Raw genomic sequence first — 106,455 nt, forward strand, 5'->3', positions numbered from 1 at the left:
GTATCAGTAAAAACAGGACGAAGCCGGGTGTCGAAGCGCGCCTGAGGTTGTAACGCGCCGGTCGCGCACGCCTGAATGCACCCTGCACAGCCGTCACAGCCGGCGTATTCGATGGCAAGCTGTGGATAACCATCCTGTTGGGAAATCAATACGCCCATTGGGCAAGCCTGAATGCACTGCTGACATTTGTCGCACAGGGAAAAAAATTGCACTGTCGTCACCGCACCGGGCGGCAAAGGCCACGGCGGCAAGGCGTCAGGACGCGGAGCCACTTTGCGTGACGCTGTCACAAATGCCCGGAACAGTCCACGCCGGCTGACGTGGCGATGGGACGCATATTCCTGGTAATAACGCTCGGTTTTCTCCATCAGAAGAAAATCCGCATTTCCACAGGGTTAAGCTCCAGTTGCTGTTTAATATCCTGCAGCCACAGAGCGGCAACTTGCGCCAGCCGGGCGTAAAACGGACTGATATCGTTGTGCTGCATGAGTTCAAGATAACGCGGCGCCCAGGGCAGCAGAAATTTTTCCAGCAACGCCGTGGTGGCTTGCGGATTATCGCGCTCGATAAATGCGGAGCAGGCCAGCAGCATCAGGCCAAACTGATCTTCAGGCTCCTGTTGTTGCCCATCAAATGCCAGACCGTGATGACGTAAAAACGTACGGTAGCGGGCCGTGGTTTCCCCCATCAGGAGATTGTCTTTTTCAATGTATACCGATCCCCAGGGGGGCGCGACCATTTCCCCCTGCCCTTCAAACAGCACCGAATACTGCCAGCGGAGTTCATCATCAGCGTCTACCGGCCAGCCTTCGCAAAGTCCGGTTATGGTGTGCGGATCGCGCCAGGTATAAAGCGATGGCAGGGTTGGCAAACAATCAAACAGGGCTTTAATCTCAGGACGTTGCGGCGGATAGTAAAACAGCGCGCCAAGAATACGCGGCAGTACAGCGACAGAAGACATGTGTGAATCCTTATTGATACAGTGTCCGGGCGGGCCGGAGCCCGCCCGACAGGGTATTACATCGGCAACGTCCAGAGATTGTAAAACGCGATACGGCCAGTCATTTCCGCCACAATCACTATGGCAGCGCTGGCGAACAGCAGTGTCTGTCCGTTTCTGGCACGGATATAGATCAGCGCACACAACGCGCCCGCCGCCAGCAGTACAGCCTGGGCGGTAAACCAGTTGGACTGCGCCGCTGCCAGCGGAGCATCAGCCAGTAGGATCGTGGAGAGATAGCCCGGCCGCAGACAGAAGCTGGCAATAATCCCGGCGATGCTAACAATCAGCCCCAGACGGCATACGCCCAGCGCCGCCGCCAGTGCGCCGCCGCCGATCAATGGTGTCAGCAGCATGACGACTGTGGTCCAGGAGGAGTTCCAGGTGGCCACCGTCGGTAACTGGTAGATGCGTGGAATGGCGAAAATAAAGACCACGCCAGTCGCCGCCGCCAGCCAGGCCAGCCCGATAAAAAGCGTATGCGCGCCGCGATCCAGCAGCAGGCCCAGCGCCGCAATGCCGGCAACTGTACCGAACAATGCCGAGAGCACGATTTCGTTGCTCATCGGCGAATGTCCAACGCGGAACAGCATATTCATGGCGCGCAGCGGCTGCCCGACGTGAAAAATGCCCATCACCACACCCAGGCTGAACAGGCACACCGCAGCGAACAGCGCGACAGCCAGACGACGTGGCGCAATATGGCCCAGCGCGCCACCGATCTGTAGCAGAATGAACGCGCCGACCGCGCTCTGCGTCAGAACGGTAAAGAAAACCAGCGGTAACTCATGCATTACGCACCTCCCGTAAATTCTGAATCGCGCCTTCCTTATCGCCGGTTGGCCGCGCTTTCGGATGTGGTTTCACCACCAGGTTTGGATGGGTAAAGCTGGCTGACGGCAAAGGGGCAATCTGGTTTTCCACGCCGTACTTCTGGCGCAGTTCGTCGATCGGTCCGAAGTCCAGCGCGCGTTGCGGGCAGGAATCGACGCAAATCGGCCGCAGATTCTTTTCCAGCCGGTCCAGACAGCCGTCGCATTTGCGCATCACTTTCGCTTTGGCGTCAAACTGCGGCGCACCGTATGGGCAGCGCATTTCACAGTAGCGGCAGCCCACACAAATGGAATCATCCACCAGAACCAGCCCGTCTTCATCGCGCTTATGCATTGCCCCGGTCGGGCAGCCCGCCACGCAGGTGGGTTGATCGCAGTGGTTACAGGCTATCGACAGGTAATAGCTGAAGGTATCGTTGTGCCAGCTATCCCCTTCCTGCACCCAGCTGCCGCCGCCATATTCATAAACACGGCGCAGTTTCGGACCCACATCTAAATCTTTATTATCCTTACAGCTCACCTGGCAGGTTTTACAGCCCGAGCAGCGCGAGGAGTCAACGTAAAAGCCATACTGTTTCATTTTCATTCACTCCTTAAGCGCGTTTGATCTCAACCAGGTTGGTATGCTGCGGGTTGCCTTTCGCCAGCGGCGACGGCAAATGGCTGGTCAGCGAGTTCATACAGCCGCCGACATCAACACCTTCGTTGTTAAGACGCGTCCATGCGCCCTGCGGCATCGCCGCCACGCCTGGCAGAATACGGTTGGTCACCTTACAGGGGATCTCCACCACGCCGCGATCGTTAAACACGTGCACGATATCCCCGGAGGTGAGCTGCCGCTCGCGGGCGTCAATCGGGTTAATCCACACCTCATCCGGCACCGCTTCATGCAGCGTCAGCACGTTGGCATAGGTAGAATGGGTGTGGCCTTTAGTATGGAAGCCGCTTAACTGTAGTGGGTACTTCGCTGTCAGTTCTTTATTCAGGTGCGACTCTTTAACCACGCAGAATTCCGGTACCGCCGGGATACGGTCCCCTTCCGGCAGGATCCATTGCTGCGCCAGATCCGCCAGCGCCTGAGAGTAGATCTCAATCTTGCCAGATGGCGTCTCCAGCGGATGAGCCGCGGCATCTTCACGAAAATCGATAAAGGCAATGCTCTGGCGTTCGGTGGCGATTTTCTGGTCAATGATCCCTTTGTTTTTCGCTACCGACCATTCCGGGGTCCGCTTGGAAAACGGAAATTATCCCACGCTAAGACTGCTTTTTGTACAATTCGGTATCGACTGTGCGTAATGGCCGATATTTCCCGGACCCCAGCTTAAGATTATTACGCCAGACGTAATCTCCACTCAGATTGATATGTTCCCAGCCCAGGGGAGAAAGATGAGATACCAGTTGCTCATTAATCGGGATGCCTTTTCGTTTCAGTGACTCAATGGCTCTTTCTATATATACCGTGTTCCACAACGTGATCGCCGCTGTCAGTAACGTCAGCCCGCTGGCGCGGTAACTCTGATTCTCCAGCCCGCGATCCCTGATTTCACCCAAACGATGCATAAAGACCGCTCGCGCAAGGGCATTACGGGCCTCGCCCTTATTCAGCCCCGCTTGTACGCGTTGGCGCAGACCGGGATCACGGAACCAGTCCAGCATAAACAGAGTACGCTCGATGCGGCCAATCTCTCTCAGCGCTTTGGCAAGTCCATTCTGTTTTGGGTAACTGGCTAACTTCTTCATCATCAGCGATGCGGTGACTGTCCCCTGTTTAATCGAGGTTGCCAGGCGTAATACCCCATCCCAGTGAGCCTCAATGTCTTTGAAATTCAGGCTGTTTGTTGATATGACGGACTGAAGCCCCGGATAGCGCTCGGCCTTTCCATGAATAAACAGCCGCTTGTCATGAAGATCACGGATCCTTGGCGCAAAAGCGAATCCCAGCAGGTGCATCAGGGCGAAAACATGTTCAGTGAAGCCTGCGGTATCGGTGTAATGCTCGGTAATTTCCAGATCGCTTTCATGGTACAGCAGGCCATCAAGCACGTGGGTTGAGTCGCGCACACGGCTGATCACTTTGGCGTAGAACGGGCTGTATTGGTCTGAGATATGCGTATAAATCTGCACGCCCGGCTCCTGACCATATTTAAGATTGACCTGACCCGCATAACGTCCGTGACTGCCTACCCGAAAGTTCTGCCCGTCTGACGACGATGTAGTCCCGTCGCCCCAGAATGCGGCCAGAGGTCGCGCTTTCTGAGCGTTGACCAGCTCGGCCAGTGCCGCTGAATAAGTTTCATCTCTGATGTACCATGCCTGAATACCTTCGAGTGACGATCTTGTGGCCCCAGGGCAGGATTCAGCCATTTTTGTCAGCCCAAGATTGATGCCGTCAGCCAGAATGGTGGTCAGCAACAGCCTTCCGTCTTTTGGTCTGACGTTATTATTTTTGAGGTGCGCGAAGTGACGCGTAAATCCCGTCCAGCTGTCAACTTCTTCCAGTATCTCCGTAATTTTCGGATGGGGGAGCATGCCATAGACCAAATCCGCAAAGGGCGAAACACCTGAAGGAACGCTGTTCTCCAGCGGAGTGATTTTTACGCCTTTATCTGAGATATCAACATCGGGCAAATCACCGGCAAGCGCCATCGCGTTAACTTCTTCCAGCCGCGATGCAAGAAGAGTCATACGGGCCTGAAGGTATGCCTGGCAATCGGTCTGAACGGCTAACTGTAACTGGTCATTATGTCGGGATTTCTCAAACTCAGCAGTAGGGATGAGATAATCATCAAAATTTCTGTAGCGGCGCGATCCTTTTACCCAGATATCACCGGAACGTAACGCCCCCTTGAGTTCATTCAGCACGCAAAACTCGTAGTACTTGCGGTCGATCCCTGAAGGCGTGAGCACCAGTTTTCGCCAGCTTTCAGGGATAAATCCTGTGGGCGCTGCGGGTGGAACTTTACGAAGTTGTTTACGATACATTTCCGTTATGGTGTCCAGCGCATCGCTGAGCGCCTGCGCAGCAGGTGTCGCCATGAACTGCAATGCTGACAGCATACGCGGGGCGTATTTACGCAGCGTGCTGTATTTTTCGGTGATCAGGTGAAGTGGGTCGAAATTGCCCTTACGGGACAGAAACCGCGTTTCCTCCACGCTGTTGATGAATTCCTGCCAGGGAAGGACGTCTTCTATTGCAGTCCAGGGATCTTCGCCAGATTCTCTGGCGTTAAGTAACGCCTGCCCGACGGTAACGTACTGCTTCAGCTTGGTCTGAATAAGCTTTCCCGTTTGCTGGAGTCGTTCGGCCTGCGTGCGTTTTGCCCGGCTGAACAGAGTACCCAGGATACGCTCGTGCAGATCAATGACTTCGTCAGTCAGGGTGGCCCTGGCCTCTGTTATTATACAAACCAGCGTCGCGTAACGTCTGACATCGGTGAATTTTGCCAAGTCTCTGCTGCTCATTTTCCTGCCCTCACGCGCCAGTTTAAGCAATCTGTTCTGGTGAACGGAAAGCGCAATTCCATCAGGCAATCCCAGCGCGGCGATGGAATTAAGCCGGTCGATGTGTTGCAGCACGTTTTTACCGTTGATTTTACCCGGAGGCTGAAGTAGCCATGCCAGACGGGAAGGCTGTTCATCCTCTGATATGAGCAGGCTGTCGAGTGCTGATTTATGCTGCTGTTCCAGTTGCGCGGTAAGTGCCGAAAATACGGATCGGTCAGCGAGCGTGACGACTTCGGCAAGCGTCCGTTCAATCACATCAACAGAAGGGAAAATAACATTATTGTTATGTAACCAGCTGAGCATTTCCTCCGCCAGCATAAACCCTTTGTCAGTTCTCATGGCGTAGGGGTGCAGATGCCGGATACAGTCTTTTTGCAGTGACCGACTAAACGGGGATAATTTCAGGTAGCGATAAAGTTCGGTCAGATGTTCCCAGCGGGTTTGCTCTCTCGATGCATATTCCTGCCATAAATCAGGCTGAAGTTTCAGTCGGGAAGCAACCCTGGATACAATGCCATTGTGAGGGACACTGCTTTTGTCCGGAATAAATCCAGGTCCACGCAGATAACAGAGTAATACAGTAAAGCCCAGGCGATTAGCTGGCCGTCGGTGCTTATTAATGAGCGCAACATCCTGTTCATTTAAAAAGCACATCCGAGTCAGAATCATTTCATCATCTGGAATAACCAGCAAGCGCTCCTGCTCTTCACTGCTGAGAATTTGTCGCCGTGGCATAAATACTTCCCTCGCGTATAGTTTCCATATGTTATGGATTGGCTATGACCGAAACCGGTCGGTTTCGTACACTGGATCTCAATACTGTCCGAAAGTGAGTGAAATTAGTTTCGGATATGCATTAAGATTCGTACATCCTTTTCGGACGGAAATTTCATTATGTCACGCGTTTTTGCTTACTGCCGCGTCTCCACACTGGAACAGAACACGGAAAACCAGCGCATGGAAATTGAAGCGGCGGGTTTTGCCATCAGACCCCAGCGACTGATTGAGGAACATATAAGTGGTTCGGTTGCTGCCAGCGAACGTCCCGGATTTATCCGGCTGCTTGATCGCATGGAAAATGGTGATGTGCTGATCGTCACCAAGCTGGACCGTCTTGGACGAAATGCTATGGATGTTAGGAAAACGGTGGAACAACTGGCGGCATCGGGTATCAGGGTTCACTGCCTGGCGCTGGGCGGCGTGGATCTGACCAGCCCAGCGGGGAAAATGACCATGCAGGTTATCTCTGCTGTAGCTGAGTTTGAGAAGGATCTGCTAATCGAGCGCACACACGCCGGTATTTCACGGGCTAAGGCATCAGGGAAACGCTTTGGACGCCCCTCTGCGCTGAATGAAGAACAGAAACAATTAGCCCTAGATCGCCTGAGTGCAGGGATCAACGTGAGTGCCGTTGCCCGTGAGTTTAATACGACACGACAGACTATTCTCAGAGTAAAAGCGCGCCATTTTCGCAGTTCAGATCAGTAGCTCTGGATTAAATTTTCATCAACGCGCGAGTATATTTCGATGAATAAAATCGTCTATATCTTCTTTCGTCTGTTTCACTAAACCTTCAGAAGGCAAGGTTGACAGGTGTTCATAGTAACCAAAAAGCATGGCATCTAGCTGCCGCGCTACGCGTTGCGCATCAACAACACGAAACGTGCGTTCGTCCATACCGGACTGGATAATGTTCGCCAGCACCTGCTGCCACTTGTCCAAAAAAGTCTGCATCAAACTCGCGTAGGCTTCATCATGGGTGGAGAGTAACCATAAGGAACCATATAGCTTTCGGGTTGGATCCGGGTCATTGGAAATCATACCATCAATAAATTCCTGCAACTTCTCACCGGCGGTTAAAGGCTGAATGATGGAACAAAACTCTGCCAGCTCGTCATTCATAAAGTTTGTTACCGCCGCAAGGCACAGGGACTGCCAGTCTTTAAAATAGTGATAAATATGGCTACGGGATATGCCTAAATATTCTGTCAGATCGCGCGTTGTAACCTTTTCAATCCCCTTCTCAATAAACAATGCCACAACAGCTTTAAGAATTTTTTCTCTCATAAGCTCAGATTTAGCTTTCATCTGTCACCTCTATTGACTTTGAGCGTTTGCTCAAATAGTATGCCCTCAACATTGAGCGGTTGCTCTATTTTAACAGGGTTGCCACTGATGAACACTGAAAATATCCCTGGGCATTCCGCAAGCGGAAGTGCCTCCGGCACCTTGAAATTATTGGCCAGCCGCAACCGCAAAAAACTGTTCTTCACCTTTTTGCTGGTTGTTGCCGAAAACGTCACCTATCTGTTGTATCCGATCCTGGCTGGTATCTCCATTAACGCCATACTGTCGGGGCAGACATTAAATGCAGTGCTTTATGGACTGATGATCTTATTTATCTGGTGTCTGGGTGCGGCGCGCAGAAGCGTGGATACCCGCACCTTTGCTAGAATTTATGCGGCGCTGGCGGTCTCGGTGGTCATGACGCAGCGTAAAAATAATCTTAATCATTCAACCGTTGCAGCACGAGTTGCATTGTCGAGAGAGTTTGTTGATTTCTTTGAATTGCACTTGCCGATGCTCATCACTTCGCTGGTATCTATGATCGGCGCAGCGGTGATGTTGCTGATTACTGAATCTTGGGCAGGCATTGCCTGCCTAGTCATTCTGGTTTTTCTGGCTTGCTTTCTACCCGCTTTTGCTCGGAAAAACGAAGCGCTATATAACAAACTTAATAATCGCCTTGAAAAGGAAGTTGACTTTGTTACTCAGGCTACAACGTTATCTTTAAATCGACATTATTCTACACTCGCTAAATTACGTATACGCCTCTCTGACCGTGAAGCCATAGGGTATCTGTCGATTGGTGTGCTTGTCGCCATGTTATTTAGCCTGACCATTATCTGGATGACGCAGTCATCGGGGATCAGTGCCGGGCATATTTATTCAGTGATGACCTATATGTGGATGTTTGCTACCAGTCTTGATGATGGCCCACAGCTACTGGAGAAATATTCACAGCTTAAGGATATTGGCAAACGGGTGAGTACTGAGACTGGGGAATAAGAGTGACCGCGCCCTGCTTAAAACCGGCGTAAGTCATGTCGGTCTGTCTTTTTAAATAATTCAGAAATATCAATACGGATTAACTTCATGTCTCAGTTTTTTATTGAGCGACCTGTCTTTGCTTGGGTTATCGCGTTATTTATTATTCTCGGTGGTGTCCTGGCGATCCCTAAACTGCCTGTGGCTCAATATCCGGCTGTGGCACCGCCTACCGTGTCGATCTCCGTGAGTTATCCCGGAGCCACGCCGGAAACGATGAACACATCGGTTATCTCTCTGCTTGAACGTGAAATTTCAGGGGTTGATGATCTGCTGTATTTTGAGTCAACCAGCGATACTTCGGGTTCGGCATCCATTACGGTGACGTTTAAGCCGGGTACCGATATCAAACTCGCCCAAATGGATATTCAGAACCAAATCAAAGTGGTTGAACCACGCCTTCCACAAGTAGTGCGGCAGAATGGTGTAAGCGTAGAAGCGGCAAATTCAGGTTTTCTGATGATGGTGGGACTAAAATCGCCTTCTAAGACGTATCAGGAAGCTGATTTGAGCGATTATTTTGCCCGCAATGTTAGCGATGAGCTACGTCGTGTTCCTGGCGTAGGTAAAGTCCAGTTGTTTGGTGCCGAAAAGGCCATGCGCATCTGGCTGGATCCGATAAAGATGTACACTTTTAAGCTGTCAGTTAATGAGGTGATCGCTGCGCTTAGCCAACAAAACGTTCTGGTTTCACCGGGCCGTGTTGGTGATGAGCCTGCTGCATCCGGCCAACGGGTAACTTATCCGCTTATAGTGAAAGGTCAGCTCGATTCGATAAAGGAGTTCCGCAATATTACCATTAGAGCAGAAACCAGCGGCGCTCGCTTAAAGCTGGCAGATATTGCCCGGGTGGAATCCGGCCTGCAAAGCTATGCCTTTGCGATACGTGAAAATGGTTTGCCCGCAACGGCAGCGGCGATCCAGCTTGCTCCGGGGGCTAATGCAATCAGTACTGCAGCCGGTATTCATGCGCGGCTTGCAGAGCTTTCTGCTAACTTGCCGCAAGGGATGGCGTTCTCGGTACCCTTTGATACGGCACCCTTTGTCAAACTGTCGATTGAGAAAGTCATTCACACCTTTATTGAAGCGATGGTTCTGGTCTTCCTGGTGATGCTGCTGTTTCTACATAAAATCCGTTGTACGCTGATCCCTGCCATTGTGGCCCCAGTGGCGTTACTGGGTACGTTCACCATCATGTTGTTATGCGGTTTTTCTATCAACGTACTGACCATGTTTGGCATGGTGTTAGCTATCGGCATCATTGTAGATGATGCGATCGTAGTGGTGGAAAATGTCGAACGCCTGATGGAAGAGAAGGGATTGTCGCCCCAAGAGGCCACGCGCGCGGCAATGAACGAAATTACCCCGGCAATTATCGGCATTACTCTGGTGTTAACCGCCGTATTTATCCCTATGGGATTCGCCAGTGGATCGGTTGGTGTTATTTACCGTCAGTTTGCGCTTTCTATGGCAGTTTCGATTCTATTTTCGGCATTTTTGGCGCTGACACTGACCCCGGCGCTCTGCGCGTCTTTACTAAAGCCGCATCCTCAACAAGATGGCTATAAAAAAGGTTTTTCGGCCTGGTTTAATCGTCATTTTAGTACCTTATCAATCCATTATGAATCAGGGCTGCGATATGTGCTGAAGCGTACTGGAAGGATGATGCTGTTGTATGCCGTTCTTTGCGGTTTACTGCTGATTGCTCTGCAAAACCTCCCTTCATCATTTTTACCGGATGAGGATCAGGGCTACTTTATGTCCTCTATTCAGTTGCCTTCAGATGCCACTATGGAGCGGACTCTCGAAGTCGTGCAGCGCTTTGAGGATGTCATCGAGACGCGTAAAGCTGTCGAGAGCAATGTTATGATCCTTGGGTTTGGTTTTTCCGGATCTGGTCCCAACACCGCCATGGCGTTTACCACATTAAAGGACTGGCAATATCGAAACGACGCGACGGCTCAGGGCGAGGCAGACTTTGTGCAAACTGCTTTGGAGAAAGTCTCTGAAGCCACTACGCTGAGCCTGCTCCCCCCGGCTATCTCTGATATGGGGACGTCATCAGGCTTTACGCTGTATATCGAAGACCGTGCAGGGAAAGGTTACCCAGCGTTGAAAGCGGCAACAGAGAAGCTCATCGCACTTGCCAACAAAAGTTCATCGCTAACGGATGTCTACATTGACGGACTTCCTGAAGGGGTAAGCATATCGTTGAATGTGGACAGGGAAAAAGCCGAAGCTTTCGGTGTGTCATTTGATGAGATTAACCAAGCGATCTCTGCCACTTCCGGATCTTATTATGTTAATGACTACACGGACAATGGCCGCGTTCAGCAGGTTATAGTCCAGGCTGACACCGCTTACAGAATGCAGCTGACTGACTTACTGAAAGTGTCGGTCAAAAACAAAACGGGTGGAATGGTACCTCTTTCCTCTTTCATCACGCCGTCCTGGGTTCAGGCTCCACAACAATTAAATCGCTATCAGGGCTATCCTGCAATAAGGGTGACGGGAAGTGCCGCACCAGGGCAGTCAAGCGGTAGCGCTATGGCGGAAATGGATCGCCTTGCGAGTGAATTACCTCAGGGATTCAGAGCCGAGTGGGCGGGCAGTTCGCTACAGGAAAGAGAATCAGCGTCTCAACTTCCAGGGCTTATTTTGTTATCCATCCTGGTGGTGTTTATGGTACTTGCAGCACTCTATGAAAGCTGGTCAATACCCTTTGCGGTAATATTAGTCGTTCCGTTGGGACTGGCGGGAGCAGTGTGTGCGGTAATGGTTGCTGACATGTCGAATGACGTATTTTTCCGGGTGGGAATGATAACCATCATTGGGCTTTCGACCAAAAACGCCATATTGATTATTGAATTCGCCCGGCAATTACGTTTGCAGGGTATGGATATTTTCGCCGCAATCTTGCAGGCAGCCAGACAACGATTACGGCCAATTTTGATGACTTCACTGGCCTTTACGCTGGGAGTCGTCCCCTTAATGCTCGCCAGTGGTGCCAGTGACAGGACTCAGCATGCCATTGGAACGGGGGTCTTTGGCGGCATGATAAGTGGGACTTTATTAGCAATATTTTTTGTGCCTGTATTTTTTGTTTTAGTCATGCGGATGTATAAAAAATAAAACTTAGACCAAAAATTCAGAGCTATCACTAGGTTGGTAAGGTGTTTATCTTTGGTTGAAGATGAAATTGTCCACACTGAGCTCAAAATGGCTTAGTGCGGGACATTCCATTTTCCAGGTGGGCATCTAAATGTCGCATTTTGCAGCTTCGCTCCCACCGGGCCTTACTGCCGGGTTTCGACTCTTGAGGAAACCACCAAAAATCAGCGAAGGGAAATTGAAGCGGCGGGTTTTACCATCAGACCCCAGCGACTGATTGAGGAACATATAAGTGGTTCGGTTGCTGCCAGCGAACGTCCCGGATTTATCCGGCTGCTTGATCGCATGGAAAATGGTGATGTGCTGATCGTCACCAAGCTAGACCGTCTTGGGCGTAATGCCATGGATATAAGAAAAACTGTTGAGCAACTGGCTTCGTCAGATATTCGTGTTCACTGCCTGGCGCTCGGAGGTGTTGATTTGACCAGCGCTGCCGGGAGAATGACGATGCAGGTGATTTCAGCGGTGGCGGAGTTTGAACGGGATTTGCATCTTGAGCGTACACATTCAGGTATTGCGAGAGCGAAAGCAGCCGGGAAGCGGTTTGGTCGACCTTCTGCACTGAATGAAGAACAGCAACTTACAGTGGTCGCTCGTATTAATGCTGGGATCAGCATCAGCGCCATTGCCCGGGAATTTAATACTACCCGGCAAACCATACTCCGGGTAAAAGCAGGACAGCAATCATCATGAATGTAGCTCCAGCTTGACGACCAGCTATGTGCCAGGGATTTCAAAGCAAAATATGTGTATCACTTGTTGGGGAGGACTTATGTACTGAACCCCAGATTTGACCCTGCCTGTAATTTGTTTATAGTATTGAGCGGCTTTGGTTTGGTCCTGGCTCAGACCCTATGCCTCTCATTTATCCCGGGCAACAGACCCGGCAATACATGCACTCTCGCTTTGGAGAATCTGACAACCGTTATGCGTATTACGCCACCCTGAGTTTTTCCTTCCTCCGTCGTACTGAGCGAACCTCAGAACGCACTCAATAACATCCCGTCTGCGGATGTGTTTTACCGTACATAAAAATGCTGCCTTCAGGGGCTGACTGTATCTAAAAACTGAGAAATTATTATGCTGCTGTCCTCGACGCGTAAGGACTGGCTGGGTAACGTCCGTGGTGACGTTCTGGCTGGTATTGTTGTCGCGCTCGCACTCATTCCAGAAGCGATCGCCTTTTCCATTATCGCCGGTGTCGATCCCCAGGTGGGCCTCTATTCGGCGTTCTGTATTCCTCTCGTTATGGCCTTCTTTGGCGGGCGTCCGGCGATGATTTCTTCATCCACCGGTGCAATGGCTCTCCTGATGGTGACGCTGGTTAAAGATCATGGCTTACAGTATTTACTGGCCGCCTCCATACTGACCGGGGTATTCCAGCTGATAGCCGGATATCTGAAGCTTGGCGGGCTGATGCGTTTTGTTTCACGCTCAGTGGTCACGGGGTTTGTTAATGCACTGGCAATACTGATTTTTATGGCCCAGTTGCCTGAGCTGACCAATGTGACCTGGCATGTTTATGCCATGACTGCGGCAGGGCTGGGGATCATCTATCTCTTCCCTTATATCAACAAAACCATTCCTTCACCGCTTGTGTGCATCGTGGTGCTGACCGGGATTGCCATGTGGCTGCATCTGGATGTGCGAACCGTCGGGGATATGGGGAAACTTCCCGACAGCCTGCCGGTCTTCCTGCTCCCGGACGTGCCTTTAAATCTTCAGACGCTGCTCATCATACTGCCATATTCTGCGGGGCTTGCCGTGGTTGGCCTGCTTGAGTCGATGATGACTGCCACTATCGTGGATGACATGACCGACACGCCAAGCGACAAAAACCGGGAATGCAAAGCTCAGGGCATCGCGAACATCTGCACATCCTTTATCGGAGGTATGGCAGGTTGCGCGATGATTGGGCAATCCGTTATCAACGTAAAATCCGGTGGACGCGGACGACTTTCAACCCTCACGGCGGGCGTGGTGCTGCTTTGCCTGATTGTGTTCCTGCGCGACTGGGTCTCCCAAATCCCGATGGCAGCGCTGGTCGCGGTGATGATTATGGTTTCCATCGGGACATTCTCCTGGCGCTCCATTGCCAACCTGCGGACACACCCCCTTTCAACCAGCGTGGTCATGCTTGCCACTGTCGCGGTTGTAGTGGCAACACATAATCTGGCCTTCGGCGTGCTGACCGGCGTACTGATTGCTTCGCTCAACTTTGCCACTAAAGTATCCCGGTTCATGCGCGTAACGTCAGTTCTGGAGGGAACGAGCCGGACGTATACCGTCACCGGCCAGGTATTCTTTGCATCAGCAGACCGCTTTACCAGCCACTTTGATTTCCGTGAAGCGATTGAGAATGTGGTGATAGACGTTTCACACGCCCATTTCTGGGACATCACGTCCGTCAGCGCTCTGGATAAGGTGGTCATTAAGTTACGCAGAGAGGGCACCGGGGTTGAGATACGTGAAATGAATGAAGCTACCCGCACCATCGTTGACCGGTTTGGTGTTCATGATAAACCTGAAGAAGTCGAAAAACTGATGGGCGGTCATTAACAGACCGGAGGGAAACTATGAATAATACTGTTACAGCCTGTGTGGACGGTTCACTTTCAACGCGGTCAGTGTGTGAATATGCGGCGTGGGCTGCCCGCACTTTGCAATCACAGCTCGCACTGTTGCACGTTATCGAAAAAGACAGCACCCCGGTGGTGTCAGATCTAACCGGCACTCTCGGCATAGACAGTCAGCAATTGCTGACCGATGAGCTGGTAGAAATTGAAGGGCAACGTAATCGCCTGCTGATGGCCCAGGGGAAAGCAATACTGGAAAGTTGTGCTGAACTGCTTCAAAAACAGGGAAGCCCGAATGTGCTTTTGATGCAAAAACACGGTACACCGGATGAAATTCTGGCTGAGCTGAGCGACCTTCGTCTCATGGTGCTGGGGCGTTGTGGCAGTCAGCATCCGGTAGGCTCTCATCTGGAAAGCATTATTCGTCTACAAAAGAAGCCCCTGCTGGTTGTTCCGGAGAACTTCTCAGCACCTTCCAGAGCCATGTTTGCTTTAGATGGCAGTGAAGAAAGCAGGAGAAACCTGGAACGTCTGACGTTGAGTCCCTTACTCAGGAGGCTGGAGTGCCACCTTGTCATGGTAAACGGTAAGAAGGAAGAGCTGCTGACCGCACAGCAAATTTTACGTGACGCGGGTATAGAAAACAGCATAACACTTCTTATCGGGCAATCAGTCGGGGACGCGCTTATTCGTTACGCCGAGGAAAATGCTGTCGATCTGATAGTGATGGGGGCCTACGGTCATTCCAGGTTGCGGCAGTTCTTTATCGGTAGTCATACCTCCGAAATGCTGCAAAAGACGCAGCAACCGCTACTGATCCTCCGTTAGCTCTGATTTTTTGAATAAAAAAAGGGCGAGTTCTCTCGCCCTTCGTCACCAGAACACGTTTAGTTCAGCCGGTTTCCTTTTTCATCAACCACCTTCTCACCATCCTCTTTAGTGAACGCATTTTTCTGTACATCGGGAAGAACATCCAGCACGACTTCAGAAGGACGACACAACCGGGTTCCCAGCGGCGTCACCACGATGGGACGATTGATCAGAACAGGATGCTGCAACATAAAGTCGATTAACTGTTCGTCAGTAAAGCGGTCTTCCGCCAGCCCTAACGCTTCAAAAGGTTCGACATTCTTACGCAGCAGCGCTCGTACCGAGATCCCCATATCCGCAATAAGTTTAACCAGTTCATCTCGTGATGGTGGTGTCTCAAGATAATGAATAACGGTCGGCTCTGTACCGCTGTTGCGGATCATTTCAAGGGTATTGCGTGACGTGCCGCAGGCCGGGTTGTGATAAATGGTAATGTTGCTCATATCAGTATCTCATTACAAAGTGAAAGACAGACGAAGTGCCAGTGCTGCCAGCGTGACAAACAGCACGGGGATTGTCATGACAATGCCCACCCGGAAGTAATATCCCCAGGTAATTTTGATGTTTTTCTGCGACAGAACGTGCAGCCACAGCAATGTTGCCAGACTGCCGATAGGGGTAATTTTAGGCCCCAGGTCGCTGCCGATGACGTTGGCGTAAATCATCGCTTCTTTGATAACGCCGGTCGCTGTGCTGCCATCAATCGACAGCGCCCCGACCAGCACGGTCGGCATATTGTTCATCACTGATGACAGGAAGGCCGTCAGGAAGCCCGTACCCAGCGTTGCCGCCCATAATCCCTGCTCTGCCAGCTGATTCAGCAAGGAAGAGAGATAGTGGGTCAGACCGGCATTTCGTAAGCCGTAGACCACCAGGTACATCCCCAGCGAGAAGATAACGATTTGCCAGGGCGCACCGCGCAGTACCTTACCGGTGTTAATGGCATGCCCTTTTTTCGCAACAGCAAACAGAAGCAATGCACCAGCGGCCGCGACCAGACTGACCGGTACGCCCAGCGGCTCCAGTCCGAAGAATCCCACCAGAAGCAACACCAGAACCAGCCAGCCGGTTTTAAAGGTATTCACATCACGTATAGCGTCTTTCGGTTCTTTCAGCAGAGAAACGTCGTAAACGGCGGGAATGTCTTTGCGGAAATACAGATGTAACATCACCAGCGTAGCCGCAATCGCGGCCAGGTTAACCGGGACCATCACGGCGGCATATTCGGAGAAACCCAGCTTAAAGAAATCCGCCGAGACGATATTCACCAGATTTGAGACAATCAGCGGCAGGCTTGCCGTGTCAGCGATAAACCCTGCGGCCATGATAAACGCTAAGGTTGCTCCCCGGCTGAACCCCAGCGCCAGCAGCATCGCGATAACGATAGGCGTCAGGATCAGTGCCGCACCGTCGTTGGCAAACAGTGCCGCGACCATCGCGCCAAGCAGGACGATCCAGGTGAAGAGCAGCCGCCCCCGGCCATTCCCCCAACGGGCAACGTGCAGCGCGGCCCATTCAAAGAAGCCGGATTCGTCGAGCAGAAGACTGATGATGATCACGGCAATAAAGGTGGCGGTCGCATTCCACACTATCTGCCAGACCACAGGAATATCCCCCAGATGAACGACGCCAGTCAGCAATGCCAGAATTGCGCCCAGTGAGGCACTCCAGCCAATGCCCAGCCCTCTGGGTTGCCAGATAACCAGGACGAGCGTGAATAAAAAGATAGCACCAGCCAGTAACATCAGAAACTCCATTCACATTTGTTTATTCGAATGTATATATCATCTTCAGCAGGCAGCTGATGCCGCGCTACTGAGCTTATTACGTATATTTTCGCGCTCACAGTTCCAGGCCGTATCAATAATACCCGCGGCCCAGGCAGGCATATGTGATGACAGCCGGTAGTGCACCCATTTTCCTTCACGGCGGTCGATGACCAGTTCTGCTTTACGTAACAGCGCCATATGTCGTGATATTTTTGGCTGAGATTCTGCGGTTGCCCCACAGATGTCACAGACGCACATCTCACCAGACTCCCTGAGGAGCAACACGATGGTCGAACGGGTTTCGTCCGCGAGCAGTTTAAAAAGCTGAACAGGCTGTAGCATGTTTAACCTCGATAAAAATAATAATACATATGATATTTCATATGTGATAGTTTTTAAAGCATAGCTTATGAAATGGAGATTTTTTTATGACCGACTTACCGGCAATCGAACCGGCTTATTTTGATGATGCGCTTGCCAGCAAACTTATGGGCAACAACGAAACCATGCCGCGTATTCTCATCCTTTATGGCTCAGTACGAGAGCGGTCCTACAGCCGTTTTGCAGCGGAAGAGGCCGGACGGTTGCTGGCAAAGATGGGCGCTGAGGTGAAAATCTTTAACCCATCCGGTCTGCCGTTACCCGATGATGCCCCGGAAAGTCACCCCAAAGTGCTCGAGCTCCGCGAGCTGGTCAGGTGGTGTGACGGAATGGTCTGGAGTTCTCCGGAAAGACATGGTGCCATGAGCGCGGTGATGAAGGCCCAGATTGACTGGATACCCCTGAGTGAAGGGGCCGTTCGTCCGTCCCAGGGCAAAACGCTGGCCGTGATGCAGGTTTGTGGCGGTTCACAGTCGTTTAATACGGTCAATCAGATGCGGATACTTGGCCGCTGGATGAGGATGTTCACCATTCCTAATCAGTCGTCAGTGCCAAAGGCATGGCAGGAATTTGATGATGAAGGGCGTATGAACCCCTCGCCCTGGTATGACAGGATTGTCGACGTTACAGAAGAGTTGTTCAAAATGACGTTACTCCTGAAAGGACACACGGGCTACCTGTCTGACCGCTACAGCGAAAGGAAAGAAAGTCATCAGGAACTTACTGCACGGGTCAATCAGGCAAAAATCTGACGGCCAGGCATGCCCGATTCATTAGCGGGCTTTTATATCTGTTTTTCCCAAATATTTCTTCAGTTCGAATGATCTAAGTTAGGGGGATCATTCCCAGATCAATACTGCCAGGGAAGGTAGTATAACGTCTGCGTCGCTCAAAGTTGCCCGTCATGCCAGATTAAGAAACAAGCTTAGCGTAGGATATTTTCCGTTTTCCAAGCGGACCCCATTCCGGCAGATAGGCGCGTTTTTCCCGTACCTGTTGATAGTGGTATTCCACCCACTGCGCCTGTGTGCGCCCTTCGGTGTACTTCTCGCGCAGCCCCAGATGTCCCGCAATATCGGCGCATATGTCATAGGTGCTGCGCACTTCCCACATCGGCGTAATCGTTTTTTGCATTGCAATCATGTAGTTATGGGAACCCGCCGAATACGAGCTATCGACCAGATCTTCCGCTTCCAGATAGCTGGTTTCCGGCAGCAGCAGATCGGCGTATTTGGCGCTCGGCGTCATATGGTTTTCAATCACGATAATGGTTTCGCATAGCGATTCATCAGCGAGAATTTTACGGGTGCGGTTGATATCGCCGTGCTGGTTCAGCAGCGTGTTACCGGCCTGATTGAAAAACAGTTTAATGCCGACGTTCAGTTTCCCGACACCTTTCACGCCCATGGTGGTGGCGGTCATTTTTTCCGGATTGAGGATCGCATCGGTCCACAGATAGCACGGGATAGAGGCTTTAACCGGGTTGGTGCCGGTGGGCAGCAGCGGGACGCCATACCGGGTGCCGTAAGGCCAGTTGCCGTTATTGGTACCCGGCAATCCAAAATGTCCGGTAATGGCCGGCAGCGTCTGGATAGCGCGGACCGTTTGCTCGCCGTTGGCATGGCGCTGCGGCCCCCACCCCTGACCGATGTAGCAGGCGCGTGCCGCCGCGATTTCCCGCGCCAGCTGTTTGATGCGTGTCGCCGGAATGCCGGTGATTTGAGCCGCCCATTCCGGCGTTTTCTCAATACCATCGTTGCCTGTACCCATTACGTAATCTTTATAACTGGCATCAGGCGCAGCATTTTCCGGCAGTGTGGAACGATCGAAACCGACGCAGTAGTGATTGACCAGCGCTTCGTCGATCAGATTTTCATTAATCAGCGTATGGGCCAGACCGGCGACCAGCGCGGCGTCGGTGGTTGGGCGGATTGGCAGCCATTCGGCATGCTCGGCGATCACCGAATCGGTATAACGCGGGTCGATAATTATCACCCTGGCTTTTGATGTTTCCAGCGCCCGGCGCAGTTCTTCGACCTGACCGCCGCCGGACATGCGCGTTTCCGACAGGTTCATGCCGAAAAACACCACCAGATCGGAATTCGCAATTTGCGAAAAATGGCTGCCAACGTACTTACCGTGCGTGTACGGCGTGGCGGTGGCGATTTGCGCGGTGGAATAAGTGTTATGGTAATTCAGGTAGCCACCAGTGAGATTCAGCAGGCGTTTCCAGGCCGGCGTGCCCTGGGTGTGATAATAAGCCCCGGTCTGGTAGTTATAATAAATGGCCTCGCGGCCATATTTTTCCGTTACGCGCTTAAGTTCCGCCGCCACGAACGCGGTGGCTTCCTCCCAGCTGATACGTTTGAATTTACCTTCGCCGCGTTTACCGACCCGCTTCATAGGGTATTTAATCCGGTCCGGGCTGTACACACGCCAGCGGTTGGAGCGCCCGCGCAAACAGGGGCGGATCTGGTGTTAGCCAAACACCGTATCATTAATGGCATCTTCAGGTTCGATACGGACAATACGATCGTCTTTAACGATCACTTTCAGCGCGCAGCGACTGCCGCAATTAACCAGACACGCGCTGTGACGCACGGCTTCAGCGTTATTCACCGAGGCTGTTTCGGGCACAGCCTCTGCTATCGCCGAAAATGGCAGAGAAATCGCATTACTTAACGCAACGGCAGAGCCGATTTTTGCAGCAGCCGTCACCGTCTCCCGTCGTGAGATTTGTGTATTTAAAATCTCATGCAGTCTTTTTTTCATTATAAGTACCCTCATTGCATCCAAAGGGGACCATAAAATGCATAACTCTTTTCTGGGTTGACTGTGATCAAGCGGGATATAGTTAACCCCTTTTGCAGCAGAAACTGTGAAGTGACAGGATGAAGAGTAAGTGACTCGTTTGAACGCTGATACAGGTCATTGTTCATACGAACAGAAGCGAGCAGTACTGTACGGCGGACTATCAGGGGCTACTGAAATGCCATAACCTGCACGGGAGCATGAGTGCAAAGGGCTGCTGTTATGACAATGACAGATAAATAGCTCAGCTTTAACTTCGGCGTTGATCTCCTGAAATACCAGAGAGATGACTCCTGAGCGGCAAAGATAAAAAACGGGACAGAGTATTATCGCTTTCAGGAAGTCGATCAGTAAGTATAATTTGAAATGTAATCTCATCGCCTCAGTTAATTATTTAACGGATAACATGTTGTCCAGTTGTAGTTAACTCTCGCTAATGTCAGTTCTCCAGCAATATCTCCGAAATTCATCTCCTGTCGTTCAAAAAATAACTGGCGTACGCTCGCGGGTAAAAAAGCAGCGTTGTAGCGTAAAACAGTACTATGCCAGAACGGGGCCGGTAATGGGCTGCTGCTATGGCGCATCAGCAACTCATTGTTCCAGTCAGAATCCAGAACCTTTTCGCAGAATGAGTGGCGCATGGCTATCGCAGGACGGTCAGGTATTCCCGCAAGCAATAACTGACTGGGTAACACCACTAACCGGAGATCCCTGATAACTATTCTTTTCGCATGAAATTCAGACCAGATACTTTTCAATTGATCCACTTTCGCTGGCAATGGCTCGTTGAGGTTATAGAGCGGCGGAGTCAGAGGTAAGAAGGTAAAATGGAAACCATCCCCTGGCAGCGTATCGGCAAGGGGATCATCTTGTGTGAGGCGTTTCAGTTCACATAAAAGACGTGAGACATCTGGTGACGCAAGCGGCTGTATGCCTGCTGCAAGCGCGATTTTTACCGGATCGTAGTAGTTTTCTTCCCGGATTTCCCCGATTCCTGCATTTTTCTCCCATATCGCAATGGTCTTCTCATTTGTTGAATGATACATGTTTTGCCGGCTGATCGGTTTCATGACGGACCTTATGGTATTTGTGAGAACCCAGACTGTTAATTATGGGTTCAGAATATACGAAATAATTACCGTTCATAGTCTGTATCAGCCGTCGCTAAGCCCTTCTCGGCCGTACGGAAAACCCACACAGCAACAACCCATGCGCTCACTGAAAAGGGACGATATGCTCATCAGTTCCGCATCGCCTTTAAAATGAGCCTGAAGATCTAATTACAACGTTGCTCAGAAAATTCCTGATGTCCCCGCCCTGCCCAGCACCGTTGTGTTTTTATCCGGTTAACGATTTGCCATTTACCATCCTGGTAACGCATTGTGAAAACTGTTTTTTCGGCAGAGACAGAATCATCCTGCATCCCTGATTCTTCAATTGTCACCACCGCTCTATCAGGTAACTCTCCACGATTAACTTGTTGAGTGATGACTAAGTTAGAGGCACTACTCTGGAAAGTCTCCCCTAATGCGTGTAAAGCCACCTGGGTCGGATAATTAGAGTTGTTCGCTTTTTCTGCGGTGATATCGGTGCATCCGCTGATGAAAGCCACAGAAGAGACCATCAAACAAGAAATTAGTTTATTATGGTAAATCAAGGTATTACCTCGAGTTATGGGATGTCATTCTGTTAATTAATAACATATCAGGGATTATGCTATTTTACATTTTTGCCGCTAACAGGCCTTTCCTGAATGGCGTATCAAAATCAGGGCCATAAATAATTTGCTGTTCCATTGAGGTTACAGCGCAACGATTTACCATAACCAGTAGTCTCTTTCTGAAATACGCCGGCATTTTTTTTAATGCCAGCGACCTCAATCAAGCTTTCACTTTAACGAACTGACTTCCGATCGCGTTCACTCAGTTCATGCAGCAAAATCTGGCGAGAAGGCGCATTTTCCAGCTCTCCGGCATAACGGTCACTCAAATCTTCCAGACTGGTGAACTGCCCATCCAGAAACAGAAAGCTCAGGTGCTGTTCGACGTCACACAGCATAGCTTCTACGGAATCACTCTGATCGCCCTGTTCTTGATTGCCATCAAGCTGCCAGTGAAAGCACCCCGCTTCTTCCTTCGCCCCGCCGATGTCTACCAGATGGCCATCAATATTTTGTACCAGCAGGCGATCCTGAATATAGAAAAGGTTATAGGGCATTAAATCCCGATTGTTCTCTGACATATTTCCTCCCGGTTCTGTAAATACCCTTTCAGCATAGTCAGCGTTTTTCTGCCTTGCCGGGAAAGGTGCCTGAAGCTTACTGTTGCGGCATGGCCTCAGAATTCTGTACTACACTTAATGCCTGATGAGGAAAACCAGCCATTTTAACCTAATGTTTATCCTCAATTATTTGTCGTGCCTTAAGTTGGGTGCGGATACTGAGTGACAAGAAAACGCGAGGAGCTTCCATGTCGAATTCGTCTCACCGACCATCTTCAATCCCTTCGCAGCAGCAACAGTGGCCCGGAAAGACCGGTGAAATGCAGCCTCTGCCCGACCATGGTGAAGAGAGCTATAAAGGTTCAGGCCGCCTGACCGGTAAAAAGGCGATTATTACCGGTGGTGATTCCGGTATTGGCCGCGCGGTCGCTATCGCCTATGCACGTGAAGGCGCAGACGTTCTCATCTCTTACCTTGATGAGCATGAGGATGCGAAAGAGACAGCGCGTCTTATTGAGGAAGCCGGACGTAAGGCCGTGCTGGTTCCCGGCGATGTGACGGACGCTGCGCACTGCAACGCCATTGTGCAGCGCGCCGTTGAGGCTTTTGGCGAGATCAATATTGTCGTGAATAACGCCGCCTACCAGATGACGCGTGATTCCCTGGATGAGATCGGCGATGACGAGTTTGACCGGACCATGAAGACAAACATCTATGCGATGTTCTATATCTGCAAAGCCGCCGTGCCGCATATGCCGCCTGGCGGCTCCATAATCAGCACAGCCTCGATCAATGCTGACAGCCCGAAACCTAAGCTTATCGCCTACTCTGCCACCAAAGCGGCGATCATTAATTTCTCCGGCAGCCTGGCGGCGTTGCTTGCTGAGAAAGGGATCCGTTCTAATTGCGTTGCGCCCGGCCCTATCTGGACGCCGTTGATCCCGTCAACGATGCCTGCCGATCAGGTCGAAGATTTTGGTAGCGCTGTCCCTATGCAACGCGCGGGTCAGCCTGCTGAGCTGGCGGCACCGTACGTTATGCTGGCCAGCGATGAAGCCAGCTACATTTCAGGTGCCAATATCGCAGTGACGGGTGGCGTCGCCGTGATCTGATAGCTACACGTCTGTGACGTACTTTTACTCAGGCTGGGGAAACTCAGCCTTTTTTATTTGCTGCGATTAATTCAAAACCCGTTGAACCGCGTTTATCTCACGCAGAAACCTGATAAGCGAATGATTGCTCTGCCCAAATTGTCCGGCATAAGAACCTGTAGAGATTTCATAAGCAAATGCGAAACCGTTACTTCCAGCGGAAGTATTCGCGTAAGCTATTGTTCTCCCGCCCTTTTACACCTGCATTAAAAAACCAAAAACGACGTAGGTTAAGTAGAGTTTATTTTAAGGCACTGATTTGTATGTTGTAACTAATATGTTGGGTTTGAACTTTCCTATGCAATCTGATGACTACTCAATAACTGCGCGAACAGTACCGGCCGCAAATCCGACGAGGCAGATTCTATGCAGTCAGACGATCTCAACCACAGTAAACTCTTCCGCAATAAGCTCCATATCCTCTGAGAAAGTCCCTTCCCGCGTAAAAAACGCCTGATGCTCTCTGCGCCAGTAGTCCAGACTCAGATCCCCTTCGCCCTCTTTTCTCGCTAAGGATTCCGTCACCGCTGAGAATTTAACCAGCCGCAGCGCCACCATCCGGATCACGCAAACAGGCTGTTGTCGCCCATCCAGAATGATGTGATAGCTGCCAACTTTAAGCGGGTTCTGCTCAGAGAGATAGGATGTGAGCGAGCCACAGGAAGCGGTTTTACGCCCTGCCACCACAAGCGCGGCAAGCTCATCGGCCATCTCAGGGTTATCGCCGATGGCCCATGCCATCGCCTGCGGATACTTCGCCTTCAATTCATCAATTAATGTCATGACTGATTCCTGATTTGTTCAGTAAACCTGAGGATTACGGCGCTCAGTATTCATGCGCAACTGAAAAGGATCAGCAGGCATTATGCTGGTGGGTGATAATAACCGGACATGAAGACTCGCGCTGCTCAGCGCTTAAGTAAACGGCTCAAATGTGATAAACCGCGCATTACGCGTCGCCTTTCTTTTTCCAGCCAGCCCAGGGATCTTCAGCAGGCAACGCTTCCGCCTCACTGAGTGAGGCAATATAGAGCGCCTCAACTTCAGCCCGGGCCCAGGGCGTGCGGCGAAGAAATTTCAGGCTCGACTTGACGCTGGGATCGCTTTTAAAGCAATTAATGTTGATGCGTCGCGCCATCTCTGCCCAGCCATAGCGGGCGACCAGCGCATTGATAATCGCCTCCAGCGTAACGCCGTGTAGCGGATCTTTTGAAACGTGAGCGTTCATGCACTCTCCTTACCGATAAGACGCACACCATACTGATTCCAGGCGGGCGGTGCAAAATTTTGAACGGTGTATTACCTTTAATAGTGACAACGTCACTACTAAAGTTTTGATTGCCGGACATAAAAAAGCCAGCACTTTGATGGGCTGGCTTTAAAGGAGATTATGCCGATCAGAAATCGGCTTTCAGTACCACACGGTAATTAGCTTTGCCGGCGCGGACGTGTTCCAGCGCATCGTTGATTCTGGACATCGGGAAGAACTCCACTTTCGGCGCGATATTGGCGCGCGATGCCAGTTTTAACAGCGAGCGTAACTGACCCGGCGAGCCGGTGGATGAACCGGTGACCGATTTGTCGCCCATAATCAGGTCAAAGGCTTTCACCTGGAACGGCTTCATCACCGCGCCGACGGTATGGAATTTGCCCTGAGGCGCCAGCGCATCAAAATAGGGCTGCCAGTCGAGATCCACGGCAACAGTGCTCAGAATCAGATCGAAGCGCCCTGCCAGCTTCTTCAATGCTTCCGGATCGCGGCTGTTGACCACCTCATCGGCACCCATATCCAGAATGGACTGCTTTTTATCCGGCGTGGAGCTGAACGCCACAACTTCAGCACCCATCGCGCGCAAAATTTTAATGGCGATATGGCCGAGGCCGCCGATGCCGATCACGCCAACCCGGCTGGTCGCGGTGATATTGCTCATCAGCAGCGGTTTAAACACGGTAATCCCACCGCAAAGCAGCGGCCCTGCACTTTCCACATCCAGCGACTCAGGCAATGGGATCACCCACTGCCAGTCGGCCCGCAGCTTCTCGGCGAAACCGCCGTGATTCAGAATGGTAGGGGTAGTCCCCTGCTCACAGTTCACCTGTTCGCCGTTAATGCAGGCATCACAGTGCTGGCAGCTTTTTGCCGTCCAGCCAATTCCCACGCGCTGGCCGAGGCTCAGTCCTTTCGACTTAGCCGCTTCGCCCAGCGCGGCCACACGGCCGATCACTTCATGGCCGGCGATGGTGGGATAACTTGAGATGCCCCACTCGTTGTCGATCATCGACAAATCAGAATGACAGACACCACAATATTCAACCTCGACTTCCACTTCCTCTGCGCCCAGTTCGCCAGCGTCATATTCGTACATTTCCAGCGCCTGACCGGGCTTCATCGCCGCATAGCTTTTGATTTTCATGCATTACCTCAAATTCCGTGAATAGTCGCGACTGAGTGTAGCAAAGCCCGGGCCATCTTAGGGGCCATAACGAGTCATTGACGCGATAACCCGTTCTGATTGCCCGTAAAACAGTCAAAACCTCACGCCATGCCTGCTATCTCAGTTTTTAATCAGCCAGTTCGTAATCTCCGTTGCCAGCTGCTGAGGTTGTTCGAGAGGTAACATATGTCCACTGCCGCTCAGAATCTTAAATGATGCACCGGGGATGGCTTCGGACAGCTCCTTCACTTCTTCTGGTGGACGCAGGACGTCCTCCGCGCTGGCAATCACCAGCGTGGGGCAGCTAAGGGTTGCCGCCGGGACATCTTTTCTGGGCAACAGTGATTGCGTCACAAAGCGGTCATAGCCAAGATCGCGTCCCATTTGCTGGATAAAAGCAATCAATACCGGATCTGTCGCGTTATCGGGATGAAGTGATTTGGCGGCAATCGCCGTGTGGCTCAGGCCTTTGAATGTGGTGGGCTGCATCGACGCTGTACTTCGTCGTTTTGTTTCAGCCTGCTGCGCCCTATCCTCTCTGAGCGAACTTGCTACTAGTACCAGAGATGTCACCCGCTCAGGAAAATCGGCTGCCAGCTGTCAGGCGAGATACCCACCCAGCGAAAAACCGATCAAAGTGAACCGTTCAGGCAGCGATGTAATCATATGCCGGGCTATCTCCTGAATGGTCCTGCCCCCTTCGATGGAAGCGTGACAAACCTGATAGTGCGGCGGGAGATGTGCCTCAAATTTACCCCAGAGTTTTTCATTCAGCATGTAACCGGGTATCAGGACCAGCACAGGGGGTTCTTCAGACACATTTTTCTCTTTATTAATCAAACAGCAAATATTTCCTTACCAGCACCGAGATAATGATCCCACCAGTGATAGCAATCAAAGGTCTTTTGAACACTACCATCAGGATAGCGGTTGTAAGTAACGCCATCTGAGCACCTCTGTCGCCCGTTGCGGCGATGGGAGTGAGGATCGCCACAAGAACGGAGCCGGACATAGCCTGAATGAAGGTTCTGATTCTGTTATTGAAAGGTACAAGAGACATGATATAGACGCCGCCCCAGCGGGTGGCAAGTGTCACCAAAGCCATCACAATAACGATAATTAACGGGCCGGCCCCCACCATATCAATGTTCATTACGCTTCCCTCCCAGTACCATCCCGGCGAGGCCTCCGGCCAGGGCGCCCACTATTACGTGGCTATTTGCGGGTAACCATTTATACGCCATCAGCGATGCGCCTGCCGCCACCGCCCAGATAGTCCACATCCCTGGGTTTCGTTCCCCTTCAAAAACCATCGAGAGGAGAAAACATCCCATCACCATATCGAGACCGTAACGTTTGGGATCGCTGATTGCGCTACCGAAACAGAGCCCCGCCATCGTGCCGGCTACCCAGAATAACCAGAGGGCCAGACCGCCACCCAATAACAGGCCCAGCCCCGGTTTTCCTTTGTTGAGTGCCTGTAGGGACATGGCCCAGTTAACGTCAGATGCAACCATCATGATGCCATAACGTTTAGCCGGGGAGGCAAAGCGTAACCATGGGTATAAAGTGGCTCCCATTAAAAGGTGCCGGGCATTGATCGCAAACACCGTCGCTATCAGCGTGAATAACGGCACATGTTCTCCCCAGAGCTCCAGCGCGGCAAATTGTGCATAACCTGCAAAAACCAGCAGGCTCATCAGGGCTGCCGTGGCATGACTCATTCCTTCCTGAGAGGCAGCGAGGCCAAAAGCAGCTCCAAAAATCGCAACAAAGAGTGAAACAGGCACAAGCTGTCGAAAACCCGCAAAGATCAGACGACAGTTAAGTACAGATAAATCGGGTGTCATGTTTGGCATGCGGCACATCGCCTTCTCTTAAAAGTAAAAGCCGTAACTAAGCCACACTATGCCTGCATTGCAGGTTCAACAGAAACGCATAATAATAGAAGCAATTATTTGATTAGCGAATAAAAGGAACCGACGTGGGTTATCCTGATCTCCAGATGGACTGGCTTAAATGTTTTGTAGCGGTCGTGGACGCGGGTTCACTTTCTGCCGCTGCGCCAGGCGTTCATCGCTCCCAGTCTGCCGTTAGCATGCAGCTCAAAAAGCTGGAGGCCTCGCTGGGCTGTCAGCTGCTGTTACGCGGTCCCCGGCAGAATCAGCTCACCGCCGAGGGGCAAAAACTGCTGGGATATGCCCGTAGAATGCTCGATCTGCACGCTGAGGCTCAGACCGCATTCCATGGCAGCGAATTGACAGGACGTATCCGCCTTGGCGTGCCTGACGACTATGCGGCAAAATACCTGACGCCCGCTCTGCGAAGGTTTGCGCCGAATTTTGGTACGGTAGAGATCGAGTTAAGCTGTGAACAATCGACGTCTCTGATTCCCCGCGTCGAGAGTGGCGAGTTGGATCTTGCGCTGGTTTCGCGGGAGCATCCCAGTCAGGGGACTTTATTATTCTATGAGCCGATGGTTTGGGTCGGTTCAGCGCAGTTCGAGGTCTGGAGACGCGATCCTCTCCCCATTGCGGTCTACGAAAGTACAAGCCTCGCGAAGCATAGTGCTATCAACGCGTTAGCGCTACAGGGTCGCAGATATAAGGTGGTTTATAACAGTTCAAGCCTTGCTGGGCAGATTGCCGCCGTTGAAAGCGGGCTGGCAGTAGCTGTGCTGACCCAATGTAGTGTTCCCCCGCACCTGAAAATTCTGGGCAGGGAACAGCTGCTGGGCCCTCTGGAGCCGATGGAAGTTTCTGTATACCGAAGTCGGGCGTCGAAAAATTCGGTGGCGGTAGATAGCCTCTGTGATCTTCTTCTCCGCACACTTCGCACAGCCGTTCCTTCTCAGAACCTGTGAATAAGCAGCGCCTGGTGAACAATCAGGGATGGCCGATCATCCCTGAGATGATCATGCCGCCCGTTTTACCGTTCCGCAGAGCGCTCCGGTTGAGCGGCTTTGAAGTTCAGTCACCCAGTTGGTGAGTGACGTTGCCGATCGCCTCAACAACCTGGGCTGAGTTAGTCTGAATATCCATGATCACATCCCCGGCTTCTTTCACCAGCGTCATACCCTGATCCGCCCTGGTCAGGTTGGCAATGATATGTTTCTGCGCCTGACCAGCCAGCGTTTTATTGTCATCCACCACGCCGGCGATTTCCTGGCTTGCGCTGTTAATATGTGCCGCCAAACTGCGCACCTCATTGGCGACTACCGCAAAGCTGCGGCCATGTACGCCCGCCCTTGCCGCCTCCACGGCAGCGTTGAGCGCCAGAAGATTGGTCTGGTTAGCGATGCTGCGGATGGTGTCGACGAGGGCGCCGATTTGCGAAGACTGGCTGCTGAGGCCATTAATGTCTTCCGAGACTTTACGCAGATCGCTGGCGATTTCGTTCATTTTTTGTACACTACTTTCAATCACGGTGACGCCTACACGGGTATTTTCGCTGGTTTCCAGTGCCGCGTTGTAAGCATGCGCCGCCGCTTCCCGCTCGCGCTGATTTTTCTCCACCTGAGCCGTCACGTCAGTGGCAAATTTTACTACTTCATACAGTTCCCCGTTTTCGTCAAACACGGGGTTATAGGTGGCCCGCAGCCAGCGGGTATTGCCCTGTTTGTCTATGCGGTGAAACTGGCCAGAAATGAAATCGCCCTGGCGCAGTTTGCGCCAGAAATCCGCATATTCCGCGCTTTTACTCAGCTCAGGAGAGCAGAACAGTCGGTGGTGCTGGCCGACAACTTCATTATCGCGGTAGCCCATGGTCTTAAGAAAGTTACCGTTGGCCCGCAATACATTGCCTTCCGGGCTGAAAGCGATTACCGCCATTGAGCGATCGATGGCATTGGTCATGGCACGCAGTTCCTGCACGTCAAGGATACGTTCCGTAATGTCCGTGGCCAGCTTGACGATTTTTATCACCCTCCCGCCACGATCCTGTACCGGCACATAATTGGCTTCCAGCCAGACCGGGCGACTGTGCCTTGCCAGGCGGAGAAACTTATCGCTGAAGCTTTCACCCCGACGAAGCCGCGCCCAGAACTGACTATATTCCGGTGCGTTTATCAGCGCGTCCGGACAGAACATGCGGTGGTGCTGTCCGATGACTTCCTCCGCCGTATAGCCCATCTTTTCCAGGAAAAGCGCATTTGCTGCCACTATTTTGCCTTCTGGTGAAAATTCAATCATGGCGATCGCGTCATTCAGCGAGTTCAGTGTCTCGCGGGAATGACGCGAGGACGTGACCGAAAAACGTGATAAAACGCCTGATTTAATCGTGCTGAGCATGTTGTAACCTTTTTTGTCATATTTATGGTGTTCGTCACATAAACGGTTATCGGCAGCACAGGCAAAAGATTAAGATTTAAATAGCGCGCAAAACAGGAGCGCGCTATTCATTTGGTTATAAAGTCAGGAAAGCGGCGTTCAAAAAAACTGCCAGCATGCTGTTTTGCGCTTTCTTATGATTTTCTGATGCTGCTTGTCATTAGCAAGAGAGATAGCATGACACGCCAACTGATAACGTCAGTCGCACCGTTTGGAGTGCGGTTTTACCCAAGCTAATCTCTGCCAGTCGGCCTGCAACACCTTCTCAGGCTCACTGCATCTTCTTCATTTATAACGCGCGACTGTTTTATTGGAAAAGGAGTGGCCGGTTTGCCCCTCTGTTTCTGCCTTTGATTTTAAGTCAAATCCCCTACAGTAGTGCTGAACCCGGATATCTCCTTATTACTTACCCCGGATCCCTGACTAAAAAGGTCTTTTTGCGTGGCTAAAACATTTTTACGCAGCGGAAGTCTGGATGCTGTTCTCGCCCTTGGCGTGAACGGACAGCCTGTTTTTCTGTCAGCACTTCAGTTGCGCGAAACGCTGCGCCTGAGAAAGCAGCAGCAGATAGCGGATTGCCTGGCGATCCCGCAGCCCAATGACGCGGGCGATCGTCTGGACTGGTATGCGCCCGTTTCCGGGAAAGTCACCTCCTGGGCCGCCGCCGATGAGAGCATCCGCAGCCATGCGCTGAGTCAGCTGGAAGCCTGTCAACAGGCGGTGGCTGAGATTTGCCAGCGTGCAAAACACGCGGATAAACCGGGCCAGAAACTGTTCGGCGCGCTACTGGCAAAAGCCATCCAGTTTCCTGACCGTAATTTTGTCTATCTGGTCGGCGGCAAGCCGGTCATTACCTTCTGGGGCTTTGTCAGCCTCGATAAAAAGCATGCCGACGCGCTCGACTCTCTGCGTGAGACGCTCACTGTGGAACCGCCGCTGACGTTATCGAAGCTTGCCGAGCCCGATGAACCGCTGGTACCGGCGCCCGCTCCGGTCACGCCGACTGTTGCTGTCGTTGCGGCCGCCGCACCTGTGGCAGCAGAAGCGATCCCGCTTCCCCAACCGGAACCTGAACCTCAGCCTGCGACAGAACAAGCCAAACCAGTGGTCTCAGCACCAGCAGTTGCGACAAAACCGATCAAGACGGCCCTGCTTCGCTATGGCTGGGCATTACCGGCAGCGGCACTGCTCATTACCTTTGGCATTCAGTTAAAAGGCTGTACGCCACAGGAGGCTGCGACGCCATCCGCGACGGAAACCAGCAAGCCTGTTACAGCCCCAGCCGCTCCGGTAGAAAAACCCGCTGCGCCTGATGTAACGAAGCCCGTTGAAGCAGAGAAGAGACCAGTCACGCCTGAAGTGGCCCCTCCTGCCGATCCTGTAACGGCACCTGATACGGCCCTGCCTGTTGCGCCCGCTCAGGTAGCCCCAGTGAAAGAAGAAGCGCCCGCGGCTGAACCCGCAGCAGAAGAGGCTAAGCTGGCTGAAACAGTGCCTGATAAACCGGTCGCGGCGGACGATCTGGTTATGCCTTCGCTCTCGGTGAAACTCGGATCGACCAAATTCCTTGACGGCAAATGGCGCGTCATTGTGCACATTAAAAACCCGTTGACCGGCAAGCCGCCGAGCCTGCGTTATCAGTTTAAAAATGGCAAAGGGCTGGCCAGAATGACCCAGGGGAATGGCAGTGAGTGCCGCGTTACCGTCTATGCTGGACTGATGCAGTCCGGCAACCTGGTAATCAACAGCCGCACCACAGCAAAATGCAGCGACGGATCGCGCTACAAGATGCCTGAGCTGGTTTGCTCACAAGGGGCCAGCGGCCCGGCAGAGTGTAACGGCGTTTATAATGCCGATACGGTGATACCGATGACGATGAAGCGCGAGAGTAAATGATGATGCTGGCGACTATCGCTGATTTTAAACCGAATATGACGCTGATTCAGAACAGCGGCATTCAGTTCCTTGATTTTGCTCTGACGCCACGTCTGGACGCCGACCTGCCGGGGACATTTGTGCGCCAGACGGCCAATGGCCCGCTGCTGCGTCTGAATTACAACGCGCAGAGCGGTAAATATCTGCTGCCTGCCGTCGCGGGTAGCCTGCCCGAAGTGGTCAAGCCGGAGTTCAGCTTTCCGCTTGAGCAGTCGCTCCGTCTGCTGAACGGCGTCTGGCTGCCGCTGCCCTTTTTCCGGTTTAATCCACCGCGCACCTTTATCGGTGGCCCCGATAACTGGGCGCGCGTGCAGATTATCGCCCTTGATAAACCCGACCAGAACGGCAAAACCCACCGTATCTGCCTGGCGTTTGAAACACGTGTCTGGCCGGAAGGCGAAGACGAATCACTGGCGCTGAATGAAAGCGACGTTAAAAACGGCGTCAGCTTTGCGCTGGCGCACGGCAGTGAAGAGCTGGGCGAATTCCTTGACCACACCTGGATCGACGGCTGGCTGAGGGAAGTATTCAGTCAGCAGGTGGCGCTCGTTGAGCATCGCCCGCAGGTCAATGTGCGCAGCGCGCTACGTGAATTTGAGTATCAGGCGCACTACCTGAATATCCTGCATCTGCTGGGAAACCAGCTCTCGCTGCCGGAATTAAAAATCAGTGCCGCCACGCTTCAGGAGCCAGCCATTCCCGTCGACCTTATCCTTGACGTCGGTAACTCGCACACCTGCGGGATTATGGTGGAAGATCATGTGGACGACCATCAGGGTCTGAAACATACCTATGAGTTGCATCTGCGTAACCTCAGCGAGCCGCATAAGCTGTATAACGAGCTTTTTGAGAGCCGCGTGGAGTTTGCTCAGGCCAGCTTCGGCAAGCAGAACTTTTCGATGGAGAGCGGACGTGATGACGCCTTTATCTGGCCTTCGCTGACCCGCGTGGGCCGGGAAGCGAGCCAGTTGGCGCTGCAACGGCTGGGGACCGAAGGCGCCACCGGCATTTCCAGCCCACGTCGCTATTTGTGGGATGAAGAGAGCTACACGCCGGGCTGGCGCTTCAGCCGCACGGCGGGAAATGCTGCCGTTGAGCCGCTGGCTATCGCCCGCCCGTTGATGAATCTGGTGAACGATGAGGGCGAACCGCTCTACAACCAGCCGCTGGAAGAACGTCTTCCGGTCTTCTCGCCGCAGTACAGCCGCAGTTCCGTGATGAGCTTTATGCTCTCTGAGCTGCTGGCGCAGGCACTGATGCAGATGAACAGCCTGGTCCAGCGGCAAAAGATGCTACACAGCAATGCACCGCGTCAGCTGCGCAATATCATCCTGACGCTGCCTTCGGCAATGCCGAAGCCTGAGCGCGAAATTTTCCGCCGTCGTATGCAGGAGGCGATCGCGCTGATCTGGAAAGCGATGGGCTGGCATCCGGCTGATGACGATTTCAGCAGTGCGAAAGACAAAGCGAAAAGCCTGGTGCCCGTGCCTGAGGTGCAGATGGAGTGGGATGAAGCTACCTGTGGTCAGATGGTTTATCTCTACAATGAGACGCAGGTTAATTTCGGTGGCCGCGCTGAAGACTTTTTCATCAGTATGGCCCGGCCCGATCGCGCCCGCGCTGCGGATGAGCCCGTAGGAAAAACGCTGCGTATCGCCTCTATTGACATTGGTGGCGGGACGACAGACCTGGCGATTACCCAGTACCGCCTGGATGATGGCGTCGGCAATAATGTCAAAATCATGCCCCGGCTGCTGTTCAGGGAAGGCTTTAAACAGGCCGGGGACGATATTCTGCTCGATGTGATCCAGCTTTACGTTCTGCCCGCGCTACAGGCAGCGTTCAAGCAGGCTGGCATTGCGAATCCGGAAGGTGTGATGACCCGTCTGTTTGGCCACGAAGGTCGTCTTGATGGTCATTCCACGCTGCGCCAGCAGGTTACCCTGCAAATCTTTATTCCTGTCGGCCAGGCGATTCTGGAGGCGTATGAAAGCTTCGACCCGCTTGAGCTGAATGCCGAGGTGGATGGCCGGTTTGCAGAGCTGCTGGCGCAAAAACCTACGCAGAAACTGCTCGACTATATCAACCGGGAAATTCAGCGTGAGCTGCCGGGCGAGGCTGACGCGTTCGATATTATGCGCGTGCCGCTGGTGGTGAAGCTGAGTAAGCTGCATGCCGAGTTTCTCTCGCCGCGCATGAATATTACCCACAGCCTGCGCTCGATGTCAGAAGTCGTGGCGGTTTACGACTGTGACGTGCTGCTGCTGACTGGCCGCCCTTCCCGTTTCCCTGGGGTGCAGGCGCTGTTCCGTCATCTGCAACCGCTGCCGGTCAGCCGGATTCTTTCACTGGACGGCTACCACACCAACGACTGGTATCCGTTCAATAAACAAGGCCGGATTGAGAACCCGAAATCGACGGCAGCGGTCGGTGCTATGCTCTGTTTGCTGTCGCTGGATCTTCGCCTCGCCAACTTCTGGTTTAAAGCGGGCGATTTCCAGCCCTATTCCACCATCCGTTATCTGGGCATGCTGGACAGCAATGGCGCGCTGAGCAGTGAAAACGTCTGGTATGCAGATATCGACCTGGATGCTGACGATTTCAGTCTGGATGCGCGGGCACGTTTTCAGGTGCGCGGCGCGTTGACGCTCGGCTTCCGTCAGCTTGATAACGATCGCTGGCCAGCCTCGCCGCTTTACACGCTGTCGATCGCCGATCCGCTGCTGGCACGCAGCGTTGCCGGCGATAAGGTATTAAAAATCAAACTGGCCGTGGTGAAAACGCGCGGTGAATTCGGGCCAGAGCGCTTTGACATTGCGGAGGCTTCGCTGGATGACGGCACGCGAGTTCCGCTGGAACATCTGAAGCTGAAGCTGAACACGCTCGCCAGCAGCGGGTCGGGATTAACGCATTACTGGATCGACAGTGGGAGCGTCTACAAGAAATGAAACCGTTAACGCCTAAACAGTTGTCGGGACAGATCGGCAAAAAACTGGATGCCGTACTCAAAGGTATCGATCGTTCGGTCGAGTGGCTTGACGGCGCCAGGACAACCTCACCCCGCCTCGACCTGGAGGCTGACCGGCTCAGCGTGAGGCTGCGGCGGCAGCGTAACCGGGCCGCACACCTCAGCGAAGCGGCAGGTAAAGAGCCAGCGATCGGTTTCTTCGGCCTCTCTCAGGCGGGAAAGTCATGGCTGATCAACGCGCTGGCCGCCAGCGATAAAGGCCGCCTGGAGATTGCCCTGGGCACGGCTACCTTCGACTATGCCCAGCTGAACCCACAGCAGCAGACAGCGACCATGGTGATGCGCTTCACCGGTCAGCAGGTCCGGATGGATAACGACTGGCCGGTCAGACTGGCATTGTTGAGCGAGGCGGAGCTGGTGACCATTCTTGCCGGCGTCTGGCGCGCTCGCGCCGGGGAAAATCCGCCAGCACTGGATGAGCAGCAGCTTGCCGAACGCCTGAAAACGGTATCGATGTATCGTCAGCCGGAAGAGACGGACGGCATGCACTGTAACGAGGTGGTGGCGTTGTGGGATCGTCTTGCTGCTCTGCCATTGCCTAACGCCAAAGCGCTGGATTCCCATTTCTGGCCGCGCGCGATTGAACTGGCGCCTTCGCTCGCCGTTGACGATCGCGCCCGGCTGTTTTCTCTCCTCTGGGGAGAAGACCGTGAGCTCAGCGCGTTGTATCGTCAGCTGGCGCATGTACTGCACCACGTTTCCGGCGCCGCCACCCTGCTTGCGCCGCTGTCAGTGCTGGATGACGCCTCGCTAAGCATACTTAACGACAATGGCCTGCGGTACTTTAACGCGTCAGCCGATCGGGTCATCCAGGTGGTTCCTCAGCAGAACGGTCGGGCGCTTAAACCCGTCAACCTGGCGTTGAGTGAACTGACGCTGCTGGCGCGTGAAGTGCAGCTGCCACTTTACAGCGCCCCGCGCGAAACGATGTTTGAACAGGTCGATCTCCTTGATTATCCGGGCTTTGAAAATCCGGCGCTTCTGCCTGATGACCTGCAGCACGAACTGGCGCTGGCCTTTCTCACTGCCAAACGCCCTTTGCTGTTAACCCGCGCTGCCGAGCATCAGGATGTGGATCGTCTGATGGTCTGTAGTGCTGCCGGTACACGTCACGATACGCGGGCCGTCGGGCGGGTGCTGGACAGCTGGGTTAAGCAAACCCAGGGAGAAAACAGCCAGGTGCGCAGTCGCCGCAAGCCGGGCTTGATCTGGGCGCTGACGCCATTCGATCAGCGCATCACCCAGGGACACAATTATGATGCCGCCGTCCAGCGCTACGTGGGAAACCCCGGTGATGCCTGGGGACTGATGCTGACCATGGATGATAAAGGCGTACGGCGTATGGCGGGTTGGCTGATGACGGAAGTGCAGCGGGAAAGCAAACTGGCGCGCCTCCAGCAACAGCTTGATGAGATGCGCCGTGAACTGAGCGATAACCTACTGGGCCGCTGGTATCTGGCTTCCGAACAGGAAGAGCCGGCGGCCCGACTGCATATCGCTGAAAGTCTGTTGAAGGCGCTGCAGTCACGTACCGGCGTACATGGTGAACTGCTTGAACGTCTGCTTCCTTCGCGTGAAACGCTACGCCATCTGTTCCTGCAGCGCAGAATTAAGGGCGATCGACCGCTCACTGAAGAGTTTGCGCTGAGTGAAGACGATCCTTTTGGCATTGGCGTGAGTATAGATCTGCTGAGCGATGAGCCGCTTTCCGGCCTGCTGACGCCGGAAGAGCATCTCCCCGCCACCGAAGAGCTTGAGGCGGAGTATGCGCAGCAGGTCTATCGCCACTGGATAAACACGCTTCGTTTGTTGCCGGACAATGGTGCGCTGCTTGAGCTGTTAGGTATCAGTAAACCGACGCTGGAGATGCTGACGGAGGAACTGGTGACCGCCAGTATCCGGCTCGACACTGAGGGCGCACTGGTGAAAATGCTGAGCGATCCTGATGCGGGCGGCGTGCCTGCGGAGATGATTGCTGACCGTCAGGTTTCCCGTGCGCTGAGCGTGCTGGGCGATTTTGTTGCCTGGCTGGGCTTCCAGCACTTGCCGGAAGCCCAGCGCCCGGAAAGTAAGATCAACCGCGGCCAGAAGATTTTCGCCAAACCGGAAACCCAGACCGCCAGCCTTGGCCCCGGCCAGCGGCTGACCCGCCTGGCGCTGAAGCCCAACAATCATGCCGCCTTTTATATCTATGACTGGCTGGTCGGGCTGAATGAGATGATCCTGCTGAACGCAGGCTATTCCGCGGCGCGGGAGATTGATAGCGGGCATCGTGAACAGCTGGCGGCGATCCTCAAGCAGTTTCGCTAACCACCAGCTCAAAAATAGCGGCCATGTGCCGCTGTTTTTTTAGTTAATACGCAACGCTAAAAGCCCAGCCAGCGCCGCTTCCGCTTCCCGCATCACCGCAATTATGCGACTGAACTGGGCAGGTTCTTCATGCTGTTGCAGATGGCGGAGCGTTATGCGCGCCGGTAGCGCAATCATCCCGGTCAGCGCATCCCAGAGGGCGTCGAGATTGGCGCCAAATTCCATTTCAAGATCGAATGCACAGGCAAACTGCTGATAAAAATCACCGGTGTCCTTTACCGTTCTGAAATCGATCGTTACGCATTTCATCTTATTCAACCCTCTCAAGATGGCGATAGTGATCGCGGGAGAGATAGATAAGCCCGTCGCTGGAGTAAAGCAGCCGTTCGCTGCCCCGCCTTCCGCAACGGTAATTGACGTCCGCCTCAAACCACTTCCGGCCCTGACTGTTGGGAAGCTGGTTTTCGCGGTTATAGAAGCGATCGCCGCCGATCGCCCTCCCGGGCAGAACGTCGCAAAGGTTTCCCTTTTCCGGTTGCCATCCGCGCTGCCTCGCCGCCGTCTTTTTAATATAGTAAGGCGGCAAACGCTGCTGCTGTTGCAGATAGCGGATAACTCCATCCTGACGCGTCAGCTCAGTAATATTGCCGTTCTCGCGGCTATCCTGTGTCGGCGCATCAGGCGTCGTTTTACGCAGGCCCGTATAGGTAGCGACAACAGCAACTAAGAGGGCAATAATCAGTTTTTTGTTCATAACGAATCCTGTGCGCAAATCAGACGGACGTCGTCACTGACGCACGCAAGTCTCCTTATCCCTGCAATACCATATCCATCACCAGCATCAGCACCGGTGTGGTCAGCGCCGAAAAAATCGTGGAGAGCAGCATGCTGGAGGCTGTCGGGCCGGTCAGCGCATTAAACTGACGTGACATCAGATAGACGTTAATGCCCATCGACATCGAGGCAAGCAGCACCACTACCTTACTTTCCAGCGGCGGTAAACCAAGCAGCCACGCCAGTCCCCAGACCACCAGCGGCTGTATAATAAGTTTGAGCAGGCAGATGGCGTAGCTTTCCCTCATCCCTTCTTTCATTTTGTAGGCCGCAAGGGACATACCCAGCGTCAGTAGCGCCAGCGGGACGGCCATCTGGCCTAACATCGTTAGCGGATCATCAACGATGCCCGGCAGAGAAAACCCTGAAAAGCTGAACAGCGTACCCGCCAGAATGGCAACGATCAGCGGATTACGCAGCACGCCCGCAGCCGTCTTACCGAAGCCTTTCAGGTTAAACGCGCCGTGCCTGGCCCACTCCACCGACACGGTGGCCAGCGTCCACAGGATCAATCCGTTAAAGACCAGCACCAGCGCCACGGCGGGAATGGCCGCTTCGCCCAGCATCACGGTGGCAATCGGCAGTCCGATCATCACGTTATTGGAAAAAATACCGCCCAGCGCGAACACCGATCCCGCAATGCCGTCCAGTTTAAATACCCGGGCGGCGATAACGCGGCCAATAACGAACACGATAAGGCAGCCGCCAAAAAACGCGAGCAGCAGGCGCGCGTCGACCGGCGGGCTTTCGCTGAAACGGCTCATCAGACGGAACAGCATAGCGGGCAGCGCAATCTTAAACACCAGGCGGTTCAGGGCCTCGCAGACGCTGTCAGGCCATCTTCGCCAGCGCACCAGCAGCCAGCCCACCGCAATCAGGCTGAACAGCGGCAGGGAGAGCAGGACTTGTTGCGCTAAGGTATCGAGCAATGAAGGCATGGACGGCTTAATCTCACATGACGGCGGTAACAAAGGCCGGTAGCCCGGCCTGCAACAATTACCCCACTGCGCACAGTGCGCGGCAGGCCTGGCCGCTTAAATCAGCCTTGCGTGACGCAGTTCGCTTTTCAGATAGGCGTAGTAAACCGGCGCGGCCACCACGCCAGCCAGTCCAAAGGCGGACTCGAAAACCAGCATCGCCAGCAGAATCTCCCAGGTTTTGGCATTGATGCGGGTACCAAATATCTGCGCATTGATAAAGTATTCAAGCTTGTGCACGAGGATCAGGAATATCAGCGCAATTACGGCGGCCTCCAGCGAGATGGAAAGGCCAATCAGCACAATCACGGTATTAGAGATAAGATTGCCGATTATCGGCAGCAGCCCGGCAATAAACGTCAGTACCACCACCGTTTTGGCAAAGGGGAAATGCAGGCCGAACAGCGGCAGCACGCCAAACAGAAAGCCGCAGGTGAGGACGGTATTCACCAGCGAGACTTTGATTTGCGCGAAGACGACGTTGTGAAAGGATTCGGCCAGCAGGGTCAGCCGCTGAAGCAGTGACTGACGGAGCGGCGCATGACTATGATCGTCGGTACTTATTCTCAGCGAGATAATGGCGCCGAGCAGCATGCCAATCAGCATGGTGGCAAAAGTATGCGCGGCAATGCGCCCAAGAGACTGTACCACCACAAGGTGTTCGCGCAGCCAGGTAATGACCTGATGCTGCAACTCATCAATGTCCGCAGGCAGATAGCGCGTAACAACCGGGGAGAGCGTATTCTGAGCATCTTCCAGCAGCTTGCTGGCCGCGACGTGAAACGCCGCCGGGTCCCGGAAATCATGCAGCAGAAAACCGATCAGCTTGGTAATACCGAGCACCAGCGACATCACGATAATCACGGTCAGAACGAAGATGGTGATCCAGCGGGCCAGCGGGCCTTTGACCAGCCTTTCCACCCATGGCGTCAGCGCCAGAATGGTTTCATAGACGATAAACCCTGCCAGAAAGCAGGGCAGCAGGCGCAGAGGAAAGATCATAAACAGCGCGATTAGCACCAGCAGATAGCTGGCGGCTTCGCACAGACCCTGTTTGTTCAGTTGCCGCATCTCCATGCAAAATCCTGTCTGAAAGTGAAAACTTAATACAATTCAGAGAGTATACAACGCCAGCGGCAACTTTGGCGCACTTTAACAGAGTCTACTGTTGGGCAAATCAGGCCCTGGCGCTAACCTGAACCTGACGACGCCAGGCACCTGGAGACTGGCCGAACTGACGTTTAAAACTGCGGTTAAAGGACTGCTGGGAATCAAAGCCAAACGAGATAGCCACATCCAGGATAGGCTCACCGCCTTTTGCCAGACGCTCCGCCGATTTTTTCAGACGCCGCGCGCGGATATATTCGCCGAGCGCATAGCCGGTATGTTGCTTGAACATACGCTGAAGATGCCACTTGGAGTAGCCGGCGCGATCTGCAACGGTGTCCAGATCCATTTTTCCTTCAATATGGGTATCGATCCACTTGACGAGATCGTTGATAAAATCATCATGGCTCATTACGTTTCCCCTTTGGCGCTTTTGTTAGTAGCCTGGCTTGACCTCTTCCCCGCAGCAGGGTAAAAGGTAACTTTAATGAATGCATATACGCTAAAGCACCCGCCCAGTTAATGCAAGTGTTATTGTTGCATTAAATGCGATTCACTGGCATCCTTGCTGCCGCCCTCCCCGCCATTGTTCACATGTTGCTACGTTTACTGACAATAAAATGCTAATGGCAACAATTATACTTGCCGTTTATTTTTCCTCTTCATACACTCCCCCCGTTAAGTGCAATTAACATAATTGCACTTTATGCATTATGCCGTGCACTTTCACGTCGTCCAGCATCTGTAACAGGGATTAATCAACATGAGATCATTCACCGCTCCGCGCCTGCGCACGCTAGCGCTTCCGCTTCTCTCCGCTTTCTGGCTGATGGGATGTGATTCCAAAGGAGCCGAACAGAGCGCGCCGCCTGCACCTGAGGTCAGTGTGGCAGAGGTTCAGCAACAAACGGTCAGCCAGTGGGATAACTTCAACGGGCGGATTGAGGCGGTGCAGAGCGTTCAGCTCCGGCCCCGCGTAACCGGTTATATCGATAAAGTGAATTACACCGAAGGCCAGGAAGTCAAAAAAGGCGACGTGCTGTTCACCATTGATGACAGAACTTACCGGGCGGAACTTGAACGTGCGCAGGCCGAACTCGCCAGTGCACGCACTCAGGCTCAGCTGACGCGTAGCGAATCGGGCAGAACGGAGAGACTGATTGGCAGCCAGGCTATTTCCCGTGAGGTCTGGGAGCAGCGTCGTGCCGCCTCTGCACAGGCGCAGGCCAGCACGCTGGCAGCGCAGGCGGCTGTCGATATGGCCCGGCTGAACCTGGATTTTACTCAGGTTACCGCACCTATCGATGGCCGCGCCAGTCGGGCAATGATCACTTCAGGCAATCTGGTGACCGCCGGAGACAGCAGCAGTGTTCTTACCACCCTGGTTTCCCTGAATAGCGTTTACGTTTACTTCGACGTTGATGAAGCGACCTTCCTGCGTTATCAGCAAATAAGCCGTCAGGGCGAGAGTGCGGCGAATGCGCATCATGCCCTGCCGGTGAAAATCGGTCTGGTCGGTGAACAGGGCTACCCGCATGAAGGCCAGGTCGACTTTACCGATAACCAGCTGACCGCCAGCACGGGCACTATCAGAATGCGTGCGTTAATGGATAACAGCCAGCGTCTCTTTACCCCCGGCTTGTTTGCCCGCGTTCAGCTGCCGGGGCGTGCTGACTTTCCTGCCCTGCTGGTCAATGACAAAGCGATACTCACCGATCAGGATCGTAAGTATGTCTGGGTGATCGACGCTCAGAATAAAGCCCAGCGTCGTGATATCCAGCCTGGTCAGATTGCCAACGGATTGCGTATCGTTCAGCAAGGTTTGCACTCTGGCGACCGGGTGATTGTGGATGGCGTCCAGAAAGTGTTTATGCCGGGGATGCCGGTAAATGCCAAAACGGTGCCCATGGCACCAGCCTCCCTTTAATTTACGTTGCGGAAACTGATATGGATTTTTCCAGATTTTTCATCGACCGACCGATATTCGCAGCCGTATTGTCGATTCTGATCTTTGTCGGCGGGCTGATTGCGATTCCATTGCTGCCCATCAGTGAATACCCGGACGTGGTCCCGCCGAGCGTGCAGGTGCGGGCAGAATATCCCGGCGCTAACCCGAAGGTCATTGCAGAAACCGTGGCGACGCCGCTGGAAGAAGCCATTAACGGCGTCGAGAACATGATGTACATGAAATCGATTGCCGGTTCCGATGGCGTGCTGGTGACTACCGTCACCTTCCGTCCGGGTACCGATCCGGATCAGGCGCAGGTACAAGTGCAAAACCGCGTTGCGCAAGCTGAAGCTCGTCTGCCGGAAGATGTTCGCCGTCAGGGTGTTACCACGCAGAAGCAGTCGCCGACCATGACGCTGGTCGTGCATCTGGACTCCCCTTCAGGCCGTTATGATTCGCTCTACCTGCGAAACTATGCGCAGCTGAAGGTGAAGGATGAGCTGTCGCGTCTGTCGGGTGTGGGTCAGGTGCAGATATTCGGCGCCGGTGAGTACGCAATGCGTATCTGGCTGGACCCGACTAAAGTGGCCGCCCGTGGTATGACCGCTGGCGATGTGGTGACCGCCATTCAGGAACAGAACGTCCAGGTTTCCGCCGGGCAGCTGGGCGCAGAGCCTATGCCCAACAAGAGTGATTTCCTGCTGTCTATCAATGCTCAGGGCCGCCTGACCAGTGAAGAGGAGTTTGGCAACATTATCCTGAAAAGTGGCGAAAATGGACAAATTGTCCGGCTGCGCGACGTGGCGCGTATTGAAATGGGGTCAGGAAGCTATGCGTTGCGTTCTCAGCTGAACAATAAAGATGCGGTAGGAATCGGTGTTTTCCAGGCACCCGGCGCGAACGCTATCGATCTTTCTAACGCCGTCCGGGCGAAAATGGCCGAGCTGGCGACCCGCTTCCCCGATGGCGTGGAGTGGAAGGCGCCTTACGATCCAACCATTTTTGTTCGTGACTCAATAAGCTCCGTACTGCATACGCTGCTGGAAGCGGTTTTGCTGGTCGTGCTGGTGGTGATCCTGTTCCTGCAAACCTGGCGTGCTTCCGTTATTCCCCTGCTGGCGGTCCCTGTCTCGGTGGTCGGCACCTTCTCCGTGCTTTATCTGCTGGGCTTTTCGCTTAACACGTTAAGCCTGTTCGGGCTGGTGCTGGCGATTGGTATCGTGGTGGATGATGCGATTGTCGTGGTGGAAAACGTCGAGCGCAATATTGAAGAAGGACTGGCACCGCGTGCCGCTGCGCATCAGGCGATGCGCGAGGTATCAGGTCCGATTATCGCTATCGCGCTGGTGCTTTGTGCGGTCTTTGTGCCAATGGCCTTCCTCTCTGGCGTAACCGGTCAGTTCTACAAGCAGTTCGCGGTAACCATCGCTATTTCAACCGTGATTTCGGCTGTTAACTCACTGACGCTCTCTCCAGCGTTGGCGGCGTTGCTGCTGAAGCCACACGGCGCGCCGAAAGACCGTCCTACAAGGATTATCGACTCCCTGTTTGGCTGGCTGTTCCGTCCCTTTAACAAGTTCTTTAATAAGAATTCCGAACGCTATCAAAACGGCGTCTCGCGCATCCTTAAGCGTCGCGGTACGGTGTTTGGCGTCTATGTTCTGCTGTTGATTGGCGCCGGCGTGATGTTTAAAGCCGTTCCCGCTGGGTTTATTCCCACTCAGGACAAGCTCTACCTGATCGGCGGCGTGAAGATGCCGGAAGGGTCGTCGCTGGAGCGCACCGATAAAGTGATCCGGCAGATGAGCGATATTGCACTACACACCGAAGGCGTGGCCGATGCGGTAGCCTTTCCTGGGCTGAACGCGTTGCAGTTCACTAATACGCCTAATACCGGCACGGTATTCTTCGCGCTGAAACCGCTGGACCAGCGTACGCGGACTGCGGCGGAAATTAACGCCGAGATCAACGCTAAGCTGGCGTCGATTCAGGAAGGGTTCACTTTCTCGATTATGCCACCGCCAATTTTAGGGCTGGGCCAGGGCGCGGGCTATTCACTTTATATTCAGGATCGCGCTGGTCTGGGATATGGCGCATTACAGGAAGCTGCCAATGCGATGGCGGGCACCATTATGCAAACGCCGGGGCTGCACTTCCCTATTTCCACCTATCAGGCTAACGTGCCGCAGCTGGACGCGCAGGTTGACCGCGATAAAGCTAAAGCGCAGGGCGTGGCGTTAACCGATCTGTTTGGCACGTTACAAACTTATCTGGGATCGTCATATGTTAATGACTTCAACCGCTTTGGCCGGACCTGGAAAGTTTATGCGCAGGCTGACGGCCAGTTTCGGGACAGCATTGAAGATATTGCCAACCTGCGCACCCGGAATGCGGCCGGAGAAATGGTACCGATCGGCAGCATGGTGCATATCGGTACCACTTATGGACCGGATCCGGTCATCCGCTACAACGGTTTCCCGGCGGCTGACCTGATTGGCGATGCCGACCCGCGAATCCTTTCCTCGGCGGAAGCAATGCAGGCGGTACAAGGCATCGCTGACCAGATCCTGCCAAACGGTATGAATATCCAGTGGACTGACCTGAGCTATCAGCAATCAACGCAGGGCAACGCGGCGATCATCGTCTTCCCGGTGGCTGTACTGCTGGCCTTCCTGGTTCTGGCGGCGCTTTATGAAAGCTGGACGCTGCCGCTGGCGGTGATCCTGATTGTGCCGATGACCCTGCTCTCCGCACTGTTTGGCGTCTGGCTGACCGGAGGCGATAACAACGTGTTTGTGCAGGTGGGACTGGTCGTGCTGATGGGCCTGGCCTGTAAGAACGCCATCCTGATCGTTGAGTTTGCCCGCGAGCTGGAGATGCAGGGCCGCACGATTGTGCAGGCTGCGCTGGAATCCTGCCGCCTGCGTCTGCGCCCGATTGTTATGACTTCTATCGCCTTTATCGCCGGCACTGTTCCGCTGATGCTGGGCCACGGCGCCGGCGCTGAAGTCCGCACCGTAACCGGCATCACCGTATTTGCCGGGATGCTGGGCGTGACGCTGTTCGGGTTGTTCCTGACGCCGGTCTTCTATGTCGCCCTGCGTAAGCTGGTGCACAAGGAGGAGCCTCTCGTCGGGAGTAAACCTGCCTTTGAAGAGTGAGGGTAGAAGGCCGCGAGGTTAACCGAGGTAAAGATTGAGATAATCAGAAAATGGGAAGCGGTTTGCTTCCCCTTTTTTTGTATCTCAGTCCCTGTCGTTATAGCCTTCCCGGTAAAGGGCTAGCGCCGTGGTACGTTTCAAAAAAATAGCGGATCAAAAAAGGGCGGACAACGTTGCGTTGACCGCCCTTTCGTCGGAATAAGCAGAGTTAAGAATCTGCCTCTTCGCGCGCTAATAATGCCTCGCAGCTGCCTTCCGGATTACGGCGGTCACGCTCGTAAATCTCAGTCAGCGCATCCGCTACCGTACGTTTGGCCAGCACGTTGAGCGAAGCCTGCTCTGCTTCACGCGCCAGCTCCTTAAAGAACCAGCAGGTATTGGCGCTCACCAGGCAGCGGGCCGGCACTTCCGGACGCCCTGCCAGCAGCGGCTTATCTTCCAGTACCGAAAGATAAATATCACACAATGTGATCTCTTCGGCCGGACGGCCCAGGCGAATAGTGCCGGTGCGGCCAAGCGTGGAGACAATAATGCCATCGCGGGTCAGCGGCACCATCATCTTGCGGACGAAGCTGGGATTGGCCTCAAGGCCCATTGCCAGAATTTTGCTGGTGCTGCGTTTACCTTCCCGCTCCGCCTGGGCCACGCTGAGCACCATGTGTAAGGCTGTAGGAAAACGAATATCAAGCATGTTCAGATCCTTGCTTTTAGCTGTGCATCACCGTTTGAGCGGTGCTCTTAAAAAGCCTTGAAAATCAGTCAACTAAGAAAAATAGCGTTCGGTTAATATAACAAATATTGTTACTTTTTAGAAGATCCGGCTTAAGCGATTACTGCTATTCCCTTTATCACTATGAAAAATATGGGATTATGGCAATGCGTCACAGACTGTTATGAAACAGTTAAGTTTTGCACGTTGGCGGACGTTATCCGCAATAGCGACATTTTTTGCCGTATATTGTGCTTAACCAGGCCTGCTGCCGACCTCATCAAACCATCACCGGACAATAAGCGCCTGAATGAGCGATTCGTAAGCGTTTACTGCTGCCCTGAAAAGTATAATTAGAGCAAAAGATGATTAGCCCGGAGCACCCTTTCAAGCTCCGGACGCGCTCTGACATTCTCCGCAATGCGGGTAATTCGCGGCGCATGCTGGTGGAACCACGCCTGGCGCGGTTTCCAGCTGACCAGAACGGGAAAATAGGCGTCAAGCAGGCTTATCTGCTCGCCAAACCAGAAAGGCCCTTCACCCGCCTGCGCTTCCAGCCAGAGGTAGAGATGCTCGCGATGGCGATCGGTTGATGCCGTCAACTCGTCAGGGGAGTGATTCACCCAGCGTTGCGGATAATCACCGTAGGTTAGCGTGGCGTAAACGTTAGACACCAGCCAGATAAGTAACCGGTAAAACTGCGCGCGCTGTGTCGTCCCGGCGGCAGGCGCGAGATGGGGATTTTCATCCAGCAGCACCAGCGCGATAGCCGCACTCTCGGTCAGTACAGTCCCATCGTCGCGTACCAGCGTCGGCACCTGACAAAGTGGGTTCAGGGCGATCAGCCTGTCGCGGGCGGGGCCGGGACGATCGAAACCTTCCACGTCGATAAGCTGGTAAGCCTCCCCGGCCAGGGTAAACATGATCTCACTGATGGCCGAGCCCCAACCCGGCGCGCCATATAACTTTTGCATACTCACCTCGCGTCAATACCGGTAACGGACCGGATTGTATTAAGCCTGGCCGCTGTTGCGGAAACCGCCAGCAGCTGTTGAAGATACAACTTGCAAGGCTCATCTGCCGCAAGGTACCGGTTTGCCCTGCTCTCCGGGCCTAAAGTAAAGATAAGTGCCGTGAATCAGGATCGCGGTACAGGCTGATAATGCAGGCCAGCGGCTTGACCTCAAGCCCAACAGGCGAGGCTTTATCCCTTCGTACGCCGCTGATTATCTTTTTTTAACAAAGACCGCCTGTCTCGACCGGCGGTCCATGATCCTGTTTACAAAAAAGAAAATATTTTCATGTCATCAGCCTGATAAATAAAAGACAATATGTATCAGTCTTCTAATTTCGCCCGGGCGAAATTAACCTTTAATCAACAATCAGTTAATATCAATGCAATCTAATAACGTTTCACGCAGAACGGCCTGGCTACGCGTCATTATGTTAGCCATCGCCGCCTTTATTTTTAACACCACTGAATTTGCACCGGTCGGCCTGCTTTCCGATATTGCCGCCAGTTTTTCGATGAAAACGGCCCAGGTCGGGTTGATGCTGACGATCTATGCCTGGGTGGTGGCATTGATGTCACTGCCGATGATGTTACTGACGCGTGAGGTCGAACGGCGTTTCCTGCTGATTGCGATCTTTTTGCTGTTCGTTGGCAGTCATATCCTCTCCACCTTTGCCTGGAGCTTTAACGTTCTGGTGATTTCCCGTATCGGAATAGCGCTGTCGCACGCCATATTCTGGTCGATCACCGCATCGCTGGCGATCCGTGTTGCGCCAGCCGGCAAAAAGACCCAGGCGCTGAGCATGCTGGCCACCGGTACCGCGCTGGCGATGGTGCTTGGTCTGCCTGTGGGTCGCCTGATTGGCCAGTACCTTGGCTGGCGAATGACCTTTGGCATTATCGGCGCCGTGGCGCTGGTAACCCTGATCTGCCTGGCCAGACTGTTGCCAAAGCTGCCGAGCGAACACAGCGGCTCGCTGAAAAGCGTCCCGATGTTATTCAGACGTCCGGCGCTGGTGTCGCTCTATATACTGATTGCCGTAGTGGTAACCGCCCATTACACCGCCTACAGCTATATTGAACCCTTTATTCAGAGCGTTGCCGCAATGGGCGATAATTTCACCACTTTCCTGCTGCTGATATTTGGCGCAGCGGGCATTATCGGCAGCCTGTTATTCAGCGCGCTGGGAAATAAGTTTCCGGCAACGTTTTTGCTGGCGGCTATCGCCTTAATTTCAGTCAGTATGCTGACGTTATTTCTGGCGGCAACGCACAGCGTGGCTATTTCGGTGCTCTGTATTATCTGGGGCATGTCGATGATGATTATCGGTCTGGCAGTGCAGGTACGCGTGCTGGCCCTGGCCCCCGACGCCACGGATGTCGCGATGTCGCTGATGTCAGGGATCTATAACCTGGGCATTGGCGGCGGCGCGCTGTTGGGGAATCAGGTGAGTCTGCATCTGCATATGGAGAATATCGGCTATGCCGGTGGCCTCATCGGGCTGTTTTCACTCGCCTGGTGCGCCTGGAGTATGCGGCGCTATCCACAGCTGCGGATCAACGGCTAAAGAAAAAGGGCTGAGTGCGGATGCGCTCAGCCCTGCGTGTGGGTGACCTCTATTGCAGATAGAAGACCGGCAGCAGCTCCTCGCTGATTGGGCTGCAATCCTCATTTGACGGCATCAGCTCACACATTGAACGCCACCAGCGCTGGCAGACTTCTGTTTCCGCTACCGCATTCCAGCGAGCTTCCGATTCAATCTCCACCACAGCAAACAACAGGTTTCGCTGTTTATCCAGGAAGATGCTGTAGTGGTGCGCGCCGTGTGCCTTGAGCGTTTCCGCCAGCTCCGGCCAGATCGGATTGTGACGTTGCTGATACTCTTCGTGCCGATCGGGATGGACCTGCATCACAAAGGCTTTACGCAACATGAGAATGTCTCGCCTCCAGCGCCGCCTGCCAGGGTTTAACGCCAAAACGTGCGCCCAGCGCAATCAGCTCCTGGGTGGTGATACTTTGCCGCATACCGCCCATCGAGATCACTTTCACCACCACCTCTGAAGATTTCTCAGCGGTGTCAATCAGCCCGAAGGTCTCATCAAGGGTCGGTCCGGCGCCAAAGATACCGTGAAACGGCCACATCACCAGACTGTGTGACGCCATCTGCTCTGCGGTCTTTTCACCAATGCCGTCGGTACCAGGTACCATCCAGGGAACGATGCCGACGCCATCCGGGAAGACCACCAGACATTCGGTACTCCCTTCCCACAGCAGCCGGGTAAAGCTGGCAGAATCAAGATCCACCACATAACTCAGCGACATAAAGTTGGTGGCATGGCAGTGCATGATCACCCTGTCAGCGCCGTTAGTGACTTTCATACGCACGCTGTGCGACTGAAAATGGGAAGCCAGCTCGGAGGTTGGCAGGCCGCCGTTGATCAGCCCCCAGTAAATGCTGTAGGCGCGCCCGTCCCCACTGACGCGCAGCAGGACCAGACTGTCGGCCGGATCGAGCGGCACGTTGCGGAAAAATTTGCCGGAACCGGTAACCAGAAACCAGCATCCCGCCAGGGCGGGCGCAGGCTGAGTAAGCTCAACCGTACGGGGCTCGGGATAAAAATCCGCAGCGTAAGGCTGAACTTCCTCTTCCAGCAGGCGCAGGCTGACGTTGCCGCCGTTACGCTCATCCCAGCCTTTCAGCCACATATCGCCGGTCGCTTTTACCATTCCCTGGACGAACCATGAATTCAGAATCTGTTGCATGAAGTGTTCCTTAACGTTGGCTGAGTGTGGTTTGTTCATAGTCACGGACGTCGCTTAGCCAGTCAGCGCCCGTAGGCACTTCGTTGCGCAGGCACCAGGCATCCCAGACCGCCTGCCACGGCAGCGATTTTTGCTCTTCCAGCAGCGCCAGCCTGGCGGTGTAATCCCCTTCTCGCTCCAGGGCCTGCAGCTGTTCTACCGGCTCCAGCAGCGCACGCAGCAGCGCCTTTTTGGTATTACGCGTGCCGATAACCCAGGCCGCGATGCGGTTAATGGAGGCGTCAAAGAAGTCGAGACCGATATGGACCTTGTCAAACAGACGCTGCCGCACGATTTCGCTGGCGATCGCCTGGGTTTCATCGTCCAGCAGCACAACGTGATCGCTGTCCCAGCGCACCGGACGGCTGACGTGCAGCAGCAGACGCGGCACATAAAGCATGGCGGTGGAGATTTTATCCGAAATAACTTCCGTGGGATGGAAGTGGCCTGCATCCAGCGTCAGCGCGGTCTGGCGGCTGGCGGCGTAGCCCAGGCAGAACTCATTTGAACCGACCGTATAGCTTTCCGCGCCGATACCAAACAGCTTACTTTCCACCGCATCGATATGATGTGCGGGATTCAGCTTCTCACTGATAATCTCATCCAGCGACTGCATCAGGCGCTGGCGAGGCCCGAAACGATCCACGGTGACATCTTTCATGCCGTCCGGCACCCAGATGTTCATCATCGAAGGGGTACCCAGCTGCTCGCCAAACGAGGCGGAAATTTTACGGCTGGCTTTGCAGTGCTCAATCCAGAACTGACGGATTTCCGGGTTGGTGTGCGCCAGCGTAAAGCCATCGGCGCTCAGCGGATGGGAAAAACAGGTCGGGTTAAAATCAAGTCCGATGGCGTTCGCTTTCGCCCATGCCACCCAGTTAGCGAAATGCTCAGGCCGGATTTCGTTACGTTCTACCGGGGAATCACTTTCCAGATAAATAGCGTGCAGGTTCAGGCGCTTTGGCCCTGGGATCAGCGACATGGCCTTATCCAGATCCGCGCGAAGTTCAGCGGCCGAGCGCGCTTTCCCCGGATAATTGCCGGTCGCCTGAATACCGCCGGTCAGCGTTCCCTCCGGGTTTTCAAATCCCCGGACATCATCACCCTGCCAGCAGTGCATAGAAACGGGCAGTTTATCCATTTGCGCCATAGCGGCTTTAACATCAATACCGATTTCAGCATAACGCTGAGTGGCGAGTTCAAACGCCTGTTCAATTGCGCGTGTCATAGGCAGAGCTCCTTAACCGTGTGTGTCAGTGACTTGAACGTCGCCCAGTGCTGGCGGTAAACGTCACTGGCGTGAGGGGTAAATGTTTTGAGATGGAAATTTTGTTTAATCAGCTGGCGGAAATGCGGCACGTCCTGCACCGCGCCAGCCGCGATCAGCTGGCTACCGATATTGCCCAGCGTCGAGGCCTCCACCGGCCCGGCGATAACCGGAATACCGCAGGCATCGGCACAGAGCTGATTCAGCAGCGGGTTCTGACAGCCGCCGCCAACGATGTGCAGCCAGCTGAATGCGGCACCGCGCACCGCTTCCAGTTCATGAAGAACCTGCCGGTAATAGAGCGCCAGGCTGTCAAAAATCGTGCGGGCAAGCGACGCGGCATCGACAGGCGCAGGCATTCCCTGCTCCACGCAGGCATTCTGAATTTCACAGACCATACTGGCCGGATTGATAAAGCGGTCATCGTTGGGGTTAATCAGCGAGCGACAGGCTGGCTGAGCCGCTGCCTGTTCCACCAGCGAAGCCAGATCACCAAGATTGAGTTCCGCGCATACGCGCTGTAGCAGCCAGAGCCCCATAATATTTTTCAGCACCCGGTAGCGCCCTTCTGCGCCGCCCTCGTTAGTGACGTTTGCCGCCAGCGCCGCGTTATCGGTATAAGGCACCAGGCTTTCAAACCCCATCAGAGACCAGGTGCCTGAACTGAGCCAGGCCGCATTGGTGCCGGCGACGGGAGCAGCAATCACCGCGCTGGCCGTATCGTGCGTGGCCACGGCAATGACCGGCACCGCGTTGTCCGGGGCGCTCATCCAGTTGCCCACCACCGTGCCTGGAAGCGAGGTTGGGCCAAACCACTCGGGATCGGCACCCGCCCACGCCAGCAGTCTGTTGTCCCACTCACCGCTCTGGATATTAAGCAGCTGGGTTGTGGTGGCGTTGGTATATTCCCAGTTCAGCTTGCCGGTCAGGCGGAAATGAAAATAATCGGGGATTAATAAGGCGTGACGGACTGTATCCAGCGATGTCGACTGACTTTCGCATAACGCCCGGAGCTGATAGAGCGTGTTGAATGGCAGAAACTGAATACCAGTCCTCTGATAAATCGCTTCTTTACCCAGTTCCTGCTGCGCCCGGCCCATCACGCCTCTGGTGCGATCGTCGCGATAGGAAACCGGCAGCCCGACACGTTCGCCCTGCGCAGTTAACAGGACGTAATCGACGCCCCAGGTATCGATGCCGATACTGTCCGGGACAACATTCTGCAGGGCCAGCTTTTCCAGTGAGCTAAAAATAAAGGCTTCCAGCGCATCGAGATCCCAGCACTGATGTCCGTCAACGGTTATCAGCTGATTTACGCAGCGCGCGATCTCCTCAAGCGAGAGTTCGCCAGTTTCTGTGTTAAAGCGCGCCAGCATCACCCGGCCGCTGGAGGCGCCCAGGTCAACGGCAACACAATTTCGTAAGCTCATGGTCGTGGCTTCCTGTCAGTACGGTAAGCACAGTCTAAAAGGCCGTCATTCTGGCACCTTCCCACCACTGCCAGGCCACCAGACGGCCTGGCAGCCTGGCAAAGATGAACGTGAATCAGCTCACAGTTTTGCCTTTCCCCACGGCGGGCAGCGGATGTGACACGACGCGCACTTCTGAGCACCCGTAGGCAGTTTCTTGAAAAATGGGCCTTTTTGCGCCCGATTCATGTCGAAAATTGAAGGCTGGTTTACGCTTCCCGGCGGTAGACTCGTCACAAACCAGCAAAGAGGACGAAACATGACCGTGTTACATAGCGCAGATTTCTTCCCGGGCGGTGGCCTGCCGGTTGCGATTGAATCCCGGGCCCCACAGGGCGCTTTTCCCGAGCACCATCACGACGATTTTCACGAGATTGTGATAGTTGAACAGGGCGCGGGGATCCACGTTTTCAACGGCGAGCCTCAACCCCTGTGCGGCGGCTGTGTCTGTTTTGTACGCGACCACGATCGCCATCTTTATGAGAAGACCGACCAGCTCATTCTGACCAACGTGCTCTATCGCGGGCCAGAAGCGTTTCGCTTTATCACGGGCTTCCATCATCTTCTGCCTCAGGAGCAGGCGGGCAGCTACCCTTCCCACTGGCGCATCAGCAGTAAGGTGCTCGGCCAGGTCAAAAATCTCATTCAGGCGCTGGAAGTGCCGGCCTCCCCGGCCTGCATGGACAGTTGTGCACAGCAGGAGATGACATTCATGCAGTTACTGATGCTGTTGCGTAAAGGGTGTCGCGAAGCGGCCAGCGACGATCAGGATGGCCGTCTGCGGCAGCTGCTGGACTGGCTCTCCGATCACTACAGTGAGGAGGTGGACTGGGAATCCCTGGCCGAAAAATTCTCGCTGTCGCTGCGCACCCTGCACCGCCAGCTGAAACAGCAGACCGGCAGTACGCCGCAGCGCTACCTTAATCAGCTCAGGCTGTTGCAGGCGCGTCATCTGCTGCGCCATAGCGAGATGCGCATTACCGATATCGCTTTTCAGTGCGGATTTGGTGACAGCAATCACTTTTCCACGCTCTTTAAGCGCGAGTTTGGCACTTCTCCGCGTACCATCAGGCAAAATGACCTGTGAGGTAAGCCGTGATCCAACCCCTGCGCCTGGCAAGAGCCGACTATTTCCCCTCAGACCTGATGCCGGTCGCCGTTGCCGACCGCGCCCCCCAGTCCTCGTTTCCGCCACACGTTCACGAGTTCAGCGAGCTGGTGATTGTCTGGCGCGGAAACGGCCTGCATGTGATGAACGAGCGCCCCTGGGTTATCACTTGTGGCGATCTGTTTTACCTCCGGCCGGAGGATTGTCACAGCTATGAGTCGGTCAACGATCTGGTGCTGGATAATATTATTTACTGTCCTGAGCGCTTTACGCTGGAGATGAGCTGGCAGCAGTTTATTCCGCCGGACGATCAGCACAGCTGGCGGCTCACTACCCGGGGGCTAGCGCTGGCGCGTGGGGTGATTCAGCAGTTAAGTCAGGAGAGTCGCAAGAGCGACCGGCTTTCCTGTCAGCTGACCGAGGCGCTGTTTTTACAGCTGATACTGATCCTTCAGCGTCATCGCTATATGACCAATTGTGCCTGGCAGCTTCCCGAAGGTGAGCAGATGGATTTGCTGATGTCGGCGATCCAGGGACAGTTGGCCGCCCCTTTTGACCTCAGTGCGTTCTGCGAACAGCATCAGCTCTCCGAACGCGCCCTGAAGCATCTGTTTCGACAGCAGACGGGGATGACGCCTGGCCATTATGTGCGTCAGCTTCAGCTCTGTCGGGCAAAATATCTGCTGCGCAGCAGCGACTGCCTGATTGGCGAAGTGGCGGCCCGCTGCGGCTTTGACGACAGCAATTACTTTTCGGTGGTGTTCACCCGCGAAAGCGGTATAACGCCAAGCGCATTCCGCCAGCAGTTTGTGCATGCCGGATCGCGAAAACATGCAACCCGGCATGAAGGTGAAGTGAAGGGGTAAACCGCACTCAGGACATCATGCCCATGCCAACAATATTTGCCGCAAGAATAATCACGATGCAGCCGCCGCAGAGGACGCCAACCGGGCGGCGCCCCACATTTTTCCACTCCTTCAGCACCAGACCAACCAGTCCGCCGCACAATACGTAGAAGCTCATATGCAGCATCCAGCTGATGAAGTCATACTGCGCCGGGATGCGGGCGTGTCCCCAGGCGTAGAAGAAGAATTGCAGATACCACATCGTGCCGCCGAGGACGGAGAGCAGTACATTACTGATAAGCAGCGTTTTCACGACTGAGAAATCGGCCTTAACCGACAGGCTGGACTGGGTCGCCAGCCGGTAAAAACAGAATCCCAGATTGATCACTGCCCCACCGCCCATGATCACCACATAGCTCGGCAGCGCAACGTAGAGCGGATCGATGCCCAGCGCCGCCGCCGCCTCATGCATCGGTTTTGCAGCATCCATCGCAAAAGACATGCCCGCCGAAAAAACGCCACAGAGCACTGCCAGCATTAGCCCTTTCTTAAGATTGAACTCTTCAGCGGTGATCCCCATCGCCCGCTCTTTCATCAGACCAGCCCGGGAGACGATGGCGACGCCAATCAGGGCGACCAGCACCCCCAGCAGCGTGAGTCGTCCACCCGCTGAACTGAAAAGTTCCACGAAACGCCCCTGAAGTAGTGGCGTCATCAGCGTGCCGACCACCAGCGTGATACCGATGGCGATGCCTATTCCCATCGACATGCCCAGATAACGCATCGTCAGACCGTAGTTGATATTCCCGATGCCCCACATCGCGCCAAACAAAAATACCGGCGTCAGTTGCGCAATCGAAAAGCTGCTGTAGTAAGCCCAGAAGTTGGGCAGCAGCACCGCGCTGACGGCCCAGGGCAGAATGATCCATGACATCACGCCGCCCACAGACCACATGGTCTCCCATGACCAGTTACGCACTTTTTTAAACGGCGCGTAGAAGCAGGCAGCGCTTGCGGCGCCCACCAGATGCCAGAGTATGCCGGACAAGATAGCTTCACTCATGATTCTGTTCCTTCGTTGGGGGTAAAATTCCCGGAAGGAAGGAGTCTACGGAGGATCGCAGCACCGCCACCTTAGGCTGGCTGCCCGGCCCCCCCGCAGACTGGCAAAATACAGCGCCTTCTGCCCTCTGCGATCACACTTCACTACTCTGAATGTTTCCCCTTAACACAAATCGAAATCCGCACTGTGATTTGCTTTTAAATTCATTAATTACCGCTGTTGTCCCCCACTTCTTCTTTTCCCTGCCAGCTTTCTGAGATGACTGGCAGCGACAGAAAGGTCATTTGGCCGGGGACAGGCGACTATTTTTCGATGCAACATTTGCTTAACCACCCTATAAAAAAACGTTCACGGAGAATACGCCATGTCTGTCACACAACATCGCCATTACATTAACGGGCAGTTTGTCGAAAATCGCAGCGATCGCTGGATTGAGGTGATCAATCCTGCTACCGGCGCGCTGCTCTCCCGCATTCCTGAAGGCGAGCGCGAGGATGCTGGCCGGGCCGTAGATGCCGCCGAAGCCGCACAGCCGGGCTGGGAAGCACTTCCTGCCGTGGAGCGCGGTCAGTGGCTGCATAAGATCGCCACTGAGATCCGCCGTCGTGAACCTGAGATTGCGGCCACGATCGTCGCCGAAGGCGGCAAAACGCAGCAGCTGGCGCAGACTGAAGTGCTGTTTACCGCCGACTATCTTGACTATATGGCCGAATGGGCGCGCCGCTATGAAGGAGAAATCCTGCAAAGCGACCGCCAGGATGAAACGATCCTGGTGTTCAAAAAGGCGATTGGCGTGACGGCAGGCATTCTGCCCTGGAACTTTCCTTTCTTTCTGATTGCCCGCAAAGCTGCACCCGCGCTGGTGACAGGCAATACCATCGTGATTAAACCGAGCGAACTGACGCCGAATAACGCGATGCTGTTTGCCGACATCGTCAACGAACTCGGCCTGCCGCCGGGCGTTTTCAATCTGGTGACCGGATACGGTCCACAGGTCGGTCAGGCGCTGGCCGAAAATCCTAAAGTTGGCTTGCTCAGCCTGACGGGCAGCGTCAATGCGGGAATAGCTACCCTCAAAGCGGCGGCGGATAACATCACAAAAGTGTCGCTGGAACTGGGCGGTAAGGCGCCAGCCATCGTGATGAACGATGCGGATCTGGACCTGGCGGTAAAAGCGATTGTCAGCTCACGCATGATCAATACCGGGCAAGTATGTAACTGTGCGGAGCGGTTATACGTGCAGGCTGGCGTCTATGATGAGATGGTGAAACGGCTTGAAGTGGCATTCGGGGCGGTCACCAGCGGCGATCCGGCCAGCCGCGACGATATTGATATGGGACCGTTGATTTCCGCTGAGGCGCTGACGCGCATGGAACAAAAAGTCGCCAGATCGCTGGAACAGGGTGCCACGCTGGTCTGCGGCGGGAAACGCAGCGGCGACAGCGGTTTCTTTTTCGAGCCCACGCTGCTGACTGACGTGCGTCAGGAGATGGATATCATGCGGGAAGAGACGTTCGGGCCGGTATTGCCGGTAATGAAATTTGACACGCTGGAGGAAGCGATTGCGCTCGCCAATGACAGCGAATATGGGCTTACCTCTTCTCTCTATACCCGCGACCTGATTACCACACTGCGTGCGTTAAAGCAGCTGAAATGCGGTGAAACCTACGTCAACCGGGAGAACTTCGAGGCGATGCAGGGATTCCACGCCGGCTGGCGTAAATCCGGCATCGGTGGCGCCGATGGTCGCCATGGACTGGAGGAGTACCTCCAAACGCATGTGGCCTATTTGCAGTATTGATAAGCCGTGACATGCCCTGCCGTTCCGGGGCCGGTCTGTCACGGCGGGCAACTTCGCGGTGACAAGAGCAACGGTGACCTGGCTGAAAAAGCCCGCTGGATAGCCAGCGGGCCTGATGATTACTTGATATCTACCTGATAGAAAATATGCTTGCCGAACGGGTCAATTTCGTAGCCGCTGACTTCTTTTCTTACCGGCTCGAAAATGGTTGAGTGGGCAATCATTACCGCCGGTGCCTGCTCATGCATAATCTCCTGAGCCTGCTGATAGAGCTGGATGCGTTTATTATGATCCTGCTCTGCGCGGGCCTCAGTGATCACCGTCTCGAACGGCTTATAGCACCATTTCGACGAGTTGGAGCCGCCGTTGGCGGAGGTGCAGCTGAACAGCGGGCCGAAGAAGTTATCCGGATCGCCGGTCGCGGTCGTCCAGCCCATCAGCGCCGCCTGATGCTCGCCGCCTTTCACCCGCTTGAGATACTCCCCCCATTCGAAGCTGACGATATTGGCTTTCACCCCTACTTTCGCCCAGTCGGCCTGGATCATTTCGGCCATGCGGCGGGCGTTCGGGTTATAAGGTCGCTGTACCGGCATCGCCCAGAGGTCGATAGCAGTGCCGGGCGCGATACCCGCTTCTTTCAGCAGCGCTTTGGCTTTTTCCGGATCGTAGTCGTAATCTTGCAGATCTTTTGCCGCGCTCCAGACGCCAGGCGGCAGCAGATTTTTCGCCACGGTGCCGGTTCCCTGGAAAACAGCTTCAATGATTGCCGGTTTATTGATCGCCATGGTCAGCGCCTGACGCACTTTTACGTTATCCAGCGGCGCTTTCTGGGTGTTGAAAGCCAGAAAGCCGGTGTTGAGTCCGGCCTTCTGCATCAGCGTGATATCTTTATTCTCCTGCATCCGCTTCAGATCTGCCGGATTCGGAAAAGGCATTACCTGACACTCGTTTTTTTCCAGCTTGGCATAACGTACTGAAGCATCCGGCGTGATTGAGAAGACCAGCCTGTCGAGTTTCGCTTTTCCCTGCCAGTAGTCGGGGAAGGCGCGATAGAGAATGCGGGAATCTTTCTGATATTTCGCCAGCATGAAGGGACCAGTGCCGATCGGGTCCTGATCCACTTTTTCCGGCGTACCCGCTTTCAGCATCACATCCGCATATTCGGCGGAAAGTATGGAGGCGAAATACCAGCCCAGATCGGCCAGGAATGGCGCTTCTGCGTGGGACAGCGTAAAGCGGACCGTGTTGTCATCTACTTTATCAATACGCTGAATTAGCGAACCGAACTCCAGGCTTTCAAAGTTGGCGTAGGTGCCGCTGGAGACATTGTGATAGGGGTTATTCTTATCCTTCTGGCGCATAAAGGAGAAGATAACGTCATCGGCATTGAAATCCCGCGTCGGTTTGAACGCGCTGTTACTATGAAACTTCACGCCCTTGCGCAGATGAAAGGTATAAACCTTACCATCTTCACTTATCTCCCAGCGCTCTGCGAGGCTTGGAATCAGTTCGGTGGTCCCCAGTTTGAAATCCACCAGCCGGTTATAGATAGGTACGGCACTCGCATCAACGCTGGTGCCAGAAGTGTAAAGTTGCGGATTGAAGTTTTCTGGCGACCCTTCTGAGCAGAACACCAGCGTTTTTGCCGCTGCCCCAGAGGCAACCGCCAGCGTCAGTGCGGCTATGGTCGTTCTCAGTACTGATTTTCTCATCTCCGTCCTCGCGTTATCGTTGTTTTATGTCTGTCCAGACAGTAACAATCTAAACGCGATCGATACGGGTAGCCAGAAAAACAGCCACATTGAGCTATCGTTTTTTCTTATTATTCAGGGAATTGCTGGGTAACGCACAGAAAAAGGCGAAAGTCGCCCCGCCCTGACGGGCGGGGGAGGAAACTGGCGGGGATCAGTTAAGCGTATAGTCGAGAGAGATATCGGCATTGACCAGTTGTGAAACCGGGCAGCCCTCTTTCGCCTGATTGATAATTTTATCAAAGGCGCCGTCCTCAATGCCTGGCAGTTTGACCTGGCACTTCAGCGCGATGGCATCAATTTTAAAGCCGTCGCCCGATTTCACCAGCGACACATCCGCTTCGGTATCGATACTTTCCGGCACATAGCCTTCATTGCCCAGCATCAGCGAGAGCGCCATTGAAAAACAGGCCGCATGCGCCGCGCCGATCAGTTCTTCAGGGTTGGTGCCTGGCTTACCTTCAAAACGGGTGTTAAAGCCATAAGGCTGTGCTTTCAGCGCACCGCTTTCGGTGGTGATTGTGCCTTTACCCTGCTTGATATCACCTTCCCAGTGAGCCTGCCCTTTCTTATGAATGGTCATGTTTGTCCTCCCGTTTGTTTATCATAGGTATTCAGTATAGTGACTTCTCAGCGCTTCGCCGGAGAAAGGCTTGCAATTGCTCACCCTGTGACCGTTAATAGGAATACACTCACGAGGAGAAAGCGATGTTTAAACAAGACGATGTAGTGCAGTCAAAAACCGGCGGGCCGAAAATGGTGGTACTGCAGGTGAAGGATGAGATGCTGTTTTGTGCCCGGGTAGACGATCCTGATAAAAAGGAAATCGAGGTGCCGGCGGCGTCGGTCAATCTCTATCATGAAGATGGCGATTTTGGCGTCTGCTGAAACCCGTCCCCCACGCTACACGCTCAAATAATAATAAACACCCTCAGGACAGACCACAGGAAACCAGAATGAATCAGGCACTGGCTAATCAGCTGACTTCACGCTTCTTTCGCTATCTTTCCGTCACCAGCCAGAGCGATGCGACGGCCACCGAGCTTCCCAGTACGCCAGAACAACATGAGATGGCAAAGATGCTGGCTGACGAACTTCGCGCGCTGGGGTTACAGGATGTGGTGATTGATGACCATGCTACCGTTACGGCGGTCAAACCGGGCAACCGCCCCGGCGCACCGCGCATCGGCTTTATTACGCATATCGATACCGTGGATGTCGGACTATCACCCCATATCCACCCGCAAATTCTGCGCTACGAAGGCAGCGACCTCTGCCTTAACCGCGATAAAGATATCTGGCTGCGCACCGCTGAACATCCTGAAATTGCCGCCTATCCTGGCGAGGAGATTATTTTCAGCGACGGCACCAGCGTACTTGGCGCGGATAACAAGGCGGCGGTGACGGTAGTAATGACGTTGATGGAAAATTTAACCGACGAGATGCCGCATGGCGATATCGTGGTGGCCTTTGTGCCGGATGAAGAGATCGGCCTGCGCGGCGCCAAGGCGCTCGATCTGGAGACGCGTTTCAACGTCGATTTTGCCTGGACGATCGACTGCTGCGAGCTGGGTGAGGTTGTTTTTGAGAACTTCAATGCCGCAGCAGCAGAAATCACCTTCACCGGCGTGACCGCGCACCCGATGTCCGGTAAAGGCGTGCTGGTTAATCCGCTGCTGATGGCGCTGGACTATATCAGCCATTTCGATCGCCAGCAGACGCCCGAGCATACTGAAGGGCGTGAGGGCTACGTCTGGTTTAATGATATGGTCGCCAATGCCAGCGAAGCGAAAGTGAAAGCGTCCATTCGTGACTTCGACCTGGCGTCGTTTGAACAGCGTAAGCAGAAAATTGCCGAAGTGGCGGAAAAAATTGCCGCTCAGTATCCGACAGGCAACGTCAGCCACAGCATTACTGACACCTACAGCAATATCAGTAATGCGATCGGCGAGGATCGCCGGGCCATCGATCTGATCTTCAGTGCGATGGAAGCCCTGGATATTCCGCCTAAGGTCATCCCGATGCGCGGCGGCACGGACGGCGCCGCGCTTTCAGCAAAAGGAGTGCTGACGCCCAACTTCTTTACCGGCGCCCATAACTTTCACTCTAAGTTTGAGTTCCTGCCGGTCTCATCCTTTGTGAAATCCTATCTGGTAGCCGAGAAGCTCTGCCTTCTGGCGGCGGAAAAGTAAAAAGTAAAAAGTAAAAAAATGGACGCCTTCCGGCGTCCATTCATTCCTCTCTCTTCGTCGGGTTCCCGCTGCGGCTATTTCACGCTGACGTCGATACCGGGGAAGAATTTTGCCGCCAGGTTAGTGACGGTGCCATCCGCCTGAACTTTTGCGATGGCGGCATCCAGCGCCTGTTTCAGCCCGGCATCATCTTTACGCAGCCCGAAGCCGATCCCTACGCCAAGCACGCCTTCATCCTCAACGGGTCCACCGGCGAAGCTGTACGCTTTCCCCTGCGGCTTATCAAGGAAAGCGGACTGTCCGGCCGCAGACATCACCAGCGTGCCGTCGAGACGACCGGCAAGCATATCGTTATAGACCTGATTCTGATCCTGATAAGACGTCACGGTCACACCGCGCGTTTCCCAGTGTTTTTTAGCAAAGGTTTCCTGAATAGATCCCTGCAGCACGCCGATATTTTTGCCCTTCAGCGCGTCCGCATCCGGCTTCAGATTCTCCGCTTTTTTTGCGATAAGCTGGCTTGGGATACGGTAGATCGGCTGGGTAAACGCGATGCTTTTCATCCGTGCTTCGGTGATATTCATCGCCGAATTGATCGCATCAAACTTTTTCGCCATCAGTCCTGGGATCAGCGCGTCGAAACTGCTTTCCACCCAGCTACAGTCAAAGTTCCCTGCCTGACAGATGGCCTTGCCCAGCTCAATATCAAAGCCTTCAAGCTCACCGGCGGCGTTGCGGCTCTCAAACGGTGGATATTGTGACTCCAGACCATAGCGCAGCGTCCCATCAGCAAAGGCCGTCAGGGACGATACCAGACCAATAGCCACCAGCAGTGCGTTCAGTTTATTCATCAACATTCCCTCAGTTTTCGTTATCAGCGAGCCGTTACCCGGCAAAGCGCTGCCGCACCCGCCCGCAGCGTTGCCTCATCTTTGGCGAAAGAGAGGCGGATCAGTTTATTGTCAGTGCCATCCGTGTAGAACGCCGACAGCGGTATGGTGGCCACGCCGTAGTCGACAATCAGCCGTTTTACCATTTCGCTGTCCGCTTCGTCACTGAAATCCGCATAGCTTGCCAGCATAAAAAAGGAACCGGCAGACGGCAGCAGGCGAAACGGCGATGCGGCAAGCAGCGAGGCCAGCAAATCCCGCTTGTGCTGATAGAACGCCCCCAGACCGAGGTAATTTTCCGGCTGGCGCAGGTAACCGGCAAAGGCGACCTGCATCGGCGTGTCGGCGGAGTACATCATAAACTGATGATTTTTGACCACTTCATCCATGATGGCGGCTGGCGCAAGGCAGTAGCCGACCCGCCAGCCGGTGACGTGAAAGGTCTTGCCAAAGGACGAGACAATCACGCTGCGCTGCGCCAGCTCAGGGTGCGTCGCCATGCCATGATGCTGCCGGCCATCAAACAGGATGTGCTCATAGACTTCATCAGAAAGCACCACCATATCCGTATTGCGGGTAATTGCGGCCAGCCTTTCCAGATCCTCACGGCTCAGCACCTGCGCGCCCGGATTGTGTGGCGTATTGATAATAATCATCCGCGTGCGGGAGGTGATGGCAGCCTGCACTTCATCCCAGTCAATAGTGAATTCCGGCACCTTCAGCTTCAGACCGACCGGTGTCGCGCCCTGCAGACGGACAACGGGCGCGTAGCTGTCAAACGCGGGTTCGAAGAAAATCACTTCATCGCCAGGATGAACCAGAGCGGCAATCGCTGAATAAAGGCCCTGGCTGGCGCTGCCGGTGATCAGGATTTCGCTGGCGGCATCATACGCCTGCCCGTAAAGCGCGCTGACCTTGGCGGCCAGCGCCTCTTTCAGCGCTCCCAGCCCGGTCATCGGCGAGTACTGGTTAAGCCCCTGCTCCATTGCCCGCCTGACGCCCTCGATCAGTGCCGGATCGCAGGGAAAATTTGGCGCACCCTGCGACAGATTGATCGCGTTATGCTGCGCGGCCAGCTGACCGATAACCGAAAAAATCGTGGTGCCCACATCCGGGAGTTTAGGCCGTGGCTGGATGGAAGAGAGAAGAGTCATGCTGGCTCCGGTTGACGGAAAAAGTCGCAAAGGGTTATTCAACGTGAGCCTGCTTGAGCGAACAAGCGAATTGTGATCATAATAGCCATGACAAAAACTCATTGCTCAGAGATTACTGATGTCACGCCGCCCGCTGCCCTTTAATGCCGCCTATGCCTTTATCATCGCCGCACGACACCTGAACCTGACAAAGGCGGCTCAGGAACTCTGCATCACACAGGGCGCGGTAAGCCGCAAAATTGCCACCCTCGAAAGCTGGCTTGGTTTTCCACTGTTCGAACGTCATGCGCGCGGGCTGCATTTGACTCCCCGTGGTGCCAGTCTGCTTCCTGCCCTTAACAGCAGTTTTGAACAGATGATGCAGGCAACCGAACAGGCCAGCAATCCCCACGCGACGCTGCGCCTGAAAGCGCCAACCTGTGCGATGCGCTGGCTGGTCCCCCGGCTGGTGGCGCTCGAACAAACCCGGCCCGACTTGCACGTGTCGCTGACCACTACTGTTGATCACAGTCTGCATCTGGAAAATTATGATGCGGCGATTCTCTACGGCACGCTGCCGCCGGGAGGATATCGACTGTTTGCTGAGGAACTAACGCCGGTTATTGCTCCTGAACTGATTCTGTCGGGTCAGCTTACCAGTGAGGATCTGGCCGGGTTCACTTTTCTACATCCCACGGCAGATGGCCGCGACTGGATGCTGTGGCTGAACGCGCAAGGGATCAAACCCGTAATCAAACGTCATCAGCATTTCGATACGATGGATCTGGCGATCAGCGCCGCCGTACAGGGGTTTGGGATTACCGTGGCTGACGTTACCCTGATTGAAGCAGATCTGGCAGCCGGACGACTGATCGCCCCTTTTAGCGGTAAGGTGAAAACTGGCGCGGTATACAGTTTGATTCAACGTCCTTCACAGGGATCGTCCACGCAGCTGGCAGCGCTGGTGGACTGGTTATGTGACGCGGATCCCTCCTCCGCTGAAGCTGGCAAGGCTGAGGGAGAAAAATAGCCGTACCGGCAAAGCCTGAGTGAGGTGCGGTAAAAATCGAAGAACTCTCGCTGAATTGCTGGCGTGGCATCATCCAGTTTGTTTACGGTTCCGGGAAAATAAGCGATGTCGCCGCCCGTAAACCCGGCGAGGCGCTGATCTGTGGCGGATTTGATAAACGCCTGACGCTGTTCCGGCGTAACAGAGTGCTGCAGGCCATTAATGAGGAAATGGAGATGCTGATGGCTTTGTTGAGCGGTGGCGTTTGATGCGTTTACGTCTCTTCTCCTTTTGCTTCGCTGGCGCGGCGCTGTGTGAAGAGTCAGGAAAAGGCCACCCGCCTTAGCGGCAGATGGCCTCAGGATCAGAAGGAAACCCACTCGTCGCTGGCTGTCGCCGCCGGTTTTGCAGGCAAGGCTTTCGCTATCGGCGCTGAACGCCCCTTCGTTGCAGGTTTACTGACCGTCGCGCTTTCCGGCGCGAGACGGAAACGGGAAACGGAAAGCGTCAGTTCTTCAAGCGGACAATAAACCGGGTAAAGATGCTGGACCTACGCCAGGAAGGGCTGGGTGCAACAGAAATAGTCTGTTGACTGAATATCGCCCGTTTCACTGGTTATAAAATATCGGGTGAGGTAAAAACCTCACCGTTTTTGTCAGCGCGCAACGTTTGTTGAAATGAAATTGCGCTATTCTGCACTTTTATAATTCCACTCATCAGACAGGGAGTCAGCATGATAATCAGTCCACCGTTTGTCCGACCCCGGAACGCCGGAGAAAGTGATCCCTCATGGGTCAGCAGAATGATGCCCGTGGATATAAACCGGGATTTTCCGCTCAACCGGCACGTGTCATGGCACGGAGGGATGCATGTTCTCCACACCGACCGCCGCGAGGAAGGCTACGACCGTATTGAGTTTGTCCGCGCCATCGCCGACGGAGTTGTGGTCTCCTGTCGCGCGCCGTCCTCCACAGACCGCCGCGATGCCTTCCCGCTGAATTACAATGGCAGAACTGATGACGGCTATGTCCTGCTAAAGCATGAAACCGATATAGGGGAAAACTGCAGCGTCGTGTACTACTCCCTGTACATGCATCTCCGGGAGCGGCTGGACCCCGCCATCAGGGACGGCGCCAGAGTCTGGCGTAAGGACCGCATCGGGCAGAGTGGTACGGTGGATAACGTGAATGCCTTTCACTTTGAGGTATTCTGTGACAACGAAAACATGCTGAAACTGACCGGACGCACCACACCCGAACTCGATATCACCCGTGACGGCAGAACCGATACCCTATACGGCGATATCCATTTTTATCTGCCACCCGGTACACACTTTTATGAATCGGTGTCTGACGCGGCCTCACCGGACACGGACCGCTTGAATACAGTTCATATCACCATGGAACCACTCTTCGTCAGCATGACGTTCGGAAAAGGCGACTGCACGATGCTCACCCGCAGGCAGGACGCCATCACGGAGGCATGTTTCGACCCCGTGGGGGAGCCGCTGGTGAATGCAGATGCCAGTCCGGCAGACAATTCCATTACCGAAACATATCTGAAATATGAATACAATCTGTACCGGACAGCCAGACGCCTGTACCCGCAGAATCCGTCTGTCGGGTTCGAGCTGCTCCGTTTCGGGCGGGTCATCAGTACTGAACATGAAACCCTGACGCCCGCTGATGCCCCGCTGTGGCGTACCATCAGCTTCCCCGGCGGAACGGGCATGGTCAATCTGGCTTCCCCTGACATCAAAAAATTCAGCGATGCCGACTTCCCGCACTGGACGGGGTGGCGGATGGTGGACGATGACACGGACAACAACAGTCAGTGTAATTCCCCCCTTATCGCCGGATTACAGGATAGCGGGCATTTCAGCGAACTGAGCAGCCGTCTGGTCTGCCATTTTCCGCTGGAGTGGAATGCTGCCACCTTTGACCAGTGCTATGCCTGGCTCAGAACCGGCTCTGACGATGTTCCTGCCATGTCTGAAGAAGACTATGAACGGCTGAAAAGTCATGCCTCAGCGCTGTGCTTTGATACCGGCGAACACGGCACCGGTAGACTGTGGCATTTCCATCCGCAAACCTTCATCACCCATTTCCGCAAGTGTTGCTGGCTAAGCAAATCAGAACTGAAGCAACTTATTCCCCGGAACGCATTAAGAACGGCCGGGCGGAATGATTATCGCTGGGAGGCCATCAATAACTACCGGGACGGTGCCGGCAGCGTCCCGGACAATATCCGTACGCACCTGAACAGGGCAATGCAGAAATACCTGATTACCACCCCGCTGCGCATCGCCTGCTTCCTGGGGAACGGCATTCAGGAAACGGGCTGGCTGGGGTCGATGGAGGAAGGGTACCGCTATACGGAAACAGACCCGCGCACGCGTCAGGTCATCCGGCGCTACAACATCTGGTACTACCCTTGGTACGGGCGCGGTCTGTTACAGCTTACCAGCCCGGTGAACTACTTTGATTATTTCAGCTTCCGGGGACGAACCTGCCCTGAAAATATTAAAAACAGCCTGATAAATGAATACCGGCGCCTGTATTCACACCGGCCTCTTCGCTACACCGACAATCACCTGTCTGATACCGAAAACCACGTCCCTGAAAACATTATCCGCTGGCGAAATAACATCAGCAGCGATCTGTATGAGGCGGCCAGCAGCGCCGGGTTTTACTGGGTGGCAAGGGATATGGCCCCCTATGCGGATGCCGAACACGTGCTGGAGCGGTGCAGCGTCATCCCCCGGCGGAGCGGGATAAAGATTTACTACCGCAGCCTGGCCTTCTGGCGAGCCAGCGCCGCCGTTAACCTGCCAAACCAGGTCAGCAACACTGATTATCAGGGGCTGAATGGTTTTGAGACCCGCTGCTGTGTTTACGGTAGTGCAATAGCTGTCCTCACCGAGCAGAAATTCCCGAACAGCCATAACAACCCTGTCAACGAAAAACCAGAATCAGACCAGCTAAGGAGAGGCTGATGAAAAAATTATTACTGCTGATGGCAATCCCGTGTTTTACGTCCGGAAAAATAACGCCGGAAATAACCATTCCAGACAGCTTCAGTGAGTTGTCTTTCTACCAGCTAACATTACACAGAGGCAACTACCTAGCGAATACGGCTAGCTGCGAAATTGTTTCATTAAAACTATTCTACCCAGTAGAGCATAATAAATACCCGCCATCAGCATCCTGGCTTTGCCTGTTTCCTGTTGATGTCATCAATGACGGATATGGCCCAAACAGATCGCTTGCTGAAAAGGTCTACCTTGATAAAAAAACGAATCAGTGGAAAAAGAAAAAATATAACCGAAACAGAAAAGAAACTCGGCGTTCTCTGGATGTTTATGGCATCAAAAGCCTGAGCGAGTTACAGCCTCTGGTGCTGTTTAATATTCAGTCAGTCAATGCCCGTGGCTATGCGGTTATTGACAGCAATATTCCCCTGCAGGAAAAGCAGAAAGGAGTGAAGAAAAGGCTATCATTCTGCCTGATACAAAACCATAGCTATTCTGCTTTCTGTGGTTTTGGCTCAATGATTAATGTCGTCGACGGCAAAGAGGTTGATTTCACTCCCTATATGCTCAAATCTCTTGAGACCGTGGAAATGGGATTGCCAGAAAAGCCGATGAAATAATATGTTAGAAAGATTGGCTATCGCAGCCTGGCTTTCTGGCAGGTCAGCGCCGCCGTTAACCTGCCAAACCAGGTTAACAACACTGAATATCAGGGACTGCATGGTTTTGATACCCGCTACTGCGTCTACGGCAGCGCGATAGCCGTCCTCACCGAGCAGAAATTCCCGGACAGCCATAACAACCCGGTCAACGAAAAACCCGAATCAGACCAGCTAAGGAAAGGCTGATGAAAAAATTATTACTGCTCATGGCAATCCCATTTTTTTCCTCAGGAGAAATAACCCCCAAGGTTACTACTCCAGACAAATTCAGTGCTCTACCTTTTTACCAAAAAACATTACATCGATATGACTACCTGGCGGATACAGGCTGTGGAATTGTTTCATTAAAATTATTCTACCCAGCTGAGCATAATAAACATCCACCATCAGGTCCCAGCCCGTGGCTTTGTCTGTATGCTGTAGATGTCATCAGCAACGGATACGGACCGGGACAGGTCCTGCCTGAAAGGATCTACCTTGATAAAAAAACAGGAAGGTGGAAAAAGAAAAAGTACGCCCTGAGCAGGGAAAGTACACAACGTTCCCTTGAAGTTTATGGCATCAAAAGCCTGAGTGAGCTGCAGCCTCTGGATCTGTATAATATCCGGTCCGTCAATGCCCGTGGCTATGCGATAGTAAACCGCAATATTCCCCTGGAGGAAAAAAAGAAAGGGATGAAGAAAAAACTGTCATTCTGCCTGATACAAAACCAGAGCTATTCTGCTTTCTGCGGTTCAAGATCAATGGTCGACCTCGTCGACAGTAAGGAAGTCGATTTCACCCCCTATATGCTCAAATCTCTTGAGACCGTGGAAATGGGATTGCCAGAAAAGTAGATTTGATGAAATCTTTAACACAGCAGCATCGGTGATGCGAAATATCATTCGGGTAAAGCAGGGTGGAAGTCGTGCAGCATAAAACCAGCACAAAGATCGATGCCAGAATCGACCGGATTGCCGTGCTGCTGCGTTTGTCAGGAAAATACTGTTGCTAAGGCAATGTTCGGAAAGAGATCCGCGCACACGTCAGGTCATCCGGCGTTACAACATCTGGTACTACCCGTGGTACGGGCGCGGCCTGTTACAGCTTACCAGCCCGGTGAATTACTCTGATTACTTCAACTTCCGGGGACGAGCCTGCCCGGAAAATATCAGGAACACCCTGATAAATGAATATCATCGCCTGTATGCACACCGGACCATTCGCTACACCGACAATCACCTGTCTGATACCGAAAACCACACCCCGGAGAACATTATCCGGTGGAGGAATAACGTCAGCAGCGACCTCCATGAGGTGGCCAGCAGCGCCGGATTTTACTGGGTGGCAAGGGATATGGCCCCCTACGCCGACATCGAACATGTACTGGAGCGGTGCAGCGTTACCCCCGGCGGCGCGGGATAAAGATTTACTATCGCAGCCAGGCCTTCTGGCGGGCCAGCGCCGCCGTTATGACCCTGACCCTGTATGTGATCCATTCATAATCAGGAGTAACCGGCTTCATTCTGGCTGCATATTCTGGCAACCGGCAAAAATCGGGGCCTGGAGCTTAACAGTAAACACTATGCAAAGTCAGAAACTGGGTAAATGAGGAAATAATGGAGATGCTGATGGCGAGGCGTTTGATGCGTTTACGTCTCTTCTCCTTTTGCTTCGCTGGCGCGGCGCTGTGTGAAGAGTCAGGAAAAGGCCACCCGCCTTAGCGGCAGATGGCCTCAGGATCAGAAGGAAACCCACTCGTCGCTGGCTGTCGCCGCCGGTTTTGCAGGCAAGGCTTTCGCTATCGGCGCTGAACGCCCCTTCGTTGCAGGTTTACTGACCGTCGCGCTTTCCGGCGCGAGACGGAAACGGGAAACGGAAAGCGTCAGCTCTTGGGTCTGCCTTTCCAGCGAGCTGGCGGCGGCGGAGACCTGCTGCACCAGCGAGGCGTTCTGCTGGGTGACGCTGTCCATTTCGGTGATCGCCGTTCCGACCTGCGAAATGCCCTTGCTCTGCTCCTCAGAGGCAGAAGCGATCTGCTTCATGATTTCCGTCACTTCCGCGACTGATTTCATGATTTCATCCATCGTCGTGCCCGCTTCACCGACCAGGCGTGAACCGTTGTCCACCCGGCTTACCGAATCGGCAATCAGCGTTTCGATCTCTTTCGCCGCACTGGCGCTGCGCTGCGCCAGATTACGGACTTCGCTGGCGACCACGGCGAAGCCGCGTCCCTGCTCACCCGCACGCGCCGCTTCAACTGCCGCATTCAGCGCCAGAATATTGGTCTGGAATGCGATGCTGTTAATCACGCTGGTGATTTCAGCAATTTTCTTCGAGCTGCCGGAAATGCCCTGCATCGTCGTGACGACATCGCCGACCAGTTGGCCGCCTTTGCCGGCGGTTACCGAGGCGCTCTGCGCCAGTTCGCTGGCCAGACGGGCGTTGTCCGCGTTGAATTTCACCGTTGCGGTCAGCTCTTCCATACTTGCCGCCGTCTCTTCCAGCGCGGCCGCCTGCTGCTCGGTCCGGGAAGAGAGATCGTTATTTCCGGAAGAAATTTCCGCTGCGCCGCGATAGATGCTGTCTGTCCCGCTGCGGATAGCGCTGACGGCCTCGCGCAGGCTCTCCTGCATCGCGCGCAGCAACGGCACCAGTTTGCCGACGCAGTTACGGCCAATGTCTTCAATGGGCTGGCTCAGATCGCCATCGGCGATCTGACGGAAATGCCTGCGCATGCCTTCAAGCGGACGCACCAGCATGGTGACCAGATAGCGGTCGGTAAACAGCAGAATCAGCAGCCCGGCGATCACCGCCATCACAATGGTACTTTTGGTGATGCTGGTAAGATGATCAACGGTTACGCGCGTGATATCGAGTTTATCGCCTGCAGCCAGATTGAATTTTTCAACGCTGGCCCCGAAGGCACGGCTAAGCGCTGGCGTCACGTTGACGGCATGACGGCGGAAATCATCCAGGCTGGCCTGCTGGGCCAGACGCATTTGCGGTAAAACGCCCTCATCCAGCAGCTTCTGCCAGTTGTCGATGACCGTATTAGCGTAGTCAGGCGCAAGAGGACCTGGCGCTTCAGCCTTAAACGCCGCCAGCTGCTGCGCCATGCTGTCGAGCGCCTTCTGTACCGAGGCCATATCTGCGTCAGCCGTTGGGCTTCCCTCTTCACGGGACGCCACGGCACGGGTCAGCCGGGTGATAAAGCGAAAATATTGATCGTTGCCCTTACTCAGGGTAGTCATCTGGTTTACCAGCTGGCGATCCACCTCATTTCCCTCCGCGAGCGAATTGAGAGAGTAAACACTGTAGAGGCCGACGGCCGTCCACAGCAGGCAGAATACGCCCAGGATCCCCAGCATAACGCTGCGGATGGTAAAATTCTTTAACAGGTTCATAGCTGCTCCGTAACGGTTATAAGTTCGGGTCGAGATGTCCTTGAGTACGGACGCTTATATCCCGTTATCGGCACTGAAGAAGGAACCCTGAGCGCTGATATCGCTGCTTTTTTCCGTTACTACTTTATTACACTGAGATAAGTAATTGCTCTGGCAGCCTATTTAGGCGGAAGGCGGCCAGCAAAAATGTTAAAGAACGGTGTTAAAAAACATCATATTGTTAATCCGTTAACCTTCCAGCCGTACCATACTTTTCATCAGCAGCCGGAAAAGCTGGGTCCGGCGACGCATAAACCCTTTTTCCAGCGTTAATGACGCCTTTCCTTTCTCGCCAAAGCGCATAACGCGATCGTCGGATGGACGCCAGACCGGCCAGTCGGGTTCGCCGGTGATGTGATGCGAAAAAAGCGTCGCTTCACGGGCAAAGTTAAGCCAGTAGCCGCTGACTTTACTGGCAAATGCCCGGTCTTTTTCCGTAAATGGCCTTTCTGCCATCTGTTCACTGAGCGCATCGAGCGAGTTTAAAACGTAAGGAATTTCGTTGCCGTGCCAGGTGCCGTCAGGATAGCAATCCCTGGCGTTTTCGGAGACATAGTCGAAATAGTAACGCCAGGCCGGCACGCCGTTATTGTGCTGAGCCAGCGCCGCCACATAGCCCATCGTGGTAAAAGTGATATCCCTCGCCACCTGACGCCCTAACGCGTTATCGTCATAGACCCCGTCATAGAGACAGCGGATCATTTTCAGCCGCAGACCAATGCGCTGGGTCTGACGGATCCGGGCGATGACGCTGGCCGGATCGACGCCAAAATAGCTGAGCACGCTGGCTTCATCGCTGTTGCTGCCGATCATGAGCGGCAGCCGGTGCTGTTTACCGGAAGTGAAGACTTTCAGCATGGGTTCAGGGAGCACGCTGTCTCCGGCGATCGCCACCGGCCCATTGGCCATCTGAGGATCCAGGGGCCAGAACGCCTCCGCCGGCAGCGCCCGCAACTGGCTGGCCGTGGCATTGTCGAGACTGAAATGGCGGGCCAGCGCAATGCCCTTTTGCAGCGCTTTTTTGCGCGGTACGTCCGGCAATGTATAGGCGCTCTGCGCGATGCCTTTATGGAAAAGGCCGACAGAAAGCGGTGAGGCAAACAGGGAGAGAACGCTGCGCGCCCCCGAAGATTCACCCATCAGCGTCACGTTGTGCCGGTTGCCGCCGAAGGCCGCAATGTTACGCTGGATCCACTGCAGGGCAGCAATCTGATCCAGCAGCGCAAAATTGTTTACCACTTCACCTTCGGGATACTCTTTATCCAGCGCGGGATGGGCAAAAAAGCCCAGATGGCCGAGGCGATAATTCAGCGTCACCATTACCACACCACGGGAGGCCAGGGCGTGGCCGGCATAGGGCGTCAGCCCACCCGATCCGATGGTGAATCCGCCGCCGTGAAGCCAGACCATTACCGGTAGCGGCGTTGAGGGCGTGAGCTCCGGCGTCCAGACATTCAGATAGAGACAGTCTTCGCTGAAGGCGCCAGGATCGCCGCCACCGATAGCCACGCAGTAGTCGCGATTCTGCCAGCTTGCGCTGCCCCATTTCGTGGCATCCCGCTCTCCCTGCCAGGGATGGAGCGGCTTTGGCGCCCGCCAGCGAAGCGGCCCCACGGGCGGGGCGGCATAAGGAATGCCCTTAAAAACGAAAACCTCATCCTCAACGACGCCACGAAGTTCGCCCTCAGCAGTATGTGTCCTTATCATGCGATCGTTTTTCATCAGTTCTTCCACTCATAGTCTGCGAATCATTATTTGTAGCTGTGAGACGAAAGTCCAACGTCAGGATACATTTGCAGATTATGCTTAAAAAAAACTCACTAAACACGCTCAGTCTGAGCCATAAATCTTACAGGCTCCATAAGATTTGCTAAAAGAAATCATCATGTTCTGAATTTCTACGGCTGTTCGAAGAAGGATTACAGGGCTGAAAGGTCAAATAAAATTTGCTGATTTAGCGGACGGTAACAACCTCTGAAGTCTGATGACAAGAGCGGTGACGTGATGAACATGATGCGCAGCCATATGCATAGAAATGTATCTTTCGAGAAGAGGCATACGTTAGTGACTCTTCATACCCGCTTATAGCGGACCGGTGGAATATTCACTTAGCCCACCGGCCCTGACCATCAGCGTCCGGCAGGGATAAGCGCGCCGGATGCGTTACACTGTAACAAGCTGGCGATCTCACGCTGCCGGTAGAGGGCAATTTCATCATGCACCGGAGAGCCGAGTGCTTCTTCAAACGCCTGTTGACTGGCGTTACCTGCCGTACCCGCCTGACATTCATCGCCAAGATTGGACTGGAAAATCCCGGCTGCACTGACGGGTAGAAAATCTTCATAGATCACTGGAACAGCCAATAAATATCCTTCATCCAGCAGTTTTTCGCGATCGGTTTCACCCGCAATTCGCGCGGGATCCGCTTTTCCTTTTTCCGTCAGTGACCAGCTAAACCAGGCCAGGCCCTGCTGGCGCAATCTTTGTTCATCGTCAGGGAAGACGCTGAAAACTGCCTCCAGCTGCCGCTGCTGCGTGACGTTGTCACTGGCGGTGCCCGCCTGCGCCAGCAGACGATCGTACAGCGCCCGGCCTTTCGTGGTGAGCGCAATGCCCCGCTGTTCGATTTCACCGAAACGGGCGGTATGCGTTCCCCCGGCATTATCCAGAAAGGTCACTTTCTCTTCCAGCGCGCGGAAGCTGGTCTGCCGCAGCAATAATGGCACCTTCCGCCGTGGCGGCCCTTCAATGGTCGCTTTGGGCGTTATGCCAGCTTCCGGCATCAGAGCCTGAACGCGGTCAATATCCAGCGTACGGGGAGTAAGATGGTTTATGTGGCAGCCTGGAAAACAGACCACATCAGCAATCAGCCGGTGCTGGTGATTTAAAGCCTGATAGACCCTGCTTTCGACCTTCGTCTGCGGATGCCAGCGGAAAGTTTCGAGCGCCTCATGAATGAACTCATTCGCCTGTGTAGCGGTGAAGCCACCCTGCTGCTGATGCAGCGCGACCAGCGCCCTGCAACGGGGCGTAAAAATATCCCGCGCCGCCAGGATACTGACAGCTTGTTCCCGTAAAGTTGGATCTTCTATCAGTTCAGTGCGCAGCAGAGAGGTAAACAGCCGGAACGGATTGACCTTCAGCGCCTCTTCATCCAGCGGACGAAATGCCGTGGAATGCACCGGCACGCCCGCCTGTGAAAGATCATAGTAGCCAACCGGAAACATCCCCATGATAGCGAAGATCTGCCGGAGCATTCCCAGCTCAGCTGCAGTTCCAACGCGAATAGCGCCGTGTCGCTCCACATCGAGGCGGGAAAGCTCACCCTGCTGTTCAAGCTGCTGCCGGAGCAGCGGATTCTGCGTCAGTACCTCTTCATTGACCTGCTTCACCAGCCTCAGCAGCGTGCCGTACTGCGGCACCTCCTGCTGGTACATATCTGACATAGCGCCGGCAAAAGCGGCGCGAAGCGTGTCGGCTGTCACCCATCCGTTTTCCATTATCTGACCCTTCTGGCCTGAGGAGAGGTTATTCAGATTACTGGAAAGCGCAGAAGGCGCAGAAAAGAATTAGCGAACTGTGATCCTGCCCACCCACCGTCCCTTACCTTTGCCGCTATTTCTGACGAACATAACCAAAGCGATATTTGGCCAGCAGCAGCAGTGAGGTCAACACAGCCACCACGGCCAGGAAGGTAAAGACCTCCGTGATATGCCAGCCCATTGCAAGCATCTGCGCTCCGGCAAACGCGCTGAGAATGGCGCCCGTCCGGCCCACACCGTGCATCCAGCTTGAGCCAGTTGCTCTGGCATGGGTCGGATAATAGCTTGCTGACAGCGCATTCGTACCGGTATTGGCGCCGTTAAGACAGAAGCCACTGCTGAAAGCAATCAGACTCAGGATCAGCGTATTTGCTGGCGCGTAACCAATTGCCAGGGTTCCGGCAGCACCGGTAAAATAGATCGCTGCCAGCGCCAGGTTGGCATTAAAGCGATCCATCATCCAGCCAGCAAAGAGTGACCCAATCGTGCCGCCAGCCTGATACATCGCGGTGATCAGGGCGGCCTGTGAGAGGGTCATGCCCATATCTTTCACCAGTAAAGGCAGCCAACTGCCAATCAGGTAGACCAGGAACAGGCCCATAAAGTAACCGCCCCACAACAGCACACTCCCGGTAAGATAAGGGCGTGTGACCACCAGCCTCACCGCGCCAGATTTTTCGACTTTTTCGTTCATCACGAAGCGGCTGTCGGGTCGGACTACTTCGGGAGCCAGTTTGCCGACAACGGCACGGATATCTGTAACGGGTGCCTGATGCGCAAGAAGAAAACGGACCGACTCGGGTAGCCATAACACCAGGACAGGTACAAGGAGCAGCGGCAGCAGACCGCCCATGATTAGCACGGCATGCCAGCCAAAAGTGGGGATAAGCCATGATGCGGCAAAGCCACCCCCCGCAGCGCCGAAGGTGAAGCCGCAAAAAACAACAGTGATCAGAAAGGCTCTTTTCCGTTCAGGAGAATACTCAGCCACCAGCGTGCCAACATTGGGCATTGCCGCGCCAAGTCCCAGCCCGGTCAGGAAGCGGAACAGAATCATCTGCTCAAGATTTTGCGAAAAAGCGGTGACCAGCGTCCAGAGGCCGAAAAAGAAGACGCTGCTGATAATGATCTTCCGGCGCCCGAACCGGTCGGCCAGAGGCCCGGCAAACAGCGCCCCCAGCGCTAGCCCGCCCAGCGCCGCGCTGATCAGCACGCCCAGCTGTGACGTTGTCACGTCCCAGCCACTTTTCAGCGCCGGTGCGATGAAACCCATAATGGCGATATCCATACCATCCATGGCGACGATGGCAAAACAGAGAACAATAAGCCGTTGCTGAAAGCGGCTCAGCCTGCCCTGATTGATCAGGGCACGCACATCTATCGCAGCAGAATGCTCCACGTCAGCGCTCCAGGTTGCCAGAAGTTGTTATTACAGCTGGCTGGTAATCCATAATCACGAGCAGAAGATGATACCGGAGCAGCGACATTTATTTTAGTAAAAAGCACAGGGGTCAACCCGAGACTTCTCATGACGGCGAATGCGCAACTCTTTCGATAAGTACAATGAATAGTGACCACGGCTTGTCAGGGTTAAAAGTAATGGATAAGCGGCTTTCAGGCTTAAATGTTAATGAATAATTGCAATAAGGTTAACAGATTTCATAACGGAGACTTGCCGTGCTGTCAGCCCCTGCTTAACGTAAGGTATGGACAAAAATTATCTTTTTAATCAGCGCATTCGCCTGCGCCATCTGCATACCTTCGTGGCCGTCGCTCAGCAAGGCACGCTGGGCCGCGCCGCGGAGACGCTATCGCTCAGCCAGCCCGCGTTGTCAAAAACGCTCAATGAGCTGGAGGCGCTGGCGGGTGCACGGCTGTTTGAACGTGGCCGTCTTGGCGCGCAACTGACTACGATGGGCGAGCAGTTTCTGACGCATGCTGTCAGAATTTTGGATGCCCTGAATCATGCGGGACAGGCATTTCGCCCTGTTGAGCTGGAGGAGCCGGCCGTGCTCAGGGTGGGCGTACTGACCACCGTTGCGCTGGGAATGTTCCCTTCTATCCTTGAACGGTTTCATCAGGAACAGCCTCAGGCGATAGTTCAGGTTGCCACGCTGCATAATAATGTCCTGCTGGCCGGACTGAAAGCGGGTGAATTTGACGTCGGCATCGGCAGAATGTCCGATCCGGAGATGATGACCGGGCTGACCTATGAATTGCTCTTTCTCGAATCGCTCCGGCTGGTGGTGCGCCCTGATCATCCGCTTCTACGTGACAACGTCACGCTTTCCAAAGCGCTTGCCTGGCCGGTGGTGATTTCGCCTGAAGGTACTGCGCCACGCAGGATAGCGGAAGCCATGCTGCGCGAGCAGAATTGCCGCCTTCCCGCCACGCTGGTGGAAACGTCCTCCACCTCCCTCGCCCGGCAGCTGGCGCTGCGCTATAACTACGTCTGGTTCGTGCCTTCCGGTGCCATTCGAGACGATTTGCTGCACCGCTCGCTGGCGGCACTGCCTGTCGCTTCGCATGGCCCCGGAGAGCCGGTGGGGATCATTACCCGCTCCGGCTCCCGCCTCAGCTTCAGTAGCGAAGTGCTGATCTCCACAATCCGCAAAAGTCACCCAGGTCAGGCATAAGCGACAGCCGGGATTCGATCTCAGCGACTGCGCTTTGCATGGCGTTCCCGGTTTTCCTGACGCGCCTGTTCGCTTTTCCGTAACGCAACGTAGCAGGCTCCGCTGCCGCCATGCTGCGGCTGGGCGATACAGAAAGCCTGAACCGCCTCAAACTGCTGCAGCCAGCGCGACAGATAACTGCGTACGATATTGGCGTGAGAGCCATCTTCACGCCCTTTGCCATGAACAATAAGCAGGTTTCGCCAGTTATTCCGCTCCGCCTGAAGCATAAACGTATAAAGCGACTGGCGGCAGAGTTCCACCGGCTGGCGAAGCAAGTTAAGGCTGGCATCCTGCTGATATTTCCCCAGACGCAGCTTGTCGAGCACCCCCTGCTGGATCCCTTCGGCTTTATATTCCAGCGGCGTGGTAAGCGGGACAATCGTCAAAAAGCCGGTCGCTAACGGGTTATCTAGCTGTTCCTCATCAGGTGTTCTCCGCACCGGCCTGTTCGGGGTTTTCAGCCAGTGTATATCGGTGGGCGCTTTTAAGGGCGTGACGTCACCCATCGCACTCCGGAACAGGTCTTCATCTTCAAGGTCTGTCATGGTGTTCCCCCGATTTAGCCTGCACCAGCCACATCGCCTGCGCAGGTTTAGTGATTACCTGGCTAGTTTAGCAAATCTTCCCTGCCGTGCGATCTTTGATACCCTCACCTTAGCTGAGCTGTTTAATCGCTGATGTGTGACCCGGCTTATTCTGTACCTGGATAATTAATGCGGGTACGGTGAATACCTGTTTTCATATTCCTCCGGCTTGCCGCGAAAAATTATCCTGTTTTCGTTTGGAAAGAAGGGATTCTGAAAGAAAATAATAATGATTCAGCCAATTAATGTCGTTAAGAGAGTGGCGAACGCACGCGCCCTGCCTGAAAATCCGGTACGCTTCAGGGTATTTATTTGATAATAAACGAGGTTATATTTGATGACAAAGTTTGCCCTGTGATAAAAATGGCACGCTGCAATGCATTTCCCAAGAGAATTCAACGGCTTTCGATTGTTTTGTTACAAGCTGATAACCGCAACGACGAGCGTCCCTGGTTTTTATATGGCTAAAACAGGTTTGATCAGTTCCATTTTATGCCCGATGAATGTTAAAATTGACCTTAGTCAATAATCAGTCGAGCGTAAATTATGATCCCGGAAAAGCGTATTATCTCCAGACGCATACAGTCGGGCGGTTGTGCAATCCATTGCCAGGACTGCAGCATCAGCCAGCTCTGTATTCCTTTTACGCTGAACGAGCATGAACTCGATCAGCTTGATAATATCATTGAACGTAAAAAGCCGATTCAGAAAGGTCAGACGCTGTTTAAAGCGGGAGACGAGCTGAAATCGCTCTATGCAATTCGTTCCGGGACCATCAAAAGCTACACCATTACCGAACAGGGCGATGAGCAGATCACCGGCTTCCATCTGGCGGGCGATCTGGTGGGCTTTGATGCCATTAGCGCGGGCGAGCACCCAAGCTTTTCTCAGGCGCTGGAAACGGCGATGGTGTGTGAAATTCCGTTTGAGACGCTCGACGATCTCTCGGGTAAAATGCCGAGCCTGCGTCAGCAGATGATGCGCCTGATGAGCGGCGAGATTAAGGGCGATCAGGAGATGATCCTGCTGCTCTCGAAGAAAAATGCCGAAGAGCGTCTGGCGGCCTTTATCTATGGCCTGTCGCGCCGCTTTGGCCAGCGCGGCTTCTCGCAGCGTGAATTCCGCCTTACCATGACCCGTGGCGATATCGGTAACTATCTGGGCCTGACGGTGGAAACCATCAGTCGTCTGCTGGGCCGGTTCCAGAAAAGCGGCATGCTGGCGGTAAAAGGCAAATATATCACTATCGAAAATCATGAACTGCTTTCGCAGCTGGCCGGTCAGAGCCGCGCCATCGCCTGACGACAAACCGGGCTGCTCCCGCAGCCCGGTATTTAACACTCCGTCCTGCCCATTCTCCCGCCAATGCTTCGCTGACTAATTGTTATTATATTGATCCCGCTACAAGTTTTTGCTTCTGCGCCAGCCACGCTTGGGCTATCTTTAAGCAAATAAGCTCAGCGTTTGGAGAAACCGTTATGGTTAAATATCAAAACATTCTCGTGGCCATCGATCCACAGCAGGACGATCAGCCGGCCCTTCGCCGCGCCGTCTATCTGAACCAGCGTCTGGGTGGCCGCATCACCGCGTTTCTGCCGATTTATGATTTCTCATATGAGATGACCACCCTCCTTTCACCGGATGAACGCACCACTATGCGTCAGGGCGTGGTCAGTCAGCGAACCGAATGGATCCGCGAGCAGGCGAAATCTTATCTGGATGCGGGCGTAGAGATTGATATTAAAGTGGTCTGGCATAATCGCCCGTTCGAAGCGATTATTCAGGAAGTCATTGAGGGCCGTTACGATCTTCTGCTGAAAATGGCCCATCAGCACGATCGCCTGCAGGCGGTGGTGTTTACCCCGACCGACTGGCATCTGCTGCGCAAATGTCCTTGTCCTGTCTGGATGGTAAAAGACCAGCCCTGGCCGGAAGGCGGTAAAGCCGTGGTGGCCGTAAACCTTGCCAGTGAAGAACCCCATCACGATCCGCTGAATGCCAAGCTGGTGAAGGAGACGCTGGAGCTTTCCCAGATGGTGAACAAAACCGAAGTGCATCTGGTCGGTGCCTATCCTGTTACCCCTATCAATATAGCGATCGAGCTACCGGACTTTGACCCCAGCGTCTATAACGATGCCATCCGCGGTCAGCATCTTCTGGCGATGAAGGCGCTCCGTCAGAAATTTGGTATTGATGAAAAAATGACGCACGTGGATAAAGGTTTACCGGAAGAAGTGATCCCCGATCTCGCCGACCATCTGGATGCGGGCGTGGTGGTGCTGGGCACAATTGGCCGCACCGGTTTTTCAGCGGCTTTTCTTGGCAATACCGCTGAACAGGTTATCGATCATCTGCGCTGCGATCTGCTGGCAATCAAACCTGATGGCTTTACTTCTCCGGTTGAGCTTGATGACGACGAAGATGATTAAAAAAACCCGCGCCAGGGCGCGGGTTTAAACGTATCGGGCCAGCTGATTACGCTGACCTGTCCAGCCGGGTTGCCCCGGCTTTTTACAGCGCTTTCAGGATGGCGTCGACCGTTGCCTTCGCATCGCCAAACAGCATCTGGGTGTTCTCTTTAAAGAACAGCGGATTCTGTACGCCAGCGTAGCCAGTGTTCATCGAACGCTTAAAGACCACCACGTTGCGCGCCTTCCACACTTCCAGCACCGGCATACCCGCTATCGGGCTGCGCGGGTCGTCCTGTGCGGCCGGGTTTACGGTATCATTCGCACCAATCACCAGCACCGTGTCGGTCTCACTGAAATCGTCGTTGATCTCATCCATTTCCAGCACGATATCATAAGGCACACGCGCCTCAGCCAGCAGGACGTTCATGTGCCCTGGCAGACGTCCCGCCACAGGATGAATGCCGAAACGCACTTTAATGCCGCGGGCGCGAAGCTTCTCGGTAATTTCAGCCACGGGATACTGCGCCTGCGCCACCGCCATGCCATAGCCGGGAGTGATGATCACCGTTTCAGAGTTTTTCAGCAGTTCTGCTGTACCCTGCACATCAATTTCACGGTATTCACCCTGCTCTTCGCTTTCACCGGTGGAGCTGCTGTCGGTACCGAAGCCGCCGGCAATCACGCTGATGAACGAGCGGTTCATCGCCTTACACATGATATAAGAGAGTATCGCACCGCTTGAGCCGACCAGCGCACCGGTGACGATCAGCAGGTCATTGCTGAGCATAAAGCCCGCCGCCGCCGCCGCCCAGCCCGAATAGGAGTTGAGCATCGACACCACAACCGGCATGTCAGCACCGCCAATGGAAGCCACCAGATGCCAGCCGAACGCCAGCGCAATCAGCGTCATCAGCAGCAGCGCAATCACCTGAAGCGCGATGCTGTCGGTACGGACAAAGATGAGCAGCAGGCAGAACGACACAACCAGCGCCAGCAGGTTCAGCTTATGACGGTGTGGCAGCATCAGCGGACGCGAGGAGATTTTGCCCCGCAGTTTGCCGAACGCCACGAGAGAACCGGTAAAGGTGACGGCACCGATAAATATTCCAACAAAGACTTCCGTCAGATGAATATTTTCCAGCACAGCCTCCATGCCGGGAGCATGATCGATATAACTGTTGAAGCCGACCAGAACCGCGGCCAGACCGACAAAACTGTGCAGTATCGCCACCAGTTCCGGCATTTCGGTCATTTCAACTTTCTGCGCCAGCCGGATACCGATGGCACCGCCGATCACCATCGCCAGCAGGATCCAGGCAACGTTGCCGCTGTCCGGGCCTGCGATGGTGGCGATCAGGGCGATCGCCATCCCGGCGATCCCGAACAGGTTGCCCTTCCGGGACGTTTCATGTTTTGAGAGCCCGGCCAGGCTCGCGATAAAAAGCAGTGCGGCAACAATGTATGCTGCAGTAACTAATCCGCCAGACATTGTTTATCCCCTAGTTTTTACGGAACATTTTCAGCATACGCTGAGTGACGGTGAACCCACCAAAGATGTTTATGCTGGCAATCAGTACCGCAATAAACGACAGGAAGCTTACCCAGCCACCGTGGCCGATTTGCAGTATGGCACCGACCACGATAATGCCGGAGATGGCATTGGTCACCGACATCAGCGGCGTATGAAGCGCGTGACTGACGTTCCAGACCACGTAATAACCGACCACGCAAGAGAGCGCAAAGACGGTAAAGTGGGAGAGGAACGACGGAGGGGCCACATTCGCCAGCCAGCCAAACAGAATGATGGCCAGCGCGAACAGCGCATACTTCCGGTAAGGCGAAGCGGGTTTTTCTTCCGGCTTTTCCACCGGCGCTGCGGCTTTTGGCACCGCCTTTGGCGCGGCTGAAACCTGGATAGGCGGCGCAGGCCAGGTGACTTCGCCCTCACGCACGACGGTCACGCCACGGATCACCACATCCTCGAAATCAACCGCAACCTCACCGTTCTTCTCTTTGCAGAGCAGCTTAAGGAGATTAACGAGGTTGGTGCCATAAAGCTGAGATGACTGGGTCGGCAGACGGCTTGGCAGGTCGGTATAACCGATGATCTTCACGCCGTTCTCCGTGACGAACACCTGATCCGCCACCGTCAGCTCACAGTTCCCGCCGGTCTGGGCGGCCAGATCAACGATCACGCTGCCTGGCTTCATCGAAGCGACCATCTCTGCGGTGATAAGCTTCGGTGCGGGGCGCCCCGGAATCAGCGCGGTGGTGACGATGATATCCACTTCTTCAGCCTGCGCGGCGAACAGGGCCATTTCAGCTTTGATAAAGGCTTCTGACATCACTTTGGCATAGCCGTCGCCGCTGCCCGCTTCCTCCTCAAAATCGAGCTCGAGGAACTCAGCGCCCATACTTTGCACCTGCTCCTTCACTTCCGGACGGGTGTCGAAGGCACGTACGATCGCGCCCAGACTACCTGCCGCACCGATTGCCGCAAGGCCGGCCACGCCTGCGCCAATGACCATCACTTTCGCGGGCGGCACTTTACCCGCGGCGGTGATCTGGCCGGTAAAAAACCGGCCAAACTCGTGCGCGGCTTCAACGATGGCGCGGTAACCCGCGATATTGGCCATCGAGCTCAGCGCATCCAGCGACTGGGCGCGGGAGATGCGCGGTACGGCATCCATCGCCATCACGGTAACCTTACGGGCCGCGAGTTTCTCCAGCAGTTCCGGATTCTGGGCTGGCCAGATAAAACTCACCAGCGTGCTGCCCTCGCGCGCTAGGGCGATCTCTTCATCATCCGGTGCGTTAACTTTCAGGATGATATCGGCCTGCCAGACGCTGGCCGTATCACTCAGCGTTGCGCCTGCAGCAGCGTAAGCCGCGTCATCGAAGCTTGCCAGTTTCCCTGCCCCGCGCTCTACCGTAACGCTGAAGCCTAGCGACAATAACTGCTCTACCGTTTTCGGTGTTGCAGCAACTCGCGCTTCGTTGGGCAACCTTTCTTTGGTTATTCCAATTAGCATAATATTCCCTTTCATCAGTAGGTATGATGGTGGTCCTGCCTCCGACAGCCGGCGTGACCTTCAGAGGATTTGTGTCAAACTGTTTATAAGCTACTGAAAATATGTCCCGCAATCCAGCTAAGCCCGGCCCGTTTCTGCACATTGCCGATAATAATTCACAGGCAAGGGGCAAAGACGTTATTTAATGGCTGAATTTCCGCATTTTATACAGATAATCTGCTGGTTAAATTTCTGCCATGAGAGGCGCGATAGCGATTAAAATCACTATTTAACAAAGCATTAACGCTGCTGGTGCAGCAAAAAATAGCCTGTTTTGCTGCTGTACAAAAAATCCCACTGTTTTGCAGTAATTTGTTACGCCAACTTATTCTGCACAGGGCGCCTGGCTTAATGGCTCAAAATGGCTGAGACAGAGGCATTATTACATGCAATAATCGGCAGCTAATCTGTTACACATCAAGAGTCCAGCACGTTTTCATACTCATTTTTTGCGCAAGGCGAAGGATTATTTTTATGAAGCTGAAGATTACCATTCTGGCATCAGCCCTGTTGTCACTCACCGCATTAACCGCACAAGCGGCGCAGGAACTGACGCCGGAAAAAGCGGCAGCGCTGAAGCCTTTTGACCGTATCACCGTCACAGGCCGCTTTAATGCCATCGGCGACGCGACCGACGCCATCTCCAAACGCGCTGATGAGCGCGGCGCCGCCGCCTTTTATATTCAGGGCATTAATGATACTAACGGTAATGGCGGCAACTGGCGCGTCGTGGCTGACCTCTATCATGCCGATGCCCCTGAAGCGAAGGAACAAAGCCGTGACCGCGTGATTAACGGCGTGCGCGAACTGAACAAGCAGGAAGCCTTTAAGCTGGAACCTTATGACACCGTTTCAGTCAGTGGTTTTTACCGCAGCCAGCCGGATGTGAATGACGCCATAACACGCGAAGCCAAAAAGAAAGGCGCAGCCTCCTTCTTTATTGTTCGCCAGGTTGATGCGAACAGCGGCGGTAACCAGTACATCACCGCCTATATCTATAAAGCGGATGCACCGGAGCGCAAAGTTCAGTCTCCCGATTTGATCCCGGCTGATTCCGAAGCGGGCAAAGCGGCGCTGGCGGCTGGTGGCACTGCGGCGAAAACGGTCCAGATCCCGGGCGTCGCCTCTTCTGCAACACCGAGCACCAACGTGGGCCGTTTCTATGAAACGCAGAGTTCACGGGGTCAGCGCTATACGGTGACCACGCCTGACGGCAAGAGCGTGCAGGAGGTGAACGCCATCACCGCAGCGCAAATGCAACCGTTCGACAGCGTGACCTTTACCGGCCATTTCGGTACGCCAACGGAAGTCTCCGAGGCCGTTGGCCGCGCTGCCATCGATAAAGGCGCCAAGTACTATCATGTCACCCGTCAGTGGTCAAACCAGAGCGGTGGTAACCTGACCATCTCTGCGGATCTCTTTAAATAGTCTCTGAAGACGGCCTGCTGGCCGTCTTTCTTTCCCATCACGCCCGCCTGTGCATAGTAATTACATCTTTTTTGCATAAACACGCACTTATTGCCCCTCTTCACATTGCATCTGCTGAACGCACTCCGTAAAATCGCCAGCCGGTTTCAGGGCTATAATCGGTATTCAGGCAAAACCACCTGCATGAAACGCGAGATGCCGCTCTGAACGTGGTTTTTTATTCTGCTATCGGGACGATTCCTTGAACAAAAAATTAGGCCTTACCGCGCTGACCGCGCTGGTGTTGAGTTCTATGCTCGGCGCGGGCGTTTTCAGCCTGCCGCAAAATATGGCAGCGGTCGCCAGCCCGGCAGCCTTGCTGGTTGGCTGGGCGATAACCGGCGTGGGTATTATCCTGCTGGCATTCGCCCTGCTGCTGCTTACCCGCCTGAAGCCGGATCTGGATGGTGGAATTTTCACCTATGCCAGAGAGGGTTTTGGCGAGCTGGTCGGCTTCTGTTCCGCCTGGGGCTACTGGCTCTGCGCGGTGATTGCCAATGTTTCCTATCTGGTGATCGTCTTTTCAGCGCTAAGCTTCTTTACCGATTCACCCGACCATGTGGTCTTTGGCGACGGCAATACCTGGCAGGCGATGCTGGGCGCCTCACTCCTGCTCTGGCTGGTCCACTGGCTGGTTCAGCGCGGGGTGCAGACGGCGGCCAGCATTAATCTGCTGGCGACGCTGGGCAAACTGGTTCCGCTGGGCTTGTTTATCGTGCTGGCGGCGCTGGCATTTAATCTCGATCGCTTTAAGTTCGACTTTACCGGTGTCGATCTCGGTACGCCTGTCTGGCAACAGGTGAAAGACACCATGCTGATTACGCTGTGGGTATTTATCGGCGTGGAAGGCGCGGTGGTGGTCTCGGCCAGAGCGCAGAATAAAAGAGATGTGGGTAAAGCCACCCTGCTGGCGGTAGTGGCGGCGCTGGTTGTCTATCTGCTGGTGACGCTCCTTTCTCTCGGCATAGTGCCGCGGGCGGAGCTGGCCGGGATGCGCAATCCTTCTATGGCTGGCCTGATGACCCGCCTGATTGGCTCCTGGGGGGACCTGATTATCGCGCTGGGGCTGGTGGTCTCGGTGTGCGGCGCTTACCTGAGCTGGACGATTATGGCGGCGGAAGTCCCGATGCTCGCCGCCGAAAAAGGGGCCTTTCCCCGCTCGCTCGCCCGGCAGAACGCTCGCGGTGCCCCCGCGGCCTCTCTCTGGTTGACCAATCTCAGCGTGCAGCTCTGCCTTATTCTTATCTGGTTAACCGGATCGGATTACAGCACCCTGCTGACCATCGCATCTGAAATGGTGCTGGTGCCCTATTTTCTGGTGGGGGCATACCTTTTTAAGGTTGCCTGGAGCATGAAAAAACCTGGCGTAATGGCGGTGGCTGCTGGGGCGAGCGCCTACGGCCTCTGGCTACTCTATGCCTCCGGCCCGCTGCATCTGCTGCTCTCCGTGGTGCTCTATGCGCCTGGCGTGATGTTGTTTCTGTTCGCCCGTCGTAACGGACGCGGCGTTGGCAAACTCAGCGGCCTTGAGAAAATGTCGATGGGCGTCCTGGTGCTGGGCTCGGCGCCGGCGCTCTGGATGCTGGTGCGCTAACGCCTGCCGATCCCGCCCATCGCCGGGCGGGATTCGGAACACCCTGTCGCTATTAAGCTGCAACCCGATCGTTTCAGGTAAGCCTTAAATACTCTCCCCGTCTCCGCCATTCGTCTGATTCGCCTTAACGTGCCTGATTTACCGGAATCAATATCAGAAGCGGCCAGTTATTCCAGCTATGCCAAGGTCGGCCGCCGCAGACGATAAAGGGCGCGAAGAAGGGTCATACAGCGGGAATGCCGGTCAGCTAGTGAGAAAAGTGCGGGATGCGAACCGTTAAACGATCGTGGCTCTGCTGGAGTTCAAGAGGTTTGACATACTCCTGACGAATCGCCTCAAGCTGCGCCTCTGAGAGCGGATAAGGGAGCAGAATATCGAACAGGCGGATGCGCTGCTGCTCAGCCAGAGTGATCAGGCGGGCGATATTGATTTCGTCACTGACCTGAGTGGAGATAATCTGTAACGCCAGCGCTTTCAGTCTTTCGGAAGGCGGCTGCATCAGGTCGGGAGAATTTTTGGTCACCATGCCGAAGATGGGAAGAACGCCGTAAATCGCGTCGACAAAACGCCAGCGTTTCTTGCAGGAGGCAGAGAGAAAGTCGATATAATTAAGGCAGATAGGATCACTGTGCACCGCAGAAGCCAGCTCTTTATCAGACACCCTTACACTCCTTTCACAATTAATGGTTCTCCACAGGCTGCCGTAACAACCCTGCTAATATAATGGCATATTTTACGCGCCGTATACTACTCATTGAACTTTATTTAGCGTCCATGATTGGCTGGCAGGCAAAACAACGGGTACTCTTGCTGCCTCTATTTTTAGAAAAATCTCCCTATGAACAGAATTGTATTCGTTGAAGACGATCCGGATGTGGGGTCACTGATTGCTGCCTATCTCAGCCGTCACGATATTGAGGTGATCGTCGAGTCCAGAGGCGACCGTGCCGAAGCAACCATCGCCGCCGTCTCACCTGACCTGGTGATGCTCGATATTATGCTGCCAGGAAAGGATGGCATGACGCTGTGCCGGGACTTACGCGCCGGGAAAAGCTGGACAGGTCCCCTGGTGCTGCTGACCTCGCTGGACAGCGATATGAATCACATCCTCGCGCTTGAAATGGGCGCCAGCGATTATATTCTGAAGACGACGCCACCCGCGGTATTACTGGCCCGGCTTCGTCTGCATCTTCGTCAGGCTGGCAGCGGCACTACCGATGCGGTTGCTGCGCAGATGCAGGTTCAGAAGCCGCTCTGTTTTGGCACGCTCTCGGTTGATCCCGTGAACCGCCAGGTGACGCTGGGCGGCGATAGTATTCCTCTTTCCACGGCCGACTTCGATCTTCTCTGGGAGCTGGCAACGCATGCGGGCACGATCCTGAACCGCGATGCCCTGCTGCAAGCCCTGCGCGGCGTGGCTTACGATGGTCTGGATCGCAGCATTGACGTGGCTATTTCGCGACTGCGCAGGAAGCTGCTGGATAGTGCCACCGAGCCCTACCGCATCAAAACAATCCGTAATAAAGGCTATCTGTTTGCTCCGCACGCCTGGGATATGCCGTGAGAAAACTCTTTGTTCAGTTTTATCTGCTGCTCTTCGTCTGCTTTCTGGTGATGGCGATGCTGGTCGGCCTCGTTTACAAATTCACTGCCGAGCGCGCTGGCCGCCAGTCGATGAACGACCTGATGAAAAGCTCACTCTATCTGATGCGCAGCGAGCTGCGGGAAATTCCGCCTCGCGAGTGGACAAAAACCATTAACAATCTCGACCTGAATCTCTCGTTTGAGCTGCATATCGAGCCGTTAAATAAATATCAGCTCGATCCTGCCACGCAGCGCAGGCTACGGGCGGGTGAAATTGTGGCGCTTGATGATGAGTACACCTTTATTCAGCATATTCCACGCAGCCACTATGTACTCGCGGTGGGTCCTATTCCCTACCTGTTCTTTCTTCACGAAATGCGACTGCTCGACATTGCGCTGCTGGCGCTGATCGGTATTTCCCTGGCGCTGCCGGTGTTTATCTGGATGCGGCCCCACTGGAAAGAGATGCTAAGGCTGGAAACAGCGGCACAGCGGTTTGGGCAGGGGCATCTGGATGAACGCGTGCATTTCGACAACACCTCAAACCTGTTACGGCTTGGCGTGGCGTTTAACCAGATGGCGGATAATATTAATACGCTGGTCGCCAGCAAGAAACGGCTGACGGATGGCATCGCTCATGAACTCCGCACCCCGCTGGTCCGTCTGCGCTACCGTCTGGCGATGAGCGAAAATCTGACAGAAGCGGAGGCGGCGGGACTCAATCGTGATATCGGCCAGCTGGAGGCACTGATAGATGAGATGCTGACCTATGCCCGCCTCGACCGCCCGCAGGTGGAACTGCATGCCCAGCGGCTGGATCTCACCGGCTGGCTGGAAGAGCGGCTGACGGATATCCGTCTTATAAACCAGGATTTTGTCATTGAACTGGACAGACCGCGACAGCCCGTCAGCGGCATGGTGGACAGCCGTCTGATGGCGCGGGTGCTCGATAATCTGGTGAATAATGCGCTGCGTTACGCCACCAGCCGGATACGCATTGGCATTGGGGTGGACAACGACAGGCTTTGCCTCCAGGTGGAAGATGATGGCCCCGGCATTCCACCAGCGGAACGCGAGCGCGTTTTTGAACCCTTCGTCCGGCTTGACCCCAGCCGCGATCGTGCCACCGGTGGCTGTGGCCTGGGTCTGGCGATTGTCCACTCGGTGGCGCAGGCGTTTGAGGGGCGCGTGACAATTGATGCCAGCCCGCTGGGCGGTGCGCGCGTTCGCTTTTGCTGGCCGGTTACTTTACCCTTACCTTCTCCCGCGCTGTCTGACAGCGTTTGATTATTTAAAGGAATGCTATGTCATCTGCCTACGAGAACCTGACCAGAACCTTTACCCGGCTGTCACGCTTTGGCCACCTTTCTGCCATTGCCGGCTGGGATATGTTTACCATGATGCCTCCCGGCGGCAGCCAGGCGCGGGGCGCGGCGCTGGCGGAACTGAGCGTCCTGCAACACGAAATTCTTACCGGGAAGCAGGTCAGTCAGTGGCTGGATGAGGCGGAGCAGGCGTCGCTGAACGATGTGGAACAGGCCAACCTGTTTGAGATGCGCCGTGCCTGGCAGCAGGCCGCCCTGCTGCCCGCTTCGCTGGTGGAGGCCAAATCGGTCGCGGGTTCGCGCTGTGAGCACGCCTGGCGTCAGCAGCGTCCGGCCAATGACTGGCAGGGTTTTGCGCAAAACCTGAAAGAAGTGGTGGCGCTGAGCCGTGAAGAAGCAGAAATACGCGCCCAGGCGAATGGCTGCTCGCGTTACGATGCGCTGCTGGATATTTTTGAGCCCGGCATGACCAGCGCCAGCCTGGATAAAACCTTCGGCGACCTGAAGCAGTGGCTGCCTTCGCTGCTTCAGCGCATTGTTGATAAGCAGGCGAGCAGCCCCGTGGCTTCGCCGGTTGGCCCTTTTGCCATCGAATCGCAGAAGCGCCTCGGGCTGGCGATCATGAAACAGTTCGATTTTGATTTTTCCGCTGGCCGGCTGGACGTCAGCGCGCATCCTTTCTGCGGCGGCGTACCGGAAGATGTGCGTATAACCACCCGTTACAACGAAAATGAGTTTATCAGCGCCATGATGGGCGTTATTCATGAAACCGGGCATGCGCGCTACGAGCAGAATCTGCCTAAGCAGTGGGCGGGTCAGCCCGTCGCCCACGCCCGTTCAACGGCCATTCATGAGTCGCAGAGCCTGTTTTTTGAGATGCAGCTCGGCCGCAGCGCGGAGTTCCTGACCCTGCTACTGCCGCAGGTGAAGCAGCTGCTGGGCGATGATCCCGCGCTTGAGGTCAGCAACTTTATCGCGCTTAACCAGCGCGTCAGACCAGGCCTGATCCGCGTGGATGCCGATGAAGTCAGCTATCCTGCTCATGTGATCCTGCGCTATGAGATTGAGCGGGCCCTGATTGAGGGCGACATCGAGGTAGAGGATATTCCCACGCTCTGGCAGGAAAAAATGCAGGCGATGCTGGGCCTGGATACCACCGGCAACTACCGTGACGGCTGCATGCAGGATATCCACTGGACCGACGGTTCCTTCGGCTATTTCCCGACCTATACGCTGGGCGCCATGTATGCGGCTCAGCTTTTCGGCGCGCTGAAAACGGCGCTGCCTGAGGTCAGCGAACTGGTGCGGGAAGGCAACCTGCAACCGGTCTTTGACTGGCTGAGGCAGAATATCTGGCAACATGGCAGCCGTTTCACCACCCGACAACTGATCGAGAACGCTACTGGTGAGGATCTCAATCCTCAGTGGTTCCGCCAGCATCTGGAAAACCGCTATCTGAACGGCGGCTGATCCTGCGTTAAAGACATTAAAGGATAACGCATTTCCTTATGATACCAGCGTGCATGTTATGCCCTTCACGGCATGATATGCACCTTCCCCGCTTTCACATTGCCTGTACGTCCTTGTCTGTTATGGACTCTCCAGCGTTGTACAATCCGTTACACGCCGATACCAACCACTCACTGAACGGCCTGCGTTTTTCGCATAAAGTCTCTCTACCGGCCCAGTGAGGGCTGACTGATGAATGTGAGGGTTTGCTATGAAAAAATTATCTGCTCTGGTTATCGCTGCGGCGATGAGTCTCTCTACCGTTGCTTTCGCTGCAGAAACGGCTGCCGCACCTGCTGCCCCAGCTAAAACCAGCGTGACGCATCATGCCAAACATCAGAAGCACCATAAGGCTGCTGTACAGAAAGCGCAGGCGGCAAAAAAACATACACGCAAACACAGCCATAAAGCACATCCTGCCTCCGCACAGGGTAAACCTGCTGCACCACAGGCCTGATTCAGGACCAGCTAACTGACACACCCGGCACGCCGGGTGTTTTACGGAGTCGCGGATCATGCTGCGTCGCTATCGGTTCGAAATCATTCTGGTGACGCTCATCCTCTGCGGAGTGGCCGCAGCAGGCTTCTGGCTATAGCGCCGTAGCGTGCTGATATTTAAAAAAATTAAACTCCCTTTTAATTCAGTAACCGTCTATAGTTATTATCACTTCACGATTTTGTTATTTCATTTGTTCTCCATTCTGAGAAAGAGATGCGTCTGACAGCTCTGTTATTCATTGGGTGTTTAGCCTGTTCGTTTTATACCCACGCTGACGATGAGTCAGGCGATGCCGACATCAAAACGCTTTTCTACGGTAAAGATGACCGTAAACCCATTTCTGATTCCGTCACGCAGCCCTGGGAAGCCATCGGCCAGCTGGAAACCGCCAGTGGCAACCTCTGTAGCGCCACGCTTATTTCCGCCCATCTGGCGTTGACCGCCGGACATTGCCTGCTGACGCCGCCGGGAACTATTGATCCTGCGGTCGCGCTGCGTTTTATGGCTGATGAGCACGGCGGCTGGCGCTATGAGATCCGTGATATCGAGACGCGGGTTGATCCGGAACTGGGCAAAAAACTGAAGGCGTCCGGCGATGGCTGGATCGTTCCCTCCGCCGCTGCTCCTTATGATTACGGACTGGTTATACTGCACAACCCGCCCTCCGGCATTACGCCGGTGCCGCTGTTTGCCGGCAGCCGCAGTGAGCTGACCGCCGCGCTTAAGCGCGCAGATCGCAAAGTGACCCAGGCGGGTTATCCGGAAGATCATCTTGAAACGCTCTACTCCCATAGCGACTGTCTGGTGACCGGCTGGGCGCAGAGAGGGGTTCTTTCGCATCAGTGCGACACGCTGCCAGGCGACAGTGGCTCACCGCTGCTGCTGAGGGTGGACGATCAATGGCAGCTTATCGCGGTGCAAAGCTCCGCGCCGGCGGCCAAAGATCGCTATCTCGCCGATAACCGCGCCATCGCCGTCACCGCCTTTCGCGATAATTTAGAAGCGCTGGCGCGATAGCGCCCCCCGGCATAGACAGAGTTTGGCAGAGGGCAGAAACCGGATTGAGGCCCTGCCCGTACAGAAGAATAAGCATTGCGTCTGACAGTCTGGGCCACGCCTTCCCTGGCGTGGGTTATTGTACTGCTCCCTTCACGTTACGCTTGCCGTACTAAGTGGCTCTAAAGTCTGTCATTCCCTTTTCACTCTCCTGGTGTGACGTCAGGCGGCTGAGATTTCATCCATCGCCTGCTGAATGCGCTTCTCAGAAACCGGATAAGGCGTACCCAGCTGCTGAGCAAAGTAGCTGACGCGTAGCTCCTCTATCATCCAGCGCACCGCCTGCACCTCTTCATCATCACGGCGTACCGGCGGCAGCTTATTGAACCAGCTGCTCCAGGCCTGCTGGATTTTCTCCACTTTCAACATCCGGGCGCGATCGCTGTGCGGATCGACCGGCAGTTTCTCAAGACGCCGCTCGATGGCCTGCAGATAGCGCAGCGTGTCGCCAAGCCGCTTCCAGCCGTTCTGCGTCACAAAACCACGGTAAACCAGCCCGCCCATCTGCGCTTTGATATCCGCGAGGCTGAGCGCCATCGTCATATCAACCCGCCCCTTCAGCCGCTTGTTGATAGTGAACACGGCGGTCAGGATTTGCTCCACCTTTTTGGCGATTTCCACCACCGTCTCGTTCAGTTCGGCGCGCACTTTCTCATGCAGCTTCGCAAATTCCGCTTTCTGCCAGGTAGGTCCGCCAAACTCGTCAATCAGCTGGTCGACGCCGCAGGCGATGCAGTCATCAATCAGATCCAGGACTTTGCCGTAAGGGTTAAAGTAGAGGCCAAGCTTGGCTTTATTGGGCAGCTTTTCGTGCAGATACTTAATCGGTGACGGAATATTCAGCAGCAGTAAACGACGCTGTCCGCGCCACATCGCCTTACGCTGTTCGTGCTGGGAATCGAACAGCCGGATAGCGACGCTTTCTTTCTCATCCACCAGCGCTGGCCAGGCCTTGACGCTGTAGCCGCCGCGTTTCTGTTCATAGTGATCCGGTATATCGCCAAAGCTCCAGATATGCAGGCCGCTCTGTTCCAGGCCATCGTCAGCGACGTTGGAGAGCGTCTCCTGGACCTTACCTTTTAGCTGAAGTTTCAGCGCGGCGAGATCGCGTCCTTCAGCCAGCTTGCGGTTATTTTCATCCACCACGCGGAAGGTCATTTTCAGGTGATCCGGAACCTGATCCCACTGCCAGGCTTCGCGCTCTATGGTCACGCCGCTCATGCGCCGGAACTCGCGCTCCAGCGCATCGGTCAGCGGCAGCTCGAACGGCGTGGCGCGGGCAAGAAAGGCCTCAGCGTAGTTAGGCGCCGGCACAAAGTTACGACGTAACGGTTTCGGCAGCGACTTGATCAGCGCGATAACCAGTTCGCGTCGTACGCCTGGGATCTGCCAGTCAAATCCACGCTCGTCCACCTGATTCAGCAGCGGCAGCGGAATATGCACCGTGACGCCATCGGCACCGGTTCCCGGCTCAAACTGATAGCTCAGGCGCAGCTTCAGGTTTCCCTGCTGCCAGAAGTTGGGGTAATCCAGCTTGCTGACGCTGCCGGCGCCCTCTTTGATTAGCATCTCTTTGGCGAAATTCAGCTGCTCAGGATTATCGCGGCCCGCCTGTTTCCACCAGCTGTCAAAGTGACGGGCAGAGACAACGTTATGGGGTATCCGCTGGTCGTAAAAAGCAAACAGCGTCTCGTCATCCACCAGAATGTCGCGACGGCGCGACTTATGCTCCAGCTCCTCCACTTCCTCACGCAGTTTGAGGTTGGCGCGGAAGAAAGCGTGACGGGTTTGCCAGTCACCTTCCACTAACGCATGACGGATAAAAAGCTCGCGGGAGAGTGCCGGATCGATTTTTCCATAATTAACTTTACGGGCGGCGACGATGGGCAGGCCATAGAGCGTCACTTTTTCACTCGCCATCACCGCGCCCTGAGCTTTTTCCCAGTGCGGTTCACTGTAGCTACGCTTAATCAGATGCTGGGCGATCGGCTCAATCCACTCTGGCTCAATACGGGCAGCGATACGCCCCCACAGCCGGCTGGTTTCAACCAGCTCCGCCACCATGGTCCACTTCGGCGGCTTTTTGAACAGGCCAGACCCCGGAAAAATGGCGAAGCGGGCGTTACGCGCGCCGGTAAACTCCTGCTTGTCGGTATCTTTCTGCCCGATGTGGGAGAGAAGCCCGGTAAGCAGCGCGGTATGCACACTGCGAAAATCGGCCGGTTCACTGTTGAGTGGGATCCCCAGCTCTCGTACCACCTGACGGAGCTGCGTGTAGATATCCTGCCATTCCCGCACCCGCAGATAGTTAAGAAAATCGGCCTTGCAGAGCCGCCGGAACTGGCTGGAACCCAGCGCTTTCTGCTGCTCCTGCAGATAATCCCAGAGATTCACGAATGACAGGAAATCGGACTCTTTATCCGCAAAGCGGCGATGTTTCTCATCCGATGCCTGCTGCTTTTCGACTGGCCGCTCACGGGGATCCTGGATCGAGAGCGCGGAGGTAATGATCATCACCTCACGCGTACAGCCGTACTTCTGCGCTTCAAGCACCATTTTGGCCAGACGGGGATCGACCGGCAGCTGCGCCAGCATTCTTCCCGACGGCGTCAGCCGGTAGTGCTGATTCTCCGCCTGGGTGATGGCGCCCAGCTCTTCCAGCAGCTTCACACCATCCTGAATGTTGCGTTTGTCCGGCGCTTCAACGAAGGGAAAGGCGCTGATATCGCCCAGCCCGAGCGCGGTCATTTGCAGAATGACCGAGGCCAGGTTAGTGCGCAGGATCTCCGGGTCAGTAAATTCCGGACGGCTTAAGAAGTCCTCTTCCGAGTAGAGGCGAATACAGATCCCTTCCGACACACGACCGCAGCGCCCTTTACGTTGATTGGCCGAGGCCTGGGAGACGGGCTCAATCGGCAGCCGCTGAACCTTGGTACGGAAACTGTACCGGCTGATGCGGGCCGTGCCCGGATCGATAACGTACTTAATGCCTGGCACGGTCAGCGATGTTTCGGCGACGTTGGTCGCCAGCACGATGCGCCGGCCCGCATGGGACTGAAACACGCGGTTCTGTTCAGCATTTGAAAGCCGTGCATAGAGCGGCAGCACTTCCGTATGCGGCAGATCGCGCTTGTTGAGCGCATCAGCGGTATCACGGATTTCCCGTTCCCCGCTCATAAAAATCAGAATGTCTCCGGCGCTCTCCTGGCCAAGTTCGTCCACCGCATCGAAAATTGCCTGAAGCTGATCGCGATCGGTATCATCAGCTTCTTCAACCACCGGCCGGTAACGCACCTCAACCGGATAGGTCCGGCCTGAAACTTCAATCACCGGCGCATTATGAAAATGACGGGAAAAGCGCTGTGGATCAATGGTCGCGGAGGTGATAATCACCTTAAGATCGGGACGGCGCGGCAGCAACTCACGCAGGTAGCCCAGCAGGAAATCGATATTCAGGCTGCGCTCGTGGGCTTCATCAATGATGATGGTGTCATACTGCATCAGCAGACGATCCTGCTGGATTTCAGCCAGCAAAATACCGTCGGTCATCAGCTTAACCTGAGTGGTTTCACTGACGCGATCGTTAAAGCGGACTTTGTAGCCGATGCAGCCGCCGGGCGTGGTTTGCAGTTCATCAGCGATACGATCGGCAACGGTTCTCGCCGCCAGGCGACGCGGCTGGGTATGGCCGATAAGCCCGGTGACGCCCCGCCCCAGCTCCATACAGATTTTAGGCAGCTGGGTGGTTTTCCCCGAGCCCGTTTCCCCCGCAACAATCACGACCTGATGCTGACGGATGGCCTCAGCGATATCCTCTTTTTTCTGGCTGACCGGCAGGTTTTCCGGATAGCTGATGCGCGGCGTGGCCGCACGACGCTGGGCGACGCGCTGGGCGGCCAGGGTAATTTCCCCGCTCAGCTCCTCCGCGATAGCCTGCTGAGCAGCGGGGTTTTTCACTTTTTTTGCGCCATGCAGGCGCTTAAGCAGACGCTGCCGGTCGCGCAGCATCAGTGTATCAAGCTGCGTGAACAGTGCCGCCAGCGGCGATTGGGGTGTATCAGACATAAGGTATAGCGCTCGCTCTGTTGCCGTTCAGCCGGGCAACAACTGTTGTTCTGGTGAATAAAAATTTTGCGTATTGTAGCACATGCAGTGAGTTAGCGACGGCCTCGCGCGGCCAGGTTGTTCAGTAAATTCGAACGTTGGCCTCAGAATATTGCACTATCACTGTGGACGATTTCTTCATAGAGTATCTCTCATTGAGCGGAAGGTCCTCCGCGTAACAGACAGGAAATCATCATGAGCAAAGTATTAGTACTGAAATCCAGTATTCTCGCCGGTTACTCACAGTCTAACCAGCTGGTCGATCACTTTGTCGAAGAGTGGAAAGCGGCACATGGGGGTGACGAACTGACTATTCGCGATCTGGCAGCAAACCCTGTGCCGGTGCTGGATGGTGAGCTGGTTGGCGCGATGCGTCCTTCCGATACGCCACTGACGCCACGCCAGCAGGAAGCGCTGGACCTGTCTGATGAACTGATCAATGAGATCAACGCGCACGACACCATCGTTATTGCGGCACCGATGTACAATTTCAATATCCCGACGCAGCTGAAAAACTATTTTGACCTGATTGCCCGTGCTGGCGTGACCTTCCGCTACACCAGCAACGGTCCTGAAGGCCTGATCACCGGTAAGAAAGTGGTGGTCATTTCCAGCCGTGGCGGTATTCATAAAGATACCCCAAGCGACCTGCTGACCCCTTACCTGAAACTTTTCCTGGGCTTCCTGGGCATGACTGAGGTGAAATTCGTTTTCGCGGAAGGGATTGCTTACGGACCGGAAGTGGCGACCAAAGCCGCCAACGACGCAAAAGAAGCGCTGAAAGAGATCGTAGCGGCTTAATCTGCACGTCTCAGCGCCCGGGCAGCCTCAGGGCTGCCTTTTTTTATGGCGTCTTTCTGAACCACTTACCGTTAATCCCGCGCACGTATTCTCCCGGCGAAGCCCGCTCCACCAGTTTCTGCCCGGCGATGCCCGCCACATCGTCAGCCTTCATGCCATTTTCACGCGCAATTCGCTGATACTCAGCACGACGTCCCTGATTGACTCTTTCCACCAGCGCCTGCGTTTGTGCATCCTCAGTACGTGGCGCAATATAGCCTGAAAACGTTTCCCCTACGCGTCCCTGCTGACGACCTTCATCCAGCGTCAGCGCCTGCGCGGCTGGCGAGAGCAGTAATACGCCCAGCATGGCCATTGTCAGCCTGTTCATGGTGCCGCTCCTCAGAAAAGATCGCTCTGGTTTTTCAGTAAGGCTTCGACATCTTTATCGACCTTGATATGGATTTCGTGCTCGATTTTCACATTCATATTGATGGTGATCGGCTCTTTGGGTGCCGCCACCTCAATGCGCGGAATGCAGCCGCTGAGCAGCAGCGCACCAACGGGCAGCAGCAGGCTAATGCGTCTCATCAGAATTTCCTTTTTGCGGTGGCAGGGTGGCGTGTTGCTCCACCCAGGATTGCAGGTTATCGCCAAAGCGCAGGCTGCGCCAGAGCTGGAAAAGATTCTCCTGCTGCGTGTAATTCAGCGACACACGCTGGTCCTTATCGCTGAAACGACTGGTGCCCTCAACCTGCGCGCTAAGAGAAAGCGCGCCCAGATTATCGAGGTTGAGCGTTGCCCAGCTGCGGGAGATTTGCATGTAGCGCAGCCAGTCCATCGCCGCGCCCGCCGCGAGGTTATTACTGGCGATGGCATCGGCAAAATCCTTATCCAGCCGTACCGTCAGCGGACCGCTGTTGGCGAGCCAGCCATCCTTGATCAGCCAGCGGGGATGCGTCAGCCAGAGTGGCAGTTCGCCATTGATGCGACCGGACATCGCAATCTGCTTCGGTTTTATCGCGGTGACCAGTTCGCTGAGGCTGATCTGATTGAGCCGCAGCAGCGCTGGCGTGAGCTGCGGCATTTGCAGGCTTGCCATACTCAGGCTGCCGCCCAGCAGCGCCACGCTGACGTTGCTCAGCCGCAGCGGTTCGCGTGCGCTCCAGGGATACCAGCCCTGTAAATCTGCCGTGATATTTTGCAGGCTGAACTGATTTTTGATTTCCCTGATACGCAACGTCACAGGCTGCTTCGCGCCGAAGTGCCAGCGGTGCGCCTTCAGACGAAACGGCAGCGAGAAATTCACGCCGTTAATTTCATTGTCAGGCGTTCTGACGCTGCCGTCGCTGACCACCCAGTGGCCGCCCGCTTCAAAGCCCTGATCGCTGGCGGCGGAAAAGGCCACCTGCGCCTTAAGCTGACCGGACTGAATACGCATTTTCAGATCCTCACTGAGCAGCGGCTGAAACACGCTCAGCGGTTGTGTCGGCCACCATCCCTGCCCGCGCAGACGCTCGCCGTCCCAGCGTCCCTGCAGACGTACCGGGCCAATCGCTTCCGCCTGCAGGCTGCCGTCATACAGGAAAGCGGTCGGATCGCGTCCCTGTACGTTAAGCCTGAGGATTGCCGGTGGCAGAGTGCCGCCGTTGCTGAAGTCCGTCTGTTTTGCCGAGAGGTTGAATTTGCCGCTGAAAGCGGGATGGGCGGGATTGCGCTGCCAGCGGACAGGGGCGCTGAGCGTCAGGCGCGGCTGGCTGACATTAACACTGCCGTACTGGATATGATCAAAACCCGTGGAGAGCGATTCCAGCTCAATCAGGCTCTCCTGCCAGCGTCCGCGTCCGCTAACGTCCCAGCGGGCGGAGAGCGGTGCCATCAGCCCTTCCCCCCAGTAGCGCCAGCGCCAGAGACCGCGATCGGGCCAGAAGGCATCAGCATGGCCGTCAAGGTGCAGCCGGAAGCGGCCCATTTGCGCATCGTGGGCGCGGAGAATCGCCTGGAGACGCCCGTCGATGCCGGCGAGCGAAAGCGTCACGCCAGCCAGCGGCCAGCGCGCTTCGTCTACTTCCAGCGTCGAGAGTAACCGCCCTTTCATTCGTAGTAATGCGCCGGGCGCAAGGCTTAATCGCGGGGCAAGCAGCGGGCCACGCACCTCGCCTGGCAGGCTGGCGTAAAACTGCAGCTGCGCCAGCTTACTCTCGCCGGTGATGCGCAAAGGCAACGCGCTGTCAGCCAGATCCAGGCGCCCCGGCCCCACCGTCAGCACCACGTTACCTTTTCCGCCGCGCCCCTGAGTCAGCAGATTCATCCGGCCGGTGATTTCGGTTGCGGCCAGTCCCTGTCGCCAGTGTTGTAAACTGAGCGAGACATTGCCAGCGAGTGGCTGTGCGGCATATGGCCAGCGCCATCGCCCCTGACTGATGTCGACACGATCATCGCTCACCTGCCACGGCAGTGAGATCAGAGGTTCAGGATCGTCCTGCTGCCGCAGGATAACTTCTCCCTGCTTTTGCTGCCACGTCAGTTCTGTCCGCAGCGGTGCAGGAAAGCCGTCCAGCCGCAGCCCGGCGGCAAGCTTGCCAGCATCGGGGAGCGCATCAGGTATGTGGGGAAGGTGCAATGTACCAGCCAGTTGCACAGGCCCGTCAAGGCCCGGCGTACGCAACGTCAGTGACGCGAGGTTCAGTTCCTGGCCCCTCAGTGCGGCTTCAAAGGAGAGATTTTCAGACTGGAAGGCGAGCTGCTGCCGGAGGTTGTCCATTTTAAGCTGCAGCGAACCGGCCCATGCCGTCCAGGGAACCAGCGTCAGTCTGGCAATGCTGATATCGGCACCGGGCAACATTGCCTGCCATTCCGCGAGCGATCGGGGTGCGGTGCGCTTTTCAGCAGCAGGAAGATGGCTCAGGCAGCCGCTGTCAAGTTTCAGTGCCTCAGCGGCCAACTGCCAGCGGCCGGCATGGCGGCCAATGCTGATACCGCTGGCGACAGCCAGTTCGCATTCATCAGCGAGATAACGCACACCGGGCAGAAGAAGTTCACCCTGCCGCCAGCCGGGTGAGGCATCAAGCGCGACGCGGGTACCGGCAGGCAGCCACATACCGGCCAGCTGCGGCAGCCACCAGGTCAGGGTCAGGGCCATACCTGCGATGGTCAGGATCAGCGACAGCAACGCCGCAGTAAACACCTTCCAGCCCCGGCTCATGGCAGTAAACTCTCACTCTTTCCGTGAATAATCGAGGGCTGAATGATGGCACGTAATGGCCAAAGGGAGAAGTTTTTCACCCGAAATCGCGCTTTATGATTTTATTTTTATGCTGGCTGTAGCATCAGGCGCAGCACAGGAGGAATTCTTGTTAAACTGATCGAAGAGACATTCCATCAGGTAACAGGAGCTCAATTGTGAAACTAGCGGTATACAGCACGAAGCATTATGACCGGACCTACCTTGAACAGGTCAATGAGCGCTACGGTTTTGAGCTGGAGTTTTTCGATTTTTTGCTGACGGACCGCACGGCGAAAAACGCCGTGGGCTGCGATGGCGTCTGCCTTTTCGTCAACGATGATGGCAGGCGCGAGGTGCTGGCGGAGCTGGCGGAGCTGGGGATTAAATTTATCGCGCTGCGCTGTGCGGGTTTTAATAATGTCGATCTGGAGGTGGCTAAGGAACTGGGCCTTCACGTGGTTCGCGTGCCCGCCTATTCGCCTGAAGCCGTTGCGGAACACACGGTGGGAATGATGATGACCCTTAACCGCCGTATTCACCGCGCCTGGCAGAGAACGCGCGAAGCGAACTTTTCACTGGATGGCCTGATCGGTTTCAATATGCATGGCCGGACCGCGGGCGTTATCGGCACAGGTAAAATCGGGCTTGCCACCCTGCGTATCCTGAAAGGATTCGGTATGCGCCTGCTGGCGTTCGATCCCTATCCTAATCCTCAGGCGCTGGAGATCGGCGTTGAGTATGTCGATATCAATACCCTGCTCAGGGAAGCGGATGTGATTACCCTCCACTGCCCCATGACGCCGGAAAATTACCATTTACTGGATATGGCCGCCTTTCAGCAGATGAAAGATGGCGTAATGATCATTAATACCAGCCGCGGTGGACTGATTGACTCAAAAGCCGCCATTGAAGCACTGAAAATGCAAAAAATCGGGGCGCTTGGCATGGATGTTTATGAGAACGAGCGCGATCTTTTCTTTGAGGATAAGTCGAATGACGTTATCCAGGATGATGTCTTCCGCCGGCTCTCCGCCTGCCATAACGTGCTGTTTACCGGCCATCAGGCTTTCCTGACGGCAGAAGCACTGACCAGCATTGCGGAGACCACGCTGGAGAACCTCAGGCAGCTTGAACAGGGTGAAACCTGCCCCAATGAGCTGACGACGCCGTAACTTCTGAACCGGCGCAGCTTGTCTTAGCGCAGACAGCTGCCGCTGGTCAGCGCGCTTTCGTCACAGCGACGGCCGTTGGCGAGCTGGCACATGCCCACAGAAGATCCGTCAAGCTGATGCGACAGTGCCAGACTTCCCCCTGCGCCGGAGCAGGCACTGGCGGCCAGTTCAGACATCACCACTTTTGCAGGAACGTGTGCGCTTGTCGCCTGCTGCGGCGGTTCGTTATCGGCACTGCTGCTACAGCCAGCGAGCAGCAGCACAGCGCTCACCAGCAGGATATTCGCTGCTTTCATTGTTTTACTCCGGTTGGGGGTCAGGGCGTTTGCCAGCATAAGCTACGTTTATCTATGGGTCGAGTGCTGTCATGAATATTTACCAAATTATGCGGCGTCAAAATGCAATAGCCTGCTCTCTTATTTTGATACTTTGTTGGCAAGATGGTATTCAGTCTCAAAAGCGCTAACCGGGAGCGGAGATAATACCCTTATATCTACGGCGTGAAGCAGATGACAGCATCCACTCTCCCTCTTCTCCTGGTACAGCGCGAACCGCAAAGAAAGCGTCTATTCAGGGATTCAGGGATTAAGATAATCTTCGGCTAGAGATACGCGTTTTATAACAAAGTTTAAGCGAAGGGACCTGAACCATTAAAGCGCCCCGCGCCATGGGCAACGCAGGACGGGATGATGTTGCGTCTTTACGTGCAGACTCTGTTTCGCCTGCACGTTGTTACTAATCTGAGCTCCTCCCGGAAATCCTGCTCTACCATGCTGAAGTACAGATGTGCAGATCCATATCCGCAGGATCTGAAAACCAAAACTGGATACCGACCCGCGTTACCAGTGCTTAATCAGTGACGCGCCTATCTCGGCAATCTGTTTATTTCGTTCATCCATCGTTGCCTGACTTTCCGTTAAGTAGATCACAACGAGGCGGGAGGCTTTACCGTCAGGACCGAGCGCCGCAACGATACCGCGAGACCCCCGCTCGCCCGCCCCCGTTTTATCGGCGATAAACCAGCCTTCCGGCAGTACCGAGCGTATCAGTGGCCCGGCGACCTTATCCGCCACCATCCACTCCATTAGCTGCTGCCGGGAGCTGACTGACAGCACCTCTCCGGTTAACAGTTGTCGCAGCGTTTTTGCCATAGCTTCAGGCGTGCTGGTATCCCGTTCGTCGCCGGGCAAGGCCTGATTGAGCGCGGGTTCCCAGCGATCGAGACGGGTCACCGGATCGCCAATCTTGCGAAGAAATGCGGTTAATGCCTGGGGTCCACCCAGCGTAGAGAGGAGGAGATTGGCCGCGGTGTTATCGCTCATGGTGATGGCTGCGCTGCATAATTCGCTTACAGTCATTCCCTCAGCAAGATGTTTCTCCGTCACCGGCGAATAGGTTATCAGGTCAGACTCCCGGTATTTTATGCGCCGATCGAGCTGCTCCTGCCCGGCGTCAACCCGAGCTAACACCGCGCCACACAACAGTACTTTAAAGGTACTCATCACCGGAAAGCGGGCATCAGCCTGGTAGCTTTCCAGTAGCTGACCGCTGGTAAGGTCCAGTTCCGCATAGCCCACACGCGCTTTCAGCAGATGTTCGGCTTCCCGGACTTTATCCAGGGTCGCCTGGTGGGCATAGGCAGGCAGACAAAAAGCCGCGACTAAAGGGATAAGAAGCAGGCGTAAGCGTAATGTTGTCATCATTTTTTCCAGCTACTGAAGGGGATTCAACAGGCTGCTAATTTAACGAAAATCGCTGATATGAAAAGCTTTATATTCACTTTGAGCGACTGGAGCGGGTGGTCATTTTTCATATTCTCACTAACGCTCCGTAATATCCCGGATCGCGATCGTCTCATTAATGGTATCGTTAACTCAGGAAGGGAACGTGATCCCCAGCCAGCCCGGTACGATGACAAAAAGCGTCTTACTTAACAGACATTTTTATCATCTCCCAGATAGCTGGCTCCCCTCCTTTCTCACCGAAATTTAACCGGAAATGCGCCCGGCTGACCGCTGGCTGCCATCAACCTTCAGGCGCTGTTAAACTGTAGCATTATGCAGAGCATCAGCTGGCTGTCAGTGGCGTCAGTAGAACAGAGAAAGGGATCCCCTTATCAAGCGTATCAACCAAGGAGTAAGCGATGACCGATAAAAACATCCTTATCGTGGCGAAATTTACCGCCAAGCCGGGTAAGGCCGATGAGCTGAAAAAAGTGCTGAATAATGGCGTTAAACCTGCCCGTGGTGAGGAGGGATGTTTGCACTACGATCTCTACCGCAGCGTCGAGGATGGCAACGTTTTCCTGTTCCATGAAACATGGAAAAACGAAGAAGCGGTGGCGATTCACGGCGAGCAGCCGCACTTCAAAACCTTGATGGCTGACGCCAGCCCGCTGCTCTCATCGCAACCGGAAGTGATTAAAATCGAAAGATAAGCCGTTGGACGACAGTTAACAGGTCAGTTGAATCTCACCGTCCTGACCGGGCAAGTTGTAAACGGCTGACCAATCTAAAGCGAGGGAACGAACGGGAATAACGCGTGACATGCCATGGCGGGCGCCGGCCGGGCAGCAGGTCGATGCTATTTGCCGCTTTACGGGCAGGCCCTGTTTCTCTCAGCCCACACTGTCTCATCAAGCTTAAACCTGCCCTGTCCGGGCAGGTTTTTTTATGGGCGACTTATGCCTGGCTTATTTCAGCAACATTGGACGACAGGACTTTCCTTTGATTTTGACCTGCTGGAGCTGTTTCATGGCGTGACGAGCGCTCGCCTGACGGATAGCAACGTAGGCATGCGTTGGCGCAATATCAATTTTACCAATCAGTTCGCTGCTCAGACCCGCCTCGCCGGTAAGCGCACCAAGAATATCGCCGGGACGGATTTTCGCTTTACGTCCGCCTTCCAGGCTCAGCGTGGCCATATCTGCCTGAAGGGGACGTGGGGTCACGCTTTTCAGCGCGGCAACGCTCTTCCAGTTCAGCTTCTGTTGAAGATAGTCTTCCAGCGCATGCGCGCGGATCATCTCATCGGGCGCGACAAAACTGACTGCGCTGCCCTCTTCGCCTGCACGCGCGGTGCGTCCGATACGGTGAACGTGAACTTCAGGATCGAAGGAGAGCTGATAGTTGACCACCATCGCCAGCGACTTGATGTCGAGCCCACGGGCGGCCACATCGGTCGCCACCAGCACGCGGCAGCTGCCGTTGGCGAAACGGATGAGTACCCTGTCGCGATCCCGCTGCTCCAGATCCCCGTGCAGGGCCAGTGCGCTTATCTGGCTGCTTTCCAGCGCATGAGCAATATCATCACATTCGCGTTTGGTATTACAGAAAACCACGCAGGAAGCGGGCTGCTGTTCGCTGAGCAGGCCAATCAGCGCGGGCAGTTTTTCTCTGGCTGACGCCTCATAAAAGGTCTGTTCAATGGCGGGCAGATCTGACACCTCATCCGTCTCAACGGAAAGCGGGTCGCGCTGGATGCGCTGGCTGATTTGGGCAATGCCTTGTGGCCAGGTCGCGGAGAACAGTAACGTCTGGCGCGACGGCGGACAGTAGGCGAGGATCGCATCGATATCGTCACGAAAGCCCATTTCAAGCATCCGGTCAGCTTCGTCGAGGACCAGCGTGGCGACCTGTTCAAGCTGCAGCGTTTCACGCTTCAGGTGATCGAGGATACGGCCCGGCGTGCCAACCACAATGTGGGGAGGATGCACCAGTGAGTCGCGCTGAGCGCCCATCGGCTGACCGCCACAGAGGGTAAGAATTTTAATATTTGCTGCAAACCGCGCCAGCCGGCGCAGCTCTTTCGCCACCTGGTCCGCCAGTTCGCGCGTCGGGCAGAGCACCAGCGACTGGGTGACAAAGCGGGTCGGATCGATACGGTGCATCACGCCAAGCCCGAAGGCGGCGGTTTTACCACTACCAGTTTTTGCCTGGGCGCGGACATCACGTCCGGCAAGGATGGCGGGCAGCGAAGCAGCCTGGACGGGTGTCATAGCCAGATAGCCCAGCTCGGTCAGATTGGCGATCTGGCTGGCTGGCAGGGAAGTCAGGGTTGAAAATGCGGTCACAAAATACTCTCTGATGAATCGGCAGGGCCTGTTGGCGCTGAGTGTAGCAGAAAACGGCTTCAGGCCGTTACTCTCCCGGCTCAGGGCGTGGATTTGCCTCCGGCGTCAGCCCGTCATGGCGGAAAAGGCGTCAACCTGCGCCGACAATGGCGTT

89 protein-coding genes and 4 pseudogenes (1 of these 93 running past the window's edge) are annotated in these 106,455 nt (G+C 54.7%); 39 read left to right on the forward strand and 54 right to left on the reverse strand.

Annotation, left to right across the window (positions count from 1 at the left end; genetic code table 11):
• The 6 genes and pseudogenes from EA20_RS20455 to EA20_RS0117585 all read right to left on the reverse strand — a co-directional run.
• On the reverse strand, positions 1–368 hold the 5' portion of the coding sequence (locus tag EA20_RS20455; RefSeq protein WP_071995446.1) for a 4Fe-4S dicluster domain-containing protein. The gene continues 172 nt to the left of window position 1, outside the view; 368 of the gene's 540 nt are visible here — the first part of the coding sequence; the start codon lies at positions 366–368; its stop codon lies beyond the left edge, outside the window.
• Positions 368–961, reverse strand: coding sequence for a molecular chaperone (locus EA20_RS0117565; protein ID WP_024968071.1), 594 nt, complete (start codon positions 959–961; stop codon positions 368–370). The genes EA20_RS20455 and EA20_RS0117565 overlap by 1 nt, the downstream gene beginning before the upstream one ends.
• Positions 962–1,017: 56 nt before the next feature.
• Positions 1,018–1,794: a DmsC/YnfH family molybdoenzyme membrane anchor subunit gene (locus tag EA20_RS0117570; RefSeq protein WP_024968072.1), complete on the reverse strand. Its 777-nt coding sequence runs from the start codon at positions 1,792–1,794 to the stop codon at positions 1,018–1,020.
• The gene (locus EA20_RS0117575; RefSeq protein WP_024968073.1) at positions 1,787–2,413 is read right to left on the reverse strand and encodes a DMSO/selenate family reductase complex B subunit; all 627 of its coding nucleotides are present in this window, start codon (positions 2,411–2,413) and stop codon (positions 1,787–1,789) included. Before EA20_RS0117575 ends, EA20_RS0117570 begins: the two co-directional genes overlap by 8 nt.
• 13 nt (positions 2,414–2,426) lie before the next feature.
• Positions 2,427–3,056, reverse strand: a pseudogene (locus EA20_RS0117580) (molybdopterin dinucleotide binding domain-containing protein); the annotation flags it as partial.
• Between the two features lie 31 nt (positions 3,057–3,087).
• Entirely contained in the window at positions 3,088–6,072 is a 2,985-nt protein-coding gene (locus EA20_RS0117585; protein ID WP_024968075.1) for a Tn3 family transposase, read from the reverse strand.
• Positions 6,073–6,231: 159 nt separating this feature from the next.
• Between EA20_RS0117585 and EA20_RS0117590 the strand changes: the two genes are divergently transcribed.
• Positions 6,232–6,825 carry a recombinase family protein gene (locus tag EA20_RS0117590; RefSeq protein ID WP_024968076.1) on the forward strand — a complete coding sequence of 198 codons (594 nt, stop codon included), beginning with the start codon at positions 6,232–6,234 and terminating at the stop codon, positions 6,823–6,825.
• An 18-nt stretch (positions 6,826–6,843) separates the two neighbouring features.
• Here the strand turns inward: EA20_RS0117590 and EA20_RS0117595 are convergent, their stop codons facing one another.
• Positions 6,844–7,425 (reverse strand): TetR/AcrR family transcriptional regulator, encoded by a 582-nt coding sequence (locus EA20_RS0117595; protein ID WP_024968077.1) that lies wholly within the window; start codon positions 7,423–7,425, stop codon positions 6,844–6,846.
• Between the two features lie 87 nt (positions 7,426–7,512).
• Here EA20_RS0117595 and EA20_RS0117600 point away from each other — a divergent pair, with 87 nt between their 5' ends.
• The 5 genes and pseudogenes from EA20_RS0117600 (at position 7,513) to EA20_RS0117620 (ending at position 15,020) form a co-directional block, all read left to right on the forward strand.
• The gene (locus EA20_RS0117600) at positions 7,513–8,406 is read left to right on the forward strand and encodes an ABC transporter six-transmembrane domain-containing protein (RefSeq protein WP_024968078.1); all 894 of its coding nucleotides are present in this window, start codon (positions 7,513–7,515) and stop codon (positions 8,404–8,406) included.
• An 87-nt stretch (positions 8,407–8,493) separates the two neighbouring features.
• The gene (locus tag EA20_RS0117605; RefSeq protein ID WP_024968079.1) at positions 8,494–11,577 is read left to right on the forward strand and encodes a multidrug efflux RND transporter permease subunit; all 3,084 of its coding nucleotides are present in this window, start codon (positions 8,494–8,496) and stop codon (positions 11,575–11,577) included.
• Positions 11,578–11,742: 165 nt separating this feature from the next.
• Positions 11,743–12,309, forward strand: a pseudogene (locus EA20_RS19890) (recombinase family protein); the annotation flags it as partial.
• Positions 12,310–12,696: 387 nt separating this feature from the next.
• Positions 12,697–14,175 (forward strand): SulP family inorganic anion transporter, encoded by a 1,479-nt coding sequence (locus EA20_RS0117615; protein ID WP_024968081.1) that lies wholly within the window; start codon positions 12,697–12,699, stop codon positions 14,173–14,175.
• 17 nt (positions 14,176–14,192) lie between these two features.
• On the forward strand, positions 14,193–15,020 hold the full coding sequence (locus tag EA20_RS0117620) for a universal stress protein (RefSeq protein WP_024968082.1): 828 nt from the start codon (positions 14,193–14,195) through the stop codon (positions 15,018–15,020).
• A gap of 59 nt (positions 15,021–15,079) precedes the next feature.
• Here the strand turns inward: EA20_RS0117620 and arsC are convergent, their stop codons facing one another.
• Genes arsC through EA20_RS0117635 form a run of 3 tightly spaced genes read right to left on the reverse strand, consistent with a single transcriptional unit; the run spans position 15,080 to position 17,173 of the window.
• On the reverse strand, positions 15,080–15,505 hold the full coding sequence (arsC, locus tag EA20_RS0117625; RefSeq protein WP_024968083.1) for a glutaredoxin-dependent arsenate reductase: 426 nt from the start codon (positions 15,503–15,505) through the stop codon (positions 15,080–15,082).
• A 12-nt stretch (positions 15,506–15,517) separates the two neighbouring features.
• Positions 15,518–16,807 carry an arsenic transporter gene (locus EA20_RS0117630; RefSeq protein WP_024968084.1) on the reverse strand — a complete coding sequence of 430 codons (1,290 nt, stop codon included), beginning with the start codon at positions 16,805–16,807 and terminating at the stop codon, positions 15,518–15,520.
• Positions 16,808–16,852: 45 nt separating this feature from the next.
• Entirely contained in the window at positions 16,853–17,173 is a 321-nt protein-coding gene (locus tag EA20_RS0117635; RefSeq protein ID WP_024968085.1) for a metalloregulator ArsR/SmtB family transcription factor, read from the reverse strand.
• An 86-nt stretch (positions 17,174–17,259) separates the two neighbouring features.
• Here EA20_RS0117635 and arsH point away from each other — a divergent pair, with 86 nt between their 5' ends.
• Entirely contained in the window at positions 17,260–17,964 is a 705-nt protein-coding gene (gene arsH, locus EA20_RS19895; RefSeq protein ID WP_038381717.1) for an arsenical resistance protein ArsH, read from the forward strand.
• Positions 17,965–18,172: 208 nt separating this feature from the next.
• Here arsH and EA20_RS19900 read toward each other — a convergent pair.
• The 4 genes and pseudogenes from EA20_RS19900 to EA20_RS0117650 all read right to left on the reverse strand — a co-directional run.
• Positions 18,173–19,984 (reverse strand): annotated as a pseudogene (locus tag EA20_RS19900) (DMSO/selenate family reductase complex A subunit); the annotation flags it as partial.
• A 425-nt stretch (positions 19,985–20,409) separates the two neighbouring features.
• Entirely contained in the window at positions 20,410–21,093 is a 684-nt protein-coding gene (locus tag EA20_RS0117645; RefSeq protein ID WP_024968086.1) for a hypothetical protein, read from the reverse strand.
• Between the two features lie 206 nt (positions 21,094–21,299).
• Complete coding sequence (locus EA20_RS20675) at positions 21,300–21,635, reverse strand: hypothetical protein (RefSeq protein ID WP_235192668.1); 336 nt, start codon at positions 21,633–21,635, stop codon at positions 21,300–21,302.
• A 281-nt stretch (positions 21,636–21,916) separates the two neighbouring features.
• The gene (locus tag EA20_RS0117650) at positions 21,917–22,264 is read right to left on the reverse strand and encodes a hypothetical protein (protein ID WP_024968087.1); all 348 of its coding nucleotides are present in this window, start codon (positions 22,262–22,264) and stop codon (positions 21,917–21,919) included.
• Positions 22,265–22,491: 227 nt separating this feature from the next.
• Here EA20_RS0117650 and EA20_RS0117655 point away from each other — a divergent pair, with 227 nt between their 5' ends.
• Positions 22,492–23,355: a glucose 1-dehydrogenase gene (locus EA20_RS0117655; RefSeq protein WP_024968088.1), complete on the forward strand. Its 864-nt coding sequence runs from the start codon at positions 22,492–22,494 to the stop codon at positions 23,353–23,355.
• A 411-nt stretch (positions 23,356–23,766) separates the two neighbouring features.
• Here the strand turns inward: EA20_RS0117655 and EA20_RS0117660 are convergent, their stop codons facing one another.
• From EA20_RS0117660 to EA20_RS0117685, 7 genes are all read right to left on the reverse strand, one after another.
• On the reverse strand, positions 23,767–24,177 hold the full coding sequence (locus tag EA20_RS0117660) for an ASCH domain-containing protein (protein WP_024968089.1): 411 nt from the start codon (positions 24,175–24,177) through the stop codon (positions 23,767–23,769).
• 166 nt (positions 24,178–24,343) lie between these two features.
• Complete coding sequence (locus EA20_RS0117665; RefSeq protein ID WP_024968090.1) at positions 24,344–24,622, reverse strand: VF530 family DNA-binding protein; 279 nt, start codon at positions 24,620–24,622, stop codon at positions 24,344–24,346.
• A gap of 169 nt (positions 24,623–24,791) precedes the next feature.
• Positions 24,792–25,808 carry an NAD(P)-dependent alcohol dehydrogenase gene (locus tag EA20_RS0117670; RefSeq protein WP_024968091.1) on the reverse strand — a complete coding sequence of 339 codons (1,017 nt, stop codon included), beginning with the start codon at positions 25,806–25,808 and terminating at the stop codon, positions 24,792–24,794.
• A 141-nt stretch (positions 25,809–25,949) separates the two neighbouring features.
• Positions 25,950–26,318: an alpha/beta fold hydrolase gene (locus EA20_RS21185; RefSeq protein WP_235192669.1), complete on the reverse strand. Its 369-nt coding sequence runs from the start codon at positions 26,316–26,318 to the stop codon at positions 25,950–25,952.
• 111 nt (positions 26,319–26,429) lie between these two features.
• A complete protein-coding gene (locus EA20_RS21190) occupies positions 26,430–26,648 on the reverse strand; it encodes an alpha/beta fold hydrolase (protein WP_235192670.1) in 219 nt (72 codons plus the stop codon).
• A gap of 13 nt (positions 26,649–26,661) precedes the next feature.
• Complete coding sequence (locus EA20_RS0117680) at positions 26,662–26,982, reverse strand: AzlD family protein (RefSeq protein WP_024968092.1); 321 nt, start codon at positions 26,980–26,982, stop codon at positions 26,662–26,664.
• The gene (locus EA20_RS0117685; RefSeq protein WP_369699799.1) at positions 26,972–27,697 is read right to left on the reverse strand and encodes an AzlC family ABC transporter permease; all 726 of its coding nucleotides are present in this window, start codon (positions 27,695–27,697) and stop codon (positions 26,972–26,974) included. Before EA20_RS0117685 ends, EA20_RS0117680 begins: the two co-directional genes overlap by 11 nt.
• A 116-nt stretch (positions 27,698–27,813) precedes the next feature.
• On the opposite strand from EA20_RS0117685, the gene EA20_RS0117690 reads away from it, so the two are divergent.
• Positions 27,814–28,692: a LysR family transcriptional regulator gene (locus EA20_RS0117690; RefSeq protein ID WP_024968094.1), complete on the forward strand. Its 879-nt coding sequence runs from the start codon at positions 27,814–27,816 to the stop codon at positions 28,690–28,692.
• Between the two features lie 106 nt (positions 28,693–28,798).
• On the opposite strand, the gene EA20_RS0117695 is transcribed toward EA20_RS0117690, so the two are convergent.
• Positions 28,799–30,118: a PAS domain-containing methyl-accepting chemotaxis protein gene (locus EA20_RS0117695; protein WP_024968095.1), complete on the reverse strand. Its 1,320-nt coding sequence runs from the start codon at positions 30,116–30,118 to the stop codon at positions 28,799–28,801.
• 480 nt (positions 30,119–30,598) lie between these two features.
• Here EA20_RS0117695 and EA20_RS0117700 point away from each other — a divergent pair, with 480 nt between their 5' ends.
• The 3 genes from EA20_RS0117700 to EA20_RS19910 are packed head-to-tail and all read left to right on the forward strand — an operon-like array spanning position 30,599 to position 37,430.
• Positions 30,599–32,053 carry an SrfA family protein gene (locus EA20_RS0117700; protein WP_024968096.1) on the forward strand — a complete coding sequence of 485 codons (1,455 nt, stop codon included), beginning with the start codon at positions 30,599–30,601 and terminating at the stop codon, positions 32,051–32,053.
• A gap of 2 nt (positions 32,054–32,055) precedes the next feature.
• Positions 32,056–35,040 carry a virulence factor SrfB gene (locus EA20_RS0117705; protein ID WP_024968097.1) on the forward strand — a complete coding sequence of 995 codons (2,985 nt, stop codon included), beginning with the start codon at positions 32,056–32,058 and terminating at the stop codon, positions 35,038–35,040.
• Positions 35,037–37,430, forward strand: coding sequence for a virulence factor SrfC family protein (locus EA20_RS19910; protein WP_038381718.1), 2,394 nt, complete (start codon positions 35,037–35,039; stop codon positions 37,428–37,430). Before EA20_RS0117705 ends, EA20_RS19910 begins: the two co-directional genes overlap by 4 nt.
• A 39-nt stretch (positions 37,431–37,469) precedes the next feature.
• On the opposite strand, the gene EA20_RS0117715 is transcribed toward EA20_RS19910, so the two are convergent.
• The 5 genes from EA20_RS0117715 to EA20_RS0117735 all read right to left on the reverse strand — a co-directional run bounded on the left by EA20_RS0117715 (position 37,470) and on the right by EA20_RS0117735 (position 40,760).
• Positions 37,470–37,739, reverse strand: coding sequence for a barstar family protein (locus EA20_RS0117715; protein WP_024968098.1), 270 nt, complete (start codon positions 37,737–37,739; stop codon positions 37,470–37,472).
• Between the two features lies 1 nt (position 37,740).
• Positions 37,741–38,184 carry a ribonuclease domain-containing protein gene (locus EA20_RS0117720; RefSeq protein ID WP_024968099.1) on the reverse strand — a complete coding sequence of 148 codons (444 nt, stop codon included), beginning with the start codon at positions 38,182–38,184 and terminating at the stop codon, positions 37,741–37,743.
• Positions 38,185–38,239: 55 nt separating this feature from the next.
• Entirely contained in the window at positions 38,240–39,202 is a 963-nt protein-coding gene (locus EA20_RS0117725; RefSeq protein WP_024968100.1) for an AEC family transporter, read from the reverse strand.
• A gap of 96 nt (positions 39,203–39,298) precedes the next feature.
• Complete coding sequence (locus EA20_RS0117730; protein ID WP_038381762.1) at positions 39,299–40,312, reverse strand: AI-2E family transporter; 1,014 nt, start codon at positions 40,310–40,312, stop codon at positions 39,299–39,301.
• Positions 40,313–40,418: 106 nt separating this feature from the next.
• Complete coding sequence (locus EA20_RS0117735) at positions 40,419–40,760, reverse strand: helix-turn-helix domain-containing protein (protein WP_024968102.1); 342 nt, start codon at positions 40,758–40,760, stop codon at positions 40,419–40,421.
• Positions 40,761–41,111: 351 nt separating this feature from the next.
• Here EA20_RS0117735 and EA20_RS0117740 point away from each other — a divergent pair, with 351 nt between their 5' ends.
• Complete coding sequence (locus EA20_RS0117740; RefSeq protein WP_024968103.1) at positions 41,112–42,275, forward strand: efflux RND transporter periplasmic adaptor subunit; 1,164 nt, start codon at positions 41,112–41,114, stop codon at positions 42,273–42,275.
• A 20-nt stretch (positions 42,276–42,295) separates the two neighbouring features.
• Complete coding sequence (locus tag EA20_RS0117745; RefSeq protein ID WP_024968104.1) at positions 42,296–45,457, forward strand: efflux RND transporter permease subunit; 3,162 nt, start codon at positions 42,296–42,298, stop codon at positions 45,455–45,457.
• Between the two features lie 208 nt (positions 45,458–45,665).
• Here the strand turns inward: EA20_RS0117745 and EA20_RS0117750 are convergent, their stop codons facing one another.
• Positions 45,666–46,148: an Rrf2 family transcriptional regulator gene (locus tag EA20_RS0117750; RefSeq protein WP_024968105.1), complete on the reverse strand. Its 483-nt coding sequence runs from the start codon at positions 46,146–46,148 to the stop codon at positions 45,666–45,668.
• A gap of 371 nt (positions 46,149–46,519) precedes the next feature.
• Entirely contained in the window at positions 46,520–47,140 is a 621-nt protein-coding gene (locus EA20_RS0117755) for a glutathione S-transferase family protein (protein WP_024968106.1), read from the reverse strand.
• Between the two features lie 421 nt (positions 47,141–47,561).
• On the opposite strand from EA20_RS0117755, the gene EA20_RS0117760 reads away from it, so the two are divergent.
• Entirely contained in the window at positions 47,562–48,746 is a 1,185-nt protein-coding gene (locus EA20_RS0117760) for a sugar transporter (RefSeq protein ID WP_024968107.1), read from the forward strand.
• Positions 48,747–48,795: 49 nt separating this feature from the next.
• On the opposite strand, the gene rhaM is transcribed toward EA20_RS0117760, so the two are convergent.
• The 4 genes from rhaM to rhaB are packed head-to-tail and all read right to left on the reverse strand — an operon-like array spanning position 48,796 to position 52,678.
• Entirely contained in the window at positions 48,796–49,110 is a 315-nt protein-coding gene (rhaM, locus tag EA20_RS0117765; protein ID WP_024968108.1) for an L-rhamnose mutarotase, read from the reverse strand.
• Positions 49,100–49,942: a rhamnulose-1-phosphate aldolase gene (rhaD, locus tag EA20_RS0117770; protein WP_024968109.1), complete on the reverse strand. Its 843-nt coding sequence runs from the start codon at positions 49,940–49,942 to the stop codon at positions 49,100–49,102. Before rhaD ends, rhaM begins: the two co-directional genes overlap by 11 nt.
• 10 nt (positions 49,943–49,952) lie before the next feature.
• The gene (locus tag EA20_RS0117775) at positions 49,953–51,209 is read right to left on the reverse strand and encodes an L-rhamnose isomerase (RefSeq protein ID WP_024968110.1); all 1,257 of its coding nucleotides are present in this window, start codon (positions 51,207–51,209) and stop codon (positions 49,953–49,955) included.
• Positions 51,206–52,678, reverse strand: coding sequence for a rhamnulokinase (gene rhaB, locus EA20_RS0117780; protein WP_024968111.1), 1,473 nt, complete (start codon positions 52,676–52,678; stop codon positions 51,206–51,208). The genes EA20_RS0117775 and rhaB overlap by 4 nt, the downstream gene beginning before the upstream one ends.
• A 298-nt stretch (positions 52,679–52,976) precedes the next feature.
• Here rhaB and rhaS point away from each other — a divergent pair, with 298 nt between their 5' ends.
• Positions 52,977–53,804 (forward strand): HTH-type transcriptional activator RhaS, encoded by an 828-nt coding sequence (rhaS, locus tag EA20_RS0117790; RefSeq protein WP_024968112.1) that lies wholly within the window; start codon positions 52,977–52,979, stop codon positions 53,802–53,804.
• Positions 53,805–53,812: 8 nt separating this feature from the next.
• The gene (rhaR, locus tag EA20_RS0117795; RefSeq protein ID WP_152540254.1) at positions 53,813–54,691 is read left to right on the forward strand and encodes an HTH-type transcriptional activator RhaR; all 879 of its coding nucleotides are present in this window, start codon (positions 53,813–53,815) and stop codon (positions 54,689–54,691) included.
• Positions 54,692–54,698: 7 nt separating this feature from the next.
• On the opposite strand, the gene rhaT is transcribed toward rhaR, so the two are convergent.
• Positions 54,699–55,733: an L-rhamnose/proton symporter RhaT gene (gene rhaT / locus EA20_RS0117800; RefSeq protein WP_024968114.1), complete on the reverse strand. Its 1,035-nt coding sequence runs from the start codon at positions 55,731–55,733 to the stop codon at positions 54,699–54,701.
• 364 nt (positions 55,734–56,097) lie between these two features.
• Here rhaT and aldA point away from each other — a divergent pair, with 364 nt between their 5' ends.
• Complete coding sequence (gene aldA / locus EA20_RS0117805; RefSeq protein WP_024968115.1) at positions 56,098–57,534, forward strand: aldehyde dehydrogenase; 1,437 nt, start codon at positions 56,098–56,100, stop codon at positions 57,532–57,534.
• A gap of 119 nt (positions 57,535–57,653) precedes the next feature.
• Here the strand turns inward: aldA and EA20_RS0117810 are convergent, their stop codons facing one another.
• Positions 57,654–59,246 (reverse strand): ABC transporter substrate-binding protein, encoded by a 1,593-nt coding sequence (locus tag EA20_RS0117810; protein WP_024968116.1) that lies wholly within the window; start codon positions 59,244–59,246, stop codon positions 57,654–57,656.
• Positions 59,247–59,439: 193 nt separating this feature from the next.
• Positions 59,440–59,868 (reverse strand): OsmC family protein, encoded by a 429-nt coding sequence (locus EA20_RS0117815; protein WP_024968117.1) that lies wholly within the window; start codon positions 59,866–59,868, stop codon positions 59,440–59,442.
• Positions 59,869–59,993: 125 nt separating this feature from the next.
• Here EA20_RS0117815 and EA20_RS0117820 point away from each other — a divergent pair, with 125 nt between their 5' ends.
• Together EA20_RS0117820 and pepT are read left to right on the forward strand one after the other, a co-directional pair.
• Entirely contained in the window at positions 59,994–60,173 is a 180-nt protein-coding gene (locus EA20_RS0117820) for a hypothetical protein (RefSeq protein ID WP_024968118.1), read from the forward strand.
• 68 nt (positions 60,174–60,241) lie between these two features.
• Positions 60,242–61,477 (forward strand): peptidase T, encoded by a 1,236-nt coding sequence (gene pepT / locus EA20_RS0117825; protein WP_024968119.1) that lies wholly within the window; start codon positions 60,242–60,244, stop codon positions 61,475–61,477.
• 74 nt (positions 61,478–61,551) lie between these two features.
• Here pepT and EA20_RS0117830 read toward each other — a convergent pair whose 3' ends face one another.
• Together EA20_RS0117830 and EA20_RS0117835 are read right to left on the reverse strand one after the other, a co-directional pair.
• Complete coding sequence (locus tag EA20_RS0117830; protein WP_024968120.1) at positions 61,552–62,328, reverse strand: transporter substrate-binding domain-containing protein; 777 nt, start codon at positions 62,326–62,328, stop codon at positions 61,552–61,554.
• A gap of 23 nt (positions 62,329–62,351) precedes the next feature.
• Positions 62,352–63,521, reverse strand: coding sequence for a methionine aminotransferase (locus tag EA20_RS0117835; RefSeq protein WP_024968121.1), 1,170 nt, complete (start codon positions 63,519–63,521; stop codon positions 62,352–62,354).
• A gap of 118 nt (positions 63,522–63,639) precedes the next feature.
• On the opposite strand from EA20_RS0117835, the gene EA20_RS0117840 reads away from it, so the two are divergent.
• Positions 63,640–64,530, forward strand: coding sequence for a LysR substrate-binding domain-containing protein (locus tag EA20_RS0117840; protein ID WP_024968122.1), 891 nt, complete (start codon positions 63,640–63,642; stop codon positions 64,528–64,530).
• Between the two features lie 20 nt (positions 64,531–64,550).
• Here the strand turns inward: EA20_RS0117840 and EA20_RS21195 are convergent.
• Positions 64,551–64,730: pseudogene (locus EA20_RS21195) on the reverse strand (hypothetical protein); the annotation flags it as partial.
• 93 nt (positions 64,731–64,823) lie between these two features.
• Between EA20_RS21195 and EA20_RS21020 the strand changes: the two are divergent.
• The 5 genes from EA20_RS21020 to EA20_RS0117865 all read left to right on the forward strand — a co-directional run bounded on the left by EA20_RS21020 (position 64,824) and on the right by EA20_RS0117865 (position 69,606).
• Entirely contained in the window at positions 64,824–65,039 is a 216-nt protein-coding gene (locus tag EA20_RS21020) for a hypothetical protein (protein WP_024968123.1), read from the forward strand.
• 203 nt (positions 65,040–65,242) lie between these two features.
• Complete coding sequence (locus tag EA20_RS0117850; RefSeq protein WP_024968124.1) at positions 65,243–67,504, forward strand: M23 family metallopeptidase; 2,262 nt, start codon at positions 65,243–65,245, stop codon at positions 67,502–67,504.
• Complete coding sequence (locus tag EA20_RS0117855) at positions 67,504–68,160, forward strand: hypothetical protein (RefSeq protein ID WP_024968125.1); 657 nt, start codon at positions 67,504–67,506, stop codon at positions 68,158–68,160. The genes EA20_RS0117850 and EA20_RS0117855 overlap by 1 nt, the downstream gene beginning before the upstream one ends.
• 227 nt (positions 68,161–68,387) lie before the next feature.
• Entirely contained in the window at positions 68,388–69,038 is a 651-nt protein-coding gene (locus EA20_RS0117860; RefSeq protein WP_024968126.1) for a hypothetical protein, read from the forward strand.
• A gap of 151 nt (positions 69,039–69,189) precedes the next feature.
• On the forward strand, positions 69,190–69,606 hold the full coding sequence (locus EA20_RS0117865; RefSeq protein ID WP_024968127.1) for a hypothetical protein: 417 nt from the start codon (positions 69,190–69,192) through the stop codon (positions 69,604–69,606).
• Between the two features lie 317 nt (positions 69,607–69,923).
• Here EA20_RS0117865 and EA20_RS0117870 read toward each other — a convergent pair whose 3' ends face one another.
• From EA20_RS0117870 to EA20_RS0117885, 4 genes are all read right to left on the reverse strand, one after another.
• Positions 69,924–71,588 (reverse strand): methyl-accepting chemotaxis protein, encoded by a 1,665-nt coding sequence (locus EA20_RS0117870; protein WP_024968128.1) that lies wholly within the window; start codon positions 71,586–71,588, stop codon positions 69,924–69,926.
• Positions 71,589–71,816: 228 nt separating this feature from the next.
• On the reverse strand, positions 71,817–73,349 hold the full coding sequence (locus EA20_RS0117875) for a carboxylesterase/lipase family protein (protein ID WP_024968129.1): 1,533 nt from the start codon (positions 73,347–73,349) through the stop codon (positions 71,817–71,819).
• A 407-nt stretch (positions 73,350–73,756) separates the two neighbouring features.
• The gene (locus tag EA20_RS0117880; protein ID WP_024968130.1) at positions 73,757–75,127 is read right to left on the reverse strand and encodes a VOC family protein; all 1,371 of its coding nucleotides are present in this window, start codon (positions 75,125–75,127) and stop codon (positions 73,757–73,759) included.
• Positions 75,128–75,242: 115 nt separating this feature from the next.
• Positions 75,243–76,568: an aromatic acid/H+ symport family MFS transporter gene (locus EA20_RS0117885; RefSeq protein ID WP_024968131.1), complete on the reverse strand. Its 1,326-nt coding sequence runs from the start codon at positions 76,566–76,568 to the stop codon at positions 75,243–75,245.
• Between the two features lie 307 nt (positions 76,569–76,875).
• On the opposite strand from EA20_RS0117885, the gene EA20_RS0117890 reads away from it, so the two are divergent.
• A complete protein-coding gene (locus EA20_RS0117890; RefSeq protein ID WP_024968132.1) occupies positions 76,876–77,805 on the forward strand; it encodes a LysR substrate-binding domain-containing protein in 930 nt (309 codons plus the stop codon).
• A 20-nt stretch (positions 77,806–77,825) separates the two neighbouring features.
• Here the strand turns inward: EA20_RS0117890 and smrA are convergent, their stop codons facing one another.
• Positions 77,826–78,392: a DNA endonuclease SmrA gene (gene smrA / locus EA20_RS0117895; RefSeq protein WP_024968133.1), complete on the reverse strand. Its 567-nt coding sequence runs from the start codon at positions 78,390–78,392 to the stop codon at positions 77,826–77,828.
• Positions 78,393–78,977: 585 nt separating this feature from the next.
• On the opposite strand from smrA, the gene EA20_RS0117900 reads away from it, so the two are divergent.
• Together EA20_RS0117900 and uspE are read left to right on the forward strand one after the other, a co-directional pair.
• The gene (locus EA20_RS0117900) at positions 78,978–79,733 is read left to right on the forward strand and encodes an FNR family transcription factor (protein ID WP_024968134.1); all 756 of its coding nucleotides are present in this window, start codon (positions 78,978–78,980) and stop codon (positions 79,731–79,733) included.
• Positions 79,734–79,909: 176 nt separating this feature from the next.
• Positions 79,910–80,860, forward strand: coding sequence for a universal stress protein UspE (gene uspE, locus EA20_RS0117905; protein ID WP_024968135.1), 951 nt, complete (start codon positions 79,910–79,912; stop codon positions 80,858–80,860).
• Between the two features lie 82 nt (positions 80,861–80,942).
• On the opposite strand, the gene pntB is transcribed toward uspE, so the two are convergent.
• Entirely contained in the window at positions 80,943–82,331 is a 1,389-nt protein-coding gene (gene pntB / locus EA20_RS0117910) for a Re/Si-specific NAD(P)(+) transhydrogenase subunit beta (protein ID WP_024968136.1), read from the reverse strand.
• Between the two features lie 10 nt (positions 82,332–82,341).
• Entirely contained in the window at positions 82,342–83,874 is a 1,533-nt protein-coding gene (gene pntA, locus EA20_RS0117915) for a Re/Si-specific NAD(P)(+) transhydrogenase subunit alpha (protein ID WP_024968137.1), read from the reverse strand.
• A 513-nt stretch (positions 83,875–84,387) separates the two neighbouring features.
• On the opposite strand from pntA, the gene ydgH reads away from it, so the two are divergent.
• Both ydgH and EA20_RS0117925 read left to right on the forward strand, forming a co-directional pair.
• Positions 84,388–85,341 carry a DUF1471 family protein YdgH gene (gene ydgH / locus EA20_RS0117920; RefSeq protein WP_024968138.1) on the forward strand — a complete coding sequence of 318 codons (954 nt, stop codon included), beginning with the start codon at positions 84,388–84,390 and terminating at the stop codon, positions 85,339–85,341.
• 241 nt (positions 85,342–85,582) lie between these two features.
• Complete coding sequence (locus EA20_RS0117925) at positions 85,583–86,974, forward strand: amino acid permease (protein ID WP_024968139.1); 1,392 nt, start codon at positions 85,583–85,585, stop codon at positions 86,972–86,974.
• Positions 86,975–87,221: 247 nt separating this feature from the next.
• Here the strand turns inward: EA20_RS0117925 and EA20_RS0117930 are convergent, their stop codons facing one another.
• Positions 87,222–87,635 carry a hypothetical protein gene (locus tag EA20_RS0117930; protein WP_024968140.1) on the reverse strand — a complete coding sequence of 138 codons (414 nt, stop codon included), beginning with the start codon at positions 87,633–87,635 and terminating at the stop codon, positions 87,222–87,224.
• A gap of 177 nt (positions 87,636–87,812) precedes the next feature.
• On the opposite strand from EA20_RS0117930, the gene rstA reads away from it, so the two are divergent.
• The 5 genes from rstA (at position 87,813) to EA20_RS0117955 (ending at position 92,908) form a co-directional block, all read left to right on the forward strand.
• Positions 87,813–88,538: a two-component system response regulator RstA gene (gene rstA, locus EA20_RS0117935; protein WP_024968141.1), complete on the forward strand. Its 726-nt coding sequence runs from the start codon at positions 87,813–87,815 to the stop codon at positions 88,536–88,538.
• Positions 88,535–89,845, forward strand: a complete 1,311-nt coding sequence (gene rstB, locus EA20_RS0117940) for a two-component system sensor histidine kinase RstB (RefSeq protein WP_024968142.1) — start codon at positions 88,535–88,537, stop codon at positions 89,843–89,845. The genes rstA and rstB overlap by 4 nt, the downstream gene beginning before the upstream one ends.
• Before the next feature lie 17 nt (positions 89,846–89,862).
• Positions 89,863–91,353, forward strand: coding sequence for a carboxypeptidase M32 (locus EA20_RS0117945; protein WP_024968143.1), 1,491 nt, complete (start codon positions 89,863–89,865; stop codon positions 91,351–91,353).
• Positions 91,354–91,603: 250 nt separating this feature from the next.
• Complete coding sequence (gene asr / locus EA20_RS0117950) at positions 91,604–91,849, forward strand: acid resistance repetitive basic protein Asr (protein ID WP_024968144.1); 246 nt, start codon at positions 91,604–91,606, stop codon at positions 91,847–91,849.
• 255 nt (positions 91,850–92,104) lie between these two features.
• Entirely contained in the window at positions 92,105–92,908 is an 804-nt protein-coding gene (locus EA20_RS0117955; protein WP_024968145.1) for a serine protease, read from the forward strand.
• A gap of 201 nt (positions 92,909–93,109) precedes the next feature.
• Here the strand turns inward: EA20_RS0117955 and hrpA are convergent, their stop codons facing one another.
• Positions 93,110–97,012 carry an ATP-dependent RNA helicase HrpA gene (gene hrpA, locus EA20_RS0117960; protein WP_024968146.1) on the reverse strand — a complete coding sequence of 1,301 codons (3,903 nt, stop codon included), beginning with the start codon at positions 97,010–97,012 and terminating at the stop codon, positions 93,110–93,112.
• 234 nt (positions 97,013–97,246) lie between these two features.
• On the opposite strand from hrpA, the gene EA20_RS0117965 reads away from it, so the two are divergent.
• Positions 97,247–97,852: an FMN-dependent NADH-azoreductase gene (locus EA20_RS0117965; protein ID WP_024968147.1), complete on the forward strand. Its 606-nt coding sequence runs from the start codon at positions 97,247–97,249 to the stop codon at positions 97,850–97,852.
• Between the two features lie 43 nt (positions 97,853–97,895).
• On the opposite strand, the gene EA20_RS0117970 is transcribed toward EA20_RS0117965, so the two are convergent.
• The 3 genes from EA20_RS0117970 to EA20_RS0117980 are packed head-to-tail and all read right to left on the reverse strand — an operon-like array spanning position 97,896 to position 101,036.
• A complete protein-coding gene (locus tag EA20_RS0117970) occupies positions 97,896–98,222 on the reverse strand; it encodes a YdbL family protein (protein ID WP_024968148.1) in 327 nt (108 codons plus the stop codon).
• 11 nt (positions 98,223–98,233) lie between these two features.
• Positions 98,234–98,422, reverse strand: a complete 189-nt coding sequence (locus EA20_RS0117975) for a YnbE family lipoprotein (protein WP_024968149.1) — start codon at positions 98,420–98,422, stop codon at positions 98,234–98,236.
• Positions 98,409–101,036, reverse strand: a complete 2,628-nt coding sequence (locus EA20_RS0117980) for a YdbH family protein (RefSeq protein WP_024968150.1) — start codon at positions 101,034–101,036, stop codon at positions 98,409–98,411. The genes EA20_RS0117975 and EA20_RS0117980 overlap by 14 nt, the downstream gene beginning before the upstream one ends.
• Positions 101,037–101,233: 197 nt before the next feature.
• On the opposite strand from EA20_RS0117980, the gene EA20_RS0117985 reads away from it, so the two are divergent.
• The gene (locus EA20_RS0117985; protein WP_024968151.1) at positions 101,234–102,229 is read left to right on the forward strand and encodes a 2-hydroxyacid dehydrogenase; all 996 of its coding nucleotides are present in this window, start codon (positions 101,234–101,236) and stop codon (positions 102,227–102,229) included.
• A gap of 23 nt (positions 102,230–102,252) precedes the next feature.
• On the opposite strand, the gene EA20_RS0117990 is transcribed toward EA20_RS0117985, so the two are convergent.
• Complete coding sequence (locus tag EA20_RS0117990; protein ID WP_024968152.1) at positions 102,253–102,525, reverse strand: DUF333 domain-containing protein; 273 nt, start codon at positions 102,523–102,525, stop codon at positions 102,253–102,255.
• Positions 102,526–103,068: 543 nt separating this feature from the next.
• Positions 103,069–103,929 (reverse strand): class A beta-lactamase, encoded by an 861-nt coding sequence (gene bla / locus EA20_RS0117995; RefSeq protein WP_024968153.1) that lies wholly within the window; start codon positions 103,927–103,929, stop codon positions 103,069–103,071.
• 443 nt (positions 103,930–104,372) lie between these two features.
• Between bla and EA20_RS0118000 the strand changes: the two genes are divergently transcribed.
• Positions 104,373–104,666 (forward strand): putative quinol monooxygenase, encoded by a 294-nt coding sequence (locus EA20_RS0118000; protein ID WP_024968154.1) that lies wholly within the window; start codon positions 104,373–104,375, stop codon positions 104,664–104,666.
• A gap of 255 nt (positions 104,667–104,921) precedes the next feature.
• Here the strand turns inward: EA20_RS0118000 and dbpA are convergent, their stop codons facing one another.
• A complete protein-coding gene (gene dbpA / locus EA20_RS0118005) occupies positions 104,922–106,301 on the reverse strand; it encodes an ATP-dependent RNA helicase DbpA (protein ID WP_024968155.1) in 1,380 nt (459 codons plus the stop codon).
• Positions 106,302–106,455: the final 154 nt, after the last annotated feature.

This window comes from Pantoea sp. IMH, assembly GCF_000599885.1.
Taxonomy (GTDB): Bacteria; Pseudomonadota; Gammaproteobacteria; order Enterobacterales; family Enterobacteriaceae; genus Erwinia.

Excerpts from the sequence above, each read along its gene's own strand:
- EA20_RS0117735 (WP_024968102.1), bottom strand. The coding sequence starts at position 40,760 with ATGAGCCATGATGATTTTATCAACGATCTCGTCAAGTGGATCGATACC.
- hrpA (WP_024968146.1), bottom strand. The coding sequence starts at position 97,012 with ATGTCTGATACACCCCAATCGCCGCTGGCGGCACTGTTCACGCAGCTT.
- EA20_RS0117855 (WP_024968125.1), top strand. The coding sequence starts at position 67,504 with ATGAAAAAATTATTACTGCTGATGGCAATCCCGTGTTTTACGTCCGGA.
- EA20_RS0117670 (WP_024968091.1), bottom strand. The coding sequence starts at position 25,808 with ATGAAAATCAAAAGCTATGCGGCGATGAAGCCCGGTCAGGCGCTGGAA.
- arsH (WP_038381717.1), top strand. The coding sequence starts at position 17,260 with ATGACCGACTTACCGGCAATCGAACCGGCTTATTTTGATGATGCGCTT.
- EA20_RS0117575 (WP_024968073.1), bottom strand. The coding sequence starts at position 2,413 with ATGAAACAGTATGGCTTTTACGTTGACTCCTCGCGCTGCTCGGGCTGT.
- uspE (WP_024968135.1), top strand. The coding sequence starts at position 79,910 with ATGGTTAAATATCAAAACATTCTCGTGGCCATCGATCCACAGCAGGAC.
- EA20_RS0117595 (WP_024968077.1), bottom strand. The coding sequence starts at position 7,425 with ATGAAAGCTAAATCTGAGCTTATGAGAGAAAAAATTCTTAAAGCTGTT.
- EA20_RS0117840 (WP_024968122.1), top strand. The coding sequence starts at position 63,640 with ATGTCACGCCGCCCGCTGCCCTTTAATGCCGCCTATGCCTTTATCATC.
- pepT (WP_024968119.1), top strand. The coding sequence starts at position 60,242 with ATGAATCAGGCACTGGCTAATCAGCTGACTTCACGCTTCTTTCGCTAT.
- EA20_RS0118000 (WP_024968154.1), top strand. The coding sequence starts at position 104,373 with ATGACCGATAAAAACATCCTTATCGTGGCGAAATTTACCGCCAAGCCG.
- EA20_RS0117860 (WP_024968126.1), top strand. The coding sequence starts at position 68,388 with ATGAAAAAATTATTACTGCTCATGGCAATCCCATTTTTTTCCTCAGGA.
- EA20_RS0117740 (WP_024968103.1), top strand. The coding sequence starts at position 41,112 with ATGAGATCATTCACCGCTCCGCGCCTGCGCACGCTAGCGCTTCCGCTT.
- EA20_RS0117900 (WP_024968134.1), top strand. The coding sequence starts at position 78,978 with ATGATCCCGGAAAAGCGTATTATCTCCAGACGCATACAGTCGGGCGGT.
- EA20_RS0117810 (WP_024968116.1), bottom strand. The coding sequence starts at position 59,246 with ATGAGAAAATCAGTACTGAGAACGACCATAGCCGCACTGACGCTGGCG.
- rhaM (WP_024968108.1), bottom strand. The coding sequence starts at position 49,110 with ATGTTGCGTAAAGCCTTTGTGATGCAGGTCCATCCCGATCGGCACGAA.
- EA20_RS0117565 (WP_024968071.1), bottom strand. The coding sequence starts at position 961 with ATGTCTTCTGTCGCTGTACTGCCGCGTATTCTTGGCGCGCTGTTTTAC.
- bla (WP_024968153.1), bottom strand. The coding sequence starts at position 103,929 with ATGACAACATTACGCTTACGCCTGCTTCTTATCCCTTTAGTCGCGGCT.
- asr (WP_024968144.1), top strand. The coding sequence starts at position 91,604 with ATGAAAAAATTATCTGCTCTGGTTATCGCTGCGGCGATGAGTCTCTCT.
- EA20_RS0117645 (WP_024968086.1), bottom strand. The coding sequence starts at position 21,093 with ATGAAACCGATCAGCCGGCAAAACATGTATCATTCAACAAATGAGAAG.
- EA20_RS0117970 (WP_024968148.1), bottom strand. The coding sequence starts at position 98,222 with ATGAACAGGCTGACAATGGCCATGCTGGGCGTATTACTGCTCTCGCCA.
- EA20_RS0117875 (WP_024968129.1), bottom strand. The coding sequence starts at position 73,349 with ATGAAAAACGATCGCATGATAAGGACACATACTGCTGAGGGCGAACTT.
- EA20_RS0117975 (WP_024968149.1), bottom strand. The coding sequence starts at position 98,422 with ATGAGACGCATTAGCCTGCTGCTGCCCGTTGGTGCGCTGCTGCTCAGC.
- rhaT (WP_024968114.1), bottom strand. The coding sequence starts at position 55,733 with ATGAGTGAAGCTATCTTGTCCGGCATACTCTGGCATCTGGTGGGCGCC.
- EA20_RS0117955 (WP_024968145.1), top strand. The coding sequence starts at position 92,105 with ATGCGTCTGACAGCTCTGTTATTCATTGGGTGTTTAGCCTGTTCGTTT.
- pntA (WP_024968137.1), bottom strand. The coding sequence starts at position 83,874 with ATGCTAATTGGAATAACCAAAGAAAGGTTGCCCAACGAAGCGCGAGTT.
- EA20_RS0117990 (WP_024968152.1), bottom strand. The coding sequence starts at position 102,525 with ATGAAAGCAGCGAATATCCTGCTGGTGAGCGCTGTGCTGCTGCTCGCT.
- EA20_RS0117660 (WP_024968089.1), bottom strand. The coding sequence starts at position 24,177 with ATGACATTAATTGATGAATTGAAGGCGAAGTATCCGCAGGCGATGGCA.
- EA20_RS0117605 (WP_024968079.1), top strand. The coding sequence starts at position 8,494 with ATGTCTCAGTTTTTTATTGAGCGACCTGTCTTTGCTTGGGTTATCGCG.
- EA20_RS0117945 (WP_024968143.1), top strand. The coding sequence starts at position 89,863 with ATGTCATCTGCCTACGAGAACCTGACCAGAACCTTTACCCGGCTGTCA.
- EA20_RS0117680 (WP_024968092.1), bottom strand. The coding sequence starts at position 26,982 with ATGAACATTGATATGGTGGGGGCCGGCCCGTTAATTATCGTTATTGTG.
- EA20_RS0117650 (WP_024968087.1), bottom strand. The coding sequence starts at position 22,264 with ATGTCAGAGAACAATCGGGATTTAATGCCCTATAACCTTTTCTATATT.
- rhaB (WP_024968111.1), bottom strand. The coding sequence starts at position 52,678 with ATGAGCTTACGAAATTGTGTTGCCGTTGACCTGGGCGCCTCCAGCGGC.
- EA20_RS0117815 (WP_024968117.1), bottom strand. The coding sequence starts at position 59,868 with ATGACCATTCATAAGAAAGGGCAGGCTCACTGGGAAGGTGATATCAAG.
- EA20_RS21185 (WP_235192669.1), bottom strand. The coding sequence starts at position 26,318 with ATGCAGCCCACCACATTCAAAGGCCTGAGCCACACGGCGATTGCCGCC.
- EA20_RS0117830 (WP_024968120.1), bottom strand. The coding sequence starts at position 62,328 with ATGAATAAACTGAACGCACTGCTGGTGGCTATTGGTCTGGTATCGTCC.
- arsC (WP_024968083.1), bottom strand. The coding sequence starts at position 15,505 with ATGAGCAACATTACCATTTATCACAACCCGGCCTGCGGCACGTCACGC.
- EA20_RS0117585 (WP_024968075.1), bottom strand. The coding sequence starts at position 6,072 with ATGCCACGGCGACAAATTCTCAGCAGTGAAGAGCAGGAGCGCTTGCTG.
- EA20_RS0117620 (WP_024968082.1), top strand. The coding sequence starts at position 14,193 with ATGAATAATACTGTTACAGCCTGTGTGGACGGTTCACTTTCAACGCGG.
- EA20_RS0117720 (WP_024968099.1), bottom strand. The coding sequence starts at position 38,184 with ATGAACAAAAAACTGATTATTGCCCTCTTAGTTGCTGTTGTCGCTACC.
- EA20_RS0117880 (WP_024968130.1), bottom strand. The coding sequence starts at position 75,127 with ATGGAAAACGGATGGGTGACAGCCGACACGCTTCGCGCCGCTTTTGCC.
- smrA (WP_024968133.1), bottom strand. The coding sequence starts at position 78,392 with ATGACAGACCTTGAAGATGAAGACCTGTTCCGGAGTGCGATGGGTGAC.
- EA20_RS0117685 (WP_369699799.1), bottom strand. The coding sequence starts at position 27,697 with ATGTGCCGCATGCCAAACATGACACCCGATTTATCTGTACTTAACTGT.
- EA20_RS0117730 (WP_038381762.1), bottom strand. The coding sequence starts at position 40,312 with ATGCGGCAACTGAACAAACAGGGTCTGTGCGAAGCCGCCAGCTATCTG.
- EA20_RS0117635 (WP_024968085.1), bottom strand. The coding sequence starts at position 17,173 with ATGCTACAGCCTGTTCAGCTTTTTAAACTGCTCGCGGACGAAACCCGT.
- EA20_RS0117705 (WP_024968097.1), top strand. The coding sequence starts at position 32,056 with ATGCTGGCGACTATCGCTGATTTTAAACCGAATATGACGCTGATTCAG.
- EA20_RS0117725 (WP_024968100.1), bottom strand. The coding sequence starts at position 39,202 with ATGCCTTCATTGCTCGATACCTTAGCGCAACAAGTCCTGCTCTCCCTG.
- rhaD (WP_024968109.1), bottom strand. The coding sequence starts at position 49,942 with ATGCAACAGATTCTGAATTCATGGTTCGTCCAGGGAATGGTAAAAGCG.
- EA20_RS0117745 (WP_024968104.1), top strand. The coding sequence starts at position 42,296 with ATGGATTTTTCCAGATTTTTCATCGACCGACCGATATTCGCAGCCGTA.
- EA20_RS0117870 (WP_024968128.1), bottom strand. The coding sequence starts at position 71,588 with ATGAACCTGTTAAAGAATTTTACCATCCGCAGCGTTATGCTGGGGATC.
- EA20_RS0117695 (WP_024968095.1), bottom strand. The coding sequence starts at position 30,118 with ATGCTCAGCACGATTAAATCAGGCGTTTTATCACGTTTTTCGGTCACG.
- EA20_RS0117775 (WP_024968110.1), bottom strand. The coding sequence starts at position 51,209 with ATGACACGCGCAATTGAACAGGCGTTTGAACTCGCCACTCAGCGTTAT.
- EA20_RS0117590 (WP_024968076.1), top strand. The coding sequence starts at position 6,232 with ATGTCACGCGTTTTTGCTTACTGCCGCGTCTCCACACTGGAACAGAAC.
- EA20_RS0117820 (WP_024968118.1), top strand. The coding sequence starts at position 59,994 with ATGTTTAAACAAGACGATGTAGTGCAGTCAAAAACCGGCGGGCCGAAA.
- EA20_RS0117835 (WP_024968121.1), bottom strand. The coding sequence starts at position 63,521 with ATGACTCTTCTCTCTTCCATCCAGCCACGGCCTAAACTCCCGGATGTG.
- EA20_RS0117750 (WP_024968105.1), bottom strand. The coding sequence starts at position 46,148 with ATGCTTGATATTCGTTTTCCTACAGCCTTACACATGGTGCTCAGCGTG.
- EA20_RS0117665 (WP_024968090.1), bottom strand. The coding sequence starts at position 24,622 with ATGAACGCTCACGTTTCAAAAGATCCGCTACACGGCGTTACGCTGGAG.
- EA20_RS0117570 (WP_024968072.1), bottom strand. The coding sequence starts at position 1,794 with ATGCATGAGTTACCGCTGGTTTTCTTTACCGTTCTGACGCAGAGCGCG.
- aldA (WP_024968115.1), top strand. The coding sequence starts at position 56,098 with ATGTCTGTCACACAACATCGCCATTACATTAACGGGCAGTTTGTCGAA.
- EA20_RS0117980 (WP_024968150.1), bottom strand. The coding sequence starts at position 101,036 with ATGAGCCGGGGCTGGAAGGTGTTTACTGCGGCGTTGCTGTCGCTGATC.
- rhaS (WP_024968112.1), top strand. The coding sequence starts at position 52,977 with ATGACCGTGTTACATAGCGCAGATTTCTTCCCGGGCGGTGGCCTGCCG.
- EA20_RS0117755 (WP_024968106.1), bottom strand. The coding sequence starts at position 47,140 with ATGCAAAAGTTATATGGCGCGCCGGGTTGGGGCTCGGCCATCAGTGAG.
- EA20_RS19910 (WP_038381718.1), top strand. The coding sequence starts at position 35,037 with ATGAAACCGTTAACGCCTAAACAGTTGTCGGGACAGATCGGCAAAAAA.
- EA20_RS0117890 (WP_024968132.1), top strand. The coding sequence starts at position 76,876 with ATGGACAAAAATTATCTTTTTAATCAGCGCATTCGCCTGCGCCATCTG.
- EA20_RS0117715 (WP_024968098.1), bottom strand. The coding sequence starts at position 37,739 with ATGAAATGCGTAACGATCGATTTCAGAACGGTAAAGGACACCGGTGAT.
- ydgH (WP_024968138.1), top strand. The coding sequence starts at position 84,388 with ATGAAGCTGAAGATTACCATTCTGGCATCAGCCCTGTTGTCACTCACC.
- pntB (WP_024968136.1), bottom strand. The coding sequence starts at position 82,331 with ATGTCTGGCGGATTAGTTACTGCAGCATACATTGTTGCCGCACTGCTT.
- EA20_RS0117965 (WP_024968147.1), top strand. The coding sequence starts at position 97,247 with ATGAGCAAAGTATTAGTACTGAAATCCAGTATTCTCGCCGGTTACTCA.
- EA20_RS0117600 (WP_024968078.1), top strand. The coding sequence starts at position 7,513 with ATGAACACTGAAAATATCCCTGGGCATTCCGCAAGCGGAAGTGCCTCC.
- EA20_RS0117655 (WP_024968088.1), top strand. The coding sequence starts at position 22,492 with ATGTCGAATTCGTCTCACCGACCATCTTCAATCCCTTCGCAGCAGCAA.
- EA20_RS0117760 (WP_024968107.1), top strand. The coding sequence starts at position 47,562 with ATGCAATCTAATAACGTTTCACGCAGAACGGCCTGGCTACGCGTCATT.
- EA20_RS0117850 (WP_024968124.1), top strand. The coding sequence starts at position 65,243 with ATGATAATCAGTCCACCGTTTGTCCGACCCCGGAACGCCGGAGAAAGT.
- EA20_RS0117615 (WP_024968081.1), top strand. The coding sequence starts at position 12,697 with ATGCTGCTGTCCTCGACGCGTAAGGACTGGCTGGGTAACGTCCGTGGT.
- EA20_RS0117630 (WP_024968084.1), bottom strand. The coding sequence starts at position 16,807 with ATGTTACTGGCTGGTGCTATCTTTTTATTCACGCTCGTCCTGGTTATC.
- rstA (WP_024968141.1), top strand. The coding sequence starts at position 87,813 with ATGAACAGAATTGTATTCGTTGAAGACGATCCGGATGTGGGGTCACTG.